This window comes from Streptomyces sp. NPDC007872, assembly GCF_042868165.1.
GTDB lineage: Bacteria > Actinomycetota > Actinomycetes > Streptomycetales > Streptomycetaceae > Streptomyces.
Genome location: NZ_JBIAEA010000004.1, coordinates 620,396 through 733,679, shown reverse-complemented (window position 1 = coordinate 733,679; position 113,284 = coordinate 620,396). Strand labels below are relative to the sequence as shown.

At 73.5% G+C, this 113,284-nt stretch carries 101 protein-coding genes (1 of these 101 only partly in view); 49 read left to right on the top strand and 52 right to left on the bottom strand.

Translation table 11 applies throughout. The features are described 5' to 3' along the window. The 13 genes from ACFYNX_RS17925 to ACFYNX_RS17865 all read right to left on the bottom strand — a co-directional run. Positions 1-22 carry the beginning of a response regulator gene (locus ACFYNX_RS17925; protein WP_388662381.1) on the bottom strand. It extends 941 nt beyond the left edge of the window, so only the first 22 of its 963 coding nucleotides appear in the window; it begins with the start codon at positions 20-22; its stop codon lies beyond the left edge, outside the window. Between the two features lie 17 nt (positions 23-39). Beyond that, on the bottom strand, positions 40-1,395 hold the full coding sequence (locus ACFYNX_RS17920; protein ID WP_388662583.1) for a sensor histidine kinase: 1,356 nt from the start codon (positions 1,393-1,395) through the stop codon (positions 40-42). A 101-nt stretch (positions 1,396-1,496) separates the two neighbouring features. Beyond that, the gene (locus tag ACFYNX_RS17915) at positions 1,497-2,384 is read right to left on the bottom strand and encodes a DUF5936 domain-containing protein (RefSeq protein ID WP_125667880.1); all 888 of its coding nucleotides are present in this window, start codon (positions 2,382-2,384) and stop codon (positions 1,497-1,499) included. A gap of 17 nt (positions 2,385-2,401) precedes the next feature. Next, entirely contained in the window at positions 2,402-3,340 is a 939-nt protein-coding gene (locus ACFYNX_RS17910; RefSeq protein ID WP_388662379.1) for a type II secretion system F family protein, read from the bottom strand. A gap of 143 nt (positions 3,341-3,483) precedes the next feature. Further along, complete coding sequence (locus ACFYNX_RS17905; RefSeq protein WP_388662377.1) at positions 3,484-4,821, bottom strand: CpaF family protein; 1,338 nt, start codon at positions 4,819-4,821, stop codon at positions 3,484-3,486. An 89-nt stretch (positions 4,822-4,910) separates the two neighbouring features. Continuing rightward, entirely contained in the window at positions 4,911-5,285 is a 375-nt protein-coding gene (locus tag ACFYNX_RS17900; RefSeq protein ID WP_388662375.1) for a TadE/TadG family type IV pilus assembly protein, read from the bottom strand. Then, on the bottom strand, positions 5,282-5,677 hold the full coding sequence (locus ACFYNX_RS17895) for a TadE family protein (RefSeq protein ID WP_388662374.1): 396 nt from the start codon (positions 5,675-5,677) through the stop codon (positions 5,282-5,284). Before ACFYNX_RS17895 ends, ACFYNX_RS17900 begins: the two co-directional genes overlap by 4 nt. A 103-nt stretch (positions 5,678-5,780) precedes the next feature. Continuing rightward, positions 5,781-7,046: a CpaE family protein gene (locus ACFYNX_RS17890; protein ID WP_388662372.1), complete on the bottom strand. Its 1,266-nt coding sequence runs from the start codon at positions 7,044-7,046 to the stop codon at positions 5,781-5,783. Between the two features lie 7 nt (positions 7,047-7,053). Next, positions 7,054-7,758, bottom strand: coding sequence for a Flp pilus assembly protein CpaB (gene cpaB / locus ACFYNX_RS17885; protein ID WP_125667753.1), 705 nt, complete (start codon positions 7,756-7,758; stop codon positions 7,054-7,056). A 136-nt stretch (positions 7,759-7,894) separates the two neighbouring features. Next, positions 7,895-8,752 (bottom strand): hypothetical protein, encoded by an 858-nt coding sequence (locus tag ACFYNX_RS17880; protein ID WP_388662370.1) that lies wholly within the window; start codon positions 8,750-8,752, stop codon positions 7,895-7,897. Positions 8,753-9,020: 268 nt separating this feature from the next. Further along, positions 9,021-9,680, bottom strand: a complete 660-nt coding sequence (locus ACFYNX_RS17875; RefSeq protein ID WP_388662369.1) for a hypothetical protein — start codon at positions 9,678-9,680, stop codon at positions 9,021-9,023. Positions 9,681-9,717: 37 nt separating this feature from the next. Then, positions 9,718-11,238 (bottom strand): hypothetical protein, encoded by a 1,521-nt coding sequence (locus ACFYNX_RS17870; RefSeq protein WP_388662367.1) that lies wholly within the window; start codon positions 11,236-11,238, stop codon positions 9,718-9,720. A 74-nt stretch (positions 11,239-11,312) separates the two neighbouring features. Then, a complete protein-coding gene (locus ACFYNX_RS17865) occupies positions 11,313-11,771 on the bottom strand; it encodes a hypothetical protein (RefSeq protein WP_388662366.1) in 459 nt (152 codons plus the stop codon). Positions 11,772-12,071: 300 nt separating this feature from the next. On the opposite strand from ACFYNX_RS17865, the gene ACFYNX_RS17860 reads away from it, so the two are divergent. Next, the gene (locus tag ACFYNX_RS17860; protein WP_388662364.1) at positions 12,072-13,790 is read left to right on the top strand and encodes a chitinase; all 1,719 of its coding nucleotides are present in this window, start codon (positions 12,072-12,074) and stop codon (positions 13,788-13,790) included. Between the two features lie 101 nt (positions 13,791-13,891). Here ACFYNX_RS17860 and ACFYNX_RS17855 read toward each other — a convergent pair whose 3' ends face one another. Further along, a complete protein-coding gene (locus ACFYNX_RS17855) occupies positions 13,892-15,238 on the bottom strand; it encodes a serine/threonine-protein kinase (protein WP_388662362.1) in 1,347 nt (448 codons plus the stop codon). A gap of 159 nt (positions 15,239-15,397) precedes the next feature. Between ACFYNX_RS17855 and ACFYNX_RS17850 the strand changes: the two genes are divergently transcribed. Continuing rightward, positions 15,398-16,762 (top strand): M14 family metallopeptidase, encoded by a 1,365-nt coding sequence (locus ACFYNX_RS17850; protein ID WP_388662360.1) that lies wholly within the window; start codon positions 15,398-15,400, stop codon positions 16,760-16,762. Between the two features lie 70 nt (positions 16,763-16,832). Here ACFYNX_RS17850 and ACFYNX_RS17845 read toward each other — a convergent pair whose 3' ends face one another. Then, positions 16,833-17,213: a hypothetical protein gene (locus ACFYNX_RS17845; RefSeq protein ID WP_388662358.1), complete on the bottom strand. Its 381-nt coding sequence runs from the start codon at positions 17,211-17,213 to the stop codon at positions 16,833-16,835. Between the two features lie 19 nt (positions 17,214-17,232). Beyond that, positions 17,233-23,301, bottom strand: a complete 6,069-nt coding sequence (locus ACFYNX_RS17840; RefSeq protein WP_388662356.1) for a polymorphic toxin-type HINT domain-containing protein — start codon at positions 23,299-23,301, stop codon at positions 17,233-17,235. Between ACFYNX_RS17840 and ACFYNX_RS17835 the strand changes: the two genes are divergently transcribed. After that, positions 23,264-23,719 (top strand): hypothetical protein, encoded by a 456-nt coding sequence (locus tag ACFYNX_RS17835; protein ID WP_388662354.1) that lies wholly within the window; start codon positions 23,264-23,266, stop codon positions 23,717-23,719. The two genes, ACFYNX_RS17840 and ACFYNX_RS17835, sit on opposite strands and share 38 nt — an antisense overlap. Positions 23,720-24,653: 934 nt before the next feature. Then, the gene (locus ACFYNX_RS17830; RefSeq protein WP_388662352.1) at positions 24,654-27,899 is read left to right on the top strand and encodes a hypothetical protein; all 3,246 of its coding nucleotides are present in this window, start codon (positions 24,654-24,656) and stop codon (positions 27,897-27,899) included. Between the two features lie 82 nt (positions 27,900-27,981). On the opposite strand, the gene ACFYNX_RS17825 is transcribed toward ACFYNX_RS17830, so the two are convergent. From ACFYNX_RS17825 to ACFYNX_RS17815, 3 genes are read right to left on the bottom strand one after another with little or no spacing between them, the layout of a single operon-like run. After that, positions 27,982-28,428: a RidA family protein gene (locus tag ACFYNX_RS17825; RefSeq protein WP_365545894.1), complete on the bottom strand. Its 447-nt coding sequence runs from the start codon at positions 28,426-28,428 to the stop codon at positions 27,982-27,984. After that, a complete protein-coding gene (locus ACFYNX_RS17820; protein ID WP_388662350.1) occupies positions 28,425-29,186 on the bottom strand; it encodes an IclR family transcriptional regulator in 762 nt (253 codons plus the stop codon). The genes ACFYNX_RS17825 and ACFYNX_RS17820 overlap by 4 nt, the downstream gene beginning before the upstream one ends. Beyond that, the gene (locus ACFYNX_RS17815; protein WP_388662581.1) at positions 29,183-30,223 is read right to left on the bottom strand and encodes a sugar kinase; all 1,041 of its coding nucleotides are present in this window, start codon (positions 30,221-30,223) and stop codon (positions 29,183-29,185) included. The genes ACFYNX_RS17820 and ACFYNX_RS17815 overlap by 4 nt, the downstream gene beginning before the upstream one ends. A 177-nt stretch (positions 30,224-30,400) precedes the next feature. On the opposite strand from ACFYNX_RS17815, the gene ACFYNX_RS17810 reads away from it, so the two are divergent. Both ACFYNX_RS17810 and ACFYNX_RS17805 read left to right on the top strand, forming a co-directional pair. Continuing rightward, positions 30,401-31,747 carry an alanine racemase gene (locus ACFYNX_RS17810; RefSeq protein WP_388662579.1) on the top strand — a complete coding sequence of 449 codons (1,347 nt, stop codon included), beginning with the start codon at positions 30,401-30,403 and terminating at the stop codon, positions 31,745-31,747. Between the two features lie 22 nt (positions 31,748-31,769). After that, positions 31,770-33,371: an amidohydrolase family protein gene (locus ACFYNX_RS17805; RefSeq protein ID WP_388662348.1), complete on the top strand. Its 1,602-nt coding sequence runs from the start codon at positions 31,770-31,772 to the stop codon at positions 33,369-33,371. Here the strand turns inward: ACFYNX_RS17805 and mptB are convergent. Then, the gene (mptB, locus tag ACFYNX_RS17800) at positions 33,346-34,800 is read right to left on the bottom strand and encodes a polyprenol phosphomannose-dependent alpha 1,6 mannosyltransferase MptB (RefSeq protein WP_388662346.1); all 1,455 of its coding nucleotides are present in this window, start codon (positions 34,798-34,800) and stop codon (positions 33,346-33,348) included. The two genes, ACFYNX_RS17805 and mptB, sit on opposite strands and share 26 nt — an antisense overlap. A 118-nt stretch (positions 34,801-34,918) precedes the next feature. Between mptB and ACFYNX_RS17795 the strand changes: the two genes are divergently transcribed. The 6 genes from ACFYNX_RS17795 to ACFYNX_RS17770 all read left to right on the top strand — a co-directional run bounded on the left by ACFYNX_RS17795 (position 34,919) and on the right by ACFYNX_RS17770 (position 41,356). Beyond that, positions 34,919-36,130, top strand: coding sequence for a pyridoxal phosphate-dependent aminotransferase (locus tag ACFYNX_RS17795; RefSeq protein WP_388662344.1), 1,212 nt, complete (start codon positions 34,919-34,921; stop codon positions 36,128-36,130). A 78-nt stretch (positions 36,131-36,208) separates the two neighbouring features. Beyond that, entirely contained in the window at positions 36,209-36,607 is a 399-nt protein-coding gene (locus tag ACFYNX_RS17790; RefSeq protein WP_388662343.1) for a hypothetical protein, read from the top strand. A 139-nt stretch (positions 36,608-36,746) separates the two neighbouring features. Next, positions 36,747-37,883: a hypothetical protein gene (locus ACFYNX_RS17785; RefSeq protein ID WP_388662341.1), complete on the top strand. Its 1,137-nt coding sequence runs from the start codon at positions 36,747-36,749 to the stop codon at positions 37,881-37,883. Positions 37,884-37,981: 98 nt separating this feature from the next. Continuing rightward, complete coding sequence (locus ACFYNX_RS17780; protein ID WP_388662340.1) at positions 37,982-39,190, top strand: toxic anion resistance protein; 1,209 nt, start codon at positions 37,982-37,984, stop codon at positions 39,188-39,190. Further along, positions 39,187-40,776 (top strand): substrate-binding domain-containing protein, encoded by a 1,590-nt coding sequence (locus ACFYNX_RS17775; RefSeq protein ID WP_388662338.1) that lies wholly within the window; start codon positions 39,187-39,189, stop codon positions 40,774-40,776. Before ACFYNX_RS17780 ends, ACFYNX_RS17775 begins: the two co-directional genes overlap by 4 nt. Further along, positions 40,763-41,356, top strand: a complete 594-nt coding sequence (locus tag ACFYNX_RS17770) for a hypothetical protein (RefSeq protein WP_388662336.1) — start codon at positions 40,763-40,765, stop codon at positions 41,354-41,356. Before ACFYNX_RS17775 ends, ACFYNX_RS17770 begins: the two co-directional genes overlap by 14 nt. 129 nt (positions 41,357-41,485) lie before the next feature. Here the strand turns inward: ACFYNX_RS17770 and ACFYNX_RS17765 are convergent, their stop codons facing one another. Continuing rightward, complete coding sequence (locus ACFYNX_RS17765) at positions 41,486-43,324, bottom strand: phosphoenolpyruvate carboxykinase (GTP) (RefSeq protein ID WP_388662334.1); 1,839 nt, start codon at positions 43,322-43,324, stop codon at positions 41,486-41,488. A gap of 194 nt (positions 43,325-43,518) precedes the next feature. Between ACFYNX_RS17765 and ACFYNX_RS17760 the strand changes: the two genes are divergently transcribed. The 3 genes from ACFYNX_RS17760 to ACFYNX_RS17750 all read left to right on the top strand — a co-directional run bounded on the left by ACFYNX_RS17760 (position 43,519) and on the right by ACFYNX_RS17750 (position 45,469). After that, positions 43,519-44,205 (top strand): hemolysin III family protein, encoded by a 687-nt coding sequence (locus ACFYNX_RS17760; protein WP_388662332.1) that lies wholly within the window; start codon positions 43,519-43,521, stop codon positions 44,203-44,205. A 17-nt stretch (positions 44,206-44,222) separates the two neighbouring features. After that, complete coding sequence (locus tag ACFYNX_RS17755) at positions 44,223-44,843, top strand: TetR family transcriptional regulator (protein WP_365545864.1); 621 nt, start codon at positions 44,223-44,225, stop codon at positions 44,841-44,843. Between the two features lie 80 nt (positions 44,844-44,923). Beyond that, positions 44,924-45,469: a hypothetical protein gene (locus ACFYNX_RS17750; protein WP_388662330.1), complete on the top strand. Its 546-nt coding sequence runs from the start codon at positions 44,924-44,926 to the stop codon at positions 45,467-45,469. On the opposite strand, the gene ACFYNX_RS17745 is transcribed toward ACFYNX_RS17750, so the two are convergent. Genes ACFYNX_RS17745 through ACFYNX_RS17735 form a run of 3 tightly spaced genes read right to left on the bottom strand, consistent with a single transcriptional unit; the run spans position 45,383 to position 47,696 of the window. Continuing rightward, positions 45,383-46,504 (bottom strand): glycoside hydrolase family 26 protein, encoded by a 1,122-nt coding sequence (locus ACFYNX_RS17745; RefSeq protein WP_388662328.1) that lies wholly within the window; start codon positions 46,502-46,504, stop codon positions 45,383-45,385. The genes ACFYNX_RS17750 and ACFYNX_RS17745 overlap by 87 nt on opposite strands. 1 nt (position 46,505) lies before the next feature. Further along, positions 46,506-47,153: a vitamin K epoxide reductase family protein gene (locus ACFYNX_RS17740; protein ID WP_365545855.1), complete on the bottom strand. Its 648-nt coding sequence runs from the start codon at positions 47,151-47,153 to the stop codon at positions 46,506-46,508. A 39-nt stretch (positions 47,154-47,192) separates the two neighbouring features. Continuing rightward, positions 47,193-47,696, bottom strand: coding sequence for a DUF5949 family protein (locus ACFYNX_RS17735; protein ID WP_221888937.1), 504 nt, complete (start codon positions 47,694-47,696; stop codon positions 47,193-47,195). Positions 47,697-47,870: 174 nt separating this feature from the next. Between ACFYNX_RS17735 and ACFYNX_RS17730 the strand changes: the two genes are divergently transcribed. Then, complete coding sequence (locus ACFYNX_RS17730) at positions 47,871-48,272, top strand: tyrosinase family oxidase copper chaperone (protein ID WP_365545852.1); 402 nt, start codon at positions 47,871-47,873, stop codon at positions 48,270-48,272. Beyond that, positions 48,256-49,122, top strand: coding sequence for a tyrosinase family protein (locus ACFYNX_RS17725; protein ID WP_365545849.1), 867 nt, complete (start codon positions 48,256-48,258; stop codon positions 49,120-49,122). Before ACFYNX_RS17730 ends, ACFYNX_RS17725 begins: the two co-directional genes overlap by 17 nt. 80 nt (positions 49,123-49,202) lie before the next feature. On the opposite strand, the gene ACFYNX_RS17720 is transcribed toward ACFYNX_RS17725, so the two are convergent. From ACFYNX_RS17720 to ACFYNX_RS17705, 4 genes are all read right to left on the bottom strand, one after another. Further along, positions 49,203-49,487 carry a chaplin gene (locus tag ACFYNX_RS17720; RefSeq protein WP_388662325.1) on the bottom strand — a complete coding sequence of 95 codons (285 nt, stop codon included), beginning with the start codon at positions 49,485-49,487 and terminating at the stop codon, positions 49,203-49,205. Between the two features lie 281 nt (positions 49,488-49,768). Next, the gene (locus ACFYNX_RS17715; RefSeq protein ID WP_388662323.1) at positions 49,769-50,599 is read right to left on the bottom strand and encodes a hypothetical protein; all 831 of its coding nucleotides are present in this window, start codon (positions 50,597-50,599) and stop codon (positions 49,769-49,771) included. Between the two features lie 230 nt (positions 50,600-50,829). Then, a complete protein-coding gene (locus ACFYNX_RS17710) occupies positions 50,830-51,111 on the bottom strand; it encodes a hypothetical protein (RefSeq protein ID WP_365545844.1) in 282 nt (93 codons plus the stop codon). Positions 51,112-51,560: 449 nt separating this feature from the next. Next, positions 51,561-51,800 carry a chaplin gene (locus ACFYNX_RS17705; RefSeq protein WP_185893619.1) on the bottom strand — a complete coding sequence of 80 codons (240 nt, stop codon included), beginning with the start codon at positions 51,798-51,800 and terminating at the stop codon, positions 51,561-51,563. A 452-nt stretch (positions 51,801-52,252) separates the two neighbouring features. Here ACFYNX_RS17705 and ACFYNX_RS17700 point away from each other — a divergent pair, with 452 nt between their 5' ends. The 8 genes from ACFYNX_RS17700 to ACFYNX_RS17665 all read left to right on the top strand — a co-directional run bounded on the left by ACFYNX_RS17700 (position 52,253) and on the right by ACFYNX_RS17665 (position 61,995). Next, entirely contained in the window at positions 52,253-53,389 is a 1,137-nt protein-coding gene (locus ACFYNX_RS17700) for a glycosyltransferase (protein WP_388662321.1), read from the top strand. Continuing rightward, a complete protein-coding gene (locus ACFYNX_RS17695) occupies positions 53,386-54,849 on the top strand; it encodes a sugar transferase (protein ID WP_388662319.1) in 1,464 nt (487 codons plus the stop codon). Before ACFYNX_RS17700 ends, ACFYNX_RS17695 begins: the two co-directional genes overlap by 4 nt. A 2-nt stretch (positions 54,850-54,851) precedes the next feature. Next, a complete protein-coding gene (locus ACFYNX_RS17690) occupies positions 54,852-56,183 on the top strand; it encodes an O-antigen ligase family protein (protein WP_365545836.1) in 1,332 nt (443 codons plus the stop codon). Positions 56,184-56,487: 304 nt separating this feature from the next. Next, entirely contained in the window at positions 56,488-58,323 is a 1,836-nt protein-coding gene (locus tag ACFYNX_RS17685; protein WP_388662577.1) for a lipid II flippase MurJ, read from the top strand. After that, positions 58,292-59,023 carry a polysaccharide deacetylase family protein gene (locus ACFYNX_RS17680; protein WP_365545830.1) on the top strand — a complete coding sequence of 244 codons (732 nt, stop codon included), beginning with the start codon at positions 58,292-58,294 and terminating at the stop codon, positions 59,021-59,023. Before ACFYNX_RS17685 ends, ACFYNX_RS17680 begins: the two co-directional genes overlap by 32 nt. After that, a complete protein-coding gene (locus ACFYNX_RS17675) occupies positions 59,020-60,174 on the top strand; it encodes a glycosyltransferase (protein ID WP_388662316.1) in 1,155 nt (384 codons plus the stop codon). The genes ACFYNX_RS17680 and ACFYNX_RS17675 overlap by 4 nt, the downstream gene beginning before the upstream one ends. 13 nt (positions 60,175-60,187) lie before the next feature. Then, positions 60,188-60,856, top strand: coding sequence for a lipopolysaccharide biosynthesis protein (locus ACFYNX_RS17670; RefSeq protein WP_388662314.1), 669 nt, complete (start codon positions 60,188-60,190; stop codon positions 60,854-60,856). Further along, a complete protein-coding gene (locus ACFYNX_RS17665) occupies positions 60,853-61,995 on the top strand; it encodes a GNAT family N-acetyltransferase (RefSeq protein WP_388662312.1) in 1,143 nt (380 codons plus the stop codon). Before ACFYNX_RS17670 ends, ACFYNX_RS17665 begins: the two co-directional genes overlap by 4 nt. A 12-nt stretch (positions 61,996-62,007) precedes the next feature. Here ACFYNX_RS17665 and ACFYNX_RS17660 read toward each other — a convergent pair whose 3' ends face one another. Continuing rightward, positions 62,008-63,567: a glycoside hydrolase family 26 protein gene (locus ACFYNX_RS17660; RefSeq protein ID WP_388662310.1), complete on the bottom strand. Its 1,560-nt coding sequence runs from the start codon at positions 63,565-63,567 to the stop codon at positions 62,008-62,010. Positions 63,568-63,723: 156 nt separating this feature from the next. Here ACFYNX_RS17660 and ACFYNX_RS17655 point away from each other — a divergent pair, with 156 nt between their 5' ends. Then, positions 63,724-65,082: an ATP-grasp domain-containing protein gene (locus tag ACFYNX_RS17655; RefSeq protein ID WP_388662309.1), complete on the top strand. Its 1,359-nt coding sequence runs from the start codon at positions 63,724-63,726 to the stop codon at positions 65,080-65,082. On the opposite strand, the gene ACFYNX_RS17650 is transcribed toward ACFYNX_RS17655, so the two are convergent. Then, on the bottom strand, positions 65,033-65,266 hold the full coding sequence (locus ACFYNX_RS17650; protein ID WP_365545815.1) for a chaplin: 234 nt from the start codon (positions 65,264-65,266) through the stop codon (positions 65,033-65,035). The two genes, ACFYNX_RS17655 and ACFYNX_RS17650, sit on opposite strands and share 50 nt — an antisense overlap. A gap of 233 nt (positions 65,267-65,499) precedes the next feature. Further along, the gene (locus ACFYNX_RS17645) at positions 65,500-65,910 is read right to left on the bottom strand and encodes a rodlin (RefSeq protein WP_365545812.1); all 411 of its coding nucleotides are present in this window, start codon (positions 65,908-65,910) and stop codon (positions 65,500-65,502) included. 219 nt (positions 65,911-66,129) lie between these two features. Here ACFYNX_RS17645 and ACFYNX_RS17640 point away from each other — a divergent pair, with 219 nt between their 5' ends. After that, positions 66,130-66,540: a rodlin gene (locus ACFYNX_RS17640; protein ID WP_125667797.1), complete on the top strand. Its 411-nt coding sequence runs from the start codon at positions 66,130-66,132 to the stop codon at positions 66,538-66,540. 74 nt (positions 66,541-66,614) lie between these two features. On the opposite strand, the gene ACFYNX_RS17635 is transcribed toward ACFYNX_RS17640, so the two are convergent. Continuing rightward, positions 66,615-66,761 carry a hypothetical protein gene (locus ACFYNX_RS17635; protein ID WP_388662307.1) on the bottom strand — a complete coding sequence of 49 codons (147 nt, stop codon included), beginning with the start codon at positions 66,759-66,761 and terminating at the stop codon, positions 66,615-66,617. A gap of 296 nt (positions 66,762-67,057) precedes the next feature. Here ACFYNX_RS17635 and ACFYNX_RS17630 point away from each other — a divergent pair, with 296 nt between their 5' ends. Further along, positions 67,058-67,465, top strand: coding sequence for a rodlin (locus ACFYNX_RS17630; RefSeq protein WP_388662305.1), 408 nt, complete (start codon positions 67,058-67,060; stop codon positions 67,463-67,465). Positions 67,466-67,544: 79 nt separating this feature from the next. On the opposite strand, the gene ACFYNX_RS17625 is transcribed toward ACFYNX_RS17630, so the two are convergent. Beyond that, the gene (locus tag ACFYNX_RS17625; protein ID WP_388662303.1) at positions 67,545-69,563 is read right to left on the bottom strand and encodes a thioredoxin domain-containing protein; all 2,019 of its coding nucleotides are present in this window, start codon (positions 69,561-69,563) and stop codon (positions 67,545-67,547) included. Positions 69,564-69,749: 186 nt separating this feature from the next. Between ACFYNX_RS17625 and ACFYNX_RS17620 the strand changes: the two genes are divergently transcribed. Continuing rightward, a complete protein-coding gene (locus tag ACFYNX_RS17620) occupies positions 69,750-72,968 on the top strand; it encodes a tetratricopeptide repeat protein (protein ID WP_388662301.1) in 3,219 nt (1,072 codons plus the stop codon). Between the two features lie 225 nt (positions 72,969-73,193). On the opposite strand, the gene ACFYNX_RS17615 is transcribed toward ACFYNX_RS17620, so the two are convergent. Further along, positions 73,194-73,430: a hypothetical protein gene (locus ACFYNX_RS17615; protein WP_365545801.1), complete on the bottom strand. Its 237-nt coding sequence runs from the start codon at positions 73,428-73,430 to the stop codon at positions 73,194-73,196. After that, positions 73,423-74,304 carry a mycothiol conjugate amidase Mca gene (mca, locus tag ACFYNX_RS17610; protein WP_125665421.1) on the bottom strand — a complete coding sequence of 294 codons (882 nt, stop codon included), beginning with the start codon at positions 74,302-74,304 and terminating at the stop codon, positions 73,423-73,425. Before mca ends, ACFYNX_RS17615 begins: the two co-directional genes overlap by 8 nt. Positions 74,305-74,402: 98 nt before the next feature. Here mca and ACFYNX_RS17605 point away from each other — a divergent pair, with 98 nt between their 5' ends. From ACFYNX_RS17605 to ACFYNX_RS17590, 4 genes are all read left to right on the top strand, one after another. Continuing rightward, entirely contained in the window at positions 74,403-74,804 is a 402-nt protein-coding gene (locus ACFYNX_RS17605) for a DUF4307 domain-containing protein (protein ID WP_388662299.1), read from the top strand. 190 nt (positions 74,805-74,994) lie between these two features. Further along, entirely contained in the window at positions 74,995-75,492 is a 498-nt protein-coding gene (gene greA, locus ACFYNX_RS17600) for a transcription elongation factor GreA (protein WP_125665425.1), read from the top strand. 112 nt (positions 75,493-75,604) lie between these two features. After that, complete coding sequence (locus ACFYNX_RS17595) at positions 75,605-78,343, top strand: protein kinase (protein WP_388662297.1); 2,739 nt, start codon at positions 75,605-75,607, stop codon at positions 78,341-78,343. A 5-nt stretch (positions 78,344-78,348) separates the two neighbouring features. Further along, a complete protein-coding gene (locus tag ACFYNX_RS17590) occupies positions 78,349-80,637 on the top strand; it encodes a protein kinase (RefSeq protein WP_388662295.1) in 2,289 nt (762 codons plus the stop codon). A gap of 16 nt (positions 80,638-80,653) precedes the next feature. Here ACFYNX_RS17590 and ACFYNX_RS17585 read toward each other — a convergent pair whose 3' ends face one another. From ACFYNX_RS17585 to ilvA, 3 genes are all read right to left on the bottom strand, one after another. After that, positions 80,654-81,508: an ABC transporter permease gene (locus ACFYNX_RS17585; protein WP_388662575.1), complete on the bottom strand. Its 855-nt coding sequence runs from the start codon at positions 81,506-81,508 to the stop codon at positions 80,654-80,656. 5 nt (positions 81,509-81,513) lie between these two features. Beyond that, complete coding sequence (locus tag ACFYNX_RS17580) at positions 81,514-82,569, bottom strand: ATP-binding cassette domain-containing protein (protein WP_388662293.1); 1,056 nt, start codon at positions 82,567-82,569, stop codon at positions 81,514-81,516. A gap of 148 nt (positions 82,570-82,717) precedes the next feature. Next, positions 82,718-83,947: a threonine ammonia-lyase gene (gene ilvA, locus ACFYNX_RS17575; protein ID WP_388662291.1), complete on the bottom strand. Its 1,230-nt coding sequence runs from the start codon at positions 83,945-83,947 to the stop codon at positions 82,718-82,720. Positions 83,948-84,096: 149 nt separating this feature from the next. Between ilvA and ACFYNX_RS17570 the strand changes: the two genes are divergently transcribed. The 3 genes from ACFYNX_RS17570 (at position 84,097) to ACFYNX_RS17560 (ending at position 85,778) form a co-directional block, all read left to right on the top strand. After that, positions 84,097-84,696, top strand: a complete 600-nt coding sequence (locus ACFYNX_RS17570) for a MarR family winged helix-turn-helix transcriptional regulator (RefSeq protein ID WP_388662289.1) — start codon at positions 84,097-84,099, stop codon at positions 84,694-84,696. A 138-nt stretch (positions 84,697-84,834) separates the two neighbouring features. After that, positions 84,835-85,530: a sigma factor-like helix-turn-helix DNA-binding protein gene (locus ACFYNX_RS17565; protein ID WP_388662287.1), complete on the top strand. Its 696-nt coding sequence runs from the start codon at positions 84,835-84,837 to the stop codon at positions 85,528-85,530. Positions 85,531-85,586: 56 nt separating this feature from the next. Then, positions 85,587-85,778 (top strand): DUF1059 domain-containing protein, encoded by a 192-nt coding sequence (locus ACFYNX_RS17560; protein ID WP_125665433.1) that lies wholly within the window; start codon positions 85,587-85,589, stop codon positions 85,776-85,778. A 60-nt stretch (positions 85,779-85,838) separates the two neighbouring features. Here ACFYNX_RS17560 and ACFYNX_RS17555 read toward each other — a convergent pair whose 3' ends face one another. Next, positions 85,839-86,993: a cystathionine gamma-synthase gene (locus tag ACFYNX_RS17555; RefSeq protein WP_388662285.1), complete on the bottom strand. Its 1,155-nt coding sequence runs from the start codon at positions 86,991-86,993 to the stop codon at positions 85,839-85,841. A 72-nt stretch (positions 86,994-87,065) separates the two neighbouring features. Here ACFYNX_RS17555 and ACFYNX_RS17550 point away from each other — a divergent pair, with 72 nt between their 5' ends. Then, positions 87,066-88,172, top strand: coding sequence for a hypothetical protein (locus ACFYNX_RS17550; protein ID WP_388662283.1), 1,107 nt, complete (start codon positions 87,066-87,068; stop codon positions 88,170-88,172). Positions 88,173-88,252: 80 nt separating this feature from the next. Beyond that, positions 88,253-88,915, top strand: a complete 663-nt coding sequence (gene msrA / locus ACFYNX_RS17545; RefSeq protein ID WP_388662281.1) for a peptide-methionine (S)-S-oxide reductase MsrA — start codon at positions 88,253-88,255, stop codon at positions 88,913-88,915. Between the two features lie 50 nt (positions 88,916-88,965). Here msrA and ACFYNX_RS17540 read toward each other — a convergent pair whose 3' ends face one another. The 3 genes from ACFYNX_RS17540 to ACFYNX_RS17530 form a co-directional block, all read right to left on the bottom strand. Then, entirely contained in the window at positions 88,966-89,517 is a 552-nt protein-coding gene (locus ACFYNX_RS17540) for a YceI family protein (RefSeq protein ID WP_388662279.1), read from the bottom strand. Between the two features lie 157 nt (positions 89,518-89,674). After that, positions 89,675-90,019, bottom strand: a complete 345-nt coding sequence (locus ACFYNX_RS17535) for a DUF1330 domain-containing protein (RefSeq protein ID WP_388662277.1) — start codon at positions 90,017-90,019, stop codon at positions 89,675-89,677. Positions 90,020-90,095: 76 nt separating this feature from the next. Beyond that, a complete protein-coding gene (locus ACFYNX_RS17530) occupies positions 90,096-91,148 on the bottom strand; it encodes an NAD(P)-dependent alcohol dehydrogenase (protein ID WP_388662275.1) in 1,053 nt (350 codons plus the stop codon). A 129-nt stretch (positions 91,149-91,277) separates the two neighbouring features. Here ACFYNX_RS17530 and ACFYNX_RS17525 point away from each other — a divergent pair, with 129 nt between their 5' ends. After that, positions 91,278-92,141: a helix-turn-helix transcriptional regulator gene (locus ACFYNX_RS17525; RefSeq protein ID WP_365545755.1), complete on the top strand. Its 864-nt coding sequence runs from the start codon at positions 91,278-91,280 to the stop codon at positions 92,139-92,141. A 71-nt stretch (positions 92,142-92,212) separates the two neighbouring features. On the opposite strand, the gene ACFYNX_RS17520 is transcribed toward ACFYNX_RS17525, so the two are convergent. Both ACFYNX_RS17520 and ACFYNX_RS17515 read right to left on the bottom strand, forming a co-directional pair. Next, a complete protein-coding gene (locus ACFYNX_RS17520; RefSeq protein WP_388662273.1) occupies positions 92,213-93,484 on the bottom strand; it encodes an Ig-like domain-containing protein in 1,272 nt (423 codons plus the stop codon). 193 nt (positions 93,485-93,677) lie between these two features. Then, the gene (locus ACFYNX_RS17515; protein WP_388662271.1) at positions 93,678-94,016 is read right to left on the bottom strand and encodes a hypothetical protein; all 339 of its coding nucleotides are present in this window, start codon (positions 94,014-94,016) and stop codon (positions 93,678-93,680) included. A 111-nt stretch (positions 94,017-94,127) separates the two neighbouring features. On the opposite strand from ACFYNX_RS17515, the gene ACFYNX_RS17510 reads away from it, so the two are divergent. Next, a complete protein-coding gene (locus tag ACFYNX_RS17510) occupies positions 94,128-94,394 on the top strand; it encodes an LPXTG cell wall anchor domain-containing protein (RefSeq protein WP_185893468.1) in 267 nt (88 codons plus the stop codon). A 93-nt stretch (positions 94,395-94,487) separates the two neighbouring features. Here ACFYNX_RS17510 and hutH read toward each other — a convergent pair whose 3' ends face one another. The 5 genes from hutH to ACFYNX_RS17485 form a co-directional block, all read right to left on the bottom strand. Next, on the bottom strand, positions 94,488-96,029 hold the full coding sequence (gene hutH, locus ACFYNX_RS17505) for a histidine ammonia-lyase (protein WP_365551331.1): 1,542 nt from the start codon (positions 96,027-96,029) through the stop codon (positions 94,488-94,490). Positions 96,030-96,150: 121 nt separating this feature from the next. Next, positions 96,151-97,452 (bottom strand): diguanylate cyclase domain-containing protein, encoded by a 1,302-nt coding sequence (locus ACFYNX_RS17500; RefSeq protein ID WP_388662268.1) that lies wholly within the window; start codon positions 97,450-97,452, stop codon positions 96,151-96,153. Between the two features lie 79 nt (positions 97,453-97,531). Continuing rightward, on the bottom strand, positions 97,532-98,320 hold the full coding sequence (locus ACFYNX_RS17495) for an enoyl-CoA hydratase-related protein (protein ID WP_365551298.1): 789 nt from the start codon (positions 98,318-98,320) through the stop codon (positions 97,532-97,534). A gap of 67 nt (positions 98,321-98,387) precedes the next feature. Further along, a complete protein-coding gene (locus tag ACFYNX_RS17490) occupies positions 98,388-99,527 on the bottom strand; it encodes an adenylate/guanylate cyclase domain-containing protein (RefSeq protein ID WP_365551301.1) in 1,140 nt (379 codons plus the stop codon). A 284-nt stretch (positions 99,528-99,811) separates the two neighbouring features. Beyond that, positions 99,812-100,666, bottom strand: coding sequence for a biotin--[acetyl-CoA-carboxylase] ligase (locus tag ACFYNX_RS17485; protein WP_388662266.1), 855 nt, complete (start codon positions 100,664-100,666; stop codon positions 99,812-99,814). A gap of 134 nt (positions 100,667-100,800) precedes the next feature. Here ACFYNX_RS17485 and ACFYNX_RS17480 point away from each other — a divergent pair, with 134 nt between their 5' ends. The 4 genes from ACFYNX_RS17480 to ACFYNX_RS17465 all read left to right on the top strand — a co-directional run bounded on the left by ACFYNX_RS17480 (position 100,801) and on the right by ACFYNX_RS17465 (position 103,694). Beyond that, positions 100,801-102,393: an acyl-CoA carboxylase subunit beta gene (locus ACFYNX_RS17480; protein WP_125665855.1), complete on the top strand. Its 1,593-nt coding sequence runs from the start codon at positions 100,801-100,803 to the stop codon at positions 102,391-102,393. 29 nt (positions 102,394-102,422) lie between these two features. Continuing rightward, positions 102,423-102,635, top strand: a complete 213-nt coding sequence (locus ACFYNX_RS17475) for an acyl-CoA carboxylase subunit epsilon (RefSeq protein WP_125665853.1) — start codon at positions 102,423-102,425, stop codon at positions 102,633-102,635. Between the two features lie 232 nt (positions 102,636-102,867). Continuing rightward, positions 102,868-102,996 (top strand): morphogenic membrane protein MmpB, encoded by a 129-nt coding sequence (gene mmpB / locus ACFYNX_RS17470; protein ID WP_260606780.1) that lies wholly within the window; start codon positions 102,868-102,870, stop codon positions 102,994-102,996. 92 nt (positions 102,997-103,088) lie between these two features. Next, positions 103,089-103,694 carry a nucleoside triphosphate pyrophosphatase gene (locus tag ACFYNX_RS17465; RefSeq protein ID WP_365551310.1) on the top strand — a complete coding sequence of 202 codons (606 nt, stop codon included), beginning with the start codon at positions 103,089-103,091 and terminating at the stop codon, positions 103,692-103,694. A gap of 14 nt (positions 103,695-103,708) precedes the next feature. On the opposite strand, the gene ACFYNX_RS17460 is transcribed toward ACFYNX_RS17465, so the two are convergent. Then, entirely contained in the window at positions 103,709-104,116 is a 408-nt protein-coding gene (locus tag ACFYNX_RS17460) for a hypothetical protein (protein WP_388662263.1), read from the bottom strand. Between the two features lie 397 nt (positions 104,117-104,513). Here ACFYNX_RS17460 and ACFYNX_RS17455 point away from each other — a divergent pair, with 397 nt between their 5' ends. Further along, positions 104,514-106,268 carry a biotin carboxylase N-terminal domain-containing protein gene (locus tag ACFYNX_RS17455; protein WP_365551316.1) on the top strand — a complete coding sequence of 585 codons (1,755 nt, stop codon included), beginning with the start codon at positions 104,514-104,516 and terminating at the stop codon, positions 106,266-106,268. An 80-nt stretch (positions 106,269-106,348) separates the two neighbouring features. Next, entirely contained in the window at positions 106,349-106,894 is a 546-nt protein-coding gene (locus ACFYNX_RS17450; protein ID WP_365551319.1) for a helix-turn-helix domain-containing protein, read from the top strand. Between the two features lie 81 nt (positions 106,895-106,975). Here the strand turns inward: ACFYNX_RS17450 and ACFYNX_RS17445 are convergent, their stop codons facing one another. Both ACFYNX_RS17445 and ACFYNX_RS17440 read right to left on the bottom strand, forming a co-directional pair. Next, positions 106,976-107,902, bottom strand: a complete 927-nt coding sequence (locus tag ACFYNX_RS17445) for a DeoR/GlpR family DNA-binding transcription regulator (protein ID WP_388662573.1) — start codon at positions 107,900-107,902, stop codon at positions 106,976-106,978. A 225-nt stretch (positions 107,903-108,127) separates the two neighbouring features. Then, entirely contained in the window at positions 108,128-109,567 is a 1,440-nt protein-coding gene (locus tag ACFYNX_RS17440) for an NAD(P)H-quinone dehydrogenase (protein ID WP_388662260.1), read from the bottom strand. A gap of 204 nt (positions 109,568-109,771) precedes the next feature. On the opposite strand from ACFYNX_RS17440, the gene ACFYNX_RS17435 reads away from it, so the two are divergent. The 3 genes from ACFYNX_RS17435 (at position 109,772) to ACFYNX_RS17425 (ending at position 113,237) form a co-directional block, all read left to right on the top strand. Then, positions 109,772-110,209, top strand: a complete 438-nt coding sequence (locus ACFYNX_RS17435) for a gamma-glutamylcyclotransferase (protein ID WP_125659249.1) — start codon at positions 109,772-109,774, stop codon at positions 110,207-110,209. Positions 110,210-110,401: 192 nt separating this feature from the next. Beyond that, positions 110,402-111,205 (top strand): purine-nucleoside phosphorylase, encoded by an 804-nt coding sequence (locus ACFYNX_RS17430; protein WP_053645975.1) that lies wholly within the window; start codon positions 110,402-110,404, stop codon positions 111,203-111,205. Positions 111,206-111,575: 370 nt separating this feature from the next. Continuing rightward, positions 111,576-113,237 carry a phospho-sugar mutase gene (locus ACFYNX_RS17425; RefSeq protein WP_388662258.1) on the top strand — a complete coding sequence of 554 codons (1,662 nt, stop codon included), beginning with the start codon at positions 111,576-111,578 and terminating at the stop codon, positions 113,235-113,237. Positions 113,238-113,284: the final 47 nt, after the last annotated feature.

The window sequence follows — 113,284 nt, the reverse complement described above, 5'->3', positions numbered from 1 at the left end:
GGCCGGCCGTGTCGTCGGGCATGGTCGCGGCCTCCTCTCTCAGGGGGCGGGGGACGTCGGGAAGGATGCGGCCGCGTTCCGCGGGGCGAGCGGCCGGGGCCCCGCGGGGCCCAGGGCGGAGACGAGGAGTTCGAGGCGCACCTCCGTGCCCCGCGCGGCGCGGCCCCGGCCGATCCGGATGCGGGCGCCGATGGACGCGGCCCGCTCGACCATGCCGACCAGGCCGAAGTGGCCGGCGCGCCTGAGGTCGTCGAGGGTGGTTCCGGCGGGCAGGCCGATCCCGTCGTCGTACACGCTGATCCTCAGGACGTCGCCGACGACGCCGGCCGAGACCTCCAGCCGGGCCGGGCGGGCGTGCCGGTGGGCGTTCTCCATGGCCTCGCTCGCGATGGTCAGCACGTGGCGGGCGACGGCCTGCGGAACCGGCGGGACGGCGGTGGCGTCGAGGCGGCGGAAGGTCGCGCCGACGCCGCCGTACCGGTGCGAGAAGTCGGCGGTCCGCGCCTCCAGTTCGGACAGTACGTCCACGCCGGCGTCGAGGCCCGACTCGCGGCGCAGGTCCGAGAGCAGCTCCCGCGACTCGGCCGCCGCGCGGCGGGCCGCGCGGGCGACCAGTCCGGCCCGGTGCCTGACCGTGGCGGGGTCCACCCGCTCGGCCGAGCCGGCCAGTCCGTCGGCCGCCATCGCGAGTCCGTGCAGCGTCTTGGCGACGGAGTCGTGCATCTCGCGGGCGAGCCGGGCCCGTTCCTCCTCCACCGCCTCGTGGACGGCGAGACGGGCCCGGGTCTCGGTCAGGGCGGTGGACGCGGCGCCGAAGCGCAGGAGCAGCCCGCGCAGGCTGGCGCCGACGGCACCGGCCATCAGGCACAGGCCGACGAGCAGCAGCGCCGACGCGTCGGCCTCGGCGGTGCTCACCGCGTAGGCCGCGCCGAGGAGGGCGACCTGGCAGCCGGCGAACACGGCCCCGCCCCGCCAGCTATAGACGAGGCCGGCGAGGAGCGGCGTGCAGATCGTGACGTACGCGAGCGTGGAGTTCGGCGAGGCCGCGAAGAGCAGCAGCGCGCCGAAGAGCATGTCGAGCGCGAGCAGCCACGGGTGCCGGAGCAGGAAGGGCCCGAACCGCTCCCAGTCCCGCAGCAGGGCGTAGGACACCATGACGGTGACGAGGACGGCCGCGCCGATGATCCAGCTCCCGGGGCCCTCCGCCGCCTTGGCGAGGGCGAAGGGGGTGGCCAGGGCGGTCATGGCGAGCCTGAAGCCGAAGAGCTGCCGGCACAGCGCCTGGAGCGCGTTGATCTGGATCGGGATGCCGGGCGGGGGGTCCGCGGGCCGGCGCCCGGTCCCGCCGTCGCCCCGCTGCCACGCGATCGGGCCCCTGCCCGCGCCCGAGTCCACGGCGTCCACAGCCGCTCCGGCATCGCCCAGGTGGAGCGTCGTGCGGTCGTCGCCGCCCCCTCCCCCGCGCTCCCGTCCCCGCTCTCGTCCCCGCACCGTCGTCAGCCCCCGAAGAGGGTGCCGAAGTCGACCTCGGAGGCGTAGTAGAAGCCCACCCCGATGAGGATCATGGTCGCGGGGAGCATGAAGCTCGTGACGAGGAGCGTGGCCTTCGGCACGGCCTTGGACGCCTTCTGGCGGGCGGCCTGCGCGTCGGTGCGGCGCATGTCGGTCGCGATCTGGATGAGGGTGTCGACGATGGGGGCGCCGAGCTCCTCCCCCTGCTGGAGGGCGGAGACGAACATCGACACCTGCTCGGAGTCGTTCCGCCTGCGCAGCTCGTCGAACGCCTGGCGGCGGCTCATGCCCATGTCCATCTGGCGCAGGGTGATCCTGAGTTCGTCCGCCCAGGGGCCCTGGTACTTCTCCGCGACGCGTTCCATCGCCTGGCGGAAGCCGAGTCCGGCGGAGACGACGACGGCGAGGACGTCGAGGAAGTCGGGGAGCGTGCGCTCGATGTCCTCCTTCCGCTTCCGCAGGGCGAAGCGGATGAGGGCGTCCGTCCAGAAGAAGCCGTAGACGGCGAACACGACGGCGAGCACGACCTGGCCGTTGGCCAGCATGGAGAACGCGGCGGCCCCGCCGAAGGCCGTGTAGACGGCCTTGCGGGCGGCGTAGCGGTCGACGGTCATGCCGTTCGGGTTCCCGGCGAGGTCGAGCTTGCGCCGCATGGCGTCGACCCGCTTGGGGCCCATCATCCTCAGGACGCGCGGCGCGTGCCGCATGCCCATCCGGTCGATGGCGGAGCCGGCGGCGGTGGTGCGCGAGGCGCCGGACTCCAGGGCCAGCACGAGGTCGGAGGGGAGCTTGGCGTCGGCCCGGTACATCCGTACGCCCTGGAAGACGCCCCAGACCGCGAGGCCGAAGATCAGGGAGAGCAGCAGATCCATGGTGGTGTCCCCGCCCTTCAGGTGCGGATCTTGGTGAGTCGGGTGATCAGGAAGAAGCCGAGCCCGTAGAGGCCGGCGGAGACGACGACGGCGATCTTCCCGCCGGTCGCGGCCGTCATGTCGTCCAGGGCTCCCGCCCGCATGCCGTTGATGACGAGGAGGAAGCCCACGCCGAGGACGGGGACCATGATCGCCGTCATCCTGACCTGCGAGAGGATCGTCCTGACCTCGCGCCGGGTCTCCTTGCGCTCCTCCAGCGTGTCGGTGAGGTTGCGCAGGGAGGTGACGATCGTGCCGCCCGCCCGGCTGGACAGGATGAGGGTGGTGAGCAGCACGGTGAGCTCGCGCGACGGCAGGCGTTCGCCGAGCTCGTTGAGCGCGTCCTCCAGGGAGTGGCCGACGGCGAGCTGGTCGGCGACGCGGCGGAGTTCCTCCCGCGCGGGGTCCTCCAGCTCCTCGCAGGCCATCGCGAGGGCGGTGCGCAGCGCCAGGCCTGCCTGGGTGGCGTTGGCGAGGAGCCGGGTGAGTTCGGGAAGCTGGTTGATGAAGGCCTCGGTCCGCTTCTGGATCTGCGCGTTGAGGAACGCGTTGCCGCCCCAGAGGCCGATGACGACGGCGAGGAGGCCGAAGAAGGGGGCGAAGACCGTCGTGACGACGAAGTACACGGCGAGGAGGGCGCCCGCCACGTAGACGGCGTACTCGCCGGGGGTGAGGCCGAGGCCGGTCGCGGCCAGCTTGCGCTCGATGTTCCGGCCGAGCGTGGTCCTGCGCAGCCGCCGGTCGACGGCGGTGAACCGCCGGTGCCGTCCCCGCCCCTCCGCCGGCCCCGTCTGGGACATCCGCCGGTAGAGCTCCTCCTGGTGGGCCCTGCCCGACGAGAAGCTGTGCACGCCGATGACGGTGAGCACACAGGCGAGCAGGGTGACCCCGATCGTCAGGAGCGGGAGATTGTCCATGTCGGGCGGGAACCTTCTGGGTGGGCGGCGGACGGGACGGCGGCGGTGGGCCGGCTTACGGGGTTGCGGGGGCGGTTGCGCTGGCGGTGGCGGTGGCGGTGGCGGTGGCGGACCGGCTTACGGGGAGGGCGGCGGCGGGCCGGTCACGGCGACCTCCGTACGGCGAGCTGGTCGTCCGACCGGGCGACGCCGAACGCGGCGGGGACGGGTTCGCTCCTCATGTAGAGGCGCTCGGCGATGCGGAGCGGCAGCGGGTGGTACGCGAAGGAGCCGTACACCCGGCCGTCGGGGGCCAGGGGCTGGGCGTTGAAGCGGCAGACCGAGACGATCCGGTAGTCCTCGCGGCCGTGGGAGTCGACGACGGCGATCTCGGTGACGCGCCGGGAGCCGTCGGCGTGCCGGGTGAGCTGGACGATGACGTCCACGGCGCTGTTGATCTGGTCCTTGATCGCCACGAAGGGGATCTCCACCTCGGACATGGACGCCAGGGTCTGGAGCCGCATCAGGGCGTCCTCGGCGCTGTTCGCGTGGACGGTGGCGAGGGAGCCGTCGTGGCCGGTCGACATGGCCTGGAGCATGTCGAGCGTCTCGCCGCCGCGGACCTCACCGACGATGATGCGGTCGGGGCGCATGCGCAGGGAGTTGCGGACCAGGTCGCGGATGCTGATGCGGCCCTTGCCCTCGACGTTCGCCGGGCGGCTCTCCAGGGTGATGACGTGGGACTGCTGGAGCCTGAGTTCGGCGGAGTCCTCGATCGTGACGATGCGCTCGCCCTCGGGGATGAGACCGGAGAGCGCGTTGAGCAGGGTGGTCTTCCCCGTGCCGGTGGCGCCGGAGACGATGACGTTGAACCTGGCCCGGACCAGGCCGGCGAGCAGCAGCATCATCTGCTCGTCGAGCGAGCCCAGGCCGATCATCTCGGCCAGGGTGAAGGCGCGGGGGAAGCGGCGGATGGTGAGGATGGGGCCGGTCAGCGAGAGCGGCGGGATGATGACGTTGACGCGCTCGCCGGAGGGGAGCCGGGCGTCGACCATCGGGTTCGCCTCGTCCACCCGCCGGTTGACGGTGGAGACGATGCGCTCGATGGTCTGCATGAGCTGCTCGTTGGACGAGAAGCGCAGGGGGAGCTGTTCGAGCCGGCCGCCGCGCTCGACGAAGACCTGGTCGGCGCCGTTGACCATGATCTCGCTGACGGAGGCGTCTTCGAGGAGGGGTTCCAGGATGCCGAGGCCGAGGGCCTCGTCGACGACGCGGCGGATGAGCTGGGCGCGTTCGACCGTGGAGAGGACCGGGCCCTCGCGGCTGATGATGTGGCCGAGGACGCGCTCCAGACGGATCCGGCGGTCGGCGGCGGCCAGCGCGGACATCTCCGCGAGGTCGATCTCCTCCAGGAGCTTGGCGCGGTAGACGCCGACGAGGACGTCGCCCTCGTCGTGGCCGCTGTGCGGCTCGGGGCTGTTGATGCGTGCCCTCAAGCTCATGTCGTCGACTCCTCGGCTTCTCTGGGCTTCCACCGCCCGCGTACGGGCGGTCCGTCACGGGTTCCGGGACCGGTGGTGCGGCGGTGGGGTCAGTCGGCGGGCATCGTGGCGCTCTTCTCGGCGGGGCCGAAGTCGATGCCGGGCACTACGGACGGGATCTCGACCCGGACGGTCACGGTGACCCCGTCGCCCCAGTCGTTCTCGTTCGCGTCGGTGCCGTCGGCGAGCCAGCCGGACACGGCCTCCTGGGCAGCCTGCTGGGCGCTCATTTCGGCGTCGGGATCGGCCGCCACGCGGGCCGCGGCGCGGGCCGCCGTGCCGGCCTGCTGGGCGGCGAAGGCGCCGAGGCCGAGCTGGACCGCGAGCAGGCCGACGAGGAGGAGGACGGGGAGCCAGCCGAGGAACTCCAGGGCCGCCTGGCCCCGGTCGTCCTTCCGTGGACGGGTGTACGCACGGATGCTCACGGCTCAGTCCCCTCCTTCGCCGCCGCGGAGCGGCCGTCAACACTGATCGGGAGGCTCGGGCCGCCGGGAAACAGGATCGGCACGTCGACGGAGACCGTGGCCTTCACGAGCTCCCCCTCCGCCCAACAGAAGATCTTGGCTCCTCGCCACTCCTGGGGCAGATCTTCCTGACCGACGGACCGGCAGTCCGCCACGTCACGGGAAGCCGCATACGCGCGCACCCCCCGGTCCGCCGCGTTCCCCGCCAGGACGAAGGTGTAGCCGACGAGGGCGCACTGCCAGAGGACGGCCAGCGTCAGCAGGATCAGCGGGAGGGTGCCCGTGAACTCGACGCTGAGCTGGCCGCGGTCGTCGTGGACGCGGTCACGCCGTCGTATCTCCGCCACTTCCATGGTTCGCCGTTCCCCCTCGGTTCCGTTGCCCACGTCTCCGTCCACCGACATCCCTGCCCGCTCGGGCGCCCGCCCACGTCCCCGCCCGTTCACGTCTCCGTCGTCACGGCCGTGACCTGCGCAGGCCGAACGATCCCCGGTCCCGGTCCCGGTCGCCGCGTCCCCGTCCTCCGCGTTCGCCCGCCGCGGGCTTCACCAGGCCCAGTTCGCCGGCCAGGGCCCATATCGCCTGCTTCACCACCGACTTGGCCTCCAGGTCCTGTATCCGGCCCGCGTCCACGACGGACTGCAGCTCCTTGAAGTGGGACGGGACCGTGGTCCGCGCGACCCGGGTCCCGGTGATCCGCTCGACGAGCGGCGGCTGGATCTCGGTGTTCCGGGTGTAGCGGTTGACGACCGTGACCGTCTCCTCCGCCTTGCGGATCTGGAGCCGTTCCCAGAGCCGGACCATGCGCTTGGCGGCCCGTACGGCGATCACGTCGGGCGTGGCCACGAGGACGCCGGTGTCCGCCATCTCGATCGCGGCGGCGTTCGCGCCGTTCATCGCGGTGCCGCAGTCGATGACGACGACCTCGTACCTGTGCCGGAGCGCGCTGACCGTCTGCCGTACGGCGCGGTCGTCGACCTCCTCGGCCCGCTCCCCCTCCGCGGGCGCGAGCAGCAGGGAGAGTCCGCCGACCTTGCTCTGGTCGCCGGAGTAGACGACGTCCTGGAGCACGCGGGGCGTGACGTCCTGGATGCCCGCCAGGTCGACCACGGAGCGGCGGTGCTGGACGTCGACGTACGAGGCCACGTCGCCGGCCTGGAGGTCCAGGTCGGCGAGGACGGTGCTCATGCCGGAGGCGCGGGCCGCCAGGGCGAGCTGGACGGCGATCAGGGTGGTGCCGACGCCGCCCTTCGCGCCGCTGACCGTGACGACCCGGCCGCCGACCCCGCCCGTGACCTCGCCGGCGTTGCCGAGGTGCCGGCGCACGCCGGTGGCCCAGACGGCGGCGGCCTGCACGCGGCCGGCCAGTTCCTCGTAGCTGAGCGGGAGGGCGACCAGGCCGCGGGCGCCGGAGTCCATGGCCGCGGCGAACAGGACGGGGCTCGCGTCGGCGGTGACGAGGACGACGCCGACCGCGGGGAAGCGGAGGGCGACCTCGCGGATCAGTTCCAGGGCGGGCACCGGGCCGATCCGTTCGTGCACGAGCACGACCTCGGGCAGTTCGTCGAGGGACTCGCCGGCGAGCTGGGCGAGGGTGTCGACGAGCTGCGTGGAGTCACCGACCGGCGCCGCGGGCTCCGCTTCCGGGAGCTGGCCGAGCAGGGTGGTGATGGACCGGGCGGCGTCGGCGTCGCCGACGGCCGGAAGGATCCTGGTCGTCATCCGGACCTCACTTGTCCTTGCCGATTTCGTAGGTGCGTTCACCGGGACGGAGGGAGGTGTCGCTGCCCGGGGCGATGAGGGCGAGGCGGACGTGCTCGGCGAAGGACTCCGCGTAGGCGACGCGCTGGGCGTCCAGGGTGTTCAGGCCGAAGGTGATCGGGACGGCCTCGTTGGAGCGGGAGCCCTCGCCCCGGGCCGGCTCCAGGGAGGTGAGCTTGCCGACGTCGAGGACCTTGGCGTTCGACACGATGATCTTCGACATCGGGGCGGTCTTGTCGTTCTCGCCGGAGAAGGTGGCGAAGATGTTCACCTTGGAACCCGGGGTGATCTTTCCGGCCACGCCCGTGGCGGCGTCGATCATGATCGCGATCTCCTGCTCGCCGGGCTGGAGGGCGGGCCGCTTGACGATCATGTCGCTCTGCAGGAGAGAGCCCTTGCGGAGTTGAGTGACAGCGATTTTTCCGTCGATCTCGGAAAGATCCGTGACCGCATTGGCCGAAAGCCAGCGTTTGGGAAGGGAAATCTTCTCGAACTGGCTCTCCTTGAGGCTGGTGTAGGGGGCGACGTCGACCCTCATCTGATACGCCGAGACCTCGGGACCGACTTTCGAATTCACGTCGCCGATCACGGAGAGCACCCCGGCGAAGGCGCCGAAGGCACACAGAACGGAGAGGACCAGGAGTATGACGCCACGGCGTTGACGGGAATTCATGGGCCGGACAACCTCGTTAGGGGACGTGGGGCGAACGGACGGGACGGAACGCGGAGTCGGCGGCGGACGGTACGGAGGCGGATGCCACGGCAGCGGGCGGCACGGCGGGCGGTACGGAGGCGGACGGCACGGGCGGTCATCCCCCGGTCGTGACGCCGGGAGGGAGGGCGCGGCTCTCGTCCGAGGTGAGCGGCGCCCCGCAGAACCCGCACCGGTCGCCGATGAGCTCCATGCCGCACCAGTGGCACCACTCGCGGCGCACGCTCGCGACCAGTTGGTACAGCACGGAGAGGTCCGGGATGTGGGCGGCGAACTCGATCAGCTTTCCGGTGCCCCACCAGCGGGGGGACTCGGCGGGCAGGTCGGCCTCCTCGACCCCCTGCACCTTCCAGTCGGGGGCGAGCGTGCCGGTCACCCAGTCCGACTGCAACTGGCCGCGTGCCACCAGGAGTCGGGTGTCGTACTCGGGCCCGGTGAGCGTGCCGCCGCCCACCTTGACGAGCTGCGGCTCCGGGCCGGCCACGACGCCGAACTGCGAGCCCGGGATCCAGGACCTGGCGTGCGACGTGAGGCTCACCGGGACCCGGTCGAGCTTCGCGACCGAGCCGAGCAGCGCGCCGCAGTGGATGTAGTACGAGAGCAGGCGCGCCGCCGACGCGAGGACCCCCGCGCTGAAGTCGCAGACGGAGAGCTGGCGCAGTTGGCGGACGAGCACGGCCAGGCCGAGCGGGGGGAGGTCCGACCGCAGGAACGCGACCCGGTCGCTCTCCAGGAGGGCGCGGACGGCGTGGAGCCGCCGTTCGAAGGCCCGGGAAAGGGTCGCGGGATAGAGGACGACGACGTGACCGTGCTGATCGAGCGTCACGCGCATGTCGAGGAGGGCGGCTTCCAGGGACTGCGCCTCGGGCGCCCGCAGGACGGCAGCGGCGGGCGTGTGCTGGTCGGACAGTGGGAGCACCAAGTCGGTGCTCGTGACCGCGATTGCTGTCGACACCAAGATCCCCGTTTCGCTCCGGCCCCGGTCACCCGGCCGCCGCAGGCCCTTCCCCCGTCATCTGACCACATCGGCAGCTTATCCGCGCCCTACACGGCAGAGAACACCCTTCCGTGACACACGACTACCCCCGAATTCCCTTCACGGGCGCACCCCGTGTTCAAACTCCTGGAATCGTCGAATGAGGGAAGGGCGAGAGGTGGGGAGCGGGGTGGGGAGCGGGGCGCCGGGGATCGCCGAAGGGGCCCGGTCGCGCCCTCGCCGGAGCCTACTTCTCCGGCACCGTGAGCGTGACGCTTTCGACGATCTCCGTGACGTCCCGGTCGGAGAGCGTGCCCGCCCAGGAGTTCACCGTGATCAGGTACGGGCGCGAGCGCGCGTCCACGCCGGTCACCATCACGCCTTCCAGCCGGGTGCCCCCGGGCGGTGTGCCGGGCCCGCCCCGGGAGGTGAAGGCGTAGGTGATCTTCCGGGCCTCCGCGCGCCCGTCGGGCCCGGCCACCCGGATCTCCGTGGTCCCGGCCGGGGTGGCGCCCAACTGGATCCGGGCCTCCGCGCCGACGGCCGCCATCTCGACGGTGTTCAGGCTGCCGTGGTCGAACTCGACGCTCATGGCCGCGACCAGGACGCCGCCCTCGGTGAGGGTCGCCCGGGCCACCTCGTGGGCGTTGCCCCGGTCGGGGGCGACCTCCTCGAAGGCCGCCGGGTGGGCGACGGTGAGCCGCTCGGTCCTCAGGGTGCCCCAGCCCCCGGGGGTGGTGCCCGCCGTCCCGCCGCTCCCGCAGGCGGTGAGCAGCAGTCCGGCGGCCGCGGCCGCCACCGCCGCGCGCGGGCCGCGTCCCGGCTTCCCGTTCATCCCCGACTCCCCTCGCTCGCTCCGGGCGGCGCTCCCGCCGCCGGTCGTCTTCCCGTACGCGTCCGCGCGCATGTGCGTACTGTGCGCCACCGGGTCCGGCGACGGCGCGTCACCGGGCGCAGTAGCCGTAGGGGACGTACTCCCGCTTCCCGTTCCGGGGCGCCCCGAGGAAGCGGGCGTTCTCGAGCGTCTGGGCCTTGTTCGACAGTTCGACGGAGGCGCCGAGGGAGAGGCCCAGGTTCACCTCGAAGCCGTACTCGTGCGCGTCGGCCATGACGCCGTATCCGGTCCTGCTGGACCTGCCCCGGTCGAAGAGGAGCTGCCCGAAAGGGTCGTCGGCGCCCGGGCGGGTGGTGGGCGCGTGGTTGTCCAGGAGGTACGAGAAGACCGCGCCGCCGTCGCCGTTCCCGTCCAGCCACTTCTGCGCCACGGCGCGGTCGGCGTCGCCGTCCGGTCCCTTGGGGAAGGCCACCGTGTTGGTGAAGACCTCGGTCCTGCTCTTCCCGGAGTTGTCGACGGCGCCGGCGCGGCCGCCCCTGCCGTCCTTGCCCTCCTTGCCGTTGTGGCCGCCCGCGCCGTCGGAGGTGCCGACGTCGTCGGACTCCGTGGTCTGGGTGAAGTCGATCCGGAGGAGTTCGCCGGTCTTCTGGTCGCGGGTGACGGTGACGGTGGCGGAGCGGGCGGCCTGCGCGTGGTCGCCGGTGTCGAAGCCGCCGGCGCCGAGCCTGCTGCCCCACTGGCCTTCGGCCTTGACGGAGTAGGTGTACGACTTGGTGCCGCGGTAGTCGTCCTTGGTGAGGATCACGTCGGCGTTGATCTTCGCGCTTCCCTCGATCCCGGCGGCGACGATCCGGTCGTCGCCCGGGTGCACCGAGAGTCCGCCCTCCACGCTGCCGTGGACGCCGACGGAGCCGTAGCTGATGTGGCGGTCCCCGAGCCGGCCCTCGATCCGCTCGCGGAGCCTGTCCTCCTCCACCAGCGGACCCTTGCCGAAGAGCGCGAGGATGCCGTCGCCCATGCTCGCCTCGGCGCCGCCCGGGGACGTGCGCCGGATCTCGTACGTCCTGAGCTTCTCCAGGTCCCCGCGGAAGGCGTCGGCCTCCGCCCGGCTCTCGAAGACCCAGGTGTCGCCGTTGTTGACCCTGATGCCGCCGCCGAGGTCCACCGACCCCTTGCCCAGGGTGCCGGTCTTCCCGCCGAAGCCGCCGGTGGCGCCGATCGACGCCGAGTCCGTGAAGGTGGTGTGGATCAACTGGTCGCCGCCGTCGACGCGGCCGTCGCCGTTGACGTCGTAGTTGGCCCGGTGCACCTGGTCCTGGAAGCCGTACTCGTTGCCCCACTCGAACCAGCCGACCTTGACCTTGGCGCCCGCCTTGTCCGTGACGGTGGACGTCGTGCACAGCGGCGGCTCGTAGTCGGCGTCGCGCGCGGCCGTGCCCCCGGGGCCCCTGCCGGGGGCGCAGCCGCCGCCCCAGAGCGAGGCGATCGCGCAGGCGAACCGCTCGCCGAGGGTGCCCGCCGCGCCCGTCACGACGAGGGCGAGCAGGAGGGCCACGGCGATCACCACGGCTCCCACGTATTCGAGCGCGCCCGCGCCGCGGTCCGTCCTCCCCCGCCGGCCGTCGCTCACCGGCTCCCCTCCCGGGCTCACCCGCCGGCCGTCCCTCATCGGTCCCCCTCCCGGGCTCACCCGCCGGCCGTCCCTCACCGGTCCCCCTCCCGGAGCCGGTCCGCGGCGTGGCCGCAGAAGGCGCCGACCACGACGACGGCGCACGACATCGACAGGCCCTCGACCGAGGCGCGTTCCCACTGGAGCGCGAGGCTGACGGCCTGGGCGAACAGCGGGACGGCGAAGAGCGCGACGGCGTGGCGGGCGGGCGAGGAGCGGAACGGCTCCCGGTGGACCCGGCCGGACACCCCGACCGCCAGGGCGACGCAGAGCGCGTTCGGCAGGTGGACCAGGAGCAGCCGGCCGCCGAAGCCCTCCAGCCGTCCGGCGTCGGCGAACGTCCCGTAGAGGTACGTGACCTGGAGGTACTCGGCGAGGAGCAGGACGACCAGGCCCGCGGCCCAGGCGCGGACGAGGGCGGCGGTCCCCCCGCCCCCGCGTGCCGTGTCCCGCCGTGCCGTGCCGGCCCACGGGGGCCCGTCCGTCCCGCGCATCCGCCGCTCCCCCCGCCGCCCGCCCGGTGTTCGTCAGGGCACCTTAGGAGGCGTGCGGCCGGGCATCGTGGGCCCGTGGACCCACGATCGGACCCAAACTCCTGCCGTGGGTCCAGGCCCCTTCCCCGACTCCCTTCCGTGCCAGAGGTCTTGACAAGTGAATTGGTCTGGACCAACTTGTAGCTTCAGCGGTGGCCACCGCCCTAACCCGTACCGCCTCGTACCGCCTCGTACCCCCGTACGAACCCCCTCCGTACGACGGCGTACGGCACCTCCACATCCCCAACTCCCCCACGGAGGATGCACGTGGACCGCACCACCACCCGTCCGAGCGGACGCAGATGGCTCGGTGGAGCCCTCGCGCTCGCCGTCGGCTCCGGGCTCGTCCTCGTCGGCGGAGCCGGCACCGCGCAGGCGGCGGACGTCAACGTCGCCAAGAACGCGGGCTTCGAGAGCGGCCTCGCCAACTGGTCCTGTTCCGCCGGGAGCGGCGCCGCCGTCTCCTCGCCGGTCCGCACCGGGGCCGGCGCCCTCAAGGCGAGCCCGGCCGGTCTCGACAACGCCAAGTGCGTGCAGACCGTGGCCGTGAAGCCCAACTCGACGTACACGCTGAGCGCCTGGGTCCAGGGCGGCTACGCCTACCTCGGCGCGAGCAACACCGGCACCGGCACCGGTTCGGTCTCCACCTGGACGCCGGACTCCCCGTCCTGGAAGCAGCTCACCACCACCTTCACCACGGGCGCCTCCACCACCTCGGTCGAGATCTACACCCACGGCTGGTACGGCACCTCCCCCTACCTCGTCGACGACGTGAGCGTGTACGGGCCCGACGGAGGCGGCGGCCAGGACCCCGACCCGGTCGTCCCGTCCACCCCGGCCGGCCTCGCGGCGGGCACCGTCACCTCCTCCTCCGTGAGCCTGAGCTGGGGCGCGGTCTCCGGCGCGACGGGCTACAAGGTGTACCGGGACGGCGCCAACCCGCAGACCGTGAGCGGCACCTCCGCCACGGTCACCGGGCTCACCGCCGACACCGCCTACCAGTTCCAGGTCTCCGCGACGAACGCGGCGGGCGAGTCCGCGAAGTCCGCCGCCGTGTCGGCGCGCACCGCCAAGAACCAGACCGCCCCCGGCCCGTCCGTGCCCAAGCACGCCGTGACCGGCTACTGGCAGAACTTCGACAACGGCGCGGCCAAGCAGAAGCTGCGGGACGTGCAGGCGGCGTACGACATCATCGCCGTCTCCTTCGCCGACTCGACGACCACGCCCGGCCAGATCGTCTTCAACCTCGACCCGGCCGTCGGCTACGCCTCGGTCGCCGACTTCAAGGCCGACGTCGCGGCCAAGAAGGCGGCCGGCAAGTCCGTGATCATCTCCGTCGGCGGCGAGAAGGGCAACGTCACGATCAACAGCGACGCGAGCGCGACCGCCTTCGCGAACAGCGCGTACGCCCTGATGCAGGAGTACGGCTTCAACGGCGTCGACATCGACCTCGAGCACGGCATCAACTCCACGTACCTCACCAAGGCGCTGCGCCAGCTCTCCGCGAAGGCGGGTTCGAGCCTGGTCCTGACGATGGCCCCGCAGACCATCGACATGCAGAGCACGGGCACGGAGTACTTCAAGACCGCGCTGGCCGTGAAGGACATCCTGACGGTCGTCAACATGCAGTACTACAACAGCGGTTCGATGCTGGGCTGCGACGGCAAGGTCTACAGCCAGGGTTCGGTGGACTTCCTCACCGCGCTCGCCTGCATCCAGATCCAGGGCGGTCTCGACCCGTCCCAGGTCGGTCTGGGCGTCCCCGCCTCCACCCGGGGCGCGGGCAGCGGCTACGTCGACCCGCAGATCGTGAAGAACGCCCTCGACTGCCTGACCAAGCTCACCGGTTGCGGCACCTTCAAGCCGGCCCAGGCCTGGCCGACCCTGCGCGGCGCCATGACCTGGTCCACCAACTGGGACGCGACGGCCGGCAACGCCTGGTCGAACGCGGTCGGCCCGCACGTGCACGGCCTCCCGTAACCGGTAAACCCTTCCCGTACGCATACGGGACACGGGCTCCGCAGCGCCGCCGCTCCCCCGGCGGCGCTGCGTCGTTCCCGGGACCGGGCCGGGCCGCGCGCTCAGCGGCGGGGCAGGAACCCGGCCAGGACCGGGTCGAGCCGGGCCACCCACTCGTCGACCCGGGCGGCGCGGCGGCCGTCGAGCTCGCAGGTGTAGGCGCCGCCCTCGTGGAGCGAGACCACGACGCTCAGCCCCCGGCCGCGGCGGGTCCGCAGGAGGTCCACGCCCGAGATCTCCTCCCAGTCGAAGTCCACCTCCTCGCCGTAGAGCTGGAGGTGCACGCCGGAGCCGTCGACGACGATCCCGGACACCCGGTCGGCGGCCACGAACTCCCTCGCGAACCCGGGCGGTGCGGCTCCCTGGGGTACGAACCCGGGCGGTACGGCTCCGGGCGGCGCGGCGGGCGGCGGCGGTACGGCGAAGGCGCCCGGGGGCCCGAAGCCGGGACCCGGCGGCGTCGCGTACCCCCGTACGTGTCCCGGGGGCCCGTGGACGGGCGCGGTCGGGAGGGCGGAGGGCGGCACGGACGGCGGCACGGGGGGCGCCGGGGGGCCGAAGGGGTGGGCGGGCGCGGACACGACCACCGTGGCGGGCGGCCGCTCGCCCGCCCCCGCAGGCCCCGTCCCCGGAGCCCCCTCCTCCAGCGCGTCCAGGATCCCGTCCGGCGTGGGCCGTTCGGCCGGGTCCTTGGCGAGGCAGCGGGCCACCAGGTCGCGCAGCGCCTCCGGGACGGAGGCCAGGTCCGGGGCCTCGTGGACCGAGCGGTACATGAGGCCCATCGGCGTGCCGTCCCCGAAGGGGCGGCCGCCGGCGGCGGCGACGAGGACGGCGCCGAGGGCGAAGACGTCGGCGGCGCCGGTCACCTCCTCGCCGAGGGCCTGTTCGGGGGCGAGGTAGCCGGGGGTGCCGAAGGCGGAGCCGGTGGCGGTGAGCCGGGTCGACTCCAGGGCGCGGGCGATCCCGAAGTCGAGGACGCGCGGCCCGTCGGGCGCCATGACGATGTTGCCGGGCTTGAGGTCGCGGTGGACGAGCCCGCAGGCGTGGATGGCCTCCAGGGCCTCCGCGAGCGCGGCGCCGAGGGCGCGCAGCCGCGTCTCGTCCAGGGGGCCCCCGGCGGTGACGAGTCCGGCGAGGGTGGGGCCGGGCACGTAGGCGGTGGCGAGCCAGGGCGCCTCGGCGTCGGGGTCGGCGTCGACGACCTGGGCGGTGTGGAAGCCGCCGACCTGCCGGGCCGCGGCGACCTCGGCGCGGAAGCGTGCGCGGAACGAGGGATCGGAGGCGAGTTCCGGCCGCGCCACTTTGACGGCGACGGCGCGTCCGCCGCGCGATCGGGCAAGGTAGACGGTGCCCATGCCGCCTTCGCCCAGCTTGTGCTCGATGACGTATCTGCCGATGAGGGTCCCCACGCGGGACAGTATGGCCGAAGTTCACGCCTTGACCGGTCCATGACATACCCCCACCATGACCGGAACACCCCGCACGACCCGTACGCCCCCGCACCCTCCGTTCCGCTTCGTCGTTCTCGTCGTTGTCGCACCCCCCACACTCCCCACCCAGGAGACACCATGCGACGTTCCCTCCGCGCCAGGAGGCCCGGCAGGAGGTCCGCCACCCTCGCGGCCCTCGTGGCGCTCGCCCTCGCGGCGCCCCTCTCCGCGCTCGCGACACCCGCCGGGGCCGACCCGGCGCCGACCGCCGCCCGCTCTTCCACGGCCGAGGAGGTGATCCGGCAGTACGAGGTCGCCGGACCGTCCACCCCGGCCGCCCGCACCGCGCTCGCCGCCACCGGGGTCTCGATCGACGAGGTCGACGCCCGCGCGGTCGTGGTCAGCGCGAACGCCGAACAGCTCGGGCGCCTCAGGGCCCTGGGCTACCGGCCGGTGGCCCTGCCGGCCCCGCCGGACCGGGGCGGGGCCGCCCGGTCGGCGCTCGGCCCGCTGGACTTCCCGTCGGCGGACTCCCGCTACCACAACTACGCCGAGGCGAACGCGGAGATCGCCCAGCGGCTCGCCCAGTACCCCTCGATCATGAGCAAGCGGGTGATCGGGAAGTCGCACGAGGGCCGGGACATCGTCGCGATCAAGGTCAGCGACAACGTGGCCGTCGACGAGAACGAGCCCGAGGTCCTCTTCACCCACCACCAGCACGCCCGCGAGCACCTCACCGTCGAGATGGCGCTCTACCTGCTGCGCGAACTCGGCGCGGGCTACGGCACGGACAGCAGGATCACCAACGCCGTGAACGGGCGCGAGATCTGGATCGTCCCGGACCTCAACCCGGACGGCGGCGAGTACGACATCGCGTCCGGCTCCTACCGGAGCTGGCGCAAGAACCGGCAGCCCAACTCCGGCTCCTCGTACGTCGGCACGGACCTGAACCGGAACTGGGACTACAAGTGGGGCTGCTGCGGCGGCTCCTCGGGCTCCAAGAGCTCCGAGACCTACCGGGGCGCGGCCCCCGAGTCGGCCCCCGAGGTGAAGGTCGTCGCCGACTTCGTCCGCTCCCGGGTGGTCGGCGGGAAGCAGCAGGTCAAGGCGGCCATCGACTTCCACACGTACAGCGAACTGGTCCTCTGGCCCTTCGGCTGGACCACCGCCGACACCACCACCGGCATGACCAAGGACGACCGGGACGCCTTCGCGGCCGTGGGGAAGAAGATGGCCGCGAGCAACGGCTACACCCCCGAGCAGTCCAGCGACCTGTACGTCACGGACGGCTCGATCGACGACTACCTGTGGGGCACCCAGAAGGTCTTCGCCTACACCTTCGAGATGTACCCGTCCTCGTCCTCCGGCGGCGGCTTCTACCCGCCCGACGAGGTCATCGAACGCGAAACGGCCCGCAACCGGGACGCGGTGCTCCAGCTCCTGGAGAACGCGGACTGCATGTACCGCTCGATCGGGAAGCAGGGGCAGTACTGCGCGGCCTGATCCCCTGGAAACACGGCCGGGGCCGGCAGGAGAAATCTCTCCTGCCGGCCCCGGCTTCCACGCCACTCCATCAGTGGCTCACGACGCTCCACGCCCCGAGAACTTCAGAAAAGTCCTCGGTCCGAACCAGTAGCTCCGGGAGCCCCGGCTCATTCGTCAGGATTCCGTCGACAACCGAACGCGCTCGCTCCGACCCGATCCCTCCGGTTACGGGCCACACCAAAGGCCGGTCGCTGTCAACACCGAATTCCTCGCAGAGCACAGCGGCATCCTGTTCCGGCACAGACCAGAGTCCGAACAAGCGATCGTTGAGATCCGACACCTCTGCCCGCTCGGCAAAGAGCTTGAAGTGCCAGCAGGAGTCTCCTGCCACTCTTCTCGCCACACCTTCGACGGGTCCGTCCATCCAACCGAAGATCAGGAGGAGCTCAACACGCTCGCTCCCTTCCATCAGGCCCGACACCACCTGACTACCGCCCCAATGCACCGTTGTACCCCTTTCGGACCGTTGCATCCACTGGCTTTGGAATAACCAAAGTGTGGTGATCCGGAATGTTTCTCGTCGGGGTGAACCTCAACGACAGACCGGCATTCTCCAGTTGCGCCTTGGTCGCCACCGAGGCTCCTTCGTGCACTCCAGGGAGTACGGAGACTCCGTGGCCGAAACCGGCATCTTCCGCCCTTTGAGCCTGGCTCGCAAGACGTCCCGTGCTCTCGGGGGAGGTGCCCAGCCGGGAGAACGGCTGATCCCCGGGGCATGTGCAGGCGTCCCCCTTCTTCATGCCAGGGCCGCAATTGTGCACCAGGAGCGGCGTCGAACCCGCCAGCACATAGTACGCGTGGATGTCCTGGATCGTGAGGTCGTGCGTGCGCTGCTGCTTCGTGAAGTAGCTGGCCGCGGTGATCTGGACGTCCGTGCCCGAGCTGGTGCGGAGCCACTGGCCGGGGTGGAGTTCGCCGGCCTCGATCCACTGCTTCTCGGCGGGAACCCAGAAGGGGTGGGTGACAGTGGCGACGATACGAGCCGGGCCGGAGTCGGTCGCCACCTCGAGAGTGGTGAATTCCTTGTCGTACTCGGTGGTGATGACCTCGAGGACCGGCTTCTCGGCGTTCTTTCCGGTCTCGGTGTCGGTCGTGAGGACGACGTCACCCGGCTCCACGTCCTCGATGTTCTTCGTGGAGCCGTCCGCCAGGAGCACCTTCGTCCCCGGCAGGAAGGAGTGGCATCCGATGAGGAACTTTCCGGCTCCTGCAAACGCCACGCTGGTGGCCGCGCCCCATGCGGCGGCTTCGCCCTGCTCGGCCAGTTGACCGCCGAGGCTGTGGTCGGCCCCCGGATCGAGCGCGTTGTTGACGGCCGCTCCGGCAGCGGCGGCCACAGCGCCGCATCCTGCTACGGCGACGAAGCCGGCACCTCCGGTCGCGAAGCCCGCACTCACCGCCGCGGCGCCACAGGCCACACCCGCGATGAGTTCGGTACCGAAACTGACTATCTCGCGGTGCTCGACGAGGAAGTCGCCCGTGGCGCTGGCGGCTTGGCAGACCCAGCCGATCCAGCAGTCGTCATCGTCGCCCTTGTGGCCACCACCGCCACCGCCACCACCGCCGCCACCGCCACCGCCGCCACCGCCGCCGTCACCGCCGTTGGTGCCGCCGCCGTTGTTGCCGGGCTTCGGCTCCGGCTCGTCGTTCGTCGACCGGTCGCCGTCCTCGTTCGGGGTGCCGTCGTTGTTCCAGTCGTCGGGGTAGCAGGCGCCTCCCGAAGCACCGCACATCTCCATGAGTCCTGTGGGATCGGACGAGGTGATGGGGGTGTTGCTGGCGTAGCTGTAGCCGTTGAGCGACTGGAGCAGGTCGAGGCTCAGGACCGGGTCGACGCTGATGAACTGACCCAGGTTGGGGTCGTAGTCACGGGCGCCGATGTGGGTGAAGCCGGTCGTGCCGTCGATGTCGCCGCCGACGAAGCCCTTCTTACCGGGCCAGAAGGCGGGGGCGGTACCGCGCTGCCCGCCGTAGGGCAGGGTCTTGCGGCGGTTGAAGGTGAGGGTGGTGGAGGAGAAGGACAGGGTGTTGGTGTTGTGGTGGTCGGCGACCAGCAGACGGACCTTGCCGTCATTGCTGGTACGGATCGCCGAGCCGCCGGGGAACGTGTAGTAGCGGGTGCCGTTCGTGATGGCGGCAGGAGTGCTGCCGGCCGCACGGGTGAGTTCGAGTTCCTGGCCGCCGGGCAGGTAGAGCGTGGTGGCCGTGGGCTCCCGCTTGATGATCCGCGTGCCCTCGGTGTCGTAGACGAAGGACGTGGTCTTGCCGGAGATCGTGGAGGTGGTGAGCTTGCCCTCCGCGTTCCAGGTCAGGTCCTGGACCGGGCCGGCGTTGGCGGGGGTCTTCCTGGTGAGGTTGCCGGTGTCGTCGTAGGTGTAGGTGTCGGTGCCGGTCGCGCCGCCGGTGGCGGTGACCGAGCGCACGGCGTGGGCCTGGGCGGCGCCGGCGGTGGTGGGGTAGGTGTAGGTGCGGGTGGTGTCGGCCGTGACGGGGCCGGCCTTGTGCAGGGTCTCGGTCCTGCGCTGGCCGGTGTCGGTGAACGTCCAGGACGTCCAGTACGGGTCGACCGTGCCCAGGTTCGGGCTGCCGGCACCGTTGACGGGCTTGGTGGCGCAGGCGTCGCCCGAGGTCCAGGCCTCGGTCAGGCGGCGGGCCCAGTCGTGGGCGAAGCACTGCTGGTCGACGCTCTTGCCGTCGTCCTGGGCGTCGCGGATCGTGGTGATGTTGCCGGCCGGGTCGTAGCCGTAGGTGATGTTCGACGGAGTCGCCGGGCCGGTCGCCTCACGGTCGACCGTGGCCCCGATCAGACGCCTCGTGGACGCCTCGTACTCCAGGGTCTGGGTGACCAGCTTGCCGATGTTGCCGAGCTGCGCCTGCGCCAGCTCCCCGAAGGGCGTGTAGGACGCACCGCGCAGGTAGGCGTGGTCCAGGGTGCCGTCGACGGTGCCGAGCAGGTCCTTGGCCCCGTAGTGGTTCGTCACCGTCTCCGCCGGCAACGCGGTGGTCGCGTTGGCATTACCGGTGGAGTACGCCGCCGTGGCCGCCAGACCGTTCACCGGGGTGGCCGTGGTCGCCACCGTGTACGTACCGGCGAGCTTCTCCTCACCGGTCACCGACGGCACCGTCACCTTCGTGCCGGTCGCCCGGCCCGCGAAGTCGTAGCCCGTCACCTCGGACTTGTACGCCGCGTTCGCGGTCACCGAGGAGTCGTACCGGACCGCACTCGCCAGCAGACCCTTGCCACCGGCCACGGTGTCGTACGTCCACTCCGCCAACTTCGGACCGGTCGCCGTACCCGAACGCAGGACGGTCTTGCGGCCCAGGTCGTCGTAGGACGTCAGCAGGGTGCTGTCCGGGCTGGTGACCTTGTAGGCCCGCCCGTCGGTGTCGTAGTCGGTGGTGCTCTCCCCCTTGTCGGGATCCTTCATCGTCACCTGGCGACCGCGCAGGTCGTAGGTGTACTCCCAGGCGTTGCGCTTGGAGGTGTCCGTGATCGCCTTGAGCAGACCGGTCCTGTCGTAGGTCCGGGTGGTCGCCTCGTACTGCGTCGGCGCCGCGTTGATCAGCGGATTGCGGTCCTTGTACTGCCTCTGCTCGACCGGGCGCCCGCGTACGTCCGACAGACTCAGGCTGGCGGTGCCGCCGTTCGGCGGAAGAGTGGCCGTCCAGTAGTCGCCGTAGGTGGTGCTGGTGCGCCACTTCTCCGCGTTCAGGGAGAGCTGGACGGTGGCGGTGACCCGGCCCCGGCCGTCGTACTCGTTCTGCACGGCCTGCGGCACCTGGTTCGGCGTCACCACGAACATCGCCGTGGTCGACACCGCACTGCTGTTGTGGAACGGCGCGTTCGTCAGGTACGCGCGGCCGTGGCCGTCGTAGAACGTGTCGCTGACCAGGCGGCCGGTGGTGCCGATCGCGTCCGACTGGGTCTGCCGCGTGCGCAGCAGGGAGTCGTAGAACGTCGTGCTGGTGCCCCAGGTGCCGTTCTCGTACAGCTTCTTGGAGACGACGGTGGACGGGACGGTGCTGGAGAGGTTGTAGGCGAACGTCGCGTTCGGGTCCAGGGTCTTGGCCCGGCCCTTGCTCCAGCCCTTGGTCAGCCGGCCCAGAGCGTCGTACTCACTCGTCGCGGTCCGGTTGTTCGCGTCCGTCGTGGCGAGAGTGAGGCCACGCATGCCGTCGAACGTCGTGGAGGTGGTGTGCCCCTTGACGTTCGTGATCTTCACCGCCGTCGGCTGGGCGCCGGTGACGGGCTCGTACGTCGTCGTGACCGGCTGGCCGTCCTGGCCCTTGACCGTGAGGGCACGCCCGTACTGGTCGTAGGTGCTCTCCGAGACCACGTCCCAGGTGGTGCCACCCTGCGTGCTGCTGGACGACGCCTCCTCGACCTTGGTCGCGACAGCCTGCCCCGGGTCCGGGGCCACGCCGAGCGACTTGCCGTCGTAATAGGTCCGCGCACGGCTGGTGACGTTGTCCCCGAAGCTGTCGCAGCCGCCCTGGCTCGTGGTGACGACCTCGCTGGGGTACTGGATCAGCCAGTTCGTGGTGTCGGGGGCCACGTACGTCGTGCAGACGTTCTTGGCCTCGACCAGGCCCGCCCCGTCGTCGGTCTCGCTCAGTACCAGACCGTAGGTCTTGTCGTAGTCGCGGGTCGTCGTCAGGGTCCGCCAACTGGTTCCGTTGTCCAGGAGGGTGCCGGCCTTGGTGGTCTCCGTCCCCGACAGATAGGCGGTCTTCGCGGGCCGCGCGGGCGCCGGGTCGTTCGGCTTGTCGGGGTCGGTGATCCCCTTCACGGCCTGCGTCGCGGTCGCTTCCGACTCCCACGGCACGTACGTGGTCTTCTGGACGACCTTGCCGCCGGTGCCGTCCTTGTCGTACGTGCTGCTCACGGCCACACGACCGGCGAAGTCGTTGCGGTCGGTGACACCGTTGACCTGCGGCACCGAGCGGGCGCTGCCGTTGGCCAGGGTGTCACCGGCCATGCCGAGGAAGTAGGTGTTCTCGGTCTTCACGCGATTGGTCGAGCCGACGTACGTCCGCACCGTGCCGTAGCCGCGGAAGTCGTTCCAGGTGCGGTGCTTGTCGAGGGTGAACTCGCCGGTGTCACGGCGCCAGTTGGGTCCGCCCGCGTACTCGTACGTCGTCACCTTCGACGGCGAACCGCTGCCCGCCGTGGTGTCGTTCTCGTCGATCCGCGTGACCAGGTACTTGTGGAACCAGTCCTTGACCGGCTCGACGTAGCCGTCCGGGGTCCACCAGGACGGGTAGCAACGCTTGGCGTTCGTGTCCGCCGCCGCCGGAAGCGACGCCGCCGTGCACTCCTTCGGACTGTAGGTGACCAGGGTCTGACCGCCGGTCTCGTTGGTCACGGCGGTGATGCGCTTGCGGTTCAGCGCCGGACGGCCCTCGGCCGCGTCCACCCGGTTGGCCATCAGCTCACCGGAGAACACCGTCTTCGGCAGCGTGATGTCCGCCAGCGCCCCGGCCTTGGCCGTGCGCTGGACAGAGTCCAGCCACATCGCCGGGGTCGAGGTGTCACCGGTCGCGGGGAACGACTGGACCAGCGCCCAGGTGTCCACCGGCTGCAGCGTCGTACCGACCAGAGAGAAGGTGTTGATGCTCGTCAGACGCTGCTTGGTCCAGAAGGACGGCGAGCCTTGCAGGCACTGCTTGCCACTGGTGCACTCCAGGTCGACCGGAGTGTCGGGCCAGTTGGTCGCGTTGGCCTCGGTGAACGCGCAGTCCGTCGCCGTGCAGCGGTTGCCCGTGGTGAAGGTGACCCGGCCCGCCGGGTTGGCGGTCGTGTAGACGGCACCCGCGCGCAGACCGTAGTCGATCTTGTTCAGATACCCACCGCGGATGTACGGCTTGGAGTCGTCGTACTTGTTGTTCTGCGCGTAGTAGCCCTGCTCCTTGGTGTAGTAGAGGGCCATCGCGTTGCCGTGCGGATCGACGACGTAGTCCAGGTTCCAGCGCCAGCCCTGCTGCTCCGCCGAGGAGGCGAAGTCCGCACCGTTGCCCTGCTCACCGTCGTGGTTGCCGTAGACCGGGACCGAGAAGACGGAGTTCGTCTCCGACTTGCCCGTCTCCCAGCCCGGGAGGCGGTTCTTGCCGAACCAGTACTGCGTACCGTCCAGCGTGGTGACCCGCCAGTACTCCGAGTCGGCGTCGCCCGAGTTGTTCGGGGTGGCGTCGTAGACCCGCTCGACGCGCGAGCCGTCGTCCCGCTGGAGCTTCCACGTCTTCTTGGTCGCGTCCCAGACCAGCTCGTTCGACGAGCCGTTCAGGGAGAGGGTCGCGTTCTCCGACTTCCAGCACAGGTCACCGGTCTTGGCGGTGTTGTTCCCGCCCTGCTTGTCGTTCTCGCAGGAGACGTAGCGACGCTCGACGAAGCCGGGCGAGTACTCCCAGCCCTCACCGATCCACGACGACTGGTTGTTCGTCGAGGCGGTACGGCCGTCGATGGACGAGGAGTTGTACGCCAGCTCCACCTTCGGCACAAGCCCGCCAGGGACTGTCGGAACCCCGAGGGGAGCACTCCAGCCGAAGCCGCCCGAGTTCCCGCCCGCCGACCACGACCCCGACGGGGACAGCGACGTCGCCTTGAACGAACCGTCCGAGCCCTCGGCACCCGCCGTCGCCGCCAGGACCGTCGCACCCGCCGAGTTCACCGCGCGCGAGGAGAGGGACGGGGACGAGGCCTTCCCGGAACCGGCACCGGCCTTCGACGCCTTCGCCGCACCCACCGCCGGAACCGTCGCACTCAACGTCGCGTCCGACGCGTCGTTCCGCGTCGCCAGCGGCGTCTGCTCGCGGCACTCCGCCTTCTCCGGCGTCGTCAGCGCACACGCCGGCAACGTCACCAGACGCAGACGAGACGCCCAGCCCGCACCATACGCACCACGGATCGAGGCATAGTCCACCTCGACGTCGAGCCCGCCACCCGCCCCGTCCACCGGACGCAACGACAGCAGCAGACCCTCGATCCCCGCCCGCCGGGCAGCCGCACGATCCTCGACCGCCACCTCCACCCGACCCGAACCACCAGCGGCGGAAGCGGCAGCGGAACCGGCGGCGGCCTTCGACGTCCGCGCGGACGACGGACGAAGACGCACCGGCGGTCCGCCCGGCACCACAGCCGCACCGGGCACCACCTCACGCACCGCGGCAGCCGGCCACTTCACCTCCGGCGCCCGCCACACCGGCGACGGCTTCGGCCTCCGCTTCAGACCCGCCGGAAAGAAATCCGCACCGTCCACCGACTCGGTCGTCGGAACGGACCGGATTCCCGGTGCTTCCTCGGGGACCGCCCACGAGGGGGCCGACAGCAAGGAAACGCTCAGACCGGCAGTAATGAGGCCGATGAATCCCGTCCGCGCACGCTTGGCCATGCGTCGTTTTGAAGAGCGTCTGGAAAAGGGCATGGCAAAGCCATCGCCGGACTGCATCGAAATCCCCACCCCGATTGTCGTCAAGCACACTTGAGCGGGCCTACCCAACACCGCGCCATATTCATCTGGCAAGCGGATTTTGGAGAACGGGACCAGGCCCCCACAAGTCGGCACGTCAAGACGTGACGGTGTCCCGCAAGTGCGACCAAGGGCCCAACCTGCATCGATCTCGTCGATCAGGTCTCATAACGCCCCTTCCGCCCACCCCCGGGCGCGCATCCCCGCGCCATATTGGGCTGTACCGGAAAGTCACCTCCGGGATAGAGTCCGCCGCCGGGGGGGACCAGAACTTCTTTATCGAAGAAAAGACGGCTGCGTTCCCGGAAAGGCTTTTTTCGGAGATGAGTACTGATAGATCCAGACGCAGCCGGAGAGCAGTGGCTCTGGCGATAGCGGCCACGATGGCATGGCCCGCCTCGGCCGTTCTGCCCGTGATGCCGGCCGTCGCCCTGACCGGAACTCCCGCCGCCGCGGCCGCCGACGAGTCGCAGACGCCGGACGTCCGCTTCGAGAAGACGGCGTTCGCCGAGGCGAAGCGGACCGGGAAGCGGGTGGAGATCCTCGACCGCCGCCAGGAGGCGACCGAGTTCTTCGCCAACCCGGACGGGTCGACGACCCGCCGCTCCTACGGTGAGCCCAAGTGGACCCGCGCGGAAGGGCGTTGGCGTCCGGTCGACGCGAGCCTCGTCAAGAAGGACGACGGCAGTGTGGGGCCGGCCTCCCCGGTCTTCCCGATCGCCTTCTCCGGCGGTGGCGCCCAGCCGCTGGCCACGATGGTCAAGGACGGCAAGGAGCTCTCCCTGACCTGGCCCACCGTCCTTCCGGCGCCGGTCGTCGAGGGTGACACGGCGACGTACCGCTCGGTCCTCCCCGGTGTGGACCTGAAGCTGATCGCCGAGGTCGACGGCTTCGCCCAGCACCTGGTCGTCCAGAACGCCGAGGCCGCCGCCAACCCCGCCCTGCGCACCATCAAGCTCGGGTTCAAGACGGACGGCGTCACCCTCACCGAGGGACCGGGCGACAAGCTCCTGGCCAAGGACGAGAAGGGCGCGACGGTCTTCAGCGCCCCCGGCCCGAAGATGTGGGAGCAGCCCGCGGCCGCTTCCGAGGACAAGCCGGCCGCCACGTCGAAGGCCAAGGCCTCCTCGGCGGCCGGCGCCGACGTCACGGCCGCGCAGCCCGACAGCGCCCCGGTCGCCGCGGACGTGTCCGGCTCCACGCTCACGCTCACCCCGGACGCGAAGCTGCTCGCGGCGGCGGACCAGTTCCCGCTGGTCATCGACCCCGTCTTCAGCGGTGGTTACCGCGAGAAGTGGGCGGTGGTGTACTCGGCCACGCCCAGCGCCACCTACCCCAACGGCTCGGGCTGGAACTCCTCCAACCCCGCCGACGAGCCCCGGGTGGGCTACAACGGGACCGGTGACACCGCCTCGTTCTTCGCCATGAACACCAACGGCCTGGCGAACGCGACCATCCTCGACGCCAAGTTCGCGGTCGTCCAGACCCACTCCTACGAGTGCAGCGCCTCCACCGTCGGCCCGACCGAGCTGTGGTCGGCCGGCGGCATCGAGAACACCCCCAGTTGGTCGACGGCGCCGTGGGCCGCCAAACTCGACTACGCCTCGTTCTACGGCGGGAACGACCAGTTCTGCCCCGGTGACAAGGGTCACGACTTCACCAGCCCCGCGCTGAAGGCCTACGTCCAGAAGGCCGCCGACAACGGCTGGGGCACCCTCGTCCTCGGCATGAGGGCCCCGAGCGGCTACTCCGGCAACACCGCCGCCTACAAGCGGTTCCGCAACAACCCGGTGCTCGAAGTCGACTACAACTACAAGCCCGTCGTCGACGGCCACGCCGCCTACGAGGGTTCCTGGACCCCGTCCGGCGACGGCAACAAGGCGGTCCCCTGCGCGACCGCCATCGGCAACAGCGGCATCGCCCTGACCGCGAAGGTCCGCGACCCGGACGGCGGCTCCGTCGACGCCGTGTTCACGGTGAAGAACTCCTCCGGCAGCGCCGTGACCTTCTCGCCGAACGCGAGCACCAAGCGGGTCACCAGCGGCCAGTGGGCCTCGGTGACCATGCCCGCGAAGAACCTCACCAACGGCACGTACACCTGGACCGTGTACGCCAAGGACAACGAGAACACCACGAGCCCGACCACGGCCGCCTGCTCCTTCACCGTCGACCGCATCGGCCCGAACAAGCCGGTCTCCGTGTACGACGTCAAGGACGGCTCCCTCGCGGGCCAGGAGACCGACAAGTACCCGGCGCGCAAGTCCGTCCAGCTCAAGTTCGGCAACACCGTCTCCGACGTGGTCGGTTACTGCTGGGCCATGGACCACTTCGTCTCCACCGCCAGCACCCGCTGCGCCAACGGCAACTGGGTCGCGGCGGGTTCGGACGCCGCCAACAGCGCGACCGTCACCGTCACGCCCTCGGGCTACCCGTCCAGCACCCTGTACGTGCTCGCCTACGACGCCGCCGGCAACCACTCGCCGATGGACGGCGGTGACGAGACGGTGGTGCTCCCCACCGAGAAGGCCGAGTTCGTCTACGAGGCCGGCGTCACCCCGGTCACGCCGGGCACCTATCCGCGGGACCGCCACGGCGACCTGAACGGCGACGGCCAGTCCGACTTCGTCGCCACCAACCCCGACGGCGAGCTGCTGCTCTACCGGGGCAATGGAACGCTCGGAGAGCCCGCCGCCGCCTCGCTCATCGGCACCGGCGGCTGGGGCGGTGCCCTCATCGCCCACCGCGACGACCTCCAGGGCCTCGCCGGCCCGACGGCCGCCCCGGACGGCTACGAGGACTTCCTCGTCCGCCTGTCGAACAACCGGCTCTACCTGTACCCGGGCAACGGCCTCGGCTCCCCGTGGGTCTACTCCCGGCAGGAGATCGCCCACCCGTCGCAGGACGACTGGCGCGGCCTGCGCCAGGTCATGCTGCCCGGCGACATCGACGGCAAGCCCGGCAACGACCTCGTCACCATCGAGTGCCTCTGGGACACGTCGAAGCCGACGCCGAACTGCGTCAACGCCGAACTGCTGCTCTACAGCGGCAACGCCATCGCCGGCGGCGGGCAGGACCAGAACGAGCCGTTCGACCTCGCCCACCCGAGCGTCATCGGCATCGGCGGGTGGAGGGACTTCACCAACCTGGCCATGGACGACCTCAACGGTGACGGCGCCGCCGACATCGTCGGCCGCAACCCCGGCGACGGGAAGCTCCACCTCTACCCGGGCTGCCTCAACAGGCCCGAGTGCGCGAGCGGTTACAAGCTCGGCAGCCCCACCGTCTACGGCACCGGCGGCTGGACCCAGCGGCCCTACCTCACCTCGCCCGGCAACATCCAGGGCACCGTGAAGAGCACCTCGGTCACGGTGAACGACGAGGGCCAGACCAAGACGTACGCCTTCAAGCAGTTCGTGCCCACGCCCGGCGAGGAGTACGGCGACTTCTGGGCCACCACCCCGGCCGACCCGAACACCGCCGTCCCGTACATGAACGAGTCGGGCATCATGACGAGCAGGGTCTGCCCGACCGGCTGCCTGCTGACCTACCCCGGCGGGCCGACGTCCGACAGGACGCCGCGCCTCTCCGGCACCGGCTCCTGGGCCACCCTCATCACCGGCATCTTCTAGCCGGTGGCCTGACCCCGAACGGCAGACGAGCGGGCCGCACCTTCCCAGGTGCGGCCCGCTCCGCCGTGTCCGGGGCGTTTCCTCAGCCCAGGACCGCCAGCGCGTCGATCTCGATGAGGAGGCCGGCCGGGAGGCCGACGTAGACGGTGGTGCGGGCGGAGGCGGGGGCCTTGAGGTTCTGCTCCTCGAAGTACCGGTTGTAGATCTCGTTCATCTCGGCGAAGTGGTCCACGTCCGTCAGGTAGACGCGCATCATCATGACGTCGTCCCAGGTCGCGCCGCCCTCCTCCAGGATCGCCTTGACGTTGGCGAAGGTCTGGAGGGTCTGCTCGCGCAGGGTCGGGCCCGCGACGGTCGGCGCCTGTCCCTCGACGGCGGGCAGGAAGCCGACCTGGCCGGCGACCTGGAGGACGTTGCCCTTCCTCACGCCGTGCGAGAACTTCGCGGGCGGGGCGGTGTGGGTCGCCGGGGTCAGGGCGGTCTTCTCGACGGGCTGCGGGAACGTCTGCGCGGTCGGCTGGTCGCTCATGCGGTGTCCTTGGTCGGGGCGGTGCCGGAGTACTCCCGGCTGATGGCGTCCGCGGTGCGGCGCACCTGCGGGAGGAGGGCGAGGAGTTCCTCGGCCGTGACGACCACGTTGGGCGCCGAGACCGACATGGCGGCGACGACCCGCCCGTCGGCGCCGCGGACGGGCGCGCCGACGCAGTTGATGGACTCCTCGTGGCCGCCGAGGTCGGTGGCCCACCCCTGCTCGCGCACGGTCGCCAGCTCCTTGAGGAAGGCGGCGGCGTTCGGCGTCGAACGGGGCGTGTACGGGGGGTAGTCGAGCTTCGCGGCGATCGCGCGCCGCTCGGCCTCGGGCAGGTCGGCCAGGAGCAGCTTGGCGACGGCGGCGACGGTGATCGCGACGGGCCTGCCGATGCGCGAGTACATGCGGACCGGGTAGCGGCTCTCGACCTTGTCGATGTAGAGCACCTCGCCCTCCTCGTACACCGCGAGGTGGACCGTGTGCCCGGTCCGCTCGTTGAGCGCGGTGAGGTAGGGGTGGGCGATCTCCCGGACGTCGAGGTTCTCGACGGCCTCCTGCGCGAGCGCGAAGAGCCGGGCGCCCAGGCGGTAGCGCTGGTCCTGCTGGCGGTGGACGAGGCCGTGCTCGTGGAGCGTGCGCAGCAGCCGCAGGGCCGTGGACTTGTGGACGCCGAGGCTCTCGGCGACCTGTCCGAGGTCGGCGGGGCCCCGCGCGAGCAGCGGCAGGATGCTGAGCGCCCGGTCGACGGTCTGGCTCATGGCGTGCGTACCTCCTGGTCGTCCCCCGCGCGGCCGGGGCCCTGCGGACCCCCGCCCGTCCGCCCGGGGTCCTCCTCGTCGGCCGCCGTCCAGTCGGGGCCGAGGTGAAGTGTCCCCCAGGCCGCGTCGTCGAGCGCGGCCAGGCGGTCGGCCAGGTCGCGGCGGGGCGGGGCGGCCAGGTCGCCGGGGACGGTGAGGGCGGTGGCGGCCGTCAGGTGCCCGTGGCGGAGCCGGCTCCGGAGGTCGAGGCCGCGGAGGGTCGCGGAGAGGAAGCCGGCGGCGAAGGCGTCCCCGGCGCCGATCGGCGAGACGACGTCGACGCGGGGGGCGGGGACGAGGACGCCGGCGCCTCCACGGGTCTCCCCGTCGACGGCGACCGCCCCCGTCCCGCCCAGCTTGACCACGACGGTCCCCGGTTCGGGCAGGGCGTCGAAGACCTCGCGGGGGTCCTTCAGGCCCCACAGCCGCTCCGCCTCGTCCGCGCCGACGAAGACGACGTCGGCGCGGCGGGCGAGGCCGAGGAGCACGCCGGGGGCGTCGCCGTCGCGCCACAGGGCCGGCCGGTGGTTGACGTCGAAGGAGACGAGCGGCCGGCCGGGACGCGGGGCGGTGAGCTCCCGCAGCAGGGCCAGGCAGTCCCGGGAGAGGGCGGCGGTGATGCCGGTGAGGTGCAGGATCCGGGCGCCGGCGACGCTCTCGTACGGGACGGTGGCGGGCGACATCGCCGAGGCGGCCGACCCGGCCCGGTAGTAGACGACCTCGTGCGCGTCGGTGGCCCGGTCCTCGTCCGTGCGGAAGTAGATCCCGGTCGGCCGGTGCGGGTCGCGGCCGACGGCCGTGACGTCGACGCCGTGGCCGCCGACGACGTCGAGCAGGTGGTCGCCGAAGCCGTCGCGGCCGACGCGGCCGACCCACTTGGCGCGGTGCCCGGCGGCGGCAAGGGCGCAGGCGACGTTGGTCTCGGCGCCGCCGATCGCCCGCGTGAAGGAGGGGACGTCCGCGAGGCGGCCCGGCCGGGAGGGCAGGAAGGTGACCATGGACTCGCCGAGGCAGACGACGTCCACGGGGTCCACGGGATCCACAGCGCGGACGACGTCCGGGATCGCGTGTCCGCTCACTCTCGTGCTCCCTGCGACTCCCACGGGTCCATTGACCCGGCCTTGGCCCGGATGTTAGACAGCCGTGAGCAAGGTGCGCAATGAGCGTTGCAGTCAATGCAACACCGCGAGGAGGAGCCCATGGCAGGCCCGGCGAACGAGACGCCCGCGCAGGAGGACGTACAGAAGGGGCGCGCGATCCCCGACCTCTCCGCCGAACGCGTCGACCACCGCTTCAAGGCCCTCCCCCCGGACGCCGAGGGCCTGACCGTCGGCGAGCTCTCCGCCCAGCGCCGCAACCTCTTCACCGGCGGCTACACCACCCCCGTCCTCGCCCTCTCCGCCGAGTCCGTCGAGCACAACCTGCGCCTCCTGGAGACGTACGCCGAGCGCCACGGCCTCGCCTTCGCCCCGCACGGCAAGACCTCCATGGCCCCCCGGCTCTTCGAGCGGCAGTTGGCGCACGGCGCCTGGGGCATCACCGCGGCCGTGCCCCACCAGGCCCGCGTCTACCGCGCCCACGGCATCGCCCGGATCTTCCTCGCCAACGAGCTGGTCGACCCCGTCGCCCTGCGCTGGTTCGCCGCCGAGCTCGACGCCGACCCGGACTTCCGCCTGGTCTGCTACGTCGACTCCGTGCGCGGCGTCGAGCTGATGGACGAGGCCCTGCGCGCCGCCGGGGCCGGCCGGCCGGTGGACGTCGTCGTCGAGCTGGGCGCGGGCGAGGGGGCCCGTACCGGCGTCCGTACGGAGGCGGAGTGCGCCGCCGTCGCGGACGCGGTCGCCGCCACCGCCACCCTGCGGCTCGTCGGCGTCGCCGGGTACGAGGGCGAGGTGCCGGAGGCGGACCCCGAGCGGGTCCGGGACTGGCTGCTGCGGCTCACCGGCCTCGCCGCCGCCTTCGACGCGGAGGGCCGCTTCGGCCCCGGCATCGGCGAGATCGTGGTGAGCGCGGGCGGCAGCGCCTGGTTCGACGCGGTCGCCGAGGTCTTCGCGCAGCTCCCCGCGCTCTCCCTCCCGGTCCTGAAGCTGCTGCGCTCCGGCGCGTACGTCTCGCACGACGACGGCCGCTACCGGGAGGTCACCCCCTTCAACCGGGTCCCCGGGGAGGGCGCGCTCCAGCCCGCGTTCCGGCTCTGGTCGCAGGTCGTCTCCCGGCCCACCGGCGAGCAGGCCTTCACCAACGCGGGCAAGCGGGACGCCGCCCACGACCTGGACCTCCCGGAGGCGCAGGTGGTCCGCGACGCCCGCACGGGCGAGGTCCGCCCCGCCGGGGGCATCACCGTGACGGGCCTCTCCGACCAGCACGCCTGGCTGCGCACGGAGCCGGGGGCGGACCTGGAGGTCGGGGACTGGGTGGGGATGGGCCTCTCCCACCCGTGCACGGCGTTCGACAAGTGGCAGCTCATCCCGCTCGTCGAGGCCGACGGCACGGTGGTCGACCACGTCCGCACGTTCTTCTAGGCACCGGGGAGCCGGGACAGTGATGGAACTCGTCATCCGCGACGCCGAGGTCGTCGACGGCAGCGGCGGCCCCTCCTACCGGGCCGACGTCGGCGTCGGGGACGGCCGGATCACCACGATCGTCCGGGAGGCCGCCGCCGCGGGCTGCCAGCGGCCCACCGGGCGCCGGATCCTGGACGCCGAGGGGCTCGTCCTCTCCCCCGGCTTCGTCGACATGCACGCCCACAGCGACCTCGCGCTGCTCCGCGACCCCGACCACTCCGCGAAGGCCGCGCAGGGCGTGACCCTGGAGGTCCTGGGCCAGGACGGCCTGTCGTACGCCCCGGTCGACGACCGCACGCGCGCGGAGGTGCGGCGGGCGATCACCGGCTGGAACGGCGACGGCTCCGACCTGGACCTGGACTGGCGCACGGTCGGCGAGTACCTGGACCGGCTCGACGGCGCGCACGGCGGCCGGGGCATCGCCGTCAACGCCGCCTACCTCGTCCCCCAGGGGACGGTCCGGGCGCAGGTGGTCGGCTGGGAGGACCGCCCGGCGACGGAGGACGAGCTGGACCGGATGCGGCGGCTCGTCGCCGAGGGCCTGGAGCAGGGCGCGGTCGGCATGTCCTCCGGCCTGACCTACACCCCCGGCATGTACGCGTCGGACGCCGAGCTGACCGAGCTGTGCCGGGTCGTCGCGGAGTACGGCGGCTACTACTGCCCGCACCACCGCTCGTACGGGGCCGGGGCCCTCGACGCGTACGCGGAGATGGTCGCCCTGGCCCGCGAGGCCGGGTGCGCCCTGCACCTGGCCCACGCCACCATGAACTTCGGCGTGAACGAGGGCCGGGCCCCCGAACTGCTCGCCCTGCTCGACGCGGCCCTGGACGCGGGCGCGGACATCAGCCTCGACACGTATCCGTACACCCCCGGCTGCACGACCCTGGTGGCCGTGCTGCCGAGCTGGGCGAGCGAGGGCGGCCCGGAGGCGGTGCTCGCGCGGCTCCGGGACGACGCGACGGCCGAGCGGATCAGGCACCACCTGGAGGAGGTCGGCTCGGACGGCTGCCACGGCGTCCCCGTCGACTGGGACACGATCGAGGTCTCGGGGGTGAACGCGCCCGGACTCGCGGGGTTCGTCGGCCGCCGCGTCGACGACTGGGCCACGGCCCGCCGGATCCTCCTGGAGGACCGGCTCGGCACGACGATCCTCCAGCACGTGGGCCACGAGGAGAACGTCCGGACGATCATGCGCCACCGGGCGCACACCGGCGGCTCGGACGGCATCCTCCAGGGCCTCAAGCCGCACCCGCGCGCGTACGGCACGTTCCCCGAGTACCTGGGGCGGTACGCGCGCGAGCTCGGCGTCCTGTCCCTGGAGGAGTGCGTCGCCCACCTGACGTCCCGCCCGGCCGCCCGCCTCCGCCTCCCGGACCGGGGCCTGGTCCGGGAGGGGTACGTGGCCGACCTGGTCCTCTTCGACCCGGCGACGGTCGCCCCGGGCGCGACGTACGCGCATCCGAGGACCCTGCCGACGGGCATCCCGCACGTCCTGGTCGGGGGGAGGTTCGTGATCGAGGACGGCGGCCGGACGGACGTGCTGGCGGGGCGCGCGATCAGGCGGACGCCCGTCCCCCGGTAGGCGCGCCCACCGGGTCGGCGTCCTCCGCGGCGCCGGCCAGCCACGGGTCCCGCCGCGCCCACAGCAGGCCGAGCGCGGCCACGGCGCCCGCCAGCACGAACCCGTACCAGGGCGTACGCCCCGAGGGCGCCGTCTCGTACGCGAGCGCCGCCGAGAGGACCGCGAGGACCTGCCCGGCCCGGCCGTACCAGGCCACCGACGCGACGACGGCCGTCCCCCACAGCAGGTACCAGGGCTGGACCATCGGCGAGAGCGCGACGAGGGCCACCAGGGAGAGGCCGAGGCCGAGGACCGGGTCGAGGAGCCCCCGCCACGCGCGCCACGCGAGGACCGCGATGAGGACGAGCGCGGCGGCGAGGCCCAGCTTCTGCACGAGGTCCTTGACCGGGTCGGGGTCGTCCGCGAGGAGCAGTCCGAGCCCGAGCCCGAGGTCGCTGGTGACGGACAGGGCGGTGTGGATGGTCCCGGCGACGCTCTGCGTGCGCAGCCATCCGAACCCGGTCCCTGCGAGCACCGTCGCGCCCGCCGCCACGGCCCCCGCGACGGCCCCGGGCAGCACGAGGCCCTTCACCAGGGCCCGGGCGCCGCCCCCGGCCCGGCGGGCGACGACGATCCCGATGAAGAGCAGGGCGACCGCCGCCGGGGACTTCACCATCACGGCGCAGCCGACGAGGACGCAGCCGAGCACCCACCGGCCCCGCGTCGCGAGCAGGACGCCGGCGAGGACGAGGCCGATCATCAGACCGTCGTTGTGCGTGCCGCCGACGACGTGGACCAGGAAGAGCGGGTTGAGGACGGCCAGCCACAGCGCGCCCGCCCGGCCGCCGGGCCCGCCGCCGAGCCCCCGTACCGCCCACGCGGTGAGCGCGAGGGCCCCGAGGGCGATCAGGCGCATGCCGAGGACGGCGGGCACGACCGCGCCGCCGGTGAGCTTCACGACGGCCGCCGCGAGGAGCAGGAAGGCGGGGCCGTACGGGGCGGGGGTGTCGGTCCAGTGCCCGCCGACGCTCGCCGCCGCCTCGGCGCCGAGGTCGCCGGGGCCGAGGACGGAGGGCCCGGCGCCGTACACGTCGTGCCCTTCGAGGACCATCGCGCCCTGGGCGACGTAGCTGTAGACGTCGGCGCTGTGCAGCGGCGGGGCGAGGAGCAGCGGCACGGTCCAGCAGACGAGGGTGGCGAGGACCCCGGCCCGCGCGGCCCCGGCGCCCCGGGCCAGCAGCACCCCGTACCGCCCCCACGCGGCGACGAGCAGGGTCAGGCCGAGGTACGCGAGGACGGTCCCGGCGGCCGTGGGCGCCGGGCCGTGCCGCTCCCACAGCCCCCCGCCGCCGCGCACCGGCAGCGTCCCGGCGAACCATCCGCCCACGGCGACGGCGAGCGATCCGCCCGCACCCAGCCACCGGCATCCGGAGGCACTGAAGACCCACATGGCGTGCCAACCTATCCGGCCCCGCCGCGGACCACCGACCCCGGCCCCGGGCCTCCGCCCTCCCCGACGTGGCCCAGAACACGAAGCGTCCCGGCCGCCCCCGCCGTAAGCTCTCGTCATGCAGGTGATCCAGTCCACGAAGCTCGCCAACGTCTGTTACGAAATCCGGGGTCCGGTGCTCGAAGAGGCGATGCGGCTCGAAGCCGCGGGTCATCGCATCCTCAAGCTCAACACGGGCAACCCGGCCGCCTTCGGCTTCGAGTGCCCGCCCGCCATCCTGGAAGACGTGCTGCGCAACCTCTCCGACGCGCACGGCTACGGCGACGCGAAGGGCCTGCTCTCGGCCCGCCGGGCGGTGATGAGCCACTACGAGACCAAGGGCATCCCGCTCTCCGTCGAGGACATCTACCTCGGCAACGGCGTCTCCGAGCTGATCCAGATGGCGATGCAGGCGCTCCTCGACGACGGCGACGAGGTCCTCGTCCCGGCCCCGGACTACCCGCTGTGGACGGCCTCGGTGTCGCTCGCGGGCGGTACGGCCGTGCACTACCGCTGCGACGAGCAGGCCGACTGGATGCCAGACCTCGCGGACATCGAACGGAAGATCACCGACCGCACCAAGGCGATCGTGATCATCAACCCGAACAACCCGACGGGCGCCGTCTACGACGACGAGATGCTCCGCTCCCTGACGGAGATCGCCCGCCGGCACGGTCTGGTCGTCTGTTCGGACGAGATCTACGACAAGATCCTCTACGACGGCACCACGCACACCCCGACCGCCGCCATCGCCCCCGACCTGCTCTGCCTCACCTTCAACGGGATGAGCAAGAACTACCGGGTGGCCGGCTTCCGCTCCGGCTGGCTCGCGGTCTGCGGCCCGAAGCACCACGCCTCCTCGTACATCGAGGGCCTCACGATCCTCGCCAACATGCGCCTGTGCGCGAACATGCCGGCGCAGCACGCGGTGGCCGCCGCCCTCCAGGGCCGGCAGTCGATCGAGGACCTGGTGCTGCCGGGCGGGCGGCTCCTGGAGCAGCGGGACACGGCGTACGAGCTGCTCACGCGGATCCCGGGCGTGACGTGCGTGAAGCCGAAGGGGGCGCTGTACCTCTTCCCGCGGCTCGACCCGAACGTCTACAAGATCAAGGACGACCGGCAGATGGTCCTGGACCTGCTGCGGGCCGAGAAGATCATGGTGGTGCACGGGACGGGCTTCAACTGGCACGAGCCGGACCACTTCCGGATCGTCACGCTGCCGGCGGCGGCGGACCTGGCGGACGCGGTGACGCGGATCGGGCGGTTCCTGGACGGCTACAGCCAGCCGTAGCCCCCACACGCGAGACCCGACTCAACTTTAGACACGATCTAAGCTAGGATGGCTCCAGAGCACTCAGGAGGCCGTCCCATGTACGAACCGATCCGCACCAAGTCGGTCCACCGGATGGCCGACGACGCCCACGACGCGTACCCGCACCGCTCCCGCGAGGAGGAGCTGGACATCCAGCTCGCCGGACACCTCGCGGCCCTGCTCGCCGTCACCGACGAGCTGGGCGACACGGAGGCCGGCGAGCTCATCGCCCGGCAGGTGGCGCGGCTGCGCGGCGCGCCGCCCGCACGGCACGCGGCCCTCGGCGGCGCGTCCGCGCGGGAGCTGCACGGAAAGGCGCACGCCCTCGCGGGCCGCGCCCTGGTCGTCGCCGCCTCCCGGGCCGACACGGCCGCCGCCATCCTCGCCGCCGAGCGGATGGACGCGCACACCGCGGCGCTGGCCGGGGCACCCTCCCTGGTCACGGCCGCCCCCTGACGGCCCCGGTCCGCGCGGCACGAACCGCGCGGACCGGGCGCCAACCACCCCTCCGCCCGAAAGGGCCGCGGTACCGGCCCCTCCGGTTCGGTACCGGGATCGCTCCTTCACCCCCCGTCCACCCGACCCGCCCCGGAACGTGGGCTTCCGCGAGCACGCTTCCCGCGTGAGACGCATCCTGGGAATCGTCCTCGCCGTCCTGCTCCTCGGCGGCGTGGCCACCGTCCTCGTGACGGGCGGCGAGAAGGACACGGGCACGGCGACGAAGACCGTGCGGGGAGTCATCGGATCGGAGAAGGCCGAGTTCTTCGCCGATCCGCAGGTGGTGAAGGCCCTGGCCGCCCGGGGCTTCACCGTGGGCACCGAGACCTCCGGGTCCTGGGACATGGAGGAACTGCCCCTCGACGGCTACGACTTCGCCTTCCCGTCCTCGAAGGCCCCGGCCGACGGCCTGCGCGCGAAGGCCTCCGGACGGGTGAAGGACAGGGCGGTCACCGCCCCGCTGCGGCCCTTCTACTCGCCGCTCGTCGTCGTCGCCCACAGCACCGCCGCCCGGGTCCTCGCCTCCAACGGCCTGGCGACCCTCGGCCCGCGCGGCACCAGCGGCACCCTGCGGATGGAGGCCTACCTGGCGGCGGCCCGCGCCGACCGCACCTGGCAGCAACTGAAGGGGGCCGAGGGCCACGCCGAACTGCGCGGCACCCTCTTCGTCACCTCCACCGACCCGGTCGCCTCCAGCTCCGGCGCCCTCTACCTGGCCGCCGCGAGCTACGTGGCCGACGGCGGACGGGTCGCGGGCGACAAGGCCGCCGTCGCCCGCACGGCCCCGCTCCTGCGCAAGCTGATCCAGGTCCAGGGCGCCCAGCAGTCCGGCTCCGACGCCCCCTTCCGGGACTTCGTCAGCGGCGTCGGCAACCCGCTGGTCCTGGTGTACGAGTCCCAGGTCGCCGCGCAGCTCCTGGCCGGGCGGCCGATGGGCGACCTCGTCGTCCTCTACCCGGACACCACGGTCAACAGCGACCACACCCTCGTACCGCTCACCGAGAACGGCCGGGCGCTCGGCGAACTCCTCTCCACCGACCCCGAGCTGCGCCGGCTCGCGGTCCGCCACGGCTTCCGGCCGCAGGGCGCGGCGGGCGAGTTCACCGCCGCGACCGGCGGCCACACCGCCTACCTCAACCAGACGCTGAGCGGAGTCCGCCAGGCGCCCGTGCCCACCGGCGAGGTGCTGCACGAGATGGCGCTGCGGGCCCGCGACCAGGGGGACACCGCATGACGCCACCGGAAGACCCGAGAAGAACGCCCGGCCCGGGACCGGCCACCGACCCGAGAAGAACGCCCGCCCCGAGACCAGCGACGGACCCGAGACGCACCATGGCCCTGACACCGCCCGAGTACGGCACACCGCCCGCGCACGACACCCCGCTCGTCCTCACCCCGCCCGCCCCCGTGCCGCCGATCCGCGCCGCACAGGCCTCCGGTCTGGTGCCGCTCGACGAGTCGGTCCGTACGGAAACGGCCCGCCGGGCCGCCGAGTACATCGGCTCGCTCGAGGGACTCGACCCGCGCTCCCCCGAGTTCGCGGGCCGCGTCGGCGAGATCACGGCGCTCGGCGCGGGCGAGATGCGCTCCGCCGCCCAGCAGACGAACCGCATGCTGGACCGCACGGTCCGCTCCCTCGGTAGCGGGGCCCCCGGCGGCGACCCGCAGGCCCGGGTCGGCGCCTCCCTCGTCGAACTGAGGCGCACGGTCGAGGACCTGGACCCCCGCGACACCCCCGCCAAGGGGTTCAAGGGGCTCCTGGCGAAGCTCCCGGGCGGCAACCGGCTGCGCGACCACGTCGCCGCGTACGCCTCCTCCCGGGCCACCCTGAACCGGATCGTCGGCGCGCTGCGCGGCGGACAGGACGAACTGCGCCGCGACAACGCCGCGTTGGAGACCGAGCGGACCCGGCTGTGGGAGACCATGACCGGGCTCCAGGAGTACGCGGTGCTCACCGAGGCCCTCGACGCGGCCGTGGAGGAGCGGATCGTCCGCACCCCCGACCCGGCCCGGGCGGACGCGCTCCGCGCCGACCTGCTCTTCCCGGTCCGGCAGAAGCACCAGGACCTCCTGACCCAGCTCGCCGTCTGCGCCCAGGGGTACCTGGCGATGGACGTGGTCCGCCGGAACAACGACGAGCTGATCAAGGGCGTGGAGCGGGCCGCGACGACGACCCTGTCGGCGCTGCGGATCGCGGTGATGCTCGCCTCCGCCCTGGAGAACCAGCGCAGGGTCACCGAGCAGGTGAACGCGCTGCGGTCCACCACCGAGGACCTGGTCCGGGGCAACGCCGAGATGCTGGCGACCCAGGCCGGCGAGATCCAGCGGATCGCGGCGGACCCGGCGGTGGGCGCGGAGACGCTCCGCACCGCCTTCCAGCAGATCCACCGGACGCTCGACGCCATCGACGCGTACAAGGCGCGGGCCACGGAGACGATGGCGGCGACGGTCGGGGCCCTGACGGCGGAGCTCCAGGAGGCGAGCGCCCACCTGGAGCGCAGCCGCCGCGCGAACGCGCCGGAAGGCGGGGCCTCCTCGTGACCCGCTCCCCCCGCCCCCTGCGACACGCGCTCGCCGCCCTCGCCCTCGCCCTGCTCGTCACCGCCACCGGCGGCTCCTGCGGGCCCGGCGACCGGCCCGCGAAGGACGACGGGGCCGCGGCGTTCGAGCCCGGCACCCTCCGCGTCCTCGCCTCCTCCGAACTGGCCGACATGGCCCCGGTCCTCGAAGAGGCCCGGAAGGCGACCGGGATCACCGTCCGCCCCACCTACGCCGGCACCCTCGACGCCGTCGGACGGATCGCGTCCGGCGAGGCCGGGAGGGACTTCGACGCGGTCTGGCTCTCCTCCAACGACTACCTGCGGCTGCGCCCCGACACCGCGAGGAGGATCACCGGCGAGACCCCGGTCATGACCTCCCCGGTGGCGCTCGGGGTGCGGCCCGCCGCCCTGGCCCGGCTCGGCTGGGACCCGGAGGAGGTCACCTGGTCGCAACTGCACCGGGCCGTCGCCGACGGCAGGCTGACGTACGGCATGACGGACCCGAAGCGCTCCAACTCCGGGTTCTCCGCGCTCGTCTCGGTCGCCTCCGGCCTCTCGGGGGCCCAGTCCGCGCTGACCGGCGAGGACGTGCGCCGGGCCACCCCGAAGCTCAAGGAGTTCTTCACCGGGCAGAAGCTGACCTCGGGCTCCTCCGGCTGGCTGGCCACCGCCTACGGCCGCCGCGCCGACGTCGACGCGCTCGTCAACTACGAGTCGGTGCTGCTCTCCTCGTTCCCGGCCGGGGAGCTGACCGTGATCCGGCCGGCCGACGGCGTCGTCACCGCCGACTACCCGCTCACCCTGCTCGCCTCGGCCCGCCCGGAGGCGAAGGAGGCGGCCGGGAAGCTCACCGCGTACCTGCGCACCCCGGACGCCCAGCGGCGGATCACGGAGACGACCCTGCGCCGCCCGGTCGTCGCCGGGGTCGCCCCGGCCCCCGCGCTCGCCCGCGACCAGCGCCGCGAACTCCCCTTCCCCGGCAGCCGGGCCGTCGCGGACGGGCTGCTCGACGCGTACGACAACGCCCTGCGCAGGCCCTCCCGCACGGTCTACGTGCTCGACACCTCGGGCTCCATGCGGGGCGAGCGGCTCGACCGCCTCAAGGCGGCCCTCACCGAGCTGACCGGGGACTTCCGGGACCGCGAGGAGGTGACCCTGATGCCGTTCGGCTCCTCGGTGAAGCGGTCGGAGGTGCGGACGCACACGGTCGACCCGGCGTCCCCGAAGGCGGCGCTCGACGCGATCAGGGCCGGGGCGGCGGACCTCTCGGCCTCCGGGGGCACGGCGATCTACTCCAGCCTCCAGGAGGCGTACCGCTTCCTCGGGAGGTCGCCGGGCGACGCCTTCACCTCGGTGGTCCTGATGACGGACGGCGAGAACACCGACGGCGACACGGCCGCCGCCTTCGACGCCTTCCACCGTTCCCTCCCGGACGACCAGCGGCGCACCCCGGTCTTCCCGGTCCTCTTCGGGGACTCCGACCGCGCCGAGCTGGAGGGGATCGCGGAGCTGACCGGCGGGAAGCTCTTCGACGCCACCCAGGGCTCTCTGGAAGGCGCCTTCGAGGAGATCCGTGGCTACCAGTGAACGCCTGCTGCGGTACGCGGAGTCCCGCAAGAACCTGGCGGGCTGCCTCGGCGGCCTGGCCGGCCTGGGCGTCGCCCTCACCGGCGCGGCGGGCGGGCTCTGGCCGCTGGTGGTCGCGGGGCTGTACGGGGCGGGGGCGCTGATCGCCCCGCCCGAGCGGCCGGACGCGCCGGACTTCGAGGACGGGGGCGAGCGGCTCGACCCGCTGCGGGCGGACTTCGCGACCCTGCGGGCGTACCTGGCGGAGGTGGACCTGCCGGCCGCCGCCCGCGAGCGGCTCGACGCCCTCGACGCGCTGCTCGAAGCGCTCCTGGAACCGGGCTGGGTGAGCGACCCGGACCACCTGCACGTGCTGGCCCGCGCGGTCCGCCAGGACGTTCCGGAGGCGGTCGACACCTTCGTGCGGACCCGGTGGTGGTCGCGCGTGGCGCCGGGCACGGAGCCGCCGGAGCGGCACCTGGAGCGCCAACTGGACGCGCTGCGCGGAGAGGCGGCCGGAATCGCGGCCGCGCTCCAGGAGGCGGAGGAGCTCCGGCAGCGGACGCACACCCGCTATCTGGAGGACCGGGGGCGCGGCTGACCGGGAGAATGCGCCGGCCCCCGGGGCCTGAGGGGGCTCCGGGGGCCGGGCGGATCGTGGTGGGCCGTCGTGACCCCACTGGTCAGGGCGGAATTTCGGGGCAACCCACCACGAGTTCGGGGGGCGGGATCAGCCCAGGCGCTCGACCAGCGCCCGGTACTCGTCCCACAGCTCCTTCGGCGTGTGGTCGCCGAAGGTGTTGAGGTGGTCGGGGACGAGGGCGGCCTCCTCGCGCCACACGTCGCGGTCGACCTTGAGGAGGAACTCCAGGTCCTCGGCCGGCAGGTCCAGGCCGTCGGTGTCGAGGGACTCCGCGGTCGGCAGGATGCCGATGGGGGTCTCGACGCCCTCCGCCTTGCCGTCGAGGCGCTCGACGATCCACTTGAGGACGCGGCTGTTCTCGCCGAAGCCGGGCCAGACGAACTTTCCGGCGTCGTTCTTGCGGAACCAGTTCACGTAGTAGATCTTCGGCAGCTTCGCCTGGTCCGCACCGGCGCCGACCTTGACCCAGTGGGCCATGTAGTCGCCCATGTTGTAGCCGCAGAAGGGCAGCATGGCGAAGGGGTCGCGGCGCAGCTCGCCGACCTTGCCCTCGGCGGCGGCGGTCTTCTCGGAGGCGACGTTGGCCCCGAGGAAGACGCCGTGGTTCCAGTCGAAGGACTCGGTGACCAGCGGGACGGCGGAGGCGCGGCGGCCGCCGAAGAGGATGGCCGAGATCGGCACGCCCTTCGGGTCCTCCCACTCCGGCGCGATGGTCGGGCACTGTCCGGCGGGGACGGTGAAGCGGGCGTTGGGGTGGGCGGCGGGCGTCCCGGACGCGGGCGTCCAGTCGTTGCCCTTCCAGTCCGTGAGGTGGGCCGGGGCCTCCTCGGTCATGCCCTCCCACCACACGTCGCCGTCGTCGGTGAGGGCGACGTTGGTGAAGACGGAGTTGCCCCAGAGGGTCTTCATGGCGTTGGCGTTGGTGTGCTCGCCGGTGCCGGGCGCGACGCCGAAGAAGCCGGCCTCGGGGTTGATGGCGTAGAGCCGCCCGTCCTCGCCGAAGCGCATCCAGGCGATGTCGTCGCCGATGGTCTCGACGGTCCAGCCGGAGATCGTGGGCTCCAGCATGGCCAGGTTGGTCTTGCCGCAGGCGGAGGGGAAGGCGGCGGCGACGTACTTGGACTCGACCCGACCGGAGGTGGAGGGGGGCGGGGTGAGCTTGAGGATCAGCATGTGCTCGGCGAGCCAGCCCTCGTCACGGGCCATGACGGAGGCGATGCGGAGCGCGTAGCACTTCTTGCCGAGCAGGGCGTTGCCGCCGTAGCCCGAGCCGTACGACCAGATCTCGCGGGTCTCGGGGAAGTGCGAGATGTACTTGGTGGAGTTGCAGGGCCACGGCACGTCCTGCTCGCCCTCCGCGAGGGGGGCGCCGAGGGTGTGGACGGCCTTGACGAAGAAGCCGTCGTCGCCCAGCTCGTCGAGGACGGCCTGCCCCATGCGGGTCATGGTGCGCATGGAGACGGCGACGTACGCGGAGTCGGTGATCTCGACGCCGACGGCGGAGAGCGGGGAGCCGACGGGGCCCATGCAGAAGGGCACGACGTACATGGTGCGGCCGCGCATCGAGCCGCGGAAGATGCCGTCCTCGCCCGCGAAGACGGCCTTCATCTCCGCCGGGGCCTTCCAGTGGTTGGTCGGGCCCGCGTCCTCCTCCTTCTCGGAGCAGATGAAGGTGCGGTCCTCGACGCGCGCGACGTCGGAGGGGTCGGAGGCGGCGTAGTAGGAGTTCGGGCGCAGGATCGGGTCGAGCTTCTTGAAGGTCCCCTTGGCGACGAGCTCCTCGCACAGGCGCTCGTACTCGGCCTCGGAGCCGTCGCACCAGACGATGCTGTCCGGCTGGGTGATCTCGGCGATCTCGTTCACCCAGGAGACGAGCTCCTGGTGCTGGGTGGGGACGGTGGTGGGAGCCGCGTTGTCGCGCGCCACGATTGCTCCTTTTGAGGGGTTTTTAGATGTTTGCCCCGTGGGGGCCGCGACCCGGATGCTTCGTAGCTTGCTCATCCGGTGCCGACCGCACTCATTTGATCATCCGATGGATCCGCCCATATGTCCAGAGGGCCGCACATGTGAGCATCGCCACTCACACCCGGGACTTACGGGCCCGTAGGTACGATTCCTCCATGACTGCAGCTCCTCCGGAAGTGACCCCGGTCGACTCCTCCCCGGCGCTCCCGCTGAAGCCCCTGTTCCGAGGCTGGCTGCACGCGGGCATGTTCCCCGCCGTGATCGTCGCGGGCCTCGTCCTGGTCGCCCTCTCCGACTCCCCCCGCGCCCGCGTCGCCTGCGGGATCTACGCCCTGACCGCGTGCCTGCTCTTCGGCATCAGCGCGCTCTACCACCGCGGCACCTGGGGACCGCGCGGCGAGGCCGTGCTCCGGCGCCTCGACCACGCCAACATCTTCCTGATCATCGCGGGCACCTACACCCCGCTCACCCTGCTCCTGCTCCCCGACTCCACGGCGAAGCCGCTCCTGTGGGCGGTCTGGGCGGCGGCCCTCGCCGGCATCGCCTTCCGCGTCTTCTGGGTCGGCGCGCCCCGCTGGCTCTACACCCCCTGCTACATCGCGATGGGCTGGGCCGCCGTCTTCTTCCTGCCCGACTTCCTGCGCACGGGCGGCATCTCCGTCCTCGTCCTGGTCGTCGTCGGCGGCCTGCTCTACAGCGCGGGCGGGATCATCTACGGCATCAAGCGCCCGAACCCCTCCCCGCGTTGGTTCGGCTTCCACGAGGTCTTCCACACGCTGACCCTCGCGGCCTTCATCGTCCACTACGTCGGCATCTCGCTGGTCGCGTACCAGCACGCCTGACCCGGGAGAATGGCGGCATGGCCGCCGACGTCCCCACCCGCCCCAGCCTCCGCGAACGCAAGAAGGCGAAGACCCGCGCGGCGATCCGGAGGGCCACCTACCGGCTCGCCGCCGAGCACGGCTGGGAGGCGGCCACCACCGAGCGGATCGCGGCGGCGGCCGAGGTCTCCCCCTCGACCGTCGTCCGCTACTTCCCGGTCCGCGAGGACATCCTCCTCACCGACGAGGACGACGACCTCCTCGAAGCCCGGCTGCGCGCCCGCCCCGCCGGCGAGGACCCCCTGGAGTCCCTGCGCGCGGTCCTCCTCGAAGCGGTCCGCACCGCCCTCGCGGAGGAGCCGGAGGAGACCCGGCTGCGCGCCCGGCTCATGGTGGAGATCCCCGCCGTGCGCGCCCGCCTCACCGAGACCACCGCCGAGACCGGCCGCCGCCTCACCCGCGTCCTCGCCGACCGCACCGGCCGCGCCCCCGACGCCCTGGAGGTCCGCGTCTTCACCGCCGCCGTCCTCGGCGCCCTGCGCGAGACCACCGTCCACTGGGCCGAACACGGCCGCACCGACGACCTCGTGTCCCTCCTGGACCGCACCCTCGACACCCTCAAGGGCGGCCCGGCCCTGCCCCGTCACTCACACGAGTGAAGGGCCGTCAGCGCCGTGGACAGCCGCCCGGAGCGGGCGGAGCATGAGCCACCCGGCAACCCGCACGAAGGGATCGGCCCATGAGGAGATCGATCACGGCAGGCACGTGGAGCGCGGCGGTCGGCCTCGCCCTGCTGTCGGCTCTCGCGCCCGCGACCCCGGCCGGCGCCGCGCCCCAGGACCTGGACACCCTCACCTGCACCGGCACGTCCACCACGACCTACGACCCGCCCATCACCGCCGTCCCGGCCACCACCACCCGCACGATCCACCAGACCTACGGCCCCTGCGTCGGCACCGGTGCGGCCGCCGCCGTCACCGGGGGCACCCACGACAGCTCCAACACCACGTCCCGCTCCTGCCTCCAGTTGCTGTCCACCGCGACGGTGAGCTGGGTCATCCACTGGAGCAACGGCCAGAGCAGCACGGTCACCGCCCAGCGCGTCTCCAACCTCGCCGGCGCGGTCTTCACCAACACGTTCACCGGCACCGTGACCAGCGGCTTCCTCAAGGACCGCGGGTTCGTGGAGACCATGACGTCACCCTCGCTCCAGATCACCGCCTGCACCCTGGGCCTGGGCTCGGTCTCCGGCCTGGGCGCCGCCCACACCTTCACCCTCCTCTGAGGCGACCCACGGGAAGGGCCCCTGGGGGGCGCCCTCCGCGCCGGCCCCCGGCCGCCCGCCGAGCGCGCCCCTCACCACCCGCGCCGACTCCGGGTTGTCCGGGCACTCCCACACCCCGTGCGGGCAGTAGTCCGTCACCGTCTGGTAGACCGGCCGGTGGACGGCGAACCAGTCGAGCATCCCGCGGACGTACGCCGGGTTGTCGCCGTTGCGGAAGAGGCCCCACTCCGGGTACGAGACGGGCTTGCCGTGCTCGGCCGCGAACCGGACGTGGTGGGCGAGGCCGTACTCCTCGTTCACCTGGCCCTCGAAGGAGAGGCCCTCGGGCTGGTCGTAGGCGTCCATGCCGATGACGTCGACGACGTCGTCCCCGGGATAGCAGAGCGGCCACGGCACGGCGTCGCGCCCCCGGCTCGGCGTGAAGTCGAAGCGGAACCGCTGCCCCGGCACCGCCCGCAACACCTCCACCGTCCGCCGCCAGTACGCCTTCCACGCCTCCGGATCCGGGCCGCAGCGGTGGCTGTACGTGGTGCCGTTCATCTCCCAGCCCGGGACCAGGACCGCGTCCCCGAGCCGGTGCTCCACCAGCCGCTCCCCCAGCGTCCGGAAGTGCCCGTCGAACGCGCCCTGCGCACCCCGCCGCAGCCCGTCGCGCACCTCGGCGTCGGACAGGCCCGCCTCGCTGCGGTCGAGCAGCGGCACGTTGAGCACGAAGAGCCGCCCGGGCCGCTCCTCCTTCCAGCGCGCCCACGGCCCGAAGAGCGCCGGATGCCCCTCGATGTTGGACCAGCGGTCCCCCGGCAGGTACGTGTGCCCGACGGTCAGCGCCCCGCCGCCGAGCCAGGCCTGCACCTGGGCGATCCGGCGCACCCCGGCCTCGTCGGAGCCGGTGAAGAACCCCGAGGGCACCCCCGGCGGCCGCTCGCCGGCGTGCCGCCCGTCGGGCGCGAGCCGGCCGTACGGCAGGAGGAGGACGAGAACGGCCGCGAGCAGCACGGTCGGTGCGGCTCGCGGCCGGAAGGAGGAGCGGCTCACGTCAGCTCGTCCAGAAGTCCCACCACCGGGTCAGGACCAGCATCCCGATGATCCCGACGTGCAGGAGGGGCGGGGCGAAGGCGAACTCGCCGAAGAAGGTCCGCACCCCCGCCGGGGCGGGCAGCACCCCGGTCCGCACGTTGTGCGCGGTGACGGACCAGAACATCAGGAGCGTCGCGACCCAGGCCAGGCAGCACCACAGGCAGAGCGCGTTGATCTCGTACAGCGACTGGTGCATCAGCCAGGTGCAGAAGCCGACCCCGAAGAGCGTCCCGGCGTTCAGGCCGAGCCAGAACCAGCCCCGGTAGCGGGCCCCGGCGAGCAGCCCGGCCCCGATCGCGACGACGGCGGCGTACGTGACGAGCCCGAGCATCGGGTTGGGAAACCCGAACACCGCCGCCTGCTCGCTCTTCATGACGCTGCCGCAGGAGACCACCGGGTTCAGGCTGCACCCCGGGGTGAAGCCGGGGTCCTCCAGGAGCAGGAACTTGTCGAGCGTGATCACCCAGCCGGCCAGGGCGCCCGCCGCGCCGGTGACCACCAGGAGCCAGGCGAGGGCCCGGCCCGCGCCGACCGGGCCGCCGGCCTCCCGGGAGGCCTCCTCCCGCCGCTGTCCCGGCACCCCGCCCCGTACGTCCACCGTCGCCATGGCGCGACCCCTCTTCCCGGTTCTTCCCGCTCTTCCCGTTCAGCCCTGGATGCGGCGGACCGGCATCAGGACGTGGGCGCTCTCCCCGAGCATCTCCTCGTCGGAGACGAAGGCCCGCAGCCGCGCCTCGTCGACGGGCCGACCGGGGACCGCCTCGGGCCAGGGCCGTACCGAGCAGATCAGGTAGACCTTGCCGCTCTCGCGGGCCGCCGCCTGCCACTCGTCGGGCACCGGGCACTGCACCTTCAGGAACGGCAGGCTGAGCACGGCCGAACCGCCCTCGACGAGCAGCGAGGCGTTGATCCCGGCGTCCTTCTCCAGGTCGAAGAGGCGGTCGCCGACCGAGAGGCCCATGGTCTCCAGGGCGGTCCGCATCGCCTGCTGACCGGCCTCCGGTCCGTCCCGGCCGTCGCCGAGCGAGTACGCCATGAGGAACGGCGTGCCCGCCGACTCGGCGGAGGGCTCGCTGGACCACGGGATCACCGTGAGGGTTCCCAGCGGAGAGGCGCTGCGCGCCGAGGAAGCGACGTTGGAAGTGGTCATGAATCGGATGCTAGTGCTCCAACCCCCCTTTTCCCGCGCCCCTTTCACCCGAACGGCCGACATTCACGCGACTGGCCTTTCCGGCGCAACGAACCCGGGATTTCATCGTTGTGCCCCGAGGGCTCCCTCCGCCCGTGGCGGGGGAACCCCCAGCCGACCATCTGGAGATCACTGATGATCGTCCCGCGCCGGGTCGCCCTGCGGTCCCTCTTCGCCCTGGCCGTCACCGCCTTCACGGGCGGTGCCCTCGGCCGTGTCGCGCTCCGCTCCCCCGCCGGAGGGCCGGACGACCCCCACGCCTTCGACGAGATGTACCGGGGCCGCCGGATCCTGGGCCTCTCCGGCCCCGACGGCGGGCCGACGGCCTTCGTCGACGGCCGGCCGCTGCACCTGATGCGCTGCGCCGACGGCGGCTACGTCACCCCGATCGACCACTACGAGTCCTGTCCGACGCCGCTGGCCGCGGTCCGCGCGGCCGTGGACGAGCTGGGCGCCGCCCCGCTCTCCCCCCTGGCGGGCGCCCACGGCGCGGCCACGGACCCGACGGGAGGGAACCCGCGTGGTGTACACGCGTAAGAACCAGCGCGACCTGACCGGCGCCGAGCGCCGCAGGTTCGTCGCCGCCGTCCTGGAGCTCAAGCGCACCGGGGCGTACGACCGCTTCGTCCGCACCCACATCGACCACTACGTGGCCGACGGGGAGGGCGGGCTGCGGGTCGCGCACATGACGCCGAGCTTCCTGCCCTGGCACCGGAAGTTCCTGCTGGAGTTCGAGACGGCGCTGCGCCGGATCGACCCCGCGGTGACGGTCCCGTACTGGGACTGGACCCGGGACAACAGCCCGGCCTCGTCGATCTGGGGCGAGGACTTCATGGGCGGCAACGGGCGCCGGTCCGACCTCCAGGTGATGACCGGCCCCTTCGCGCACTCCTCCGGCCGCTGGACCGTCACCCAGTCGATGACCGAGGGACGCTTCCTGACCAGGGACTTCGGGCGCCCCCGCGATCCGATCACGCTCCCCACCCAGGCCCAGTTGGAGGAGGTGACGCGGGAGCGGGTGTACGACGTGACGCCCTGGAACTCGACGAGCCCGTCCGGCTTCCGCAACCGCCTGGAGGGCTGGTCGCCGGGGCAGGGCAACGACCGGTTCCGGATCCACAACCGGGTGCACCGCTGGGTCGGCGGCCTGATGCTCGGCGGCGGCTCGGTGAACGACCCGGTCTTCTGGCTGCACCACGCCTTCGTGGACCTGGTCTGGTCGCGCTGGCAGCAGCGGAACCCCGGGGCCGCCTACCTGCCGGCGGAGCCGCCGCCGCTGGGCGACGGGCAGTACCGCAAGGTGGTCGCCCGGCACCAGGCGATGGCTCCGTGGGGGGTGACCCCGGCCTCGATGTTCGACCACAGCCGGATCTACAAGTACGCCTGAGCCGCCGCGCACGGCCCCGTACGCGCGTGTCCCCCCGGTCCGGTCGGAGCGGGGGGACACGCGAGGGGAGCGGGGGGGGGTCAGCCGCCGTAGCCGCCGTCCTCGTCACGGTCGTCCTCGCCGTCGCTGACGTTGGCGCAGGTGTTGCCGAAGGCCGGGTTCAGCAGGCCGATGACGTTGACGGTGTTGCCGCAGAGGTTGACCGGGACGTGGACCGGGACCTGGAGGACGTTGCCCGAGAGGACACCGGGCGAGTGGGCGGCGACGGCCTCGGCGCCCGAGTCGGCGACGGCCAGGCCGGCTCCGCCGAGGGCCACGGCACTGGTGCCGGCGAGAACAGCGGCAGCCTTCGCGATGCGAGACATCAAGAACTCCTTGGACGGGGAAAGCGACCGCAGGAATCACGGCCGTCATGCCCGTTCAACGCCGGGCGGCGGAACGGGTCACGGCCATTGGGCCGAACGGGAAGAAGGAAAGAAGAAAAAATGGCCCGCGGACCGGAATTCCGTTCCGTCGCCGGATACGACGGAACGGCTCCGGTCCGCGGGCCGCGGCCATGCGACGAGCCTTCTCTTGCAACGATCGACGGCCCCCGGGGTGGCGGGAGGGACCGTCCCTTCACCCGCGCGGTCGGCGGTGGCGGGGATCAGTGACGGCGGGCGACCCGTCCGCCGCGCACGTAGACCACGGCGCCGCCGATGACGAGCGCGGCGCTGATCGCGGCCGCCCCCACGAGCGCGGGCTCGCTACCGGTCTCGGGGAGCTGCGGCGGGGTGGTGGGGGGCTTCGTCGGCGGGGTGGCGGGAGGCGTCGCGGGGGGCGTGGTCGTGGGCGGGGTCGTCGGCGGAGTCGTCGGCGGCGTGGCGGGAGGCGTCGTCGGCGGCTTCGTCGGCGGGGTGGTCGGAGGCGTCGTCGGCGGGGCCGTCGGCGGCTTCGTGGGACCACAGCTCGGCTTCGGGTGACCGGGCTCGGGGTGCTCGCAGTCCCCCGGCTTCGGCGGGTACGTCGGCGGGGTGGTGGTGGGCGGAGTGGTCGTCGGCGGCGTCGTGGGGGGCGTCGTCGGCGGGGTGGTGGGGGGCGTGGTGGGCGGGGTCGTCGGCGGCGTGGTGGGGGGCGTCGTCGGCGGGTGCGTGGGAGGCGTGGTCGGGGGCTTCGTCGGCGGGTGCGAGGGCTCCTCGCCGTAACCGCCGTCGTCGTCCCCGCCGTAACCGCCGTCGTCCTGGCCGTAGCCGTCGTCCTGGCCTCCCGCGTGGCCGCAGAGGTTCCCGACGGCCGCCGCCGCGGCGCCGCCCTTCTCCGCGAGCCTGCCGCAGACGTCGGCCGGCAGGGGGCCCTGGACGTGTCCGGCCGTGCTCGGACCCGGTCCGTCGCCCGTGCCGGCGTGGGAGCTCGCGGCAAGGGCGAATCCGCCGCTCAGCGACAGGATTCCGGTCGCTGCCGCCGCGGTGAGTACTTTCCTGCTGATGATGGACCGCATACCGCTCTTCCTCTGAGAAAAGGAGAGGCCGACGAGGCTCCCCCCTCGCTCCGACCGGCCCGGTGCCCACCGACGTGCGCGGGGACTGGCGAGAGAGTAGGAGTCGGAGCGGGGTGCGGAGCATGGGCCACACGGCAGATGATCTGAAAATCATTCGATCAGCCGACCGTGGGGAACGGGGCGCGCCGGCCCCCCGGAATGCCCCTGTGAACAGCCGTGCTGAAGGTGCGTCAGCCGCCCAGCGGAAGGCCGCCGGCGAGCGGGAGGCCACCGAGCAGCGGGGCACCCTTGGTGACGTCGTTGAGCTGGCCCGCCGCGTCCGTGACGGACTTCACCGGGGAGCCCTCGGTGGTGCTGCTCAGCACGTCCGTCTTCAGGCCGTTGGCGGCGATCGCCTCCAGGCCGCCGTTCAGGCTGGTGGGGGTGAGCGCCTCCGTGGCCATGGCGGGCGCGGCGGCACCCAGGGCCATCAGCGAACCGGCGACGACCGCGGCGACCTTGGTGGGCTTCATGGGGTGAATCCTTCCTCTGGCTTTCAAGTCACTTTTCGCGCAGGGTTCTTGGGCGAATCCCGTACGCGTTCTCCTCCTGTAACGAGAAGTCGGCTTTCCGGAAACTCCGGGAGGAAGGATTTCTCGACACTGCACCCGATCGATGAGACCGGTCCCGCGCGCCGACCGCACACGCGTTCCCCCTCCGCGCGGACCGGCGGACCGTCGCCCCGGGAGGCCTGCGGCTATAGCCCTCCGCGACCGGAGAACTACTGAGCGCCACGCATCCGTTCGGGTGAATCCCCCCTCCCGCCCTGCCCCGGAAAGGGGCGTGCGCCGTTGCACCGGGCGGCGCGCGGAAGTGCGCCCGAGCGAGTGCCGACCCCATCACGACGAGGAGAAGGCCGGTGCGCCCGTCCCTGACGGGAGCGGGCGCACCGGCCTCGAAAGGACCGAACGGACGTGCCGGATCAGTCGTTGGCGCAGACGTTGCCGAAGGCCGGGTTCAGGAGACCGATGACGTCGACGGTGTTGCCGCAGACGTTGACCGGGATGTGGATCGGGACCTGGGCGACGTTGCCCGAGAGCACACCGGGGGAGTGCACGGCCGCGGCCTCGGCGCCGGCGTCGGCGACGGCGGCACCCGCGGTACCGGCGACGGCCGCGGCGGCGCTCGCGGTCAGGACAACGGCCTTGGCGATACGGGACATGGAGATGTGCTCCTCGATCGAATTCATACAACTCGGACTGCGCGGACTGAACGGTCCGACTCCCTCAACAACGCCTCCGATTTCCATCGGTTGCTCTCCCGAACGGGTGACGCTCGGTCGTTCTTTGGGCCGAAAGGGGGTCGTTCGAGTGTCCGGACGCGGAATGGCGCAACACGCCCAACGAGGAACGGGCCACGGAGATACGGGAGTTAGCGATACCGGTCATCTCATGCTTACTATCGCCCCGCTTCGGGGTTATAACTTTCCCGAACGTTGCTTCCGGGCCGGCCGCGCGTTCACCCATTTCGTGCGGACCACACCTTCCCCCCTCCCGGCCTTCGCGGGTCTTCCCTTCCTCCTCTCATCAAAGCGGAGAACCTGTATGCGGAATTCAGCGGCTCTCGTCGTGCCCCGGGGTGCGTCGGCCGCCCGGGCGGACGTGCGGGGCTGACGTGCTGTCACCATCCGACACGGACCCGGGGTCCGTCACCGTCCTGCACGCGGTCCAGCCCGGCGACGGCGGGGTCGCCCGCGTGGTCGTCGACCTCGTCCGCGCCCAGCGCGCCGCCGGCCTGCGGGTCGCGGTCGCCTGCCCGCCCGGCACCGACCTGTCCGCCGCCGCCCGGGACGAGGGGGCGGAGGTCCACGACTGGCGGGCCGGCCGCGACCCCGGCCCCGGCCTCGTCCGCGAGACGGCGTCCCTGGCCCGGCTCGTCCGCGCGGTCGGGCCCGACCTCGTCCACGCCCACAGCGCCAAGGCGGGGCTGTGCGCCCGGCTCGTCGTGCGGGGCCGGATCCCCACGGTGTACCAGCCGCACGCCTGGTCCTTCGAGGCGGTGCGGGGGACGACCGCCGCGCTCGCCCGGAGCTGGGAGCGGTTCGGCGCCCGCTGGACCGACCGGGTCCTCTGCGTGAGCGAGGCCGAGCGGCGCACCGGCGAGGCGGCCGGGGTCGAGGCGGACTGGTCGGTCGTCCGCAACGGGGTGGACACGGCCCGGTTCGCGAACGACGGCCCGCCCCGCAACCCGGCCCCCACGGTCGTCTGCGTGGGCCGGCTCTGCCGCCAGAAGGGACAGGACGTGCTGCTGGCCGCCTGGCCCGCCGTCCTCGCGGAGGTCCCCGCGGCCCGGCTCGTCCTGGTCGGCGACGGCCCGGACGCGGAGGGGCTGCGGGCCGCCGCGGGCCCCTCGGTGCGGTTCGCCGGGGCCGTCGGGGACACCGCCCCCTGGTACCGGGCCGCCGACGTGGTCGTCCTGCCGTCCCGCTGGGAGGGCATGGCGCTCGCGCCCCTGGAGGCCATGGCCAGCGGCCGGCCCGTCGTCGTCAGCGACGTCGACGGGGCCCGGGAGAGCCTGCCGCCCGCCCACGAACCCCTGTGCCTGGTCCCTCCCGAGGACCCGGCCGCGCTCGCCGCCGCCCTCGGCCGCCTCCTCGGCAGGCCGGAGCTGCGGCACCGCCTGGGCCGGGAGGCCCACGAGCACGTCCTCAGCAGTTTCGACGTCCGGCGCACCGGCGCGGCCGTCGCGGACCTCTACCGCGAGCTGGCCGGGGTGCGGGGGGCCGAGCACAGAGAGCCGATCGCACAGTGACCACGGAAAGCACCAGCGTCCCCTCCTCTCCGGGCCCCTGGCCCACGGCGGGCCAGGGCCGGGCCTTCGGCCTCGCCTCCCTCGCGCCGCCCCGCGGCGCCCCCGGCCGGCTCGCGCCGCCGCGCCGGCACCGCTCCCGGACCCGCCCGCGGTCCGGCGCGGCACCGCTCGTGGCGGTCGACGCCCTGGCGGTCGTCGCGGCCGCCTCGGTGCTGAGCGCCGCCCACCACGACCTCCGGCTCGTCCTGCCGGTCCTGGCGCTCGTCCTGCTCCTCGACGGGCACGCCGGGCTCCACCGCCCGGCCGCGCACGTCCGGGCCCTGGACGAGCTGCCCGCGCTCGCCTCCCGCGCCGGGGTCGCCTGGTGCCTGGCGGCGGCGGGGGTCGCCGCGTACTCCGCGCACCTGGCGATCGGACCGCTGCGGCTGTGCGCCGCGTACGCCGTCCACGTCGTCCTCGTCTGCGTGGTCCGCGCCCTCGTCCTCGGCCGGCGGCGCCGGGTCGCGCGGGCCCACCCCCGGTCGGCGCTGGTCGTCGGCGGGACGGGCGACGCGCGCCGGTTCGCGGCGGCGGCCGCCCAGCACCCCGAGTACGGGGTGCGGCCGGTCGGGATCGTCGGCGTGCCGGAGCAGGGCGGCGCCCCCCGGCCGCTCGGGGAGGCCGGTCTCCCGGTGCTCACCACGACCGAGGAGATCCACCGGGCCGTCATCCAGAACACCGTGTGCGACGCCGTGTTCCTGGACGACGACCCGGGCCTGGTGACCCTCTTCCAGCAGTACGGCTGCACCACCTGGCGGGTCGGCGGACCGCGCCCGGACGGGCCGATGGGCGAGCACATGTGGGGGTACGCCTGGCACCGGCTCGTCCCGCTGGACGAGCGGCGCGGCCTGACCGCCAAGCGGGCCCTCGACATCGCCCTCGCCGCCCCCGCGCTCGTGCTCGCGCTGCCCGTGCTGCTGCTCTGCGCGCTGGCCGTGCGCCTCTCGGACGGTCCCGGGGTCCTGTTCCGGCAGGAGCGGGTGGGCCAGCACGGGCGCCCCTTCACGCTGCTCAAGTTCCGTACGCTCCGCCCCTCGGACGACACCGAGTCGGCGACCCGCTGGAACGTGGCGGGCGACCGGCGGATGAGCGCGGCCGGGGGCTTCCTGCGGAAGACCTCGCTCGACGAGCTGCCGCAACTGTGGAACGTGCTGCGCGGGGACATGAGCCTGGTCGGGCCCCGTCCGGAACGCCCCTACTTCGTCGCCCAGTTCAGCAAGACCCACGCCGGATACGCGGCCCGCCACCGGATGCCGGTGGGACTCACCGGCCTCGCGCAGGTGCACGGCCTGCGCGGCGACACCTCGATCGAGGACCGCTGCCGCTTCGACAACCACTACATCGACCACTGGTCGCTCTGGCAGGACGTCTGCATCCTGCTGCGCACGGCCGCCGAACTCGTCCGACCCACGGGGAGCTGAGGATGGCCACGGCCGCGACGCTCCCCGTGGCCGGCCCGGGGGCGCGGGACCTGCTCCGCAGGGCCGGGGCGCTCTCCCCGGTCCTCGCCGTGGTCGCGCTGCTGCTCGTCCCGGGCGGCGGCGGGGCGGAGGGCGGCACCGGCGGCACGGGCACGGTCGCCGACGCGGCCTCCGGGCTCCTCGTCCTGGTCTGCCTGGTGCGGGTGGCGCGCGGCCGGGCCCGGCCGCTGACCCGTACCGCCGCCGTCGTCCTCGGCCTCCCGGTCCTCGGGATCTGCCTGGCCGCGATCACCTCGAACGACCCGGCGTCGAGCCTGCCGGGCGTCGCCCGGTACGTCCAGGTCTTCGTCCTGGTCCCGGCGGCCGTGCTCCTGACGGTCCGCGACCGGCGGGACTTCGCCGTGGTCGCCTGGGCCCTGGTCGGACTCGCCCTGCTCCAGGGGGCGGTGGGCGTCGCCCAGTACCTGACCGGCACGGGCGCCTCGTACCAGGGCGAGGACATCCGGGCGGTCGGCACGTTCGGGGCGACCGACGTGATGGGCATGGCGACCGTCGTCTCGTACGGACTCGTCGTCGTCACCGGGATCGCGCTCGGCAGCGGTCCGGGGCGGGCGCGGACGGCGGCCCTGGTCTGCGCCGGGCTGCTGTTCCTCCCGCTGGTCCTCTCCTTCAGCCGGGGCGCGTGGATCGCGACCGTGCTCGCCTGCGCGCTCCAACTGCTCCTGGCGGGGCCGCGCCGGGCGGTGCGGGTCGGGCTCGCGGCGGGCGCGCTCGGGGTGGTCCTGGTGGGCGGCCTCGGGATCGGTTCGGAACTGGTGGAGGAGCGTGTCGCCAGCATCACGCGGGTGACGGCGGCGCCGGACCAGTCGGTGACCGACCGGTACACGATGTGGGCGGCGGCCGGGGAGATGTGGCGCGCGGAGCCGCTCACGGGCGTCGGCCTGAAGGGCTTCCCGCAGTACCGCGACGCGCACGCCTCGGTCGCGCTGTCCTCCGGCAGCGACACGGCGGGCGCGGGCGCGGGCTTCCAGCGGCAGCCGCTGCTCTCCCCGCACAACATGTACCTGCTCGTCCTGAGCGAGCAGGGCCTGGTGGGGTTGCTCGCCCTGGTCGGGAGCTGGACGGCACTGCTCGTGGGCGCGCTGCGGCGGCGCGGCGGCTTCGGCCCCGGGTCCGGTTCGGGCGCGGACTGCGCGCTCGTCGCGACGGGCCTGCTCGTCTGGCAGCTCGTCGACTTCTTCTACGCGGACATCGGCGGCCCCTCGACGGTGCTGATGGCGGTCGTGTTCGGCCTGGCGGCCTGGTGGTCGCTGGTGGGAGCGAGACGTGCGTGACCCGTGGGCCGGGGAACCGGAGCCCACGGACGCGGGGTGGCCGGGGCCGGCGGGCCCCGCGGACCCGCTGCGGTCCGACGGGCCGCACCCCGTGTCGCGGTCGCCCCGGCAACCCTGCGGCGCCCCGTCGGCCGACCCCTGGTCGACCCCGCCCCTGAGCCCCACGGACTCCCCGTGGGGACCGGGGGCCGTCGTGCTGCCGGGCACGGAGGCCTCCGGGCGAAGGGGCACGGAGCCCGCACGGGCCCCCGGGCCCGACGGCGCCGCGCCCGCGGGCGGTCTCGCCGGGGCCCGCCGCGTCGCCGTGCGCGGCCGGTCCGGGAGCACGCCCACGGCGACGACCACGGATCCGGCGACAACGCCGCCGACGACGACGCCCCCCGCCCCCCGCACCGGCCGCCGCGCCCACGCGCGCGGGCGCGGGCGTGCCGCCGGGGGCGACCGGACGCAGGGGCGGGGGTTCCTGGCGAAGGCGGCGGCCGTGACCGCCGTGCTCACCGCCGTCGGGGCGGTGCTCGGGCTCGTACGGGACCAGATCCTGGCCGGGTACTTCGGGGCCGGGGCCGCCACCGACGCGTTCCTGGTGGCGTGGACGGTGCCCGAGTTCGCCTCGACGCTGCTCATCGAGGACGCGATGGCCCTGATCCTGGTGCCCGCGTTCTCCCGCGCCCTGGCCCGGCGCGGCGACGGCGTGTTCGACGACCCGGTGCGCGCGCTCGTGCGCGGGACGCTGCCCCGGCTCACCCTCGCCGTGGGGATCGCCGCCGCCGTCCTCGTCGTCGCCGCCCCGCTGCTCGTCGCGGCCCTCGCCCCCGGCCTCCCCGACCCGGCGCTCGCGGTCGACTGCACGCGCCTCACCGCGACCTGCGTGCTCTCGTTCGCCCTGGTCGGCTACTGCTCGGCCGCGCTGCGCGCGCACGGCCGCTTCCTGCCGCCGGCCACGATCTACACGGCGTACAACGTGGGGATCATCGGCACGATCCTGCTGCTCCGCGAGCCCTGGGGGGTGCGGTCGGCCGCCGCCGGGGTCGCGGTCGGCGGGGTCCTGATGGTCCTCGTCCAGGCCCCCTCCCTCGTCCGGGAGCTGCGCTCCGGCCCCGTGCCCCCGCCGCGGGCGGCCGCGCCCCGGGGCGGGCAGGACGGCCGGATCCTGGTGCTCGGCCTGATCGCTCCGGTCGTCGCGTTCTCGCTGTGCCGCCAGTCCCAGACGCTGATCGAGCGGTTCCTCGCCTCGCCGCTGCCCGCCGGGGCCATCTCGCACCTGAACTACGCGCAGAAGGTCGCGCAGATGCCGATGATCCTCTCCCTGATGCTGTGCACGGTCAGCTTCCCGGTGGTCGCCCGCGCCCTCGCGGCGGGCGACGAGGAGGCGGCCCGCCACCGGGTGGAGCGGGACCTGCTGCTCGCCGCCGTCGTCGTGCTCGTCGGCGCCTCGACGGTGATCGCCGCCGCGCCCCGGATCGTCGAGGTCCTCTTCGAGCGGGGGGAGTTCGGCGGCTCCGACACCACCGCGACCGCCGCCGTCATGCGGGTGTACGCCCTCGGCCTGCTGGGCCAGACGATGGTCGGCGCCCTGGTCCGCTGCTACTTCTCCGCCGCCCGCCCGCTCTGGTACCCGGCCGTCGCCATGGGCGCGGGGCTCGTCGCGACCGGCGTCGCGGGCGTGCCCGGCGCCCAGCAGTGGGGCGCGGTGGGCATCGCCGCCGCCAACGCGCTGGGCATCACCCTGACCGCCGTCCTGCTGCTGCGGGGCGCGCACCGCCAGTCCGTCCCGGTCCGGGCCGGCCGGCTCGGCGCGGGGCTGCTCCGGCTCGCCGCCGCCGGCGCGGGCGCCACCGGGGCCGGCTGGGTCTCCTCGGTCGCGGTCGGCCCCGCCCTCCCCGCCGTCGCCGTCGCCGCCCTCGCCGCCACCGGCGTCTTCGCGCTCTTCCTGGTCTGCGCCCCCGAGGCGTCCGGCCTTCCGTCCCTTCCCCGCTCCGCCTACCGGAGGACCCCCCATGCCCGCCGTCACCGCGCTGAGCCGTCTGCTGCCGAAGCCGCCCCTGCGGAGGAGCCTCCCCCCGCGGGGCGGGTCGCCCCTGTGGGGAAGGCCTCCCCTGTGGGTGGCGATGTACCACTCGATCACGGACACCGCCGATGATCCGTACCGGGTGACCGTCTCCCCGGCGCGCTTCGCGCGGCAACTGCGCTGGCTGGGCGACCGGGGACTGCGCGGGGTGTCGGTGCGGGAGCTGCTCGCCGCCACCGCCGAGGGGCGCGCCCGGGGCCTGGTGGGCCTGACCTTCGACGACGGCTACGCCGACTTCGCCGACTCGGCGCTGCCGCTGCTCCGCCGCCACGGCTTCACGGCCACGGTGTACGTCCTGCCGGGCCGGCTGGGCGGCGAGAACGGCTGGGACGCGGACGGGCCGCGCAAGCGGCTGCTCTCCGGGGAGGAGATCCGGCGGATCTCCGACGCCGGGATGGAGATCGGCTCGCACGGCCTGACGCACGTGGCGCTGCCCGAGGCCGACGACCGGACGCTCGCCGCCGAGACCCGGCGCAGCCGCGAGCTCCTGGAGGAGATGACGGGCCGTCCGGTGGAGGGCTTCTGCTACCCGTACGGGCGGGTCGACCCGCGCGCGATGCACGCCGTGCGCCGGGCCGGCTACCGCTACGCCTGCGCGATCGACCCGGGGCCGTACACCGGCGCGTACGCCCTGCCCCGCGTCCACATCGGCGAGAACGACACCTCCTGGCGGCTCGCCGCCAAGCGCGTGCTGCACCCGCTGCGCCGCCGCCGGCCCGCCGACCTGCCGGTCCCCGCCCCGTACGGCCCGGCCGTGGTGGGTGCGCGATGAGGGTCCTGCACGTCATCACCGGGCTCGGCATCGGCGGCGCCGAGCAGCAGTTGCGGCTGTTGCTGCGTCATCTCCCGGTCGAGAGCGGGGTGGTGACGCTCACCAACCCGGGCGCGGTCGCCGCGGGCATCGAGGCGGACGGCACCCCCGTCACCCACCTCGGCATGACCGGCAACCGCGACCTCGGGGCGCTCCCCCGGCTGGCCCGGGTCGTCCGGCGGGGCCGCTACGACCTCGTGCACACGCACCTGTACCGGGCGTGCGTGTACGGCAGGACGGCGGCCCGGATCGCCGGGGTGCGCCGGATCGTCGCCACCGAGCACTCGCTCGGCGCGCACCAGATCGAGGGCCGGCCGCTGTCGGCGGGCACCCGCGCCCTGTACCTGGCGTCCGAGCGGCTCGGCACCTCCACGGTCGCCGTCTCGCCCAGCGTGGCCCGCCGGCTCGCGGACTGGGGGGTGCCCGAGACGCGCATCCGGGTGGTGCCGAACGGCATCGAGACCGGCCGGTTCGCCTTCGACCCGGCGGCCCGCCGCCGGACCCGGGCGGCGCTCGGCCTCCCCGAGGACGCGTACGTGGTCGGCGGGGTGGGGCGGCTGGCCCCCGGGAAGCGGTTCGACCTGCTCGTACGGGCGGTGGCGGAGGTCCCGGAGGCCCGGCTGCTGCTCGTCGGGGAGGGCGGCGAGCGGGAGGAGCTGCTGCGGCTCGCCCGCGCCCGGGGGGCGGCCGACCGGGTGCTGCTCACCGGGGCCTGCGCGGATCCGCCGCCCGCCGGCGCGACCGGTCCCTCGCTGCCGGACCTGCTCGCCGCGATGGACGTCTTCGTCTCCGCCTCCCCGGACGAGGCCTTCGGGCTCGCGGTCGTCGAGGCGCTCGCGGCGGGCCTCCCCGTCCTGTACGCGGCCTGCCCGGCGATCGAGGACCTGCCGGCGGACGCGGCCCCGGGCGCGCGCCGGACCGGCGGCTCCGTCCCCGAACTGGCCGCCGCCCTGCGCGGCACCGGGGAGGCCCGGCCCGGCCGCCTCGCCGTCCCGGAGGCCGCCCGTCACTACGACATCGCGCGCAGCGCCCGGCAGTTGATGTCCCTCTACGACCAGGCCGTCCACGGCACACCGTCGCCCGTGCAGCACCACCAAGCATCCGTGAAGTGAGAGAAGCCCGTCCATGAAGACCACCACACCGTCCCGCGCCTTCCCGCCCGCCGGGCTCCGCCTCCCCGGCCGCTGGGCCGTGCTGCCCGCCGCTGTCCTCGCCGGGGCGGTGCTCGGCGGCGGCTACGGGGCCCTGCGGACGCCGGAGTACGCGGCGACCAGCTACGTCATCGTCGTACCGGCCGGGAAGTCCGACCCGGCGGGGGCGCTCGGCTTCGCCCAGGCGTACGGGCGGGTCGCCACCGACATCGCGGTGACCGGCGACGCCCAGGTGTGGGCCGGGGTGTCCGCCGCGGCGCTGCGGAGGCAGGTGACGGCGGAGACCTCCCCGGACGCCCCGATGATCTCGATCACCGCGCGGGCCGAGCGGCCCGCGAAGGCCGTGTCCATGGCCGACGGGGTGGCCCGGGCGCTCATCCTCGACAGCTCCCACGTGGCGGCCAGCACGGGCGTGAAGGTCGTGCAGTTCTCCCGCGCCACGAAGCCCCTCGACCCGGTCTCCCCGTCCGCGCCGCTCTCCGCGCTCGTCGGCGGCTGCGCGGGCGGCCTGCTCGGCGGTCTGGCGCTCCTGGTCCGCCCGAGGCGCGCCGCCGCGCGCGGCGAGTCCCGCCACTCCCGCCGGGCCGGGGCCTCCGTGCCCGCCCCCGCCGTGTCCGGCGCGCACCAGGCGGAGGCGGTGTGACCGCGGGCGCCCTGCGGACGGAGGTCTGCCGTGACGAGGAGGGGTTCGGGCGGCTCGCGGCCGAGTGGACGGCGCTGTACGGCCGCTGCTCCTCCGTCACCCCCTTCCAGTCCCACTCCTGGCTGCACTCCTGGTGGCTCTCGTACGGGCGGCCCGGTGCGCTGCGGGTGGTGCTCGTACGGCGCGGGGACGGCGCGCTGGTCGCCGCCGCGCCCCTGATGCGGGCCCGGGGCCCGCTGCCCGTCCTCACCCTGCTCGGCGGCTCGATCACCGACTTCGCGGACGTGCTCCTCGACGACGACCGTCCGGAGGCGGCGCCCGCCCTGGCCCGGGCGGTCGCGCGGGCCGCCCGGGGCGCGGTGGTCGACCTGCGGGAGGTCCGGCCGGGAGCGGCCGGCGACCGGGTCTTCGCCCACTGGCGGGGGCCGCGCCGGCGGCTGCCCGACTCGCTGTGCCTGGAGCTGCCGGCCGTCCCGATGGAGGGCCTGCTCGAACGGATCCCCTCCGGGAAGGCCCAGCGGGTGCGCGCCAAGCTGCGGAAGCTGGACGCGCTCGGCATCGACGCGCGCGTGGTGACCGGCGAGGAGGTCCCGGCCGCCCTGGACCGGCTCCTGGCCCTGCACCGGCTCCAGTGGCAGGGCCGGGGCGTCACCGCCGAGCACACCAGCGAGCGGTTCGCCCAGCACCTGAACCGGGCCGTGCGGCCCATGGTGGAGCGGGGGGACGCGATGGTGACCGAGTTCCGGCTGGCCGGGGACGTGGTCGCCGCCGACCTGACGCTGATGTCGCCGCGCCTGGCCGGCGGCTATCTGTACGGGGCCGATCCCGCGCTGCGGGCCCGCAAGGTCGACGTGGCGACGATGCTGCTGCGGCACGGGGCCCGGGAGACCAGCGCGGGCGGGCGGGCCACGCTGAGCATGCTGCGGGGCAGCGAGGCGTACAAGCACCACTGGCGTCCGGAGTCCGTGCGCAACCGCCGGCTGCTCCTCGCCGGGCCCGGTACGGCCCCGCTGCTCTGGCTCCGCGCGGGCGCGGCCGGCGCGCGGAGCTGGGCGGCCCGTCAGGCGCGCGAACGGGCCTGGGCGGGGCGGGCGCTCGACCGGGTGAAGGGTCGTCGCCCGCCCCGCGGCGGCGGCTGAGTTCCGCCCCGGTCAGAAGGGCCAGACGCCCTTGAGCGCCTCCTTCCAGTCGAGGCCGGCCTCCTTCTTCCAGGGATCCGGGACGCAGACGGGCCCGCCGAGCCAGCTCTCGACCCAGGATCCGAGGTCGACGGGCCGACAGTCCGGCTGGGGCACGGGCGTGGGCAGGGGCACGGGCGTGGGCTCGGGCGTCGGAGTCGGCGTCGGTGTGGGAGCCGGCGTCGTCTGCGTGGGCGCGGGCTTGGGCTCGGGATCCGGCTGCGTGGGGGTGGGGGTCGGAGTCGGTGTCGGAGTGGGAGTCGGTGTCGGCGTCGTCGGCGCGGGCTTCGGCTCCGGCTGCGTGGGCGTCGGGGTCGGCGTCGGCGTCGGCGTGGGTTCCGGCTTCGGCGTGGGAGTCGGCGTGGTTTCCGGCTTCGGTGTCGGCGTGGGCGTGGGCGTCGGCACCGGTGTCGGCTGCGTCGGCGTGGGCTCCGGGACCGGCTGCGTGGGCGTCGGGGTCGGCGTCGGCACGGGCTCCGGCTGCGTCGGGATCTCCGGCTCCTTCCCGTACAGCATCTGACGGAAGACCAGCGACGACCGCGGGTTGTCGTCGCACTGCCAGACGCCGTGCGGGCAGTAATCGGTGATCGTGTGGTAGAGCGGCTTGTGGAGGTCCATCCATTCCAGCATGCGCCGCATGTATTCCGGGTTGTCGCCGTTCCGGAAGAGGCCCCATTCCGGATAGGAGATCAGCTTTCCGTGCTCGGCCGCGAAATCGACCTGCTTCCGCAGTCCGTACGGCTCGTTGACGTGTTCGTCGAAACTGCTTCCCGACGGCTGGTCGTACGAATCCATGCCGATGATGTCGACGACGTCGTCGCCCGGGTAGCACTCGGTCCACGGGACGGCGTCGCGGCCGCGGCTCGGGTTGAAGTCGAAGCGGAACTTCTGGCCGGGGACGGAGCGCATGGCGGCGACGATGCGGTTCCAGTACGCCTTCCAGGCCTCGGGGTCGGGGCCGCACCGGTGGGTGTAGGTGGTGCCGTTCATCTCCCAGCCGAGGACGACGACCGTGTCGTTCGCGTTCAGCTCGACGAGGCGCCGGGCGAGAGTCCTGAAGTGGTGGTCGTACTGTCCGGAGGCGGCGAGCCGGAGCAGGCGGCGGACCTCGGCGTCGGGGACGCGGGCCTCGTTGCGCTCCATCATGGGGACGTTGAGGACGAAGAGGCGGTCGGCCTTCTCGTTGCGCCAGGCCGCCCAGGCGTCGAGGAAGCCGGGAGGCCCCTCGATGTTCTTCCAGCGGTCGCCGGGCAGGTAGGTGTGGCCGACGCGGAGTTCGCGGCCGCCGAGCCAGCGTTCGAGTTCGCGGATGCGGGTGACGCCGTACGCGCCCGAGGAGAGGAAGGCCCCCATGGCACCGGCGACCGACGGCCCGGGGTCCCGCGCCTCCGCCCCTCGTGCGTCCACCTCCCGCGTCGTCGCGGATCCTCCGGCGTGGGCGGAGGGCGCCAGCGCGAAGGAGCCCGAGACGAGCAGACCGGCGGTGCACACCCCCAGCCACGCTCTCGAAGTTCTCCGGTACGCAGCTTTCATGGCCGCTCCTCCGCGTCGCGCGATAGGTGAGGGATCGTCAATCCGATGTTCTGAAAGTATTCCTAATGACCCGTCCGTGAACTCGGCTTTCCCCCGCTCGCTAGTCCATTGGAGGATTTGATCGCCCGGTTGGTGCACCGAGACGAAGGGCATGCCGTGCCGAGTTTTGACACCCGCGTTCCGGCCGTCCTCGTGCGGCTCGACCGGAACCCCTTTCACCACGGCACCCTCGGGGCGGTCCGCTCACTGGGCCGGGCGGGAATCCCGGTCCACGCCGTCGTCGAATCGCGGACCAGTCCGGTGGCCCGCTCCCGCCACCTCGGATCGGCCCGCCCCGGACCCGCCGACGCCTCCCCCGCGGAGCTGGCCGACTTCCTCCTGCGGGTCGGGGACGAGGTCTCCGAGGGCCCGTCGTCCCCGCTGCTCGCCGTTCCCCTGGACGACGTCACCGCGCTCGCCCTGGCCCGCCGCCGCGCCGAGCTGACCCCGCGCTTCCTGCTGCCCGAGCAGACCGAGGCGCAGTTGCTGCGGGTCGCCGACAAGGCGGCGCTCGCCGAGACCTGCGCGGCCCTGGGCCTGCCCCACCCCCGTACCGCGCTCCCCACCGGCGCCGACGAGGCCGCCGCCATGGCCCGGGCGCTCGGCCTGCCGGTGGTCGCCAAGTGGAGCCGGCCCTGGCTGCTGCCGGCCGGCGCCGGGCTGCGCAGCACGTCGATCGTGCGCTCGCTCGCCGAGGTGCGGGAGCTGTACGCCCGCTCCCCCGAGGCCGGCAGCCGGCTGCTGCTCCAGGAGCTCCTCCCGGCGGGCCGCGACCTGGACTGGTTCTTCCAGGGGTACGTGGACTCCGCGGGCCGCTGCCCGACCGGGGCGACCGGGCGCAAGGAGCGCGCCTGGCCCACCGGGGCCGGGCTGACCGCCGCGGGCCGCTGGACCGTGAACCCGGCCGTGGACCGGACGGCCCGGACCCTGCTCGACGCGCTCGGCTACCGGGGCGTGTGCGACCTGGACTTCCGGCTCGACCGGGCGACCGGCGCCTACCACCTGCTGGACTTCAACCCCCGGCCCGGCGCCCAGTTCCGGCTCTTCACCGACCAGGACGGCCTGGACGTGGTCCGGGCGCTCCACCTGGACCTCACCGGCCGCCCCGTACCCCCGCCCTCCCCCGCGTACGGGCGCCGGTTCGTGGCCGAGAACTACGCGCTGCTCTCGCTGCTCGCCGTCCCGCGCCGGCGATGGGCGGCCGAGACCGGCGGGGTGCGGCGGCGGACCGAGTGGGCGTGGTGCGCGGTCGACGACCCGCTGCCCGCGCTCGCCATGGGCCGCGCCTGGCTCGCGCACCTGCTGCGCAAGGCCCTGGGGGCGTTGCGGCGGCGGTGGACGTCCGACCGGGACACGACGAGGGCCGGCCCCGGGGAGCGGGTGCTCCCCGGGGCCGGCCCCGTGCCTGTCCGCGAACCGCGTCGGGTCAGTCGTTGGCGCAGACGTTGCCGAAGGCCGGGTTCAGCAGCGCGATGACGTTCACGCTGTTGCCACAGACGTTGACCGGGATGTGGATCGGGACCTGGATGACGTTGCCGGACAGGACGCCGGGCGAGCCGACGGCCGCACCCTCCGCGTCGGCGTCCGCGAAGGCGGGCGACGCCACACCCATGGCCAGGACGATTCCGGCGACGACGGCCGCAGCCTTCTTACAGTTCATTTCGTCTGGATCCTTTCCTCGGCGGAAGAATTCTCACGGATCTCGTGATGCCCGGTGAAGCGAGTTCTCCGGCCTCCGCTGTACACAACACAACGAACATCCCGCACAAAGGAAACCGGAATAACGCGGGCGGGGGTCGTTTCACCCCATTGCCCGCACGGAATCGCCCGCACGGAACAGGGCCGGCGGAGAACGTCACCGTTCTCCGCCGGCCCTGTCGCACGCGCCGCCGGTCAGTTGTTGCCGATGCCGTTCCCGGAGAGGACCGGGATGTCGTCCACCAGGTGCGAGAGCGCCTCGTCGCCCTTGGCCTGGGTGGAGTTCTCCGCGCACTGCTGGTTCTGCGGGGAGGACAGCACGTTGACGTCCTGGACGGTGATCGGGACGAGACCGACGAGGGATCCGAGGTTGCCCTTGACCGGGACGCCGAGGCAGAGCTTGTTCAGGGAGCCCTGGACCAGGGTGAGCTGGGGGCTCTGGTTGCCCGCGGTCTCCGAGTTGCCGAACGCCGAGGTGGCACCGTTGCCGCTGAGCGAGGTGGTGCCGGTGTCGTCGGCGATGGCCAGCGCCGGGGAGGCCGCCGCGGCAGAAGCGCCGACGACGGAGGCCGCAACAGCCGCAGCCGCCACAATCTTCTTGATCACGGTGATTCCGTTCCTGTTCCCACCAATCGACCTGATTGATGCGCCCGGCTCAACTGCCCTCGGAGGGTTAGGTTCCGGCGCTTCACCCGTTCGAAGGGCGCCTCTCTTCGCGCTGCCGCGTGCGCTCCGCCATGAGGGTGACACGGCGGAACCCCGGCGTCCGAACACCTGTTGATCAGGTCGCTCCCTGCACGGAGCAGGTTCTAGAAGGGAACTCCCGTGATCAAGAAGGTTATGGCCACCGCGGCCGCGGCCGTCTCCATCGTCGGCGCCACCGCCGCCGTGGCCTCCCCGGCGCTCGCCACCGGCAACGACACCGGCACCACCTCGTTCAGCGGCAACGGCGCCACCCAGGCGTTCGGCAACTCCGCCACCTACGGCAACATGAGCCCGCAGATGGCGCTGGTCCAGGGCTCCCTGAACAAGCCGTGCATCGGTCTGCCGGCCAAGGTCAACGCCGGTTCGCTGATCGGCCTCGTCCCGATCACCGTCCAGGACATCAACGTCCTGTCCTCCCCGCAGAACCAGCAGTGCGTGGAGAACTCCACCCAGGCCAAGGGCGACGAGCCGCTGTCGCACCTCCTGGAGGACATCCCGGTCCTGTCGGGCAACGGCGTCGGCAACAACTGACGTTCCCCGTACGCGCGTCAGGGGCCGCTCCCTCGGGAGCGGCCCCTTTCGTCGTCCTCGGTCCTTCGGGTCGTTCAGCGCGGCCAGACCGGAGCGGCCATCAGGCGCTCCCACTCCCGGTCCGGCATCCCCGGCACCGCGCGGCCCGCCTGCGTCCACTGCGCCACCAGGGCGGAGTAGAGGGGGAAGGGGGTGCGGTCGGCGGGGATCGGGTCGCTCACGTACCGGCTCTTCGGAATGAAGGCCATCCGTTCCCATTTCCCGGGATCCGGCGCCATCTTCGCTCCTTCCGCTGCGATTCCCGCATCATTACACAAAGGCCTCGGGAGAGTGATTCATCCCCTCCATGTCGCGTCGCGCACCTGTGTGCGAGCGGGTCGAAATACGGTGCGGTCCAGGGGATTTCGCTCATCTGCCCGTAGTCCGTCCGGTGGACTTCCCGGAACCTCCGGGGCCCCGACCTGTTGATCAGTGCGGCTCGGCAATCGGCGAGCCAGTATTCGAAAGGCCTGAACTGATGAAGAAGCTGTTCGCTACGGCTGCTGTGGCGGCGTCGGTCCTCGGCGCGACGGCGACGGGTGCCGGGCAGGCGCTCGCCATCGCCGACGACACCGGCACCACCTCGCTCAGCGGCAACGGTGCCAGCCAGGTGTACGGCAACTCCGCCACCTACGGCAACATGAGCCCGCAGTTGGCGCTGGTCCAGGGCTCCCTGAACAAGCCGTGCATCGGTCTGCCGGCCAAGGTCAACGCCGGTTCGCTGATCGGCCTGGTCCCGATCACCGTCCAGGACATCAACGTCCTGTCCTCCCCGCAGAACCAGCAGTGCGTGGAGAACTCCACCCAGGCCAAGGGCGACGAGGCGCTGTCGCACATCCTCAGCGACATCCCGGTCCTGTCCGGCAACGGCGCCGGCAACGGCTGAGCCTGCGGCCCCGGCTCCGGCGCGGCCCCGCCACCCCTCTTCGGAGGGGTGGCGGGGCCGTCCCCGTTCCGGGCCCTCCTCAGAGCTTCCGGCGCAGTGCCTCCGGGTCGGTGACCGGTGCGTCGCAGGTGAAGCGGCGGCAGACGTACGCGGCGGGCCGCCCGTCCACCAGCGGCCGGTCCCGCAGGAGCGGGAACTCCTCGCCGCCGGGGGCGCCGGTGGCGAGGACCGCGCCGGGGGTGGTGGCCAGGAGCGCGGTACGGCGCAGCTCCCGGAAGGCCCCGTCGTCGGGGGCGCCCACGACGGCGACCTCCCGGGGCCCGTCGAGGAGGGCCTCGGCGACGGCCAGGCCCCAGCCGATGAAGCGGGGCGCGCGCGGGCCGAGGGCCTTGACGACGCCGAGGGCCCCTTCGGCGGCGGCCCGGTGGGCCTCGGAGCCGGTGTGGGCCGCGTATGAGAGCAGGGCTCCGGCGGCGGCGGTCCAGCCGGACGGGGTGGCGTTGTCGGTGGGGTCCTGGGGGCGCCGGATGAGGGTCTCGGCGTCGTGGGCCGTGTCGTACAGCGCGCCGCCCTCGGCGGTGAAGCGGTCGAGGACGAGGTCGAGGAGGAAGCCGGCGAACTCCAGCCAGGCGCCCTCGCCGGTGACGGCGGCGAGGGAGAGGAAGCCCTCGGCGACGTCGGCGTAGTCCTCCAGGACGCCCGCGTTGGTGCCGGCCCGGCCGTCCTTGGACGTACGGGCGAGGCGGGCGCCCTCGTTCATGTGGACCCGGACGAGGAGGTCGGCGGCCTCGGTGGCGCGCTCGACCAGGTCGGGGCGGTCGAAGAGGGCGCCGGTCTCGGCGAGCGCGGCGATCGCGAGGCCGTTCCAGGCGGCGACGACCTTGTCGTCCCGGCCGGGGCGCGGGCGTTCGTCGCGGGCGGCGCGGAGCCGGTCCGCGATCGACGCGATCCGCTCGGCGTCGGCCACGCCCGCGTCCTGCGGGAGCTGGAGGACGGAGCTGCCCTCCTCGAAGGTGCCGTCCTCGGTGACGCCGTAGTGGGCGGCGGCGACGGCGGCGTCCTCGGCACCGAGCACCTCGGCGAGCTGCCCGGGGGTCCAGACGTAGTAGGCGCCCTCGACGTGCCTTCCGGTGCCGTCGTCGGAGTCGGCGTCGAGCGCGGAGGCGAAACCGCCCTCGGGGGTGCGCAGTTCCCGCACCAGGAAGTCGGCGGTCTCCAGGGCGACCCGGCGGGCCAGGTCGCTGCCGGTGGCCTTCCAGAGGTGCGCGTACACCCGGCAGAGCAGGGCGTTGTCGTACAGCATCTTCTCGAAGTGCGGGACCGTCCAGGTGCGGTCGACCGCGTAGCGGGCGAAGCCGCCGCCGAGCTGGTCGTAGATGCCGCCGCGGGCCATGGCCTCGCAGGTGTCGGAGACCATCTGGAGGGCGCCCTCGGAGCCCGTGCGGGCGTGGTGGCGGAGCAGGAACTCCAGGACCATCGACGGCGGGAACTTGGGGGCGCCGCCGAAGCCGCCGCTGGTCGCGTCGTACTCGCGGGTGAGGCCGAGCAGCGCCTGGGCGAGGTCCTGCTCGCCGGGGACGCCGTCGCCGCCGTAGGCGAGGGAGCGGCCGGCGAGCTCCTTGACGATCCGGTCCGCGACCTCGTCGACCTCCCCGCGCCGCCCGGCCCAGGCGTCCCGGACGCCGGTCAGGACCTCGGAGAAGGAGGGCATGCCGTGGCGGGGCTCGGGCGGGAAGTACGTACCGAAGTAGAAGGGGGCGGCGTCCGGGGTGAGGAACACGGTCATCGGCCAGCCGCCCTGCCCGGTGGCGGCCTGGACGGCCTCCATGTAGACGGCGTCGACGTCGGGCCGCTCCTCACGGTCGACCTTGACGGCGACGAAGCCGTCGTTGATCAGGGCGGCGGTGGCGTCGTCCTCGAAGGACTCATGGGCCATGACGTGGCACCAGTGGCAGGCGCTGTAGCCGACGCTCAGGAGGACGGGCACGTCGCGTCGTCGCGCCTCCTCGAACGCCTCCGGGCCCCACGGCCACCAGTCGACCGGGTTGTCAGCGTGTTGGAGGAGGTACGGGGAGGTCACACCAGCCAGCCGGTTCATACGGACATCGTCGCACGGTGGCCTTCCGGGGGCACGAACCCCCGTGGGCACGGCTCGCGTCCTCGAAGAGGGGCCGTGGAGCGGGGAGGCCGGCGCCGCGGGGGCCGTCCCTTCTCCCTCGCGCCGGAGCGCGTCGCGCAGGAGACTGGGGCCGTCTCGTCGGGCACGTGCGGAGGGGGAACGCGGATGAGGGTGAGTCACCGGGCCGAGGCCGAGAGGCTGTTGGAGCGGGTCGTGGCGGAGGAGGTACGCGGCGGGGGCCCGGCGGACGCCGGGGCGCTGCTCGCGCGGGGCCGGGCCGAGTGGGACGCGATGGTGGCGGGGGCGGGCCGGGAGTACGCGGAGTTCCTGCGGGCCGTGGAGGCCGCGGAGGCGGAGGGCGGGCGGGTTTCGGCGGGAGCGGAAGGCGGGCGGGGCGGCGGGGGCCGGGCGGGTGCGCCCGTGCTGGTCGCCGGGGTCGCGGCCGTCGCGGCGGTCGGTGCCGATCTGGCCCTCGGCACGTCGGCGGGGACGGCCCTCGGCGCGGGTGCCGTGGTGGCGGTGGCCGGGGCGGCCGCGACCGTGCTGAAGGCGACGTCCGGGCCCCGGGTGGCGGCCCCCGGGGACGTCGAGGAGGCGCGGGCGCGGTGGCTGGCGGCCCTGGAGAGCCGTGGGATACGGCCCTTCCTGGAGCGGGAGCGAGAGCGGGACCAGGAGCGGGTCGCCCCCGCCGTGCGGCCGTTGCGGGGGGTCGATCGGAGTGCCGCGGCCCGGAGCCGTACCGTCCTGGAGCGGTCCTTCGGGCAACTGCCGGAGCCCGTCGGGGCGTTCGCGGGGCGCCGGGAGGAGCTGGAGCGGATCGCCGGGTGGGTGCGGGAGGGCAGGGCCTCGGTGGGGACCCGGCCGACGGTGGTGCTCCTTCACGGGGTGCCGGGGTCGGGGCGCACCGCGCTCGCGGTCCGGGCCGCGCACGCGCTGCGCGACCGGTTCCGCGGGGCGTGCGTGGTGGACCTGCGGGGGAACGCCACCGCCGTGCCGGGTACGGCGGGCGAGGGGCCGGTCGCGACCCGGGAGGCGCTGCTGCACCTGCTGAACCGGCTCGGCGCCCCGCGCGAGCGGCTGCTCTTCCGGGAGGGCGCTCCGGTGGAGCAGCAGGTCCGGAGGCTCACGGAGCTGTACCACCGGCAACTGGCCGGGACGCCGGTGGTGGTGGTCCTGGACGACGCCGTGGACGCGGCCCAGGTGCGGGCCCTGCTGCCCGGGCGTTCGGAGAGTCTGGTCCTGGTGACCTGCCGGGAGCCGCTGGACCTCGGCCCGGACGTGCCGGCCGCCGTGCACGCCCTGGAGGTGGCGGCGCTCGACGCGGCCGGGGCGGAGGAGCTGCTGCGGGCGGCGGGCGGGGCGGGCGGCCCCGGGCCGTACGACGCGGAGGCCGCCGGGCGGATCCGGGAGCTGTGCGGCGGGCTCCCGCTGGCGCTGCGGGCGGCGGGTTCGCTGCTCGGGCGGCGGCCCGTGGACGAGGTGGCGGAGCTGCTCGGCCGGCCCGGCCGGGGCGCCGATCCCGTCGCACGCGCCCTGGACGCGCGCTACTCCCTCGACCTCGACGACGACTCCCGGCGGCTCCTGCGGCGGCTCGCGCTCGCCGGGCGGGCCTCGCTCGGCGCCGCGGCGGCCGGGGCGCTGCTCGGCGCGGACGGCGCCGAGGGGGCGCGGCTGCTGCGCGGTCTCGCCGACGCGGGGCTCCTGGACCACGTGCGCGGGGAGCGGTACCGGCTGCACGACGCGGTGCGCGGCTTCGCGGCGGCCCGGCTCCTCGACGAGGAGGACGCGACGGAGGCCGCGGCGGCGCAGGAGCGCCTCGTCCGCAACTACGCCGACCTGGCGGACGCGGTGATCCGGATGGTCGACGGCAAGATGTCGACCCGCGCCGACCGGTTCGGCGGACACGGCTTCGGCTCCCTGGAGGCGGCCCTGAGCTGGCTCGACGAGGAGACCAGCTTCATCACGGCGGCGCTGCGGCACAGCCGGGGCGTCGACCAGCGGACCGTCCTGGACCTGCTCGGCGCGCTCTGCGACTACTGCCTGCTGCGCGGCGACCTCTACCGGCTCGGGGAGATCGACGAGCTGGCCGCGTCCGTCGGGCAGGGGCCGCTGTCCCGTTCGGTGCGGTGGCGGACCGGCATCGCGGCCCGGCAGATCGGCGAGCTGGACAAGGCGCGCACCACCCTGGCCTCGGTCGTCTCCTCGTACCGGGAGGACCACCAGGACCCGGGCGCGGCCCTCGCGCTCTGCTCGCTCGGCATCACCCTGCACCACCAGGGGAAGCTCGCGGAGGCGGCGGACCGGCTGCGGGAGGCGCTCGCGCTCCAGGAGCCGGAGGCGCTGGCCGCCGACCGGGGCTGGACGCTGCACGCGCTCGCGGCCGTGGAGCGGGACCGGGGGCGGCTCGCGGAGGCGGCGGCGCTGCTCGACCGCTCCCTCGCGCTGCACCGGGCGCACGAGTCCCCGCACGGCGAGGCGTGGGCGCACTTCCAGTACGGACAGGTGCTGCTGCTGCGCGGTGACGTGCCGGGCGCCGGGACCGAGCTGCGGGCCGCCCTCAACGGGTACGGGCGGATCCACGACGGGCGCGGCGAGGCCTGGGCGCTGACCCAACTGGCCCGGGCCCGGCTCGCCGCCGGGGACGCCGAGCCGGCCGTGGAGGAGCTGCGCGGCGCCCTCGCCCGCCACCGGGAGCAGGAGGACGCGCGGGGCGAGGCGTGGACGCTGTACCACCTGGGGCACGCCCTGGAGGAGCGCGGCGACCGCGACGAGGCGGTGCGCGAGCTGGGGCGGGCGCGGACGATGTTCTCCCGGATGCGGGACGTGTACGGGCTCGCCGGCGCCCGGCACCACTCGGGCCGGGTCACCCGCGACCAGCTCGCGGCCCGCACGGGCGGTCTGCGGAACTCGGGCTTCGCCCGTCAGCTCCTCGTGGACGCGCGGGCGGACTACCACCGGATCGGAGTGGCCCACGGGGAGGCCTGGACCTGCCTGGAGCTGGCGGTCGTCGACGCGGGCAACGCGCGCGTGCCGCAGGCGCTGGGCCTGTGCGACGAGGCGCGGAAGCTGTTCGCCTCGTACGGCGACCTGCGCGGCGCGGACTGGGCCCGCTTCCTGCGCTGCACCCTGCTCCCGCACGCCGTCCCGGGCTCCCCGGAGCCGGGGACGGAGACGGCCCGCGAGGAGCTGGCGGCCCTGGTCGCGGACCGGCACCCGGCGCGCGACCCGCGCCTGGACGACTGCGCCGAGGCGTACGGCGCGGTCCTGGCGCGCGGCGTGGCCCCGGGAACGCCGTGGCAGGCCTGGGACCTGGGCCTGGTCCCGAACCGCCGGTCGCGGGAGGTGCTGGGGACACCGGGGGTGCCGGAGGCGCCGGGGGCGTAGGGCATCGGGCCGGGGCGTCGGGGCCTGTCCCGCCGGAGCCTCCACCGCCGGGGACCTCCACCGCCGGAGCCTCCCCCGCCGGAGCCGTGCCCCGCCCCGTACCGATCGCCGCCCGCCGGCGCAGAAGGTGCCGGGCGAGCGGATCGCGCGGACGCCCTCCGGGGCCCGTACCGCAGGGGTACGGGCCCCGGAGGGCGGAGCGGGGCGCCCGTGGTCCGGGAGCCGCTACTTCTTCGGGGTCTCGGCCGACGCCTTCGGCGCGGCCGCCGGGTCCGGGGCCTCCTCGAAGGAGACCCGGCCCATGTGGCGGTTCATCGACTTCATCAGCATCCAGACCGCCAGGGCCAGGACCGCGAAGACGACGAAGCCGAGGACGCCGGGGGTCACCTTGTTCTTGTCCAGCTCCTCGGCGGCGAAGGGGACAAGCTGGGTCAGTGCCAGGTGTGCGCTCATGTCAGGCATTGTCGCGGATGCCCGCGAAGAGATCTTCCTCGGGGAGGGAGGTCGGCACCAGCGCCTTGCTGAGCTCGTACTCCTCCGTCGGCCAGACCTTCCTCTGGATCTCCATGGGGACGCGGAACCAGCCGCCGTCGGGGTCGATCTGGGTGGCGTGGGCGATCAGCGCCCGGTCCCGGGTCTCGAAGAAGTCGGCGCAGGGCACGAAGGTGGTCAGGGTCCGCTCCTTGCGCTCGAACTCCTTCCAGCGCTCCAGCCACTCCCCGTAGGGGGACTCCAGGCCCTGGTCGAGGAGCGCCTGGTGCAGGGCCTCGGTCCGGGGGCGGTTGAAGCCCTGGTTGTAGTAGAGCTTCAGGGGCTGCCAGACCGGGCCGAACTCGTCCTCGGGGAACGCCTCGGGGTCGCCCGCGCCGTCGAAGGCCACCATCGTGATCTTGTGGGTCATGATGTGGTCGGGGTGCGGGTAGCCGCCGTTCTCGTCGTAGGTCGTGACGACCTGCGGACGGAAGGAGCGGATGCTGCGGACCAGCCGGCCGGCCGCCTCGTCGACGTCCTGGAGCGCGAAGCAGCCCTCGGGCAGCGGGGGCAGCGGGTCGCCCTCGGGCAGGCCCGAGTCGACGAAGCCCAGCCACTCCTGGGAGACGCCGAGGATCTCGCGGGCCGCGTCCATCTCCTTGCGGCGCACCTCGTGGATGTTCGCCTCGATCTCCGGGTCGCCCTGGAGCTTGGGGTTGAGGACCGAGCCGCGCTCGCCGCCCGTGCACGTCACCACCAGGACGTCCACACCCTCGGACACGTACTTGGCCATGGTGGCCGCGCCCTTGCTCGACTCGTCGTCGGGGTGGGCGTGAACGGCCATCAGTCGGAGCTGCTCAGTCAAGACTCGGTCCTCGGTGATCGGTCGCGGAGGGAGGTCTCTATAGTGACGGAATCGGGGGGCCGAAAATTCCGCCACCCCCGGCTTCGAGAGGATCGATCATGAGCGCGGTGCGAGAGCAGCCGCCCGAGGGTCGCTACGGGCGTTCCGCGGACGAGCGGGCCGACCGCAAGCTCAAGATCGTCGGATCCGTGCTCGGGGTCCTCTTCCTCGCCGTCCTGGGCTGGTTCGGCTGGTACTACGTCGTCGACAGCAGGATCAGCGCCGAGCTGATCAAGTTCGACGTGGTGAGCGCCTCCGAGGTCCAGGTGCACCTGGAGGTCCGCAAGGACGAGGGCACCGAGGGCGTCTGCACCCTGCGCTCGCGCTCCGAGGACGGGACCGAGGTGGCCCGCAAGGACGTACGGATCGTCGACCCCGCCGCCCGGGTCGACCAGGTCTTCTCCCTGCGCACCACCGCCCGCGCGACGAGCGCCGAACTGATCGGGTGTACGACCCGGTAGCGGTGGGTAGGGACCCGGTGACGAGTCCTGGCGGGTCACCACCGTGACCTGGGGCGACGCCATTCCGGTGGTGTATGTCCTCCCGCTTTCCGCCACTCATTGTTAGGCTCGTGGTTTCGCCCACCCGGGACAGCACAGCATTCCCGTGTAGGGCGATGCTTTGTATTCCCAGTACCTACGAGGAGCACCTGTGACCCAGACCAGCGACAACGTCACCTGGCTCACCCAGGAGGCGTACAACAAGCTCAAGGACGAGCTTGAGTACCTGTCTGGTCCCGCGCGCACCGAGATCGCCGCCAAGATCGCCGCCGCGCGCGAAGAGGGCGATCTGCGCGAGAACGGCGGGTACCACGCGGCCAAGGAGGAGCAGGGCAAGCAGGAGCTCCGGGTCCGTCAGCTCACCCAGTTGCTCCAGCACGCCAAGGTGGGCGAGGCCCCGGCGGACGACGGCGTCGTCGAGCCCGGCATGGTCGTCACGATCGCCTTCGACGGCGACGAGGACGACACCCTGACCTTCCTCCTCGCCTCCCGCGAGTACGCGAGCGGTGACGTCGAGACCTACTCGCCGCAGTCCCCGCTGGGCGTCGGCGTCAACGGCAAGAAGGCCGGCGACGAGGCCGAGTACGAGCTGCCGAACGGCAAGAGGGCCGCGGTGAAGATCCTCAGCGCGAAGCCGTACACCGGCTGAGACCCCCGCTCTTCCACGGAGGGCCGGACCCCGCGGGGTCCGGCCCTCCGTCGTGCGCGCGCCTCCGTACGATGAGGCCGCGCCGACGATCACGTCACAGGGGGGCGACGAGATGCTGGAACCACTGCGCGCGGACGCGCCGCGCCGGATCGGGCCGTACGAGGTCCTCGCACGGCTCGGAGCGGGCGGGATGGGCGAGGTGTTCCTCGCGAGGGGGACGGGGCTGCCGGAGACGGGGCCGGGTGCGGGTACGGGGTCTTTGGGCGCCGTCCCGGGTGCGGGTACGGGCGGGAGTGCCGGTGGGGGAGCCGCCGGGGCCGGTGAGGGGGCCTCCGGTGGAGGAGCCTCCCGGGACGGGGCCTCCGGTGGCGGAGTCTCCCGTGGCGGGGCCGCCGCGCCCCTCCCGGGCGTCTTCGTCGCCGTCAAGACCGTGCGGCGGGACGTCGCCGGGGAGCCCGCCTTCCGGGACCGGTTCCGGCGGGAGATCAAGGTCGCCGCGCTCGTCGACAGCCCGTACGCCGCCGCGCCCGTCGGCGGGGACGCCGACGCCGGGACGCCCTGGCTGGCGACCGAGTACGTCCCCGGGCCCAGCCTCGCGCAGGCCGTGCGGCGCGGCGGGGCGCTGCCCGTCCCCGCCGTGCGCGCGCTCGGCGCCGGGATCGCCCGCGCCCTGGCCGACCTGCACCGGGCCGGGGTGCTGCACCGGGACCTCAAGCCGGGGAACGTCATGCTCTCCGTCGACGGCCCCCGCCTCATCGACTTCGGCATCGCCCGCAGCAGCGCCGCCACCACCATGACCGCCACCGGCGTGATGGTCGGCACCCCCTCCTTCATGTCCCCCGAGCACGTGGCCGGGGCCCGGCGCGTCACGGCCGCCTCCGACGTCTTCTGCCTCGGCTCGCTGCTCTGCTACGCGGCGACCGGCGAGGCCCCCTTCGGCGACGGCCCCCTCGCCGCCGTCCTGTACCGGGTCTCGCAGGCCGACGCCGACCTGTCCCGGGTGCCGGAGGAGCTGCGCGGGACGCTCGCCGCCTGTCTGGCCGCGGACCCGGCGGACCGGCCGGCCCCGGAGCGGCTCGCGGAGCTGCTCGGGCCGGTCCCCGCGAAGGCCTTCCCGTGGCCGGAGGGCGTGCGGGAGCACATCGGGGAGTACGGCGGCGAGCTGGCGCGGCTCGTGGCGTCGGGCGGGCCGCTCCTGGAGGTGCCGGCCGGCTTCGGGCCGGTCGTCGTCCCGGACGTCCCGGGCCTCCACTCCGTACCGACGCTCGCCCCGGGGAGCCCGGCCGCCGGGCCCACCGCGCCCACCGCGCCCACCGGTCCTCCGCGCCGGGGCCGGCTGCTCGCCGCCGTCCTGGCCCTGGCGGTCGCGGCCGGCGGCACCGGCGCGTACCTGCTGTGGCCGCGGGACGGCGGCGGGGCGGCGGGGAAGGCGCCCGCGAAGGCCGCCGGGCCGCGGGTGCCGGGCGTCGACGACCGCGGCCCGGCCGACGGGTCCGGCTTCGTCGCGCAGAACGCGGCCCAGCGCCCGGCCGGCTGGAAGCCCTGGCGGGCGGAGCTGGGCGCGCCGGCGTTCGGCTGCTCGGCGGGCGAGGCGGCGCTCGTCTGCCGGACGACGGACGGGCGGTACGAGGCGCTCGACCCGGCGGGCGGGAAGCGGCTGTGGACCGCCGACCTGGTCGAGGACCCGCGCGACGACCGGAGCTTCATCGGCCCCACCGGCGGCGTCTTCGTCGCGGGCGGCACCGCCGTGCCCGCCGTCCACGGCCCGTACGCCGTCCTGCTCTCCGGCGGGCGCCTCCAGGTCCGGGACGCCCGGAGCGGCGCGGTGCGCTGGGAGAAGGAGGGCCCGTCGGGCGGCGGACTCGCGACCCGGCCCGTCGTGGCCGACGGCGCGGTCTTCGTCCCGACCGGCGACGACGCGGGCGGCCGGATGACGGCCTTCGCCCTCGCCGACGGGCGCGAGCTGTGGTCCAAGGCGCTCACCAACGCCGACCTCGCGCGGGTGGAGTACCGCGACTTCGAGCCGGTCGCCGCCGCGAACGGGCTCGTGTACGCGATGAGCGACGCCGGTTTCGTGGCGTACGACGCGAGGACCGGCGACCAGCGGGGCCAGGTGCCTTCGGAGGCCAAGGCGTGCGACGTCCTGCTCGTCCGGGGCCGGTACGCGTACTGCGCGCCGCTCGACGCGACGAACGAGGGCCCGCTCGTGCTCCACCGCCTGGACGCCGTGACGCTCTCCCCCGCCGGTCCGGGGCGGCTCGCGGTGCCCGCCGGGGTCGCGGAGTCGGGCGCCTGGCCGGCCGCCGTCTCCGACCGCGCCGCCGTCGTCCTCGACGCGGGCCCCCTGCCCTGGGCGGACTGGGGGAAGACGGACGCGCCCGCCGGGGTGTACGTCCTCGACCCGGCCACCGGCAGGTCCCTCGGCCACTACCCGGCCCCCGCGCTCACCTCGGCGGACGGCAGGCGGCAGCTCCTCTCGAACCCGCTGATCACGGGCAGCGCGCTGGTGTACGCGGACTTCTCGGCCCTGCGGGTGGTGCCGCTCGGCGCGGACGGCAGACCGGGGAAGGAGCGGGTCGTGCCGGTGCCGGGCGCGCCCGGGCCGCGCGCCGAGGAGGAGTACGACCGCCCGGCCGGGACGTACCTGGACCGCGAGGTCCGGCCGCCCCAGGTGCTGCCGCTGGGCGGGGTGGCCCACGTCGTGTACGACACCGGGGTCGTCGTCTCCGTCGAGCTCCCCCGCGAGGCCCTCGGCACGACCCCCGACCGGGCCGCCGGCCGGGGCACCGGTCAGACCGCCGACCGGACCGCCGACCAGACCGCCGGTTCCGCCGCCGGAGAGAAGGAGTAGGTCCCTTGCTGGAAGCCCTGCCCCCGGGGCGGCCGTCCCGGTTCGTCGGTCCCTACCGGCTGCTCGCCCGGCTCGGCGCGGGCGGCATGGGCGAGGTGCACCTCGCCTGCCGCGCGGACGCGCCGACGGCCGATCCGCACCGGATGGTCGCGGTGAAGACCGTACGGGAGGACCTGGAGGTCGACGGGGACTTCCGGACCCGGTTCCGGCGGGAGATCGCGGCGGCGCGGACCGTGGACGGGCCGGGGGTGGCGCGGCTCGTGGACGCCGGCCCGGACGCGCCCTCGCCGTGGCTGGCGACCGAGTACGTGCCGGGCCCCTCGCTCGCGGAGGCCGTCGTACGGACCGGGCCGCTGCCCGCCGGGGCCGTGCGGGCCCTGGGGGCGGCGCTCGCCCGGGCCCTGGCGGCCGTGCACGGCGTGCGGGTGCTGCACCGGGACCTGAAGCCGGCGAACGTGCTGCTCGGCGCGGCCGGGCCGAAGCTGATCGACTTCGGGATCGCCCAGGCCTTCGAGGCGACGGCCCTGACGTCGACCGGTCTGGTGGTGGGCTCGCCGGGGTTCATGTCGCCGGAGCACCTGGTGGGGAGCCGGGCGGTGGTGCCCGCGTCGGACGTGTTCTGCCTGGGGGCGGTGCTCGCGTTCGCGGCGAGCGGCCGGGGGCCGTTCCACGACGACGAGATGGCCGCCGTGGTGTACCGGATCAGCCGGGCGGAGGCCGGACTGGACGGCGTGCCGGAGGAGTTGCGGCCCGTCCTGGAGCGCTGTCTGCGGCTCGACCCGGCGGAGCGGCCCCTGGCGGCGGAGCTCGCGGCGCTCCTGGGCGGGGAAGCGCCGGAGCCCTTCCCGTGGCCGGGCGGGGTGCTGTCGCTGGTCGCGGAGTACCGGACGGCGGCACGGGCGGCCGGGGAGGCGGCGGCCTCGGGCGCGGGCGTGGCGGACCTGCCGACGCTCGGGCCCGTGGTGCCGTACTCCCCCACGGCGGTGCCGGACCGCCCGGTGGCCCCGGCCGCCGCCCCGGCGGGCCGGCCGCGCCGCTGGGGCGCCCTGGCGGCGGGCGCGGTGGCGGTGGCCGTCCTGGCGACGGCGGGCACGGTGCTCCTGAACCGAACGGACGCGCAGGGGGGCGGTCCGGGAACGCCGGGTGGACCCTCCGCCGGCGCGACCACGGCCCCGGCTCCGACCCCGGCCCCCGCCTCGCTGAGCCGGGTCGTCCTGCCGTACGGCGGCGCGGGCCGGGCCGGTGACTTCGGCGCGGCGGGTACGGACCGGGCCTCCCGCCCGGCCGGCTGGTCGCCCTGGCGGGCCGAGGTGGAGCCGGGCGGCGGCGCCTGCGCGCTCTCCCCCCGGGTCCTGGTCTGCCCGGGGAACGGCGGCGCGGTCACCGCCCTGGGCGCGGCGGACGGCAAGGAGCGGTGGAAGGTGCCGGGGCGGGGCGAGGGGCTGCGCAGCGCGCCGCAGTACCCGGCGGTCGTCGGCGACACGGCGTACGTCACGGGGCCCGACGGGGTCGTCGCGTACGGGCTCGCGGACGGGAAGGAGCGGCGGCGCGTCCCCGGACCCGGGGGCGACTGGGCCGTGAAGGGCACCGACCTGCGGGACGGGGTCCTGTACTCCACGTACGTCAACGTGCGCGACGAGCGGACCGGCCTGGTCACGGCCGTGCGCCTGCGCGACGGGAAGGAGCTGTGGCGCTCGCCGCTCGACGGCCTGCCGGAGCAGCCGGTCGCGGGGGCCGGGCGGGTGTTCGTCCCGGTGGGCACGGCACCGGTGGCCCTGGACGCCCGCACCGGGAAGGTGGCGGCGCGCGGGGCGGAGTACTGCGGCGGCTTCGTCGTCCACGGGAAGAGCGGCACCGTGCTCTGCTCCGCCCGGCAGGACGGGACCGTCGGGGTCCTCGACGCCCGGACGCTGCGGACGGTGCGGACCCTGGGCTCCGGGGTCGCGGCCGGTCCCGCGGTGAACGACGCCGGGCTCGTCGCCCTCGTCGACGCGGAGGGCACGCTCTTCGCGTACGACCTGGAGAGCGGCCGGGAGCGGTGGCGGGTGGCGGGCGCCTCCGCGGACCGCGTCCACCTGGCGGGCGACCGGGTCGTGACCACGGACGAGGACGAGATCCGGACCTATCCGGCCGCCGGCCCCTTCCTGTCCACCGGCGAGGAGGAGTACGCGGTCTACCGGCTGAGCCTGCCCACCGGCTTCGCCTCCGAGGTCGCCGGGGAGCCGCTGGTCGCCGGGGGCGCCGCCTTCCTGCCGCTCCCCGGCGGCCTCGTCGTCTCCGGCTACCTGCCCTGACGCGGGACCCGGGCGGTCAGGACGCCGCCGAGCGGTACTTGCGGACCGCGAGGGTCCGGAAGAGGGCGATGATGAGGACCGACCAGATGACGGACGCCCAGACCGGGTGCTGCATGGGCCAGGCGTCGGAGGTCGAGACGCCGGGGTTGCCGAACAGCTCCCGGCAGGCCTGCACGGTGGCGCTGAACGGGTTCCACTCGGCGATGTGGCGCAGCCAGGGCGTCATCTGGTCCGAGTCCACGAACGCGTTCGAGATGAACGTGACCGGGAAGAGCCAGATGATGCCGCCCGAGGTGGCGGCCTCCGGGGTGCGGACGGAGAGGCCGATCAGGGCGCCGATCCAGGTGAAGGCGTAGCCGAGGAGGAGCAGCAGGGCGAAGCCGCCCAGGACCCGGCCGGCATTGGTCGGCTCGGCGGAGCCGGTGCGCCAGCCCACGAGGAGGGCGACGACCGCGAGGACGACCAGCGTGACGGAGGTCTGCACGAGGTCGGCGACGGTGCGGCCGGTGAGGACGGCGCCCCGCGCCATCGGCAGGGAGCGGAAGCGGTCGATGATCCCCTTCTGCATGTCGTCGGCGATGCCGGCCGCCGATCCGGCCGTGGCGAAGGTGACGGTCTGCGCGAAGATGCCCGCCATCAGGAAGTCCTTGTAGACGCCGGCGTCGGTGGTGCCGCCGATCGTCATGGACCCGCCGAAGACGTACGTGAAGAGCACCACGAACATCACCGGCTGGATGAGCCCGAAGAGGATCATCTCGGGGATCCGGGTCATCCGGATGAGGTTGCGCCTCGCGACGACGAGGGAGTCGCCGACGGCCTGGGCGACGCCCCCGCGCGGCTGCGGCGCCCGGGCCGGGGCCTCGGTGGTCACGGTGCTCACTTCGCCTCCTCCTTCGTGGGGTGCTTGCGGCCGCGGCCGCCCTGCCCGTCCGGGGCGCCGTCCTCCTTCGCCTCCTCCTGCTCGGCCGCGTGGCCGGTGAGGGAGATGAAGACGTCGTCGAGGGTGGGGCGGCGCAGGCCGATGTCGTCGATCTCGACGCCGACGGCGTCCAGGTCGCGGATGACCTCGGCGAGCAGCTTGGCGCCGCCGGTGACGGGGACGGTGAGCCTGCGGGTGTGCTCCTCGACGGAGACCTCGCCGTGCCCCGCGTCCGCGGTGGTGCCGGTGTGTGCGGCGCCGTAGCGGCCGAGGACCTCCCGGGCGCCGGTGAGCATCTCCCGGTCGCGGACGACGACCTCGACGCGCTCGCCGCCCGTCCGGGCCTTGAGCTGGTCGGAGGTGCCGCGCGCGATGACCCGGCCGTGGTCGACCACGCAGATGTCGTGGGCGAGGTGGTCGGCCTCCTCCAGGTACTGGGTGGTGAGCAGCAGGGTCGTACCGCCGGCGACGAGCTCCTTGATGACCTCCCAGAGCTCCTGCCGGTTGCGCGGGTCGAGGCCGGTGGTCGGCTCGTCCATGAACATGACCGGCGGGGAGACCACGAGCGCGGCCGCGAGGTCGAGGCGGCGGCGCATGCCTCCCGAGTACGTCTTGGCGGGCCGGTCGGCGGCCTCGGCGAGGTGGAACCGGTCGAGCAGCTCGCCCGCCCGCGTCTTCGCCGCCTTCGCCTTCATCTGGTAGAGCTGTCCGACCATCTGGAGGTTCTCGCGGCCGGTGAGGTACTCGTCGACGGCCGCGAACTGGCCGGAGAGGCCGATCGAGCGGCGCACCTCGTTGGGGTGGGCGAGGACGTCGATCCCGGCGACGACGGCCCGCCCGCTGTCGGGCCGCAGGAGGGTCGTCAGGACGCGCACGGTGGTGGTCTTTCCCGCACCGTTCGGGCCGAGCAGACCCAGGACGGTGCCCTCGGGCACGTCCAGGTCCACCCCGTCCAGGGCTCGTACGTCGCCGAAGGTCTTCACCAGACCCTCGGCGTGGATCGCGCCTGGCATGTGGGTACTCCCAACGGATCGGGGCTTTTTCCCACCGATCCTAGGTTTGGGGAACGGCCCGCGCCCACCGAATAAGTGATCTGCGACACAAGCCGAGGTCAGGAGCGTGCGGGGGTCGGCCGAGGACCGCGTACCCGGCGTACGGCGGTCAGCCCAGGACCGTGTACCCGGCGTCCCGCAGCGCCTCCGTCACCTCCCGGCAGTGCTCCGGGCCCTTCGTCTCCAGGTGCAGCTCGACCTCCGCCTCGGTCAGGCCGAGCCTCGGGTCGGTCCGCACGTGGCTGACGTCCAGGACGTTGGCGTCGACCACCGTCAGGGCCGCGAGGAGCGACGCGAGCACCCCCGGCCGGTCCGTCACGCGCAGCCGCAGGCTCAGGTAGCGGCCCCCGGCGGCCATGCCGTGCCGCAGCACGCGCTGGAGGAGCAGCGGGTCGACGTTCCCGCCGGAGAGGACCGCGACCACCGGGCCCCGGAAGGACTCCGGGTCGGAGAGCAGGGCCGCGACCGGGCTGGCGCCCGCCGGTTCCACGACCAGCTTGGCCCGCTCCAGGCAGAGCAGCAGGGCGGAGGAGAGCGCGTCCTCGGAGACCGTGCGGACCTCGTCCACGTACTCCCTGACCAGGTCGAACGGCACGTCGCCGGGGCGCCCCACCCTGATGCCGTCGGCCATCGTCACCGGCGACTCGACGACCACCGGGTGCCCGGCGGCCAGCGAGGGCGGATAGGCGGCGGCGCCCTCGGCCTGCACCCCGATCACCTTCACGTCCGGGCGCAGCGACTTCACCGCGAGCCCGATGCCGGCCGCGAGCCCGCCGCCGCCGACGCCGACCACGATCGTGCGGACCTCGGGGCACTGCTCCAGGACCTCCAGGCCGACCGTGCCCTGCCCGACGATGACGTCGGGGTGGTCGAAGGGGTGGATGAGGACGGCGCCGGTCTCCCGCGCGTACTCCTCCGCCGCCGCGAGCGTCTCGTCCACGACCTGTCCCTGGAGCCGGACCTCGGCGCCGTACTCCCGGGTCGCCGCGACCTTCGGCAGCGGGGCGCCGACCGGCATGAAGACGGTGGCGCGCACGCCGAGCAGTTGCGAGGCGAGCGCGACGCCCTGCGCGTGGTTGCCCGCGGAGGCAGCGACGACCCCGGCGGCCTTCTCCTCGGGCCGCAGCCCGGCGATCCGCACGTACGCCCCGCGCAGCTTGAAGGAGCCGGTGCGCTGGAGGTTCTCGCACTTGAGGTGGACCGGCGCCCCCACCAGGGAGGACAGGTGCCGGCTGCCCTCCATCGCCGTCACGCGGGCCACCCCGGACAGCATCTTCTGGGCCCCGCGCACGTCGTCGAGCATCAGCCGGTGCAAGGGGTGTGGTGTACGGAAGCTCATGACAGCAAGTCTCGCAGCTCACGGCCCTGATGACCGCCCGGCGGACGGGCCCCGGAACGGGTTTGGACGGGCCCGGTACGGACCCCGTCGGGTCCGCGTACTCTGTCCCCCACCGTCCGACCGCTCCCGCACGAGAGAGACCCCCAGCCATGCCCCCGTCCCAGGACATGACGACCGCTCTCGACCCCGGTCTCCTCGACGCCCTCCAGCACCAGGTGGCCGTCTTCGCCCGCCGGGCCGAGCAGACCCGCCTCGGCGGCACCGGCCAGCTCCGCAACTCCATGGACCGGGCCGCGTACCTGCTCCTCAACCGGCTCGACCGGGAGGGCCCGATGGGCGTCAAGGCGCTCGCCGCGGGCATGGGGATCGACTCGTCGACGGTCACCCGCCAGGTCGCCCCGCTCGTGGACACCGGCCTGGTGAAGCGCACTTCGCACCCGGAGGACGGGCGGGCGGTCGTCCTCCAGCTCTCGCCGCGCGGGCTCGCGCGCCTGGAGGAGGTCCGCGCCTCGCGCCGCCAGTTGATGGTGGAGGTCACGGAGGGCTGGACGCCGGAGGAGCGGGAGGCCTTCTGCACCCTGCTCACCCGCTTCAACACCGCCCTGTCCGCACGCCAGTCGGCGCACACGGGCCAGGCGCCGGCGGACTCCGGGGGCGCGGACGGGATCACGGGCGGGGCCATGGGCGGGGTCACGAGCGGGGCCACCGGCGAGGTCACCGGCGGAGGCGAGCCGGCCCCGGCCTCCTGACCGGTCGGCCCGCTCCTTCCCCCGACTCCGCCCCCGGCCCAAGCCCCGACCCCAACCCCGGTCCCCACCCCGGCCCCGCCCCCGACTCCTCGCTCCCGACCCCTTGACCCCGTCCCCGCGCTGTCGTCGGATGAGGAGGTGCGAGAGCGGCGGAGCGGCCGGGACGTCCGACGCGCCCCGCGCGCCCGGGAGTTCGACGCGTTCGCGGCCGGGGCGGCGGGGCGGCTGCTGCACGTCGCGACCCTCCTGACGGCCGAGACCCGCGCCCGGAACCCGTACGCCCGCGCCCTCCTGACGCACGCCCTCGCGCAGACGTACGCGGCGGAGAACGCGATGCGCGACGACGACCCGTACGCGTACGCGCGCGGCGCGCTCGCGGACCGCTTCGCGCGCACCGCCCGCCGCCACCGCGGCGGCCACGGCGGCGCCCTGGCGGCGCTGAGTCCCCGGGAGCGGCTCGTCGTCGTCCTGCGGCTGTACGAGGGGATCGCGGAGGAGCAGGTCGCGGCGCTGCTCGGGGTGACCGAGGCGCACGTCCTGGCCGTCTGCTCCCGCGCGGTCGCCGCGCTGGGCGGCGGTCCCGCGCGGCGCCGGGAGGACCGGGAGACGACGGTCCGGCGGCTCCTGGACTCCCCGCACCCGCCGGTCCCCCGCGACCTCGTGCCCCGGGCGGCGGTCCTCGGCGGGAGGCGGTTCCGCAGGGCCCGGCGGGCCCGGCGCCTGCTGTGGACCCTGGCCGCGCTCGCCCTGCTGGCGTTCGTGGTGTGGGCGTCGGCGGCCCGCCCGTGGGAGCCCCCGCCGACCGGGACGACGCCACCGCTCGAAGCCTGGTGAGGACGGATCTAGGCTGGGAGGGAGACGGCACGCGTACGGGTGCCGAGGAGGCTGTCATGACCAGGAAAGTCGCCGACTGCCGCAGGACGCCGAGCGTCATGAACTGCACCCTCACCATCACCGGTGAGGAGGAGGAAGTGGTGCGGGCCGCCGCCGAGCACGCGGTCTCCGTCCACGGCCACGAGGACACCGCCGAATTGCGGGCGATGGTCCGCGCGGAGCTGGAGGACGAGAAGGTCCCGGCCTGAGGACGGGGGAACGGCCGGGCGGGACCGTTCGAGGTCCCGCCCGGCCGTTCCCCCGCGGCTCTAGCCCAGCGCCCGGCGCAGGTCGGCGAGCAGGTCGTCGGCGTTCTCGATGCCCACCGAGAGGCGGACGAGGTCGGCCGGGACCTCCAGGGCGGAGCCCGCGACGCTCGCGTGGGTCATCCGGCCCGGGTGCTCGATGAGGGACTCGACGCCGCCCAGGGACTCGCCCAGGGTGAAGAGCTTCGCGCGGTTGCAGACCTCGACGGCCGCCTCCTCGCCGCCCTGCACGCGGAAGGAGATCATGCCGCCGAAGGACCGCATCTGCTTGGCGGCGATCTCGTGGCCCGGGTGCTCCGGGAGGCCCGGGTAGAGGACCTGGGTGACCTTCGGGTGCTGGGTCAGCATCCCGGCGACCTTCTCGGCGTTCTCGCTGTGCCGGTCCATGCGCACGGCGAGGGTCTTGATGCCGCGCAGCACGATCCACGAGTCGAACGGTCCGGCGACCGCGCCCATCGCGTTCTGGTGGTACGCCAGCTCCTCGCCGAGGGCCGCGTCGGCCGTCACCAGGGCGCCGCCGACGACGTCCGAGTGGCCGCCCATGTACTTGGTGAGCGAGTGCACGACGACGTCCGCGCCGAGCGCCAGCGGCTGCTGGAGGTAGGGCGAGGCGAAGGTGTTGTCGACGACGAGCTTCACGCCGGCCTGGCGGGCGACGCCCGCGACGGCCTCGATGTCGGTGATGCCGAGGAGCGGGTTCGAGGGGGTCTCGACCCAGACCAGCTTCGTGCGGTCGTTGATCGCGTCCCGCACGGCGGCGACGTCGGAGGTGTCGGCGACCGAGAAGTCCACGCCCCAGCGCTCGACGACCTTGGCGAAGAGCCGGAAGGTGCCGCCGTAGGCGTCGTTCGGGATGACGACGTGGTCGCCGGGGGCCAGCAGGGCGCGCAGCAGGCAGTCCTCGGCGGCGAGGCCGGAGGCGAAGGCGAGGCCGCGCCGGCCGCCCTCCAGGGCCGCCAGGTTCTCCTCCAGGGCGGTGCGGGTCGGGTTGGCGCTGCGGCTGTACTCGTAACCGCCGCGCAGCCCGCCCACGCCGTCCTGCTTGTACGTGGACACCTGGTAGATGGGCGGCACGACCGCGCCGGTCAGCGGGTCGGCGGTGTTGCCCGCGTGGATCGCGCGGGTCTCGAAGCTCTGGTGGGTGTGCTGGTCGCTCATGGTCCAGGAGCGTAGTGCCGCGGGACCTCCGGTGCCGCGTTCGTCTTATGGGGTGTCCTGGACAATGGACACATGGAGATTCTCTGGTTCCTCATCGCGCTCGGGCTGCTGTTCGGCGTCCTCGGCCCCTACGTGCTGCGCCGCAGGGGCGGCGGCATCCGGCTGGCCGCGCCGGGGGCGCCCGACGCGGCGGACCCGGCGGCGTACGGGTTCGTGCCGCAGGAGGACCAGGACGTGCGGCTGCCGGGGGCGGACGAGGACCTGCTCGACGTGCTGAACGTCGTGCAGGCCACCCAGGACTGGAAGGCGGCCTCGCAGCTCCTCGCCGGCACCGGCAAGGACGGCGAGGTGCGCTGGCAGCGCGTGCAGGCGTTCGCGGGCGCGGCCTCCCTGGAGCTCCAGGAGCGGCCGGGCGTCGGCGGGGCGTGGCTGCGGGCCTGGCGGGCGGACGCGCCGAAGGACCCGGGCGGGGCGGCGGTGCACGCGGAGTTCCTGGTGCAGCAGGCGTGGCGCTCCTCGTCGGCCGGGACCGACGACTTCCGGATCATCCTGGAGGAGGCGCTGAAGGTCACCGAGGAGGCGGCGCTGCTCGCCCCGGGCGACCCCGTCCCGTACATCACTCAGCTCGCGGTGGCGCGCGGTCTGGGCTACGGGCACGAGCAGTTCGACCAGGTGTGGGCGAAGGTGATCGACCGGGCGCCGCAGCACATGGGGGCGCACCTGGCGGCCCTGCACTACTGGTGCGAGAAGTGGCACGGTTCGCGCGAGGAGGCCGACCACTTCGCGACGACGGCCGCGGCGCGCGCCCCGCGCGGCTCGCTGCTCGCCGCGCTGCCGCTGTTCGCGGTGCACGAGCACGTGCCGGACGTGGTGCTCGTGCAGGACTTCTTCCGTACGCGGGTGGTGGCGAAGGCGGTGGAGGGCGCGCTGTACGCGGTGCACTCGGCCCGCCCGGACGACCCGGTGCAGGCGCACGTCCGCCACCTGCTGATCTGGTTCCTGGTGCGGGGCGAGCGCTGGGCGGAGGCCATGCACCAGCTCGTGAAGGTGGACGGGCACGTGGGCGCGGTGCCGTGGACGCTGAGCGCGGACCCGGCGGCGGAGTACACGGTCTTCCGGAACCTGGCGGTGGCGGGGTACGAGGCGAACGGCGGCAGCCCGCTGACGCTGCCGCGCTGACCGGGCGGGCGGACGGGGGAATCCCGGCGTCCCCTCCCTTGTTGTGCGAACTGCCGACGACCGTCGAGGAGAGATGCAGCATGTTCCTGTCCCGCACCCCCGTCCTCCCCACCCCCGAGCAGGCCCTGCCCGGCCGCGCCGAGCCGGAGTTCTCCGTGCCCGCGCGCCACACGGTCCTCGGCAACCCGCTCGCCGGCCCGTACCCGGAGGGCCTGGAGGTCGCCGACTTCGCCCTGGGCTGCTTCTGGGGCGCCGAGCGCAAGTTCTGGCAGGCCGACGGCGTCTGGACGACCCTCGTCGGCTACCAGGGCGGCTTCACGCGGAACCCCTCCTACGAGGAGGTCTGCTCGGGCCTGACCGGTCACACGGAGGTCGTCCGGGTGGTCTTCGACCCGTCGGAGGTCTCGTACGAGTCGCTCCTGAAGCTGTTCTGGGAGTCCCACGACCCGACGCAGGGCTTCCGCCAGGGCAACGACGTGGGCACCCAGTACCGCTCGGCGGTCTACACCCACTCCCCCGCCCAGGCGGCGGCGGCCGAGGCGTCCCGCGAGGCCTACCAGAAGGTCCTGACGGGCTCGGGCTACGGCGAGATCACCACGCACGTCCTGCCGGCCGACGACCGCCCGTTCTACCCGGCGGAGGCCTACCACCAGCAGTACCTGGACAAGAACCCGGCGGGCTACTGCGGCATCGGCGGCACGGGCGTCTCGTGCCCGATCGGGGTGGCGAAGGCGGACGGCTGAGCCCGTGCCGGGCGGCCCCGACACCGGGGGCCGCCCGGCGCGAGCAAGCCCTAACCCTGCTTGATCGCGGAGACGTCGAACTCCAGGACGATCTTGTCGCCGACCAGCACGCCGCCGCCCTCCAGGGCGGCGTTCCAGGTGATGCCGAACTCCTTGCGGGAGACGGTCACCGAGCCCTCCAGGCCGACGCGCAGGTTGCCGAAGGGGTCGACGGCGTTGCCGGTGTACTCGAAGTCGATGGTGACCGGCTTGGCGGTGTCCTTGATGGTGAGGTCGCCGGTGACCCGGTACTCGGTGTCGGACTTCCGCTCGACCCCGGTGGTGCGGAAGGTGATGTCGGGGAAGTTCGGCGCGTCCAGGAAGTCGTTGGTGCGCAGGTGCTGGTCGCGCTGCTCGACGCCGGTGTCGATGCTCTGGGCCTTGATCACCACCTGACCGGTGGACCGGGCCGGGTCGGCGCCGTCCAGGTGCGCGGTGCCCTCGAACTCGTGGAAGGCGCCGCGCACCTTGGTCACCATGGCGTGGCGGGCGACGAAGCCGATCCGGGTGTGGGTCGGGTCGAGGACGTAGTCCCCGGTGAGCTCGGCGAGCGGGACGGTCATGGCCAACTACCTCCGTGGGATCCGGATCCCGGCGGCGGCCCGCCCGGATCGTTCCCGGCCCACGCTAGGAGGACGCCCCGCCCCGCCCCGGCCGAACGCGCACGGCCGCGGAGGATTGCACCCTGACCGGTGACCCCGGACCGCCGTCCTGCCGCCGTCATCCCGCCGCCCTCAGCGCGGCCGTCGTCGTCGCCGGGTCGTAGTCCTCCGGGACTCCGTCGATCAGGAGGACGTCGCCGGTCATGTGTCGGGTGCGGAGGGGGATCAGGGCCCGGTAGGGCTCGGAGGCGTACCAGGTGCGGGCGTGCTCGTAGGTGGGGAAGGCGATGATCACGAGGGCGCCGGGCCAGGTGCCCTCCGGGACCTCGCGGGCGGGGGCGCCGTGGACGAGGAAGCGGCCTCCGTGGGGGTCCAGGGTGGCCTGGACGCGCTCCATGTACGTGAAGACCTCCTCGTCGAGGACGGGCTTCGGGTGCAGGTTCGCGAGGGCGTATGCGGTCATGGGGACAGCGTGCCGGGGCGTGCCGTACGGGTCGATTACCCCCGGCGTCATGCCCCGGCGGCCGTGTGCGGGCGCGTCAGATGGTCGACGCGTCGATCACGAAGCGGTAGCGGACGTCGCTGGCGATCACCCGCTCGTACGCCTCGTTGATCCGGTCCGCGGCGATCACCTCGATCTCGGCGCCCAGGCCGTGCGCGGCGCAGAAGTCGAGCATCTCCTGCGTCTCGGCGATGGAGCCGATCATCGAGCCGGCGAGGGTCTTGCGGCCGCCGATCAGCGAGAACAGGTTGACCTCGACCGGCTCCTCGGGCGCGCCCACGTTCACCAGGGCGCCGTCCGTGCGCACCAGGCCCAGGTAGGCGTCGAAGTCGAGCGGCGCCGAGACCGTGGAGACCACCAGGTCGAAGGTGCCGGCGAGCGCGGTGAAGGTCTCCGGGTCGCTCGTCGCGCGGTAGTGGTCGGCGCCCAGCCTCAGGGCGTCCTCCCGCTTCTTCTCGGACTGGCTGAGGACGGTCACCTCGGCGCCGAGCGCGTGCGCGATCTTGACGCCCATGTGGCCGAGGCCGCCGAGGCCGACGATCGCGACCTTCTTGCCGGGGCCGGCCTGCCAGTGGGCGAGCGGCGAGTAGAGGGTGATGCCGGCGCAGAGCAGCGGGGCGGCCTCGTCGAGGCCGATGCCCTCGGGGATGCGCAGGGTGTAGTTCTCGTCGACGACGATGTGGGTGGAGTAGCCGCCGTAGGTCGGCTCGCCGTCCTTGTCGCGGGCGTTGTACGTGCCGGTGCCGCCGGTGACGCAGTACTGCTCCAGGCCCTGGCGGCAGTGGTCGCACTCCCGGCAGGAGTCGACGAAGCAGCCGACGCCGACCCGGTCGCCGACCCGGAACTTCGTGACGCCGGGGCCGGTCTCGGCGACGACGCCGGCGATCTCGTGGCCGGGGACCATCGGGTAGATGCCCTCGCCCCAGCCGTCGCGCGCCTGGTGGATGTCGGAGTGGCAGATGCCGGCGTACTTGATCTCGATGAGGACGTCGTGCTCGCCGACCGGGCGGCGCGGCACGGTGGTGCGCTCCAGCGGGGCGTTGGCGGCGGGTGCGGCGTAGGCGGGGACGGTGGTCACGTTCGTGGTCATGGCTCCGAGCCTGCCCGGGAAAGCCGCCCTCACCCAGACACCTGTTCTACCTACGACTGCCGTGCCTACCACTGGCAGGGTCAGGAACGTACGTCCGCGGGCCCGGTCCTGCGGCGATAATGGGGTCGTATGGACCCCAGTGCCGAACTCAGTGAATTCCTGCGCTCCCGCAGGGCCCGGCTGAAGCCGCAGGACGTGGGGCTGCCCGAGTTCGGGCGGCACCGGCGGGTGCCGGGGCTGCGCCGCGAGGAGCTGGCGCAGTTGGCCGGGGTCTCGGTGGCGTACTACACCCGGCTCGAACAGGGCAACGGCCGCAACGTGTCCATGGAGGTCCTGGACTCGATCGCGCGGGCGCTGCGCCTGAGCGACAGCGAGCGGGCGCACCTGACGCACCTGGCGAAGCCGACGGTGAAGAAGCGGCAGCGGGCGGCGATCTCCCGTCCGCAGCAGGTGCGGCCGGGGATCTCGTACCTGCTGGAGACGATGGACGGGGTGCCCGCCGTCGTCCTGGGGCGCCGGCTCGACCTGCTCGCCTGGAACCGGATGGCGCGGGCGCTGCTCGGCGACTTCGCCGCCTGGGAGCCGCACGAGCGGAACATGGCCCGGATGGTCTTCCTCGATCCGAACGCGCGCTCGCTCTACCTGGACTGGGAGTGCAAGGCGACCGAGGTGGTGAGCGTGCTGCGGCTGTACGCGGGGTGCTACCCGGACGATCCGCACCTGCTGGCGCTCGTGGGCGAGCTGTCGGTGCGCAGCGAGGAGTTCCGCTCGCTGTGGGCGGCGCACACGGTGGCGGACAAGGGGCACGGCACGAAGCGGATGCGGCATCCGCTGGTGGGCGAGATGACGTTGTCGTACGAGACGCTGAAGGTGTCGGGCGACGATCCGGACCTGGTGCTCGTGACGTACCACGCGGAGCCGGGCACGCCCTCGGCGGAGGCGCTGCGGCTGCTCGCGCAGTGGGGCGTGGACGAGGCCGTGGACGCGCGGTAGGGCCGGACGCGCACGCGAGAGGGCCCCTCCGGGTGGAGGGGCCCTACTCGTGCGTGCGCGGACCGGGCGGGTCAGACCGCCGAGCCGGCCTTCCACTCCGACCAGCTCATGTTCCAGCCGTTGAGGCCGTTGTCGGGGGCGATCGTCTTGTCCTTGGAGTTCTTGACGATCACGACGTCGCCGATGAGCGAGTGGTCGTAGAACCAGGCGGCCGACTGGTTCGGGTCGCCGGCGCCCTTGACGTCGTTGAGGCCCACGCAGCCGTGGCTGGTGTTCGTGGAGCCGAAGATCGAGTCCGGGCCCCAGTAGTTGCCGTGGATGAAGGTGCCCGAGTTGGACAGGCGCATGGCGTGCGGCACGTCCTTGATGTCGTACTCGCCCTTGCCGTCGTCGTCGGTGAAGCCGACGGTGGCGCCGTTCATCCGGGTCTCCTTGAACTTCTCGGAGATCACCATCTGACCGTTGTAGGTCGGGTTCTCCGGGGAGCCGGCGGAGACCGGGATGGTCTTGACCGTCTTGCCGTCCTGCTTGACCGTCATGGTCTTGGTGGCGACGTCGACGGTGGAGACCTGGTTGCGGCCGATCTTGAAGGTGACGGTCTTCTGCTGGACGCCGTAGACGCCCTCGGCGCCCTCGACGCCGTCGAGGTTCAGCTTCAGCGTGACGGTCGAGCCCTCGGTCCAGTACTTGTCGGGGCGGAAGTCGAGGCGCTGGGTGCCGAACCAGTGCCCGACGACCTCCTGGCCGGAGCTGGAGGTGACGGTGACGGCGCTCTGGACGGCCTTCTTGTCGGTGATCGCCTTGTTGAAGGTGATCGAGACCGGCATGCCGACGCCGACGGTCGAGCCGTCCTCGGGCGTGAAGTTGCCGATGAAGCTGTTGGCCTGCGAGACGGTGGTGAAGGAGGAGTTCTCGTGGGCCACCAGGCCCTCCGCGTCCGCGGCGGTGGCGGTGATCCTGTAGACGGTGGCCCGCTTGAGCGCGACGGTCGGCTTCCAGCTCAGGCCGTCGGCCGCTATCTCGCCCTTGACCGCGTCGCCCTCGGCGGAGGTCATGACGACCTCGGTGAGCTTGCCGTCGGCGACGGTGACCTTGGCGTCGTTGTTGATGGAGGCGTTCTGGGCACCGTTCTTCGGCGAGATGGTGATCCTGGCCTTCGAGGTCTTCTGCGCGGCCGCCTCGTCGACCTGCTCCTGGGACTGCGGGGTCGCGGTTCCGGAGGCGCCGCTGCCGCCCTTGTCGCCGTCGTCGCACGCCGAGAGCACCAACACACCGCTGAGCACGACAGCCGCGGCGGCCAGGCTCCTGCGGCGCTTGCCGTCCGTCATCACACGCTTCTCCATCGTCGCCGATTCCCTGTGAACGATTGCTTCCCTACCCATCACAACCCGTTCGGTGCGGGAACCGGACGGTTTGTGGGGAACACCACTGATCGACACGCGCCGGCGGAGCGTTCGGTTCCCCACCGTGCGCCCGGTGGCGCGCGGCGGCCCCGGGACGGTGCCCCGGGGCCCGCGAGCAGGGAGGACACCGGCCTCACGGCCGGTCGTCGTCCTCCTCCGCCCCATCTTCCTCTCCGAGCTCCCATTCCAGCGCATCGGGGTCGTAATCGACCTCCTCGCTGCTCCAGGACGCCTGGACCATCTCGATGCCGGGGACGTCGCGGATCAGGTCGAAGGGCTCGACGAGGTACGCGAGGGCCTCGGCGGCGTCCTCGCGCGCGGCGGCGCGGGCGTGCGTCCGCTCCTCCTCGGGCATGAACTCGTCGGCGCCGATCCGGGCCTCGGCGGCCTCGGCCAGTTCGGCCGGCCCGTCGACCTCCAGGACCACATCGACGCGAAGACGTACATAGCGTGCGGTGTCAGAAGTACTCATGGGTCGGAGCGTAGGGGTCCGGAGGGCCTCGGGTTTCCCGCGACCCGCTGTGTTCATTAGCATCTGCACGTCGATCAATTCGTGGTTTCCGCAAGGAGGATCGAAATCTCCGTGTCCGCAGCCCGACGCCTCCTGCTGACCGCCGCCGTCGCGGGAACGCTGCTGTGCGCCCTGTGGTTCGTGCCGTCCGCGAACGCCGCCGACCGGTGGGGCGGCGGGGTACGGGTGGGCGGGGGCGGGCCCGCCGTGGACGACGGGCGCCTCGCGGAGACCGGGGAGCGGGACACGGTGCCGTACCTGCTCGGCGGGACGGCGTTCCTGGGCGTCGGCGCGAGCTTCGTGGTGCTCGCGATGCGCCGCCGGGGCCGGGCCTCCTGAACCGCCTTCCCCCGTCGCGTACTTACGGGTGAGGGCCCGTCACCTCCGGAAGTCCTCCGGCGGGACGGGCCCTCATCCGTCGTTCCGACGTCCTTACGCCAGCGGGCCGGTGACCGGCTCCACGGCGGCGACCACCCCGCCCTCCCGTACGAAGGCGTCGGCGGCGGCCAGGTCGGGGGCGAGGAAGCGGTCCGGGCCGGGGCCCTGGACACCGGCCTCGCGCAGGGCGGTGATGACGGCCCGCGAGGCGGGGGCCGGGGTGAGGCCCGCGCGGAGCTCGACGCCCCGGGTGGCGGCGTACAGCTCGACGGCGACGATCCGGGTGAGGTTGCCGATCGCGGTGCGCAGCTTGCGGGCGGCGGACCAGCCCATGGAGACGTGGTCCTCCTGCATCGCGGAGGACGGGATGGAGTCGGCGGAGGCCGGGACGGCGAGCCGCTTCATCTCGCTGACCAGGGCGGCCTGCGTGTACTGGGCGATCATCAGGCCCGAGTCGACGCCGGCGTCGTCGGCGAGGAAGGGCGGCAGGCCGTGCGAGCGGTTCTTGTCGAGGAGCCGGTCGGTGCGGCGCTCGGCGATGGAGCCGAGGTCGGCGGCGGCGATCGCGAGGAAGTCGAGGACGTACGCGACGGGGGCGCCGTGGAAGTTGCCGTTGGAGCGGACCTCGCCGTTCGACAGGACCACCGGGTTGTCGACGGCGGCGGCCAGCTCGCGCTCGGCGACGAGCCGGGCGTGGGCCAGGGTGTCGCGGCCGGCGCCGGCGACCTGCGGGGCGCAGCGGATCGAGTAGGCGTCCTGGACGCGGGGGGCCTCGCCGGCCTGGAAGTGGCCGGTGAGGCCGGAGCCCTTGAGCACGGCCAGCATGTTGGCGGCGGAGGCGGCCTGGCCGGGGTGGGGGCGGATGGCGTGCAGCTCGGGTTCGAGGACCTTCTCGGTGCCGAGGAGGGCTTCGAGGGAGAGCGCGGCGGTGACGTCGGCCGACTTGTAGAGGGTGTCGAGGTCGGCGAGGGCCATGATCAGCATGCCGAGCATGCCGTCGGTGCCGTTGAGGAGGGCGAGGCCCTCCTTCTCCTTGAGCTCGACGGGCGCGATGCCGTGCTCGGCGAGCAGCTCGCCGGCGGGGCGGACCCGCCCGTCGGGACCCTCGGCGTCGCCCTCGCCCATGAGGGCCAGGGCGCAGTGGGAGAGCGGCGCGAGGTCGCCGGAGCAGCCGAGGGATCCGTACTCGTGCACGACCGGGGTGATGCCGGCGTTGAGGACGTCGGCCATGGTCCGGGCGACCTCGGGGCGGACGCCGGTGTGGCCGGAGGCGACGGTCTTCAGGCGCAGGAACATCAGGGCGCGCACGACCTCGCGCTCGACGCGGGGGCCCATGCCGGCGGCGTGCGAGCGCACGATGTTGCGCTGGAGCTGGGCGCGGAGCTCGTGGCCGATGTGGCGGGTGGCGAGGGCGCCGAAGCCGGTGGAGACCCCGTAGACGGGCTCGGGCTTGGCGGCGAGCGCGTCGATGACCTCCCGGGCGGCGGCGAGGGCCTGCACGGCCTCGGTCGACAGCTCGACGCGGGCGCCGTGGCGGGCGACGTCGACGACGTCCTGCGGGGTCGTGCCGGACGTGCCGAGGACGACTGTCTGCATATCCATATTCAGCACCCTACGGATTGAAGACCAACCTGTCACTAGGGGATTTCGTCACTGTCCCGGCAGGGAGTCGTCCCTTACCGACGCGCAGGCCTCCGGCGGGCGGCCGGCCCGGCTCTCACCCGTCCGCCGACGGGGGCTCCTCGGGGCGGAGGGCGGTCTCCGTGGGCTCCTCGGGGCGGAGGGCCGTCTCCGTGGGCTCCTCGCCCGGGGGCTCGACCGGCCAGGCCAGGGGAGCCGGATCCGCCGGGACCGGAGCCGCGCGCGGCTCCGGCTCCAGGTCCGGCGGTCCCGGCTCCGGCAGCTCCACCGTCGGCGCGTCGCGGAAGCGGCGGCGGTCGCGGGCGCCCGGCGGGGCGTCCGCGAGGCGCACGACCGTGCCGTCGCGCCCCGCCACCACGGGCTTCGCCGAACGCCCGGCCTTGGCCTGGTACTGGGCGGCGTCCGCGAGCCGGAAGAGGCGGCGGGCCGACTTGAGGGGCCCGATGGGGTCGCCCGTGGACGCCACCCCGCAGGCCACGCCCTCGCCCAGCTCCAGCTCCGCCGCCCGTACGCACAGCTCCTCGGCGACCGCGACCACCTCGTCCGCCGTCGGGCCGACCGTCAGGAGGCAGAACTCGTCGCCGCCGAGGCGGGCCGAGAGGGCCCCGGGGAGGCGGGCGCCGCAGCGGGAGAGGACGGAGCCGAAGCGTTCGAGGAGGCGGTCGCCGACCGCGTGGCCGTGGGTGTCGTTGACCCGCTTGAGGCCGTTGAGGTCGCAGACCACCAGGCTCACCACGGAGCCGTCCGTGCGGTAGCGCTCGACGGCCTCGTCCAGACGGGTGTCGACGGCCCGCCGGTTGGCCAGGCCGGTCAGGGGGTCGGTGAAGGCGAGCTTGCGGACCTCTTCCAGGCGCTCGGCCTGGGCGATGCCCGCCGCGACGACCGCCGCGAGCACGGTCGCGAAGCCCGCGTCCGCGCTGGTGAAAGGTTTCGCCTCGGGCGGCCGGGCGACGTACAGCTCGCCCCAGGCCCGCCCGTGGAGCACGATCGGGGCGACCACGCAGCAGCCGCGCCCGCGCCGCCGCAGACCGGTCACCCGGCCGGTGGGGACGGGGTCGGCGGCGGTCTCCACCCAGGCGTCCGGCTCGCCGCCGCCCGCCCACCGCTCGTGCAGGAACTCGGTGATCTCGGGGAACTGGTGGACCGGGTACGTCTCCGCGTCCGGGAACTCCTCCTCCCCCACGGCCCGCTCCCCGGCGTTCACCAGGACCTTGAGCCGTCCGTGGTCCCGCTCCCAGACGGACAGGGCGGCGAAGCTCCCGTCGAGCCCGTCGCGGGCCCCGAGCGCAGCCGCCCGCCAGAACTCCCGTGGAGTGTGCGCCGCCGCCATCCCCTGCGCCAGCGCCACTACGGCCCGCAGCCGCCCGTCCTCACCCATTCCTCCAGCTTAGGGAGGTTTGAACCGTTTTCCCCTTCGGGGCGTCACGGAAAGTGACCCGTCGGAGGGATCGGCCGGGTCACTCCCCCGGCCACTCCGGCTTCCGCTTCTCGTTGAAGGCCGCCACGCCCTCGGCCCGGTCGCCCGAGAAGGCCACCGAGCGCCAGGCCGCGTCCTCGACCTCCAGGCCGGCCCGCAGGTCCAGGCCCTGGCCGAGCCGCATGGCCTTCTTCGCGGCGCGCAGGCCCACCGGGGAGTTGGCCGCGATCCGCCCGGCGAGCTCCAGGGCGCCCGTGCGGGCGTCCTCCGCCAGGAGGTCCACCAGGCCGAGCTCGCGGGCCTCGGCCGCCTCCACCCGGCGGGCCGTGAAGACCAGCTCGGCGGCGCGCGCCGCGCCCACCCGGCGCGGGAGGAGCTGCGTACCGCCGCCGCCGGGGATGACGCCCACGGAGACCTCGGGCAGGCCCACGACGGCGGTCGCGTCGGCGACGATCACGTCGCAGGCCAGCGCCAGCTCGAAGCCGCCGCCGAGGGCGAAGCCGTGCACGGCGGCGACGGTCGGCATGGGCAGCTCCAGGACGCCGGTGTAGGCGGCGCGGGCGGTCGGGCGCTGGCGGACCAGCTCGGCGTCGGTGAGGGAGTTGCGCTCCTTGAGGTCGGCGCCGACGCAGAAGGCCCGGTCGTTCGAGGAGGTCAGGACGGTGACGCGGACGGCGGCGTCGGCGGCGAGCGCGTCGCAGGCTGCCGCGAGGGAGCGGGCCATCTCGGAGGAGACCGCGTTCATCGCCTTGGGCCGGTCGAGGACCAGCTCCGCGACGTGCCCCTCCCGCCGGACCACCACGAACTCACCGAAACGCTGCTCGGACATGACCGCACACCCTCCCACCAGCCGGCACCGCCGTTAACGTCTGTTAACCGGCGTTCACGGGGAGATCCTAAGTGGGACGGCGGCCCAGGAGCCAGGGTTCGATGACGCCGAGGCCGCGGACCGGGCGCTGCCACATCGGCTGGAGCGCGAAGCGGTACGCGGCGGGCGCGCGGCCCTCCTTCTCGGCGCGGGCCGCCTCCTCGGCCGCCTCCGCCTCCGAGACGGGCGCCTCGCCGGTCCTGGTCAGCTCCTTCGCGAAGGCGCTGTCGACCAGGACGGCGTCCTTGGGGGCTATCGAGGTGAGCCGGCTGGCCAGGTTCACGGTGGTGCCGAAGACGTCGCCCATCCGGGTGGTCACGGTGCCGAAGGCGATGCCGACGCGCAGCGCGGGCATCGTCTCGTCGTGGCCGAGGGTCTCGATCAGGCGGAGCGCGATCTCGGCGGCGATGCCGGCGTCGTCCGCCGCGTAGAGCACCTCGTCGCCGAGGGTCTTGATGAGCCGGCCGCCGTGCGCCGCGACGAGGTCGGCGCAGGTGGTCTCGAAGGCCTCGACCAGCTCGCCGAGCTCCTCCTCCTCCAGGCGGCGGGTGAGCCGGGTGAAGCCGACGAGGTCCGCGAAGCCGACGGCGAGCCGCCGGTCGACCATCTCCTCGTCGTCGGCGGCCTGCACGACCCGGCCGGTGGCGGCGGCGAGCTGCCGGCGCCACACGTAGATCAGGAACTCCTCCAGCTCGGGCAGGAGCAGCTCGACCAGGGGGTACGTGACCTCGGTGCGGGTCATGCCGGGCTCGGGCGGCTCGGTGAGGCCCTCCAGGAAGGAGTCGATCTGCCACTCGGCGAGCCGGGCGGTGGTCTGTCCGGTGGAGCGGGCGACCTGCACGGCCATCGGCTCGCTGAGCAGCCCGGCCTCGACGAGGCCCGCGAGCCGCCGCAGGGCGAGCACGTCGGCCTCGGTGAGCGCCTTGGCCTGCCCGATGTCCGCGAAGCCCATGGCGCGCCAGAAGCGGGAGGCGAGCTCCATGGAGACGCCGGCCGTGCGGGCGGCCTGGAAGGGGGTGTAGCGGCGGTCCGCGCCGAGGATGAGCTGTTCGAGGCGGATCGCGAGGGGGTCGTCGGTCGGCTCGGCCGTGTGGTCGACCTCGTGGTGGGGGGTGGGGTACGCGGACGGCTCGGGCGCGCCGCCCGAGTTCTCGTCGTCGACGGTCACCGGCCGCCTCCTGCCCGTTCCCTGCCCACTTGCCCTGCCGATCTGTCGCCTGGATCGCGGTCCACGATACGACAGGTGTGGAATGGCTCACGCCCGAACGGCGCGCCGTTCCGCCCCGCGACCGGAGCCCGGCCCGCCCGTGGCCGAAGCCCGGACCGCCCCACGACCGGGCCCGGACCGCCCCGTGGCCGACGCCCGAGCCGTCCCCCGGCCGGACCCGGACCGCCCCACTACCGGACCCGGGCCGTACCGGAACCGCCCCCCTCGCCCCGTATCCGTATCCGTCAGACGTCCGGCGTCCGCACGTGGACGATGTCGCCCGCGCCCACCGCCTCCGTGCCGCCGCCCTCCGTGGCCACCACGAGGCGCCCGTCGCCGTCCAGGGCGATCGCCTCGCCCTCCAGGGTCCGCTCGCCGGGCAGCTCGGCCCTGATCCGGCGGCCGAGGGTCGCGCAGCCGGCCGCGTAGGCCTCCTGGAGCCCGGAGGCGGCGGGATCGCCGTCGGCCCGCGTCCACTCCCCGTACCACCGTTCGAGGGAACGCAGGACGGACCGCAGGAGGGTGTCGCGGTCGGTGGAGACCGCGCCGGCCAAGAGGAGGGAACCGGCGCCGGGGACGGGGAGTTCGTCCTCGCGGAGGGTGACGTTGAGGCCGAGGCCGACGACGACGCCGTCCGTACCGGCGCGCTCGGCGAGGATGCCGCCGGTCTTGCGCTCCTCGCCCTGGACGGAAACCAGCAGGTCGTTGGGCCATTTGAGGGACATGTCGACCCCGGCGGCCTTCGCGAGGCCGGTCGCCGCCGCCACACCGGTGAGCAGCGGGAGCCAGCCCCAGCGGTGGGCCGGCACGTCCGGCTTGAGCAGCACGGAGACGAAGATCCCGGAGCGGGCGGGCGCGCTCCAGGTGCGGTCGAGGCGGCCCCGGCCCGAGGTCTGCTCCTCGGCGACGAGCACCGCGCCCCCGGGCAGCTCGCCGGCCCGGGCGGCGAGGTCGGTGTTGGTGGATCCCGTGGTGGGGACCACGTCGAGCGAGGTCCACAGTCCGTCGGGGAGGACGAGCGCGCGGCGCAGGGCCGTCTCGTTGAGCGGGGGCCGGTCGAGGTCGGACCAGCGTCCGCCGGAGCCTTGGGAGGACGTCATGCAAGCCAGAGTAGGTGTGGCAAAGACCGCAGTGCCGAACCGTATCGGCGTGGATACGCTACGGGTCAGTAGGGCACCAGTAGCCCATTCGCAGTCAACGAACCCCCCGTGACCAGGCAGGGAGCCGCATCCCGATGTCCGAGCCGGCAGAGCAGCACGAGATCGACATTCACACGACCGCGGGCAAGATCGCGGACCTCAAGCGCCGTATCGACGAGGCCACCCACGCCGGCTCGGAGCGAGCGGTGGAGAAGCAGCACGCGAAGGGGAAGCTGACCGCGCGCGAGCGGATCGACCTCCTCCTCGACGAGGGGTCCTTCGTCGAGCTGGACGAGTTCGCCCGGCACCGCTCCACCAACTTCGGCCTGGAGAAGAACCGTCCGTACGGCGACGGCGTCGTCACCGGCTACGGCACGGTCGACGGGCGCCCGGTGGCCGTGTTCTCGCAGGACTTCACGGTCTTCGGCGGGGCGCTCGGCGAGACGTACGGCCAGAAGATCATCAAGGTGATGGACTTCGCGCTGAAGACCGGCTGCCCGGTCGTCGGCATCAACGACTCCGGCGGCGCCCGCATCCAGGAGGGCGTGAGCGCGCTCGGCATGTACGGCGAGATCTTCCGCCGCAACACCCACGCCTCCGGCGTGATCCCGCAGATCTCGCTGGTCGTCGGCCCGTGCGCGGGCGGCGCGGTGTACTCCCCCGCGATCACCGACTTCACGGTCATGGTCGACCAGACCTCGCACATGTTCATCACCGGTCCCGACGTCATCAAGACGGTGACCGGCGAGGACGTGGGCTTCGAGGAGCTGGGCGGCGCCCGGACCCACAACGCGACCTCGGGCGTGGCGCACCACATGGCGGGGGACGAGAAGGACGCCGTCGAGTACGTGAAGTCCCTGCTCTCCTACCTGCCTTCGAACAACCTGTCGGAGCCGCCGGCCTTCCCGGAGACCGCGGACACCGCGGTGTCGGACGAGGACCGCGAGCTGGACGCGCTGATCCCGGACTCGGCGAACCAGCCGTACGACATGCACAAGGTGATCGAGCACGTCCTGGACGACGGCGAGTTCCTGGAGACGCAGGCGCTGTTCGCGCCGAACATCCTGACCGGCTTCGGCCGGGTCGAGGGCTTCCCGGTCGGCGTGGTCGCCAACCAGCCGATGCAGTTCGCCGGCTGCCTGGACATCGACGCCTCCGAGAAGGCCGCGCGCTTCGTGCGCACCTGCGACGCCTTCAACATCCCGGTCCTGACCTTCGTGGACGTGCCGGGCTTCCTGCCGGGCGTGGACCAGGAGTACGGCGGCATCATCCGGCGCGGCGCGAAGCTGATCTACGCGTACGCGGAGGCCACGGTCCCGCTGATCACGGTCATCACCCGCAAGGCCTTCGGCGGCGCGTACGACGTCATGGGCTCCAAGCACCTGGGCGCGGACCTGAACCTGGCGTGGCCGACGGCGCAGATCGCGGTCATGGGCGCGCAGGGCGCGGTCAACATCCTGCACCGCCGCACGATCGCCGAGGCGGAGGACGTGGAAGGCACGCGGGCGCGGCTGATCCAGGAGTACGAGGACGCCCTGCTCAACCCGTACACGGCGGCCGAGCGCGGCTACATCGACGGCGTGGTCCTGCCGTCCGACACGCGCCCGCAGATCGTCAAGGGCCTGCGTCAGCTCCGTACGAAGCGGGAATCCCTGCCTCCGAAGAAGCACGGCAACATCCCGCTCTAGCAGCCCCTCCGGACCTCCAAGGAGCCGACATGATCAAGGTCGTACGAGGAAACCCGACGCCGGAGGAGTTGGCCGCCGCACTGGCGGTGGTCCAGGCCCGGGCCGCGGCCACGGCGGCGGCGTCCGCCGAGGGCGGCGGCCCGGCGGTGCCGGAGGGGTGGTCGGACCCCTCCCGCATCGCACGGGCCGTACGGCAGCGCCCGGGTCCGCGGGCCTGGGCGCGGTCGTACTGGCCCGTCTAGAGGTCGTACGGGCCCGTCGAGTCGTACCGGCCCGTCGGACGTCGGGCCGGAGGGCCGGACCCCTTGTGCGGGGGGTCCGGCCCTTCGCGCGCGTGCCTCCGCTTTCCGGCCCCTTCGCCCGCGTGCCTCCGTCCTTCGTCCTTCGGCCCTCCGCGCGTGTGTCCGGGGACACCGACCGGTTGAGTATCCGTACTCAGGCGCCGAGGCCCTCCCCGGCCGCAGGATCGGAGGCATGCTGTGGTCCGACCCGGAGAACGAGCCGCCCAAGTTCATGCGCGAGATGCAGACGATGCTCCGCCGCGCGGGCGTGCTCCTCGCGCTCGCGATGGTGGTGGCGATGTTCGCGGTCGGCGTGCGCTGACCCCGCGCGCGTCCCCGGCGGTCCGGGCCGGGCACGCGCGTACCCCGGCCGTCCGGTGGGTCCGGGTCCTCCGCACTGGCTACGCTGCCCCCATGACTGCTGATCCGCGCCGTGTCGTGCTCGCCTCCGCCTCCCCCGCCCGGCTCGGTCTGCTGCGGCAGGCCGGAATCGCCCCCGAGGTGATCGTGAGCGGCGTCGACGAGGACAAGGTCCACGCCCCGACCCCGGCCGAGCTCGCGCTCGCCCTCGCGGAGGCGAAGGCCGCCCATGTGGCCGCCCGGCCCGAGGTGTTCGGCGCGCTGGTCATCGGCTGCGACTCGGTCCTGGAGCTGGACGGGAAGGCGCTGGGCAAGCCGGCCGACGCCGAGGAGGCCGTCGCCCGCTGGAAGGCGATGCGGGGCAGGGTGGGCATCCTCCAGACGGGCCACTGCGTGTACGACACGGCCGCCAAGCGCTACGAGTCGGCGACCGCCTCCACCGTGGTCCGCTTCGGCGAGCCGACGGACGAGGAGGTGGCGGCGTACGTGGCGAGCGGCGAACCGCTGCACGTGGCGGGCGCGTTCACCCTGGACGGGCGCTCGGCGCCGTTCATCGACGGCATCGACGGCGACCCGGGCAACGTGATCGGCCTGTCCCTGCCGCTGCTGCGCCGGCTGCTGCGCAAGCTGGACGTGGAGATCACGGACCTCTGGGCCTGAGCCCCGGGCCCGCCCTACGCGGCGGCCGGCGCCTTCTCCGCGACCGGCCGCCCGGTCCCCTTCCCGTGCGCCACCAGGGTGAGGACGATCAGGCCGAGCACCACCATCAGGAAGGCGAAGGCCTGCCAGCCGAGGAGGCCGACGGCGACCGCGCCGAGGACGCCGTGCACGACCGCGCAGCCGACGAGCAGGCCCCGGCCGAGGCGGCCGGGCCGGCGGTCGCGGAGGCCCGTGAGGAGGGCGACGAGGGCGCAGAGGACGAGGGCCGCCCCGGAGACGTAGCCGAGGATCCGGGTGCCGGTGGCCATCGCGTCGGGGTCCATGCCGTCGAGGGACATCGACTGCGCCTCCAGGAAGCGCGCCATGACGGCGTTGAGGGCGACGATGCCGGGCGCTTCGAGGAGGAGCACCAGCGCGGTCACGAGAGCTATCGGTCTGCGGGCCACCTCGGCCACCCCCTGGATTCGCCTGTTACCGGCAGTACGATCGACAGCGGGAAGGCTACTGGCCGGTAAAACCCCGGACAAGAGTTCGTGCACGGCCGGACACGACGGAGCGTCGGGCAAAGAATCGCCGGGCCGTTCGTAGGGACCCGACAAAGAAACCCGAACGGCGACTGGCCGCGTGAACAGAGACCTGCGCCACACCTCGGGGCTACTGTGCCGTAAAGGAACCCTGCGTACCGTGGTGCGACAAGGGAATTCACGATCCGAGCAGGCCCGGGGTCACCCTCCGTGTGGGAAAGCTCACCACTGGGGACGGGTCGAAAGGCCGTGTCGGCAGTCCCTAAACTCAGCTTGTTTCAAGGAGGGAGCCATCGTGCGCAAGGTGCTCATCGCCAACCGTGGCGAAATCGCTGTCCGTGTGGCCCGGGCGTGCCGGGACGCGGGTATCGGCAGCGTGGCCGTGTACGCCGAGCCGGACCGGGACGCGCTGCACGTCCGTGCGGCCGACGAGGCGTTCGCCCTGGGCGGTGACACTCCGGCCACCAGCTACCTGGACATCGCCAAGGTCCTCCAGGCCGCGAAGGACTCGGGCGCGGACGCGGTCCACCCCGGGTACGGCTTCCTCTCGGAGAACGCCGAGTTCGCGCAGGCGGTCCTGGACGCGGACCTGATCTGGATCGGTCCGCCGCCGCAGGCGATCCGGGACCTGGGCGACAAGGTGGCGGCCCGTCACATCGCCCAGCGCGCCGGCGCGCCGCTGGTCGCGGGTACGCCCGACCCGGTCTCGGGCGCGGAGGAGGTCGTGGCCTTCGCGAAGGAGCACGGCCTGCCGATCGCGATCAAGGCCGCCTTCGGCGGCGGCGGCCGCGGCCTGAAGGTCGCCCGCACCCTCGAAGAGGTCCCCGAGCTGTACGACTCCGCCGTCCGCGAGGCCGTCGCGGCCTTCGGCCGGGGCGAGTGCTTCGTGGAGCGCTACCTGGACAAGCCGCGGCACGTGGAGACGCAGTGCCTGGCCGACACCCACGGCAACGTGGTCGTGGTCTCCACCCGTGACTGCTCGCTCCAGCGCCGCCACCAGAAGCTGGTGGAGGAGGCCCCGGCCCCCTTCCTGTCGGAGGAGCAGAACAAGCAGCTCTACGCCGCCTCGAAGGCGATCCTGAAGGAGGCCGGCTACGTCGGCGCCGGCACGGTCGAGTTCCTCGTGGGCGTGGACGGCACGATCTCCTTCCTGGAGGTCAACACCCGCCTCCAGGTCGAGCACCCGGTGACCGAGGAGGTCACCGGCATCGACCTGGTCCGCGAGATGTTCCGCATCGCCGACGGCGAGGAGCTCGGCTACGGCGACCCGGAGATCCGGGGCCACTCCTTCGAGTTCCGCATCAACGGCGAGGACCCGGGCCGTAACTTCCTCCCGGCCCCCGGCACCGTCACCCTCTTCCAGCCCCCGACCGGTCCGGGCGTCCGCCTGGACGCGGGCGTGGAGTCCGGCTCGGTCATCGGCCCGGCCTGGGACTCCCTCCTCGCCAAGCTGGTCATCACCGGCGCCACCCGCGAGCAGGCCCTCCAGCGCGCCGCGCGCGCCCTGGCGGAGTTCAAGGTCGAGGGCATGGCCACCGCCATCCCGTTCCACCGTGCCGTCGTGGTCGACCCGGCGTTCACCGCGGACCCGTTCCGGGTCCACACCCGGTGGATCGAGACGGAGTTCGTCAACGAGATCAAGCCCTTCGCCCCGGCCGGCGCGGACGCCGACGAGGACGAGGCGGGCCGCGAGACGATCGTCGTCGAGGTCGGCGGCAAGCGCCTTGAGGTCTCCCTGCCCTCCTCCCTCGGCATGTCCCTGGCCCGCACGGGCCTGGCGGCCGGCGCCAAGCCGAAGCGCCGCGCGGCGAAGAAGTCCGGCCCGGCCGCCTCGGGCGACACCCTCGCCTCCCCGATGCAGGGCACGATCGTCAAGATCGCCGTCGAGGAGGGCCAGGAGGTCAAGGAGGGCGACCTGATCGTCGTCCTGGAGGCCATGAAGATGGAGCAGCCGCTCAACGCGCACCGCTCCGGCACCGTCAAGGGCCTCAGCGCCGCGGTCGGCGCCTCGATCACCTCCGGCGCCGCCATCTGCGAGATCAAGGACTGACCGGCGCACCCAGTACGGTACGGAGGGCCCGCGGGCAGTCGCCTGCGGGCCCTTCGCCGAGGGGAGGGCCTCCGTCACCCATGCGCGCCGACGCACGCCGCAACCACGAACGCCTGCTCACCGAGGCCCGCGCCGCCTTCGCCGGCCGGGGCGCCGACGCGCCCCTGGAGGAGATCGCGCGCCGCGCGGGCGTGGGGATCGGCACCCTCTACCGCCACTTCCCCACCCGCGCCGACCTGTTGAACGGCGTCTTCCAGGAGGCCCTGGCGGAACTCCTGGACCGCTCGCGGGCGTTGGCGGACGCCGAGGAGCCGTGCCGGGCGCTGGTGGAGTGGCTGCGGGCCCTGGTCGCCCACGCGGGCGAGTACCGGGGGCTCGCGCACGCCCTGATGTCCGCCTCGCACGACCGGGATTCGGCGCTCTCCCGGTGCAGCGATCCGCTGCGCACGGCGGGCGAGCGGCTGCTCGAACGGGCCCGGGAGGCGGGCCGGGTGCGGGCCGACGTGGCGATCGGCGACCTGATGCAACTGACCAACGCGATCGCGCTCGCGGCGGAACAGTCCCCGGAGGACACGGAGTTGGCGGACCGCCTGCTCGCGCTGACGCTGCGGGGCATCACGGCCTGAGGCACGGGGGCGCGTACGGAGGGTGCGCGGGGCCCCCGGGGGAGGGTCCCTCGGCACGCGGGACGGCCCGGGGCCGCCCCCTCAGCGGCGGCGCAGGTCCGCGACCCTGGCCGTGCGCTCCAGCGTCTCCGCGGGGAAGCCTGCGCCCGGGCCCCGGAACTGCCCCGCCACCATCCGGCCGCGCTGGCCCGGGAGGGGCACGTCACGGCGGGGCCGGGCCCCGGGGGGGAGCTGATCGCCCCCGGCGGGTCCGGAGCCGGCGCCGGTGCCCGCGACGGCGATCTGCACGCCCTGGTCGGCGAGGGCCTGGAGCTCGGTGGCGGCCCGCTCGTCGTGGGCGGGGGGCTCGTCGGTGACCAGACGGGTGATCACGTCCGTGGGCACCGTCTGGAACATGGTGTCGGAGCCCAGCTTGGTGTGGTCGGCGAGGACCACGACCTCGGCCGCCGCCTGGACCAGCGCCCGGTCCACGCTCGCGGAGAGCATGTTGGAGGTGGACAGGCCGCGCTCGGCGGTCAGGCCGCTCCCGGAGAGGAAGGCCCGGGAGACCCGCAGCCCCTGGAGCGACTGCTCGGCCCCGCTGCCCACGAGCGCGTAGTTGGACCCGCGCAGGGTGCCGCCGGTCATGACGACCTCGACCCGGTTGGCGTGGGCGAGGGCCTGGGCGACGAGCAGGGAGTTGGTGACCACGGTCAGGCCGGGCACGCGGGCGAGCCGGCGGGCCAGCTCCTGCGTGGTCGTCCCGGCGCCGACGACGATGGCCTCGCCCTCTTCGACGAGGCTCGCCGCGACGTCGGCGATGGCCGTCTTCTCCGCGGCCGCGAGATGGGATTTCTGCGGGAAGCCGGATTCTCGCGTGAATCCGCCCGGCAACACCGCACCGCCGTGGCGGCGGTCGAGGAGTCCTTCTGCCTCCAGGGCCCGTACGTCCCTCCGTACGGTCACCTCCGAGGTCTGGACGACGCGGGCGAGCTCGCGGAGCGACACGGCTCCGTTGGCGCGCACCATTTCGAGGATCAACTGGCGACGTTCTGCAGCGAACACGAAACTGACAGTAACGTGGCCGCGCGATGCTTTTCAGCAGTATGCGGCGAATTGCAGAAGTTGCGCACGGACGGGGCCCCCAAGTGGTATGGGAGGCCCCGTCATTGATCGTTCTATGCCCCGGCTTGCCGGGGGTTGTCCGAGTCGGCGAACCGTTCCCGCAGGCGGGAGCCGGGCCGGGCCCGGCGGCTAGGCGTCGCCCGCCGACTTTCGGGTCTGCAACTGCCGTGCCACTTCCGCGATCGAGCCCGACAGGGAGGGGTACACGGTGAAAGCATTTGCGATCTGTTCGACGGTCAGATTGTTGTCGACCGCGATCGAGATCGGATGGATCAGCTCGCTCGCCCGCGGGGCGACGACGCAGCCGCCGACCACGATGCCGGTGCCCGGACGGCAGAAGATCTTGACGAAGCCGTCCCGGATGCCCTGCATCTTCGCGCGCGGGTTGCGCAGCAGCGGCAGCTTGACGACCTTGGCGTCGATCTTGCCCGCGTCCACGTCGGCCTGGGTGTAGCCGACGGTGGCGATCTCGGGGTCGGTGAAGACGTTCGACGAGACCGTCTTCAGGTTGAGCGGGGTCACCGCGTCGCCCAGGAAGTGGTACATCGCGATCCGGCCCTGCATGGCGGCGACCGAGGCGAGCGCGAAGACGCCCGTGACGTCACCGGCCGCGTAGACGCCGGGGGCGGAGGTCCGCGAGACCCGGTCGGTCCAGATGTGCCCGGAGTCCTTGAGGCGGACGCCCGCCTCCTCCAGGCCCATGCCGGCCGAGTTCGGGATCGCGCCGACCGCCATCAGGCAGTGGGTGCCGGAGATGACCCGGCCGTCGGCGAGGGCGACCTCGACCCGGTCGCCGACCCGCTTGGCGGACGCGGCGCGGGAGCGGGCCATGACGTTCATGCCGCGGCGCCGGAAGACGTCCTCCAGGACGGCGGCGGCGTCCGGGTCCTCGCCGGGCAGGACGCGGTCGCGGCTGGAGACCAGGGTGACCCGGGAGCCGAGCGCCTGGTAGGCGCCGGCGAACTCGGCGCCGGTGACGCCGGAGCCGACCACGATGAGCTCCTCGGGGAGCTCCTTGAGGTCGTAGACCTGGGTCCAGTTCAGGATCCGCTCGCCGTCCGGCTCGGCGTCGGGCACCTCGCGCGGGTGGCCGCCGGTCGCGATCAGCACGGCGTCCGCGGTCAGCGTCTCCTCGGTGCCGTCGGCGGCGGTCACGACCACCTGGCGGGAGCCGTCCACGGCCTGCCGGCCGGAGAGCCGGCCGCGGCCGCGCAGCACGCGGGCGCCCGCGCGGGTGACGGAGGCGGTGATGTCGTGCGACTGGGCGAGCGCGAGGCGCTTCACCCGCCGGTTGACCTTGCCGAGGTCGACGCCCACGACCCGGGCGGCCTGCTCCAGGTGCGGGGTGTCGTCCGCGACGATGATGCCCAGCTCCTCGTACGAGGAGTCGAAGGTGGTCATCACCTCGGCGGTGGCGATCAGGGTCTTGGAGGGGACGCAGTCGGTCAGGACGGACGCGCCGCCGAGGCCGTCGGTGTCGACGACGGTCACCTCCGCGCCGAGTTGGGCGCCCACCAGGGCCGCCTCGTATCCGCCGGGTCCGCCGCCGATGATCACGATCCGGGTCACTGGGATCTACGCCTCGCGCTCTCGTTCTGCCGGGGGGTCCCCCCGCTGGGGTGCAGTGCGTACGCCATTGTCCCGCACGCTTCAAGTGCGTACCCCATTGTCCCGCACGTCCGGCGCGGCCACGCGGCGGGGCCTCCGAAGGGGGTCCGGCGGCGCTCCGGCGAACCGGCCCGTCCCTCCGCACCCTCCCGTACCCTCGGTCCCATGTCCCTCTACGCCGCTTTCGCCGGCAACCTGGACGCGCGGCTGATGAGCCGCCGCGCACCGCACTCCCCGCTGCGCGGGACCGGCTGGCTGAACGGCTGGCGCCTCACCTTCGGCGGGGAGCAGATGGGGTGGGAGGGAGCCCTCGCCACCATCGTGGAGGCCCCCCGCTCCCAGGTCTTCGTGGCGCTGTACGACATCGCGCCGATGGACGAGGACTCCATGGACCGCTGGGAGGGCGTCGGCCTCGACGTCTACCGGCGGATGCGGGTGCGGGCGCACACCCTGGACGGCGAGGAACCCGCCTGGACGTACGTCCTCAACGGGTACGAGGGCGGGCTGCCGTCGGCCCGCTACCTGGGCGAGGTCGCGGACGCGGCCGAGTCGGCGGGCGCGCCGCACGACTACGTGATGGAGCTGCGCAAGCGCCCCTGCTGAGCGGCCCGCGGGGCGTCGGCCGCCCGTCGAGGGACCGGCCCGCTCCGGTTTTCGTCGGAAACGACAAGACAACGATCGCATGTCCGTCAGCACCGTCATCTACGCGCGTAGGGATTCTCCGGCTACGCTTCTTCGCGTAGCAGATCGTCCGGGGCCCGCCTCGGACTCCCCTCCCCGAGGCGAGAGAAGTCAGTGAACGCAACTGCCACCCCGTACGAGGCCGCCGAGGCCGCCGCCGCGCGTCTTCGCGAGCTGACCGGAGTCGAGAGCCACGACGTCGCCCTGGTCATGGGCTCGGGCTGGGCGCCCGCCGTCGACGCCCTCGGCGCCCCCGAGGCCGAGTTCCCGGTGACCGAGCTCCCCGGCTTCCCGCCGCCGGTCGTCGAGGGCCACGGCGGCACGATCCGCTCGTACAAGATCGGCGAGAAGCGCGCCCTGGTCTTCCTGGGCCGCACCCACTTCTACGAGGGCCGGGGCGTCGCCTCCGTCGCCCACGGCGTCCGCACCGCGGTCGCGGCCGGCTGCGAGACCGTCGTCCTGACCAACGGCTGCGGCGGTCTGCGCGAGGGCATGCGCCCCGGGCAGCCGGTCCTGATCAGCGACCACATCAACCTGACGGCCGCCTCCCCGATCGTCGGCGCGAACTTCGTGGACCTCACCGACCTGTACTCGCCGCGGCTGCGCGCGCTGTGCAAGGAGGTCGACGAGACCCTCGAAGAGGGCGTCTATGTGCAGTTCCCCGGCCCGCACTACGAGACCCCGGCCGAGATCAACATGGTCCGCGTCCTGGGCGGCGACCTCGTCGGCATGTCCACCGTCCTGGAGGCCATCGCGGCCCGCGAGGCCGGCGCCGAGGTCCTGGGCATCTCGCTCGTCACCAACCTGGCGGCGGGGCTCTCGGGCGAGCCGCTCAACCACGAGGAGGTCCTCCAGGCGGGACGCGACTCGGCGGCGCGGATGGGCGAGCTGCTGACGCGGGTCCTCGACCGGATCTGATCGTTCCCCCGCGCTCCGGGGCCGGTACGGGCTCCGGGGCGCGGTCGGGTGCGGGCGGGGGCGCCGCTGCGCGGGGCTTGTCCCCCGCCCCGCCCCTTCCCGGAACCGGGGCTCCGCCCCGGACCCCGCGCCTCAAACGCCGGCGGGGCCGGATTTCCTCCTGCGGGCGGAACTTCAGCCCGTCCGGCGTTCGAGGACACGCCCGCAGGGCGTACGGGGTCCGGGGGCTCGCCCCCGGTTACGGGAAGGGGCGGGGCGGGGAAAGGCTCCGCGCAGCGGCCCGCACCCACCGGCCCCCGCACCCGCACCGCCGCCACCCGCACAAAGCGCCCATCCCCGTGCAGAGCCCGTCCCCTCCGAAAGGCACACCGTGACGCAGGACGACCTCCTCACCCGGGCCCAGGCCTGGCTCGACGAGGACCCCGACCAGGAGACCCGCGAGGAGCTCGCGCGGCTCATCGAGGCCGGTACGGCCGGTACGACGGACGAGCTCGCCGTCCGGTTCGCCGGCACGCTCCAGTTCGGCACGGCCGGACTCCGGGGCGAGCTGGGCGCCGGGCCCATGCGGATGAACCGCTCGGTGGTCATCCGCGCCGCCGCCGGCCTCGCCGCGTACCTGAAGGCCAAGGGGCAGGAGGGCGGGCTCGTCGTCATCGGCTACGACGCCCGCCACAAGTCCGCCGACTTCGCCCGCGACACCGCCGCCGTGATGACCGGCGCCGGGCTGCGCGCCGCGCTCCTCCCCCGCCCGCTGCCGACGCCCGTCCTCGCGTACGCCATAAGGCACCTGGGGGCCGTCGCCGGCGTCGAGGTGACCGCGAGCCACAACCCGCCGCGCGACAACGGCTACAAGGTCTACCTGGGCGACGGCTCGCAGATCGTGCCGCCCGCCGACGCGGAGATCGCCGCCGAGATCGCCGCCGTCCGCTCGCTGCACGACGTGCCGCGCCCGGAGGACGGCTGGGAGACCCTCGGCGACGAGGTGCTCGACGCCTACCTGGAGCGTACGGACGCGGTCCTGACGCCCGGCTCGCCCCGTACCGCGCGGACCGTCTACACGGCCATGCACGGCGTCGGCAAGGACGTCCTGACGGCCGCGTTCGCGCGCGCCGGCTTCCCGCCGCCCGCCCTGGTGGCCGAGCAGGCGGACCCGGACCCGGACTTCCCGACGGTCGCCTTCCCCAACCCGGAGGAGCCGGGGGCGATGGACCTCGCCTTCGAGGCGGCCCGCGCCGTGGCCCCCGACCTGGTGATCGCCAACGACCCGGACGCCGACCGCTGCGCGGTGGCCGTGCCGGACGCGGACGCCGAGGGCGGCTGGCGGATGCTCCGGGGCGACGAGGTGGGCGCGCTGCTCGCCGCGCACCTGGTGCGCAGGGGCGTCACCGGCGTCTTCGCCGAGTCGATCGTCTCGTCCTCGCTGCTCGGCCGGATCGCGGCGGCGGCGGGCGTCGGGTACGAGGAGACGCTGACCGGCTTCAAGTGGATCGCCCGCGTCGAGGACCTGCGCTACGGCTACGAGGAGGCGCTCGGCTACTGCGTCGACCCGGAGGGCGTCCGCGACAAGGACGGCATCACGGCCGCGCTGCTGGTCACCGAGCTGGCCTCGGTGCTCAAGGAGGAGGGCCGGACCCTGACCGACCTCCTGGACGTCCTGGCCGTGGAGCACGGGCTGCACGCCACGGACCAGCTCTCGGTGCGGGTCGAGGACCTGGGGATCATCGCGAACGCGATGGCCGCGCTGCGCGAGCGCCCGCCGGTCTCCCTCGCCGGTCTGACGGTCGTCTCGGCCGAGGACCTGACCAAGGGCACGGAGGCGCTGCCGCCCACGGACGGGCTGCGCTACCACCTGGAGGGCGACTACAAGGCCCGGGTGATCGTGCGTCCCAGCGGCACCGAGCCCAAGCTCAAGTGCTACCTGGAGGTCGTGGTCCCGGTCTCCGGCGCGGACGGCCTGCCGGCGGCCCGCGCCACGGCCGCCGGGCTGCTCGCCGCGATCAAGCGGGACCTGGCGGAGGCCGCGGGGCTGTAACCCCGCCGGACGTGACGGGGGCCGGTACGGAGGAGATCCTCCGTACC

Bases quoted from the DNA above. Each gene is read 5' to 3' on its own strand.
- ACFYNX_RS17915 (WP_125667880.1), bottom strand. From the start codon at position 2,384: ATGGATCTGCTGCTCTCCCTGATCTTCGGCCTCGCGGTCTGGGGCGTC.
- ACFYNX_RS17910 (WP_388662379.1), bottom strand. From the start codon at position 3,340: ATGGACAATCTCCCGCTCCTGACGATCGGGGTCACCCTGCTCGCCTGT.
- ACFYNX_RS17905 (WP_388662377.1), bottom strand. From the start codon at position 4,821: ATGAGCTTGAGGGCACGCATCAACAGCCCCGAGCCGCACAGCGGCCAC.
- ACFYNX_RS17895 (WP_388662374.1), bottom strand. From the start codon at position 5,677: ATGGAAGTGGCGGAGATACGACGGCGTGACCGCGTCCACGACGACCGC.
- ACFYNX_RS17890 (WP_388662372.1), bottom strand. From the start codon at position 7,046: ATGACGACCAGGATCCTTCCGGCCGTCGGCGACGCCGACGCCGCCCGG.
- cpaB (WP_125667753.1), bottom strand. From the start codon at position 7,758: ATGAATTCCCGTCAACGCCGTGGCGTCATACTCCTGGTCCTCTCCGTT.
- ACFYNX_RS17875 (WP_388662369.1), bottom strand. From the start codon at position 9,680: ATGCGCGCGGACGCGTACGGGAAGACGACCGGCGGCGGGAGCGCCGCC.
- ACFYNX_RS17865 (WP_388662366.1), bottom strand. From the start codon at position 11,771: ATGCGCGGGACGGACGGGCCCCCGTGGGCCGGCACGGCACGGCGGGAC.
- ACFYNX_RS17860 (WP_388662364.1), top strand. From the start codon at position 12,072: ATGCACGTGGACCGCACCACCACCCGTCCGAGCGGACGCAGATGGCTC.
- ACFYNX_RS17850 (WP_388662360.1), top strand. From the start codon at position 15,398: ATGCGACGTTCCCTCCGCGCCAGGAGGCCCGGCAGGAGGTCCGCCACC.
- ACFYNX_RS17845 (WP_388662358.1), bottom strand. From the start codon at position 17,213: ATGGAAGGGAGCGAGCGTGTTGAGCTCCTCCTGATCTTCGGTTGGATG.
- ACFYNX_RS17835 (WP_388662354.1), top strand. From the start codon at position 23,264: ATGGACGAGGAGTTGTACGCCAGCTCCACCTTCGGCACAAGCCCGCCA.
- ACFYNX_RS17830 (WP_388662352.1), top strand. From the start codon at position 24,654: ATGGCATGGCCCGCCTCGGCCGTTCTGCCCGTGATGCCGGCCGTCGCC.
- ACFYNX_RS17825 (WP_365545894.1), bottom strand. From the start codon at position 28,428: ATGAGCGACCAGCCGACCGCGCAGACGTTCCCGCAGCCCGTCGAGAAG.
- ACFYNX_RS17820 (WP_388662350.1), bottom strand. From the start codon at position 29,186: ATGAGCCAGACCGTCGACCGGGCGCTCAGCATCCTGCCGCTGCTCGCG.
- ACFYNX_RS17815 (WP_388662581.1), bottom strand. From the start codon at position 30,223: ATGGTCACCTTCCTGCCCTCCCGGCCGGGCCGCCTCGCGGACGTCCCC.
- ACFYNX_RS17810 (WP_388662579.1), top strand. From the start codon at position 30,401: ATGCAACACCGCGAGGAGGAGCCCATGGCAGGCCCGGCGAACGAGACG.
- ACFYNX_RS17805 (WP_388662348.1), top strand. From the start codon at position 31,770: ATGGAACTCGTCATCCGCGACGCCGAGGTCGTCGACGGCAGCGGCGGC.
- mptB (WP_388662346.1), bottom strand. From the start codon at position 34,800: ATGTGGGTCTTCAGTGCCTCCGGATGCCGGTGGCTGGGTGCGGGCGGA.
- ACFYNX_RS17795 (WP_388662344.1), top strand. From the start codon at position 34,919: ATGCAGGTGATCCAGTCCACGAAGCTCGCCAACGTCTGTTACGAAATC.
- ACFYNX_RS17790 (WP_388662343.1), top strand. From the start codon at position 36,209: ATGTACGAACCGATCCGCACCAAGTCGGTCCACCGGATGGCCGACGAC.
- ACFYNX_RS17780 (WP_388662340.1), top strand. From the start codon at position 37,982: ATGGCCCTGACACCGCCCGAGTACGGCACACCGCCCGCGCACGACACC.
- ACFYNX_RS17760 (WP_388662332.1), top strand. From the start codon at position 43,519: ATGACTGCAGCTCCTCCGGAAGTGACCCCGGTCGACTCCTCCCCGGCG.
- ACFYNX_RS17755 (WP_365545864.1), top strand. From the start codon at position 44,223: ATGGCCGCCGACGTCCCCACCCGCCCCAGCCTCCGCGAACGCAAGAAG.
- ACFYNX_RS17750 (WP_388662330.1), top strand. From the start codon at position 44,924: ATGAGGAGATCGATCACGGCAGGCACGTGGAGCGCGGCGGTCGGCCTC.
- ACFYNX_RS17740 (WP_365545855.1), bottom strand. From the start codon at position 47,153: ATGGCGACGGTGGACGTACGGGGCGGGGTGCCGGGACAGCGGCGGGAG.
- ACFYNX_RS17735 (WP_221888937.1), bottom strand. From the start codon at position 47,696: ATGACCACTTCCAACGTCGCTTCCTCGGCGCGCAGCGCCTCTCCGCTG.
- ACFYNX_RS17730 (WP_365545852.1), top strand. From the start codon at position 47,871: ATGATCGTCCCGCGCCGGGTCGCCCTGCGGTCCCTCTTCGCCCTGGCC.
- ACFYNX_RS17720 (WP_388662325.1), bottom strand. From the start codon at position 49,487: ATGTCTCGCATCGCGAAGGCTGCCGCTGTTCTCGCCGGCACCAGTGCC.
- ACFYNX_RS17715 (WP_388662323.1), bottom strand. From the start codon at position 50,599: ATGCGGTCCATCATCAGCAGGAAAGTACTCACCGCGGCGGCAGCGACC.
- ACFYNX_RS17710 (WP_365545844.1), bottom strand. From the start codon at position 51,111: ATGAAGCCCACCAAGGTCGCCGCGGTCGTCGCCGGTTCGCTGATGGCC.
- ACFYNX_RS17705 (WP_185893619.1), bottom strand. From the start codon at position 51,800: ATGTCCCGTATCGCCAAGGCCGTTGTCCTGACCGCGAGCGCCGCCGCG.
- ACFYNX_RS17690 (WP_365545836.1), top strand. From the start codon at position 54,852: ATGGCCACGGCCGCGACGCTCCCCGTGGCCGGCCCGGGGGCGCGGGAC.
- ACFYNX_RS17680 (WP_365545830.1), top strand. From the start codon at position 58,292: ATGTACCACTCGATCACGGACACCGCCGATGATCCGTACCGGGTGACC.
- ACFYNX_RS17675 (WP_388662316.1), top strand. From the start codon at position 59,020: ATGAGGGTCCTGCACGTCATCACCGGGCTCGGCATCGGCGGCGCCGAG.
- ACFYNX_RS17670 (WP_388662314.1), top strand. From the start codon at position 60,188: ATGAAGACCACCACACCGTCCCGCGCCTTCCCGCCCGCCGGGCTCCGC.
- ACFYNX_RS17660 (WP_388662310.1), bottom strand. From the start codon at position 63,567: ATGAAAGCTGCGTACCGGAGAACTTCGAGAGCGTGGCTGGGGGTGTGC.
- ACFYNX_RS17650 (WP_365545815.1), bottom strand. From the start codon at position 65,266: ATGAACTGTAAGAAGGCTGCGGCCGTCGTCGCCGGAATCGTCCTGGCC.
- ACFYNX_RS17630 (WP_388662305.1), top strand. From the start codon at position 67,058: ATGAAGAAGCTGTTCGCTACGGCTGCTGTGGCGGCGTCGGTCCTCGGC.
- ACFYNX_RS17625 (WP_388662303.1), bottom strand. From the start codon at position 69,563: ATGAACCGGCTGGCTGGTGTGACCTCCCCGTACCTCCTCCAACACGCT.
- ACFYNX_RS17620 (WP_388662301.1), top strand. From the start codon at position 69,750: ATGAGGGTGAGTCACCGGGCCGAGGCCGAGAGGCTGTTGGAGCGGGTC.
- ACFYNX_RS17615 (WP_365545801.1), bottom strand. From the start codon at position 73,430: ATGCCTGACATGAGCGCACACCTGGCACTGACCCAGCTTGTCCCCTTC.
- ACFYNX_RS17605 (WP_388662299.1), top strand. From the start codon at position 74,403: ATGAGCGCGGTGCGAGAGCAGCCGCCCGAGGGTCGCTACGGGCGTTCC.
- ACFYNX_RS17595 (WP_388662297.1), top strand. From the start codon at position 75,605: ATGCTGGAACCACTGCGCGCGGACGCGCCGCGCCGGATCGGGCCGTAC.
- ACFYNX_RS17580 (WP_388662293.1), bottom strand. From the start codon at position 82,569: ATGCCAGGCGCGATCCACGCCGAGGGTCTGGTGAAGACCTTCGGCGAC.
- ilvA (WP_388662291.1), bottom strand. From the start codon at position 83,947: ATGAGCTTCCGTACACCACACCCCTTGCACCGGCTGATGCTCGACGAC.
- ACFYNX_RS17570 (WP_388662289.1), top strand. From the start codon at position 84,097: ATGCCCCCGTCCCAGGACATGACGACCGCTCTCGACCCCGGTCTCCTC.
- ACFYNX_RS17560 (WP_125665433.1), top strand. From the start codon at position 85,587: ATGACCAGGAAAGTCGCCGACTGCCGCAGGACGCCGAGCGTCATGAAC.
- ACFYNX_RS17555 (WP_388662285.1), bottom strand. From the start codon at position 86,993: ATGAGCGACCAGCACACCCACCAGAGCTTCGAGACCCGCGCGATCCAC.
- ACFYNX_RS17550 (WP_388662283.1), top strand. From the start codon at position 87,066: ATGGAGATTCTCTGGTTCCTCATCGCGCTCGGGCTGCTGTTCGGCGTC.
- msrA (WP_388662281.1), top strand. From the start codon at position 88,253: ATGTTCCTGTCCCGCACCCCCGTCCTCCCCACCCCCGAGCAGGCCCTG.
- ACFYNX_RS17540 (WP_388662279.1), bottom strand. From the start codon at position 89,517: ATGACCGTCCCGCTCGCCGAGCTCACCGGGGACTACGTCCTCGACCCG.
- ACFYNX_RS17535 (WP_388662277.1), bottom strand. From the start codon at position 90,019: ATGACCGCATACGCCCTCGCGAACCTGCACCCGAAGCCCGTCCTCGAC.
- ACFYNX_RS17530 (WP_388662275.1), bottom strand. From the start codon at position 91,148: ATGACCACGAACGTGACCACCGTCCCCGCCTACGCCGCACCCGCCGCC.
- ACFYNX_RS17525 (WP_365545755.1), top strand. From the start codon at position 91,278: ATGGACCCCAGTGCCGAACTCAGTGAATTCCTGCGCTCCCGCAGGGCC.
- ACFYNX_RS17520 (WP_388662273.1), bottom strand. From the start codon at position 93,484: ATGGAGAAGCGTGTGATGACGGACGGCAAGCGCCGCAGGAGCCTGGCC.
- ACFYNX_RS17515 (WP_388662271.1), bottom strand. From the start codon at position 94,016: ATGAGTACTTCTGACACCGCACGCTATGTACGTCTTCGCGTCGATGTG.
- hutH (WP_365551331.1), bottom strand. From the start codon at position 96,029: ATGCAGACAGTCGTCCTCGGCACGTCCGGCACGACCCCGCAGGACGTC.
- ACFYNX_RS17500 (WP_388662268.1), bottom strand. From the start codon at position 97,452: ATGGGTGAGGACGGGCGGCTGCGGGCCGTAGTGGCGCTGGCGCAGGGG.
- ACFYNX_RS17495 (WP_365551298.1), bottom strand. From the start codon at position 98,320: ATGTCCGAGCAGCGTTTCGGTGAGTTCGTGGTGGTCCGGCGGGAGGGG.
- ACFYNX_RS17485 (WP_388662266.1), bottom strand. From the start codon at position 100,666: ATGACGTCCTCCCAAGGCTCCGGCGGACGCTGGTCCGACCTCGACCGG.
- ACFYNX_RS17480 (WP_125665855.1), top strand. From the start codon at position 100,801: ATGTCCGAGCCGGCAGAGCAGCACGAGATCGACATTCACACGACCGCG.
- ACFYNX_RS17475 (WP_125665853.1), top strand. From the start codon at position 102,423: ATGATCAAGGTCGTACGAGGAAACCCGACGCCGGAGGAGTTGGCCGCC.
- mmpB (WP_260606780.1), top strand. From the start codon at position 102,868: ATGCTGTGGTCCGACCCGGAGAACGAGCCGCCCAAGTTCATGCGCGAG.
- ACFYNX_RS17465 (WP_365551310.1), top strand. From the start codon at position 103,089: ATGACTGCTGATCCGCGCCGTGTCGTGCTCGCCTCCGCCTCCCCCGCC.
- ACFYNX_RS17450 (WP_365551319.1), top strand. From the start codon at position 106,349: ATGCGCGCCGACGCACGCCGCAACCACGAACGCCTGCTCACCGAGGCC.
- ACFYNX_RS17445 (WP_388662573.1), bottom strand. From the start codon at position 107,902: ATGGTGCGCGCCAACGGAGCCGTGTCGCTCCGCGAGCTCGCCCGCGTC.
- ACFYNX_RS17435 (WP_125659249.1), top strand. From the start codon at position 109,772: ATGTCCCTCTACGCCGCTTTCGCCGGCAACCTGGACGCGCGGCTGATG.